The 115,343-nt window shown below is 60.3% G+C and carries 100 protein-coding genes, 1 pseudogene and 1 riboswitch (1 of these 102 running past the window's edge); of the genes and pseudogenes, 53 read left to right on the forward strand and 48 right to left on the reverse strand.

The genetic code is table 11. The features are described 5' to 3' along the window. The 11 genes from lpxD to rpsB all read right to left on the reverse strand — a co-directional run. Positions 1 to 83, reverse strand: partial view of a UDP-3-O-(3-hydroxymyristoyl)glucosamine N-acyltransferase gene (lpxD, locus tag BLW36_RS04930; protein WP_091385724.1) — the 5' end (the start) only. It extends 979 nt beyond the left edge of the window; the window shows 83 of its 1,062 coding nt (coding positions 1–83); the start codon lies at positions 81 to 83; the stop codon falls past the left edge of the window. 19 nt (positions 84 to 102) lie between these two features. After that, entirely contained in the window at positions 103 to 618 is a 516-nt protein-coding gene (locus BLW36_RS04935) for an OmpH/Skp family outer membrane protein (protein WP_091385725.1), read from the reverse strand. A gap of 74 nt (positions 619 to 692) precedes the next feature. Beyond that, positions 693 to 3,248 (reverse strand): outer membrane protein assembly factor BamA, encoded by a 2,556-nt coding sequence (gene bamA, locus BLW36_RS04940; RefSeq protein ID WP_091385727.1) that lies wholly within the window; start codon positions 3,246 to 3,248, stop codon positions 693 to 695. Between the two features lie 153 nt (positions 3,249 to 3,401). After that, entirely contained in the window at positions 3,402 to 4,757 is a 1,356-nt protein-coding gene (rseP, locus tag BLW36_RS04945) for an RIP metalloprotease RseP (RefSeq protein WP_091385729.1), read from the reverse strand. 59 nt (positions 4,758 to 4,816) lie between these two features. Then, the gene (gene ispC, locus BLW36_RS04950) at positions 4,817 to 6,004 is read right to left on the reverse strand and encodes a 1-deoxy-D-xylulose-5-phosphate reductoisomerase (RefSeq protein ID WP_091385731.1); all 1,188 of its coding nucleotides are present in this window, start codon (positions 6,002 to 6,004) and stop codon (positions 4,817 to 4,819) included. Positions 6,005 to 6,077: 73 nt separating this feature from the next. Further along, complete coding sequence (locus tag BLW36_RS04955) at positions 6,078 to 6,923, reverse strand: phosphatidate cytidylyltransferase (protein ID WP_091385733.1); 846 nt, start codon at positions 6,921 to 6,923, stop codon at positions 6,078 to 6,080. Positions 6,924 to 7,061: 138 nt separating this feature from the next. Next, positions 7,062 to 7,814 (reverse strand): polyprenyl diphosphate synthase, encoded by a 753-nt coding sequence (gene uppS, locus BLW36_RS04960; RefSeq protein ID WP_091385734.1) that lies wholly within the window; start codon positions 7,812 to 7,814, stop codon positions 7,062 to 7,064. Then, positions 7,814 to 8,371, reverse strand: coding sequence for a ribosome recycling factor (gene frr, locus BLW36_RS04965; protein ID WP_091385736.1), 558 nt, complete (start codon positions 8,369 to 8,371; stop codon positions 7,814 to 7,816). The genes uppS and frr overlap by 1 nt, the downstream gene beginning before the upstream one ends. Beyond that, positions 8,368 to 9,105 (reverse strand): UMP kinase, encoded by a 738-nt coding sequence (gene pyrH / locus BLW36_RS04970; RefSeq protein WP_091385738.1) that lies wholly within the window; start codon positions 9,103 to 9,105, stop codon positions 8,368 to 8,370. Before pyrH ends, frr begins: the two co-directional genes overlap by 4 nt. Before the next feature lie 167 nt (positions 9,106 to 9,272). Further along, positions 9,273 to 10,136 (reverse strand): translation elongation factor Ts, encoded by an 864-nt coding sequence (gene tsf, locus BLW36_RS04975; RefSeq protein WP_091385741.1) that lies wholly within the window; start codon positions 10,134 to 10,136, stop codon positions 9,273 to 9,275. A 114-nt stretch (positions 10,137 to 10,250) separates the two neighbouring features. After that, positions 10,251 to 10,997 carry a 30S ribosomal protein S2 gene (gene rpsB, locus BLW36_RS04980; RefSeq protein ID WP_091385743.1) on the reverse strand — a complete coding sequence of 249 codons (747 nt, stop codon included), beginning with the start codon at positions 10,995 to 10,997 and terminating at the stop codon, positions 10,251 to 10,253. A gap of 363 nt (positions 10,998 to 11,360) precedes the next feature. Between rpsB and map the strand changes: the two genes are divergently transcribed. The 7 genes from map to dapE all read left to right on the forward strand — a co-directional run bounded on the left by map (position 11,361) and on the right by dapE (position 20,006). Then, on the forward strand, positions 11,361 to 12,131 hold the full coding sequence (map, locus tag BLW36_RS04985) for a type I methionyl aminopeptidase (protein ID WP_091385744.1): 771 nt from the start codon (positions 11,361 to 11,363) through the stop codon (positions 12,129 to 12,131). A 189-nt stretch (positions 12,132 to 12,320) separates the two neighbouring features. Next, positions 12,321 to 15,041 (forward strand): [protein-PII] uridylyltransferase, encoded by a 2,721-nt coding sequence (locus BLW36_RS04990; protein WP_091385747.1) that lies wholly within the window; start codon positions 12,321 to 12,323, stop codon positions 15,039 to 15,041. A 29-nt stretch (positions 15,042 to 15,070) separates the two neighbouring features. After that, positions 15,071 to 16,243 carry a succinyldiaminopimelate transaminase gene (gene dapC / locus BLW36_RS04995; protein ID WP_091385750.1) on the forward strand — a complete coding sequence of 391 codons (1,173 nt, stop codon included), beginning with the start codon at positions 15,071 to 15,073 and terminating at the stop codon, positions 16,241 to 16,243. Positions 16,244 to 16,328: 85 nt separating this feature from the next. Next, entirely contained in the window at positions 16,329 to 16,997 is a 669-nt protein-coding gene (nth, locus tag BLW36_RS05000) for an endonuclease III (RefSeq protein ID WP_091385752.1), read from the forward strand. A 2-nt stretch (positions 16,998 to 16,999) separates the two neighbouring features. Continuing rightward, positions 17,000 to 17,356, forward strand: coding sequence for an ArsC family reductase (locus tag BLW36_RS05005; protein WP_244506135.1), 357 nt, complete (start codon positions 17,000 to 17,002; stop codon positions 17,354 to 17,356). 75 nt (positions 17,357 to 17,431) lie between these two features. Next, positions 17,432 to 18,463 (forward strand): 2,3,4,5-tetrahydropyridine-2,6-dicarboxylate N-succinyltransferase, encoded by a 1,032-nt coding sequence (gene dapD / locus BLW36_RS05010; protein WP_091385754.1) that lies wholly within the window; start codon positions 17,432 to 17,434, stop codon positions 18,461 to 18,463. Between the two features lie 409 nt (positions 18,464 to 18,872). Then, positions 18,873 to 20,006 (forward strand): succinyl-diaminopimelate desuccinylase, encoded by a 1,134-nt coding sequence (gene dapE, locus BLW36_RS05015; protein ID WP_091385756.1) that lies wholly within the window; start codon positions 18,873 to 18,875, stop codon positions 20,004 to 20,006. Between the two features lie 77 nt (positions 20,007 to 20,083). Here dapE and BLW36_RS05020 read toward each other — a convergent pair whose 3' ends face one another. The 3 genes from BLW36_RS05020 to BLW36_RS05030 form a co-directional block, all read right to left on the reverse strand. Further along, entirely contained in the window at positions 20,084 to 20,452 is a 369-nt protein-coding gene (locus BLW36_RS05020) for a hypothetical protein (RefSeq protein ID WP_091386965.1), read from the reverse strand. A gap of 7 nt (positions 20,453 to 20,459) precedes the next feature. Further along, the gene (locus BLW36_RS05025; protein WP_091386967.1) at positions 20,460 to 21,011 is read right to left on the reverse strand and encodes a flavodoxin; all 552 of its coding nucleotides are present in this window, start codon (positions 21,009 to 21,011) and stop codon (positions 20,460 to 20,462) included. A 230-nt stretch (positions 21,012 to 21,241) separates the two neighbouring features. Continuing rightward, positions 21,242 to 21,718, reverse strand: coding sequence for a Spy/CpxP family protein refolding chaperone (locus tag BLW36_RS05030; RefSeq protein ID WP_091385758.1), 477 nt, complete (start codon positions 21,716 to 21,718; stop codon positions 21,242 to 21,244). Positions 21,719 to 21,886: 168 nt separating this feature from the next. On the opposite strand from BLW36_RS05030, the gene BLW36_RS05035 reads away from it, so the two are divergent. The 3 genes from BLW36_RS05035 (at position 21,887) to BLW36_RS05045 (ending at position 24,753) form a co-directional block, all read left to right on the forward strand. Continuing rightward, on the forward strand, positions 21,887 to 22,594 hold the full coding sequence (locus BLW36_RS05035) for a response regulator transcription factor (RefSeq protein ID WP_091385761.1): 708 nt from the start codon (positions 21,887 to 21,889) through the stop codon (positions 22,592 to 22,594). Between the two features lie 6 nt (positions 22,595 to 22,600). After that, positions 22,601 to 23,974, forward strand: a complete 1,374-nt coding sequence (locus BLW36_RS05040; RefSeq protein ID WP_091385763.1) for an ATP-binding protein — start codon at positions 22,601 to 22,603, stop codon at positions 23,972 to 23,974. A 95-nt stretch (positions 23,975 to 24,069) separates the two neighbouring features. Continuing rightward, positions 24,070 to 24,753 (forward strand): SRPBCC family protein, encoded by a 684-nt coding sequence (locus BLW36_RS05045; protein ID WP_091385766.1) that lies wholly within the window; start codon positions 24,070 to 24,072, stop codon positions 24,751 to 24,753. 66 nt (positions 24,754 to 24,819) lie between these two features. On the opposite strand, the gene rluB is transcribed toward BLW36_RS05045, so the two are convergent. The 5 genes from rluB to BLW36_RS05070 form a co-directional block, all read right to left on the reverse strand. After that, positions 24,820 to 25,677 carry a 23S rRNA pseudouridine(2605) synthase RluB gene (gene rluB / locus BLW36_RS05050; protein WP_091385768.1) on the reverse strand — a complete coding sequence of 286 codons (858 nt, stop codon included), beginning with the start codon at positions 25,675 to 25,677 and terminating at the stop codon, positions 24,820 to 24,822. Then, positions 25,674 to 26,837 (reverse strand): SMC-Scp complex subunit ScpB, encoded by a 1,164-nt coding sequence (gene scpB / locus BLW36_RS05055; protein ID WP_091385770.1) that lies wholly within the window; start codon positions 26,835 to 26,837, stop codon positions 25,674 to 25,676. The genes rluB and scpB overlap by 4 nt, the downstream gene beginning before the upstream one ends. Before the next feature lie 71 nt (positions 26,838 to 26,908). After that, complete coding sequence (locus BLW36_RS05060; RefSeq protein ID WP_425286751.1) at positions 26,909 to 27,838, reverse strand: segregation and condensation protein A; 930 nt, start codon at positions 27,836 to 27,838, stop codon at positions 26,909 to 26,911. A 112-nt stretch (positions 27,839 to 27,950) separates the two neighbouring features. Continuing rightward, a complete protein-coding gene (locus BLW36_RS05065) occupies positions 27,951 to 28,574 on the reverse strand; it encodes an L-threonylcarbamoyladenylate synthase (RefSeq protein ID WP_091385772.1) in 624 nt (207 codons plus the stop codon). 35 nt (positions 28,575 to 28,609) lie between these two features. Next, positions 28,610 to 29,509 (reverse strand): PHP domain-containing protein, encoded by a 900-nt coding sequence (locus BLW36_RS05070; RefSeq protein WP_091386969.1) that lies wholly within the window; start codon positions 29,507 to 29,509, stop codon positions 28,610 to 28,612. A 256-nt stretch (positions 29,510 to 29,765) separates the two neighbouring features. Between BLW36_RS05070 and BLW36_RS05075 the strand changes: the two genes are divergently transcribed. From BLW36_RS05075 to BLW36_RS05140, 14 genes are all read left to right on the forward strand, one after another. Then, positions 29,766 to 30,488 carry a VC0807 family protein gene (locus BLW36_RS05075; RefSeq protein ID WP_091385774.1) on the forward strand — a complete coding sequence of 241 codons (723 nt, stop codon included), beginning with the start codon at positions 29,766 to 29,768 and terminating at the stop codon, positions 30,486 to 30,488. Positions 30,489 to 30,528: 40 nt separating this feature from the next. After that, entirely contained in the window at positions 30,529 to 30,828 is a 300-nt protein-coding gene (locus BLW36_RS05080) for a YciI family protein (RefSeq protein ID WP_091385776.1), read from the forward strand. Between the two features lie 41 nt (positions 30,829 to 30,869). Next, positions 30,870 to 31,550 (forward strand): TIGR04211 family SH3 domain-containing protein, encoded by a 681-nt coding sequence (locus BLW36_RS05085; RefSeq protein WP_091385778.1) that lies wholly within the window; start codon positions 30,870 to 30,872, stop codon positions 31,548 to 31,550. A 183-nt stretch (positions 31,551 to 31,733) separates the two neighbouring features. Then, positions 31,734 to 32,318 carry a peptidylprolyl isomerase gene (locus tag BLW36_RS05090; RefSeq protein WP_091385781.1) on the forward strand — a complete coding sequence of 195 codons (585 nt, stop codon included), beginning with the start codon at positions 31,734 to 31,736 and terminating at the stop codon, positions 32,316 to 32,318. Between the two features lie 3 nt (positions 32,319 to 32,321). After that, positions 32,322 to 33,080, forward strand: a complete 759-nt coding sequence (locus BLW36_RS05095; protein ID WP_091385783.1) for a pyridoxine 5'-phosphate synthase — start codon at positions 32,322 to 32,324, stop codon at positions 33,078 to 33,080. Next, entirely contained in the window at positions 33,080 to 33,949 is an 870-nt protein-coding gene (locus tag BLW36_RS05100; RefSeq protein ID WP_091385785.1) for a Rossmann-like and DUF2520 domain-containing protein, read from the forward strand. Before BLW36_RS05095 ends, BLW36_RS05100 begins: the two co-directional genes overlap by 1 nt. Beyond that, positions 33,946 to 34,740, forward strand: coding sequence for a TrmH family RNA methyltransferase (locus BLW36_RS05105; protein ID WP_244506136.1), 795 nt, complete (start codon positions 33,946 to 33,948; stop codon positions 34,738 to 34,740). Before BLW36_RS05100 ends, BLW36_RS05105 begins: the two co-directional genes overlap by 4 nt. Before the next feature lie 127 nt (positions 34,741 to 34,867). Beyond that, positions 34,868 to 37,468 (forward strand): S8 family serine peptidase, encoded by a 2,601-nt coding sequence (locus BLW36_RS05110; RefSeq protein ID WP_091385789.1) that lies wholly within the window; start codon positions 34,868 to 34,870, stop codon positions 37,466 to 37,468. 224 nt (positions 37,469 to 37,692) lie between these two features. After that, the gene (locus tag BLW36_RS05115; RefSeq protein WP_091385791.1) at positions 37,693 to 38,757 is read left to right on the forward strand and encodes an OmpA family protein; all 1,065 of its coding nucleotides are present in this window, start codon (positions 37,693 to 37,695) and stop codon (positions 38,755 to 38,757) included. Positions 38,758 to 39,564: 807 nt separating this feature from the next. Beyond that, positions 39,565 to 40,236: a TetR/AcrR family transcriptional regulator gene (locus BLW36_RS05120; protein WP_091385794.1), complete on the forward strand. Its 672-nt coding sequence runs from the start codon at positions 39,565 to 39,567 to the stop codon at positions 40,234 to 40,236. Positions 40,237 to 40,296: 60 nt separating this feature from the next. Continuing rightward, positions 40,297 to 43,569: a carboxyl transferase domain-containing protein gene (locus BLW36_RS05125; protein WP_091385796.1), complete on the forward strand. Its 3,273-nt coding sequence runs from the start codon at positions 40,297 to 40,299 to the stop codon at positions 43,567 to 43,569. A 46-nt stretch (positions 43,570 to 43,615) separates the two neighbouring features. Next, positions 43,616 to 45,334 (forward strand): class I adenylate-forming enzyme family protein, encoded by a 1,719-nt coding sequence (locus BLW36_RS05130; protein ID WP_091385798.1) that lies wholly within the window; start codon positions 43,616 to 43,618, stop codon positions 45,332 to 45,334. A 633-nt stretch (positions 45,335 to 45,967) separates the two neighbouring features. Continuing rightward, entirely contained in the window at positions 45,968 to 47,491 is a 1,524-nt protein-coding gene (locus tag BLW36_RS05135; RefSeq protein WP_091385800.1) for an adenylate/guanylate cyclase domain-containing protein, read from the forward strand. Then, entirely contained in the window at positions 47,484 to 48,557 is a 1,074-nt protein-coding gene (locus tag BLW36_RS05140) for a tetratricopeptide repeat protein (RefSeq protein ID WP_139304819.1), read from the forward strand. The genes BLW36_RS05135 and BLW36_RS05140 overlap by 8 nt, the downstream gene beginning before the upstream one ends. A 108-nt stretch (positions 48,558 to 48,665) precedes the next feature. Here the strand turns inward: BLW36_RS05140 and guaA are convergent, their stop codons facing one another. Together guaA and guaB are read right to left on the reverse strand one after the other, a co-directional pair. Continuing rightward, the gene (guaA, locus tag BLW36_RS05145) at positions 48,666 to 50,243 is read right to left on the reverse strand and encodes a glutamine-hydrolyzing GMP synthase (RefSeq protein ID WP_091385803.1); all 1,578 of its coding nucleotides are present in this window, start codon (positions 50,241 to 50,243) and stop codon (positions 48,666 to 48,668) included. Between the two features lie 143 nt (positions 50,244 to 50,386). Then, on the reverse strand, positions 50,387 to 51,874 hold the full coding sequence (gene guaB, locus BLW36_RS05150) for an IMP dehydrogenase (RefSeq protein WP_091385804.1): 1,488 nt from the start codon (positions 51,872 to 51,874) through the stop codon (positions 50,387 to 50,389). 171 nt (positions 51,875 to 52,045) lie between these two features. Here guaB and xseA point away from each other — a divergent pair, with 171 nt between their 5' ends. The 3 genes and pseudogenes from xseA to BLW36_RS05165 form a co-directional block, all read left to right on the forward strand. Beyond that, entirely contained in the window at positions 52,046 to 53,398 is a 1,353-nt protein-coding gene (xseA, locus tag BLW36_RS05155; RefSeq protein WP_091385806.1) for an exodeoxyribonuclease VII large subunit, read from the forward strand. A 120-nt stretch (positions 53,399 to 53,518) separates the two neighbouring features. Beyond that, positions 53,519 to 55,795, forward strand: coding sequence for an MltF family protein (locus BLW36_RS05160; RefSeq protein ID WP_170833119.1), 2,277 nt, complete (start codon positions 53,519 to 53,521; stop codon positions 55,793 to 55,795). Between the two features lie 477 nt (positions 55,796 to 56,272). Then, positions 56,273 to 57,934: pseudogene (locus tag BLW36_RS05165) on the forward strand (transporter substrate-binding domain-containing protein); the annotation flags it as partial. A gap of 226 nt (positions 57,935 to 58,160) precedes the next feature. Here the strand turns inward: BLW36_RS05165 and BLW36_RS17480 are convergent. The 4 genes from BLW36_RS17480 to BLW36_RS05185 all read right to left on the reverse strand — a co-directional run bounded on the left by BLW36_RS17480 (position 58,161) and on the right by BLW36_RS05185 (position 64,355). Beyond that, positions 58,161 to 59,138 (reverse strand): NAD(P)H-quinone oxidoreductase, encoded by a 978-nt coding sequence (locus BLW36_RS17480; RefSeq protein ID WP_091385812.1) that lies wholly within the window; start codon positions 59,136 to 59,138, stop codon positions 58,161 to 58,163. Between the two features lie 133 nt (positions 59,139 to 59,271). Continuing rightward, entirely contained in the window at positions 59,272 to 60,735 is a 1,464-nt protein-coding gene (locus BLW36_RS05175) for an NAD-dependent succinate-semialdehyde dehydrogenase (protein ID WP_091385814.1), read from the reverse strand. Between the two features lie 267 nt (positions 60,736 to 61,002). After that, a complete protein-coding gene (locus BLW36_RS05180; protein WP_091385816.1) occupies positions 61,003 to 63,327 on the reverse strand; it encodes an aminotransferase class III-fold pyridoxal phosphate-dependent enzyme in 2,325 nt (774 codons plus the stop codon). 140 nt (positions 63,328 to 63,467) lie between these two features. Then, a complete protein-coding gene (locus tag BLW36_RS05185) occupies positions 63,468 to 64,355 on the reverse strand; it encodes a LysR substrate-binding domain-containing protein (RefSeq protein WP_139304820.1) in 888 nt (295 codons plus the stop codon). 118 nt (positions 64,356 to 64,473) lie between these two features. Here BLW36_RS05185 and BLW36_RS05190 point away from each other — a divergent pair, with 118 nt between their 5' ends. Further along, positions 64,474 to 65,409, forward strand: coding sequence for a dimethylarginine dimethylaminohydrolase family protein (locus BLW36_RS05190; RefSeq protein WP_091385820.1), 936 nt, complete (start codon positions 64,474 to 64,476; stop codon positions 65,407 to 65,409). Beyond that, positions 65,402 to 66,688 carry a Zn-dependent hydrolase gene (locus BLW36_RS05195; protein ID WP_091385822.1) on the forward strand — a complete coding sequence of 429 codons (1,287 nt, stop codon included), beginning with the start codon at positions 65,402 to 65,404 and terminating at the stop codon, positions 66,686 to 66,688. Before BLW36_RS05190 ends, BLW36_RS05195 begins: the two co-directional genes overlap by 8 nt. A gap of 42 nt (positions 66,689 to 66,730) precedes the next feature. Here BLW36_RS05195 and BLW36_RS05200 read toward each other — a convergent pair whose 3' ends face one another. From BLW36_RS05200 to pdxH, 5 genes are all read right to left on the reverse strand, one after another. Then, positions 66,731 to 68,968, reverse strand: coding sequence for a TonB-dependent receptor (locus tag BLW36_RS05200; RefSeq protein WP_091385824.1), 2,238 nt, complete (start codon positions 68,966 to 68,968; stop codon positions 66,731 to 66,733). A gap of 339 nt (positions 68,969 to 69,307) precedes the next feature. Beyond that, positions 69,308 to 70,669: an RDD family protein gene (locus BLW36_RS05205; protein WP_091385827.1), complete on the reverse strand. Its 1,362-nt coding sequence runs from the start codon at positions 70,667 to 70,669 to the stop codon at positions 69,308 to 69,310. Further along, the gene (locus BLW36_RS05210) at positions 70,669 to 72,360 is read right to left on the reverse strand and encodes an Hsp70 family protein (protein ID WP_091385829.1); all 1,692 of its coding nucleotides are present in this window, start codon (positions 72,358 to 72,360) and stop codon (positions 70,669 to 70,671) included. Before BLW36_RS05210 ends, BLW36_RS05205 begins: the two co-directional genes overlap by 1 nt. Before the next feature lie 50 nt (positions 72,361 to 72,410). After that, entirely contained in the window at positions 72,411 to 72,686 is a 276-nt protein-coding gene (locus tag BLW36_RS05215) for a cupin domain-containing protein (protein ID WP_091385832.1), read from the reverse strand. Between the two features lie 82 nt (positions 72,687 to 72,768). Further along, the gene (gene pdxH / locus BLW36_RS05220) at positions 72,769 to 73,407 is read right to left on the reverse strand and encodes a pyridoxamine 5'-phosphate oxidase (RefSeq protein ID WP_091385834.1); all 639 of its coding nucleotides are present in this window, start codon (positions 73,405 to 73,407) and stop codon (positions 72,769 to 72,771) included. A gap of 383 nt (positions 73,408 to 73,790) precedes the next feature. Between pdxH and BLW36_RS05225 the strand changes: the two genes are divergently transcribed. From BLW36_RS05225 to BLW36_RS05250, 6 genes are all read left to right on the forward strand, one after another. Continuing rightward, complete coding sequence (locus tag BLW36_RS05225; protein WP_091385836.1) at positions 73,791 to 75,395, forward strand: 5-guanidino-2-oxopentanoate decarboxylase; 1,605 nt, start codon at positions 73,791 to 73,793, stop codon at positions 75,393 to 75,395. A 25-nt stretch (positions 75,396 to 75,420) separates the two neighbouring features. Then, entirely contained in the window at positions 75,421 to 76,854 is a 1,434-nt protein-coding gene (locus BLW36_RS05230) for an aldehyde dehydrogenase family protein (RefSeq protein WP_091385838.1), read from the forward strand. 84 nt (positions 76,855 to 76,938) lie between these two features. Continuing rightward, positions 76,939 to 77,073, forward strand: a riboswitch (SAM-I-IV-variant riboswitch). 87 nt (positions 77,074 to 77,160) lie between these two features. Further along, a complete protein-coding gene (locus tag BLW36_RS05235; protein ID WP_091385840.1) occupies positions 77,161 to 77,376 on the forward strand; it encodes a hypothetical protein in 216 nt (71 codons plus the stop codon). 69 nt (positions 77,377 to 77,445) lie between these two features. Continuing rightward, positions 77,446 to 78,645 (forward strand): glycine C-acetyltransferase, encoded by a 1,200-nt coding sequence (locus tag BLW36_RS05240; protein ID WP_091385842.1) that lies wholly within the window; start codon positions 77,446 to 77,448, stop codon positions 78,643 to 78,645. A gap of 92 nt (positions 78,646 to 78,737) precedes the next feature. Further along, positions 78,738 to 79,763, forward strand: a complete 1,026-nt coding sequence (tdh, locus tag BLW36_RS05245) for an L-threonine 3-dehydrogenase (protein WP_091385844.1) — start codon at positions 78,738 to 78,740, stop codon at positions 79,761 to 79,763. A 227-nt stretch (positions 79,764 to 79,990) separates the two neighbouring features. After that, a complete protein-coding gene (locus tag BLW36_RS05250; protein WP_170833120.1) occupies positions 79,991 to 80,545 on the forward strand; it encodes a DUF1439 domain-containing protein in 555 nt (184 codons plus the stop codon). Positions 80,546 to 80,567: 22 nt separating this feature from the next. Here the strand turns inward: BLW36_RS05250 and BLW36_RS05255 are convergent, their stop codons facing one another. After that, on the reverse strand, positions 80,568 to 81,809 hold the full coding sequence (locus BLW36_RS05255; protein WP_091385848.1) for a cation:proton antiporter: 1,242 nt from the start codon (positions 81,807 to 81,809) through the stop codon (positions 80,568 to 80,570). After that, positions 81,809 to 83,353 (reverse strand): FMN-binding glutamate synthase family protein, encoded by a 1,545-nt coding sequence (locus BLW36_RS05260; protein WP_091385849.1) that lies wholly within the window; start codon positions 83,351 to 83,353, stop codon positions 81,809 to 81,811. The genes BLW36_RS05255 and BLW36_RS05260 overlap by 1 nt, the downstream gene beginning before the upstream one ends. 286 nt (positions 83,354 to 83,639) lie before the next feature. Here BLW36_RS05260 and BLW36_RS05265 point away from each other — a divergent pair, with 286 nt between their 5' ends. The 3 genes from BLW36_RS05265 (at position 83,640) to BLW36_RS05275 (ending at position 85,621) form a co-directional block, all read left to right on the forward strand. Then, positions 83,640 to 84,080: a hemerythrin domain-containing protein gene (locus BLW36_RS05265; protein WP_091385851.1), complete on the forward strand. Its 441-nt coding sequence runs from the start codon at positions 83,640 to 83,642 to the stop codon at positions 84,078 to 84,080. 76 nt (positions 84,081 to 84,156) lie between these two features. Then, entirely contained in the window at positions 84,157 to 85,245 is a 1,089-nt protein-coding gene (locus BLW36_RS05270; RefSeq protein ID WP_091385853.1) for a PA0069 family radical SAM protein, read from the forward strand. 76 nt (positions 85,246 to 85,321) lie between these two features. After that, positions 85,322 to 85,621: a GIY-YIG nuclease family protein gene (locus BLW36_RS05275; RefSeq protein ID WP_139304821.1), complete on the forward strand. Its 300-nt coding sequence runs from the start codon at positions 85,322 to 85,324 to the stop codon at positions 85,619 to 85,621. Between the two features lie 228 nt (positions 85,622 to 85,849). Here BLW36_RS05275 and BLW36_RS05280 read toward each other — a convergent pair whose 3' ends face one another. Together BLW36_RS05280 and BLW36_RS05285 are read right to left on the reverse strand one after the other, a co-directional pair. After that, positions 85,850 to 86,047: a hypothetical protein gene (locus BLW36_RS05280; RefSeq protein ID WP_091385858.1), complete on the reverse strand. Its 198-nt coding sequence runs from the start codon at positions 86,045 to 86,047 to the stop codon at positions 85,850 to 85,852. Further along, entirely contained in the window at positions 86,044 to 86,556 is a 513-nt protein-coding gene (locus BLW36_RS05285) for a DUF1097 domain-containing protein (RefSeq protein WP_091385861.1), read from the reverse strand. The genes BLW36_RS05280 and BLW36_RS05285 overlap by 4 nt, the downstream gene beginning before the upstream one ends. A gap of 354 nt (positions 86,557 to 86,910) precedes the next feature. On the opposite strand from BLW36_RS05285, the gene BLW36_RS17320 reads away from it, so the two are divergent. Then, positions 86,911 to 87,054: a hypothetical protein gene (locus BLW36_RS17320; RefSeq protein WP_170833121.1), complete on the forward strand. Its 144-nt coding sequence runs from the start codon at positions 86,911 to 86,913 to the stop codon at positions 87,052 to 87,054. Here BLW36_RS17320 and BLW36_RS05290 read toward each other — a convergent pair. Further along, the gene (locus tag BLW36_RS05290; RefSeq protein WP_091385863.1) at positions 87,051 to 87,983 is read right to left on the reverse strand and encodes a LysR family transcriptional regulator; all 933 of its coding nucleotides are present in this window, start codon (positions 87,981 to 87,983) and stop codon (positions 87,051 to 87,053) included. The two genes, BLW36_RS17320 and BLW36_RS05290, sit on opposite strands and share 4 nt — an antisense overlap. Before the next feature lie 336 nt (positions 87,984 to 88,319). On the opposite strand from BLW36_RS05290, the gene ycaC reads away from it, so the two are divergent. Further along, positions 88,320 to 88,946, forward strand: a complete 627-nt coding sequence (ycaC, locus tag BLW36_RS05295; RefSeq protein ID WP_091385865.1) for an isochorismate family cysteine hydrolase YcaC — start codon at positions 88,320 to 88,322, stop codon at positions 88,944 to 88,946. Between the two features lie 62 nt (positions 88,947 to 89,008). Here ycaC and BLW36_RS05300 read toward each other — a convergent pair whose 3' ends face one another. Beyond that, a complete protein-coding gene (locus BLW36_RS05300; protein ID WP_170833122.1) occupies positions 89,009 to 89,704 on the reverse strand; it encodes an SDR family oxidoreductase in 696 nt (231 codons plus the stop codon). A gap of 54 nt (positions 89,705 to 89,758) precedes the next feature. Between BLW36_RS05300 and BLW36_RS05305 the strand changes: the two genes are divergently transcribed. The 5 genes from BLW36_RS05305 to BLW36_RS05325 all read left to right on the forward strand — a co-directional run bounded on the left by BLW36_RS05305 (position 89,759) and on the right by BLW36_RS05325 (position 93,357). Next, positions 89,759 to 90,079 carry a DUF3301 domain-containing protein gene (locus BLW36_RS05305; RefSeq protein ID WP_091385869.1) on the forward strand — a complete coding sequence of 107 codons (321 nt, stop codon included), beginning with the start codon at positions 89,759 to 89,761 and terminating at the stop codon, positions 90,077 to 90,079. A gap of 11 nt (positions 90,080 to 90,090) precedes the next feature. Next, positions 90,091 to 90,303 carry a DUF1653 domain-containing protein gene (locus tag BLW36_RS05310; protein ID WP_091385870.1) on the forward strand — a complete coding sequence of 71 codons (213 nt, stop codon included), beginning with the start codon at positions 90,091 to 90,093 and terminating at the stop codon, positions 90,301 to 90,303. 68 nt (positions 90,304 to 90,371) lie between these two features. Beyond that, a complete protein-coding gene (locus BLW36_RS05315; RefSeq protein ID WP_139304822.1) occupies positions 90,372 to 91,439 on the forward strand; it encodes a saccharopine dehydrogenase family protein in 1,068 nt (355 codons plus the stop codon). A gap of 317 nt (positions 91,440 to 91,756) precedes the next feature. Beyond that, positions 91,757 to 92,287, forward strand: a complete 531-nt coding sequence (locus tag BLW36_RS05320; protein WP_091385873.1) for a phosphatase PAP2 family protein — start codon at positions 91,757 to 91,759, stop codon at positions 92,285 to 92,287. Beyond that, positions 92,284 to 93,357: an MJ1255/VC2487 family glycosyltransferase gene (locus BLW36_RS05325; protein WP_091385875.1), complete on the forward strand. Its 1,074-nt coding sequence runs from the start codon at positions 92,284 to 92,286 to the stop codon at positions 93,355 to 93,357. The genes BLW36_RS05320 and BLW36_RS05325 overlap by 4 nt, the downstream gene beginning before the upstream one ends. Before the next feature lie 207 nt (positions 93,358 to 93,564). On the opposite strand, the gene BLW36_RS05330 is transcribed toward BLW36_RS05325, so the two are convergent. The 8 genes from BLW36_RS05330 to BLW36_RS05370 form a co-directional block, all read right to left on the reverse strand. Next, a complete protein-coding gene (locus tag BLW36_RS05330; RefSeq protein ID WP_091386972.1) occupies positions 93,565 to 94,917 on the reverse strand; it encodes an ATP-binding protein in 1,353 nt (450 codons plus the stop codon). A gap of 12 nt (positions 94,918 to 94,929) precedes the next feature. Then, the gene (locus BLW36_RS05335) at positions 94,930 to 95,604 is read right to left on the reverse strand and encodes a response regulator transcription factor (protein WP_091385877.1); all 675 of its coding nucleotides are present in this window, start codon (positions 95,602 to 95,604) and stop codon (positions 94,930 to 94,932) included. A gap of 77 nt (positions 95,605 to 95,681) precedes the next feature. Beyond that, positions 95,682 to 95,999: a PepSY domain-containing protein gene (locus BLW36_RS05340; RefSeq protein ID WP_170833123.1), complete on the reverse strand. Its 318-nt coding sequence runs from the start codon at positions 95,997 to 95,999 to the stop codon at positions 95,682 to 95,684. Positions 96,000 to 96,061: 62 nt separating this feature from the next. Continuing rightward, complete coding sequence (locus tag BLW36_RS05345; RefSeq protein WP_091385881.1) at positions 96,062 to 96,619, reverse strand: glycine zipper 2TM domain-containing protein; 558 nt, start codon at positions 96,617 to 96,619, stop codon at positions 96,062 to 96,064. A 73-nt stretch (positions 96,620 to 96,692) separates the two neighbouring features. Continuing rightward, entirely contained in the window at positions 96,693 to 97,421 is a 729-nt protein-coding gene (locus BLW36_RS05350) for an alpha/beta fold hydrolase (protein ID WP_091385883.1), read from the reverse strand. Positions 97,422 to 97,770: 349 nt separating this feature from the next. Continuing rightward, a complete protein-coding gene (locus BLW36_RS05360) occupies positions 97,771 to 99,135 on the reverse strand; it encodes an L-cystine transporter (RefSeq protein WP_091385887.1) in 1,365 nt (454 codons plus the stop codon). A gap of 89 nt (positions 99,136 to 99,224) precedes the next feature. Beyond that, positions 99,225 to 99,674 carry a TlpA family protein disulfide reductase gene (locus BLW36_RS05365; protein WP_091385889.1) on the reverse strand — a complete coding sequence of 150 codons (450 nt, stop codon included), beginning with the start codon at positions 99,672 to 99,674 and terminating at the stop codon, positions 99,225 to 99,227. Next, on the reverse strand, positions 99,616 to 101,019 hold the full coding sequence (locus BLW36_RS05370) for a YihY family inner membrane protein (RefSeq protein ID WP_091385891.1): 1,404 nt from the start codon (positions 101,017 to 101,019) through the stop codon (positions 99,616 to 99,618). Before BLW36_RS05370 ends, BLW36_RS05365 begins: the two co-directional genes overlap by 59 nt. Positions 101,020 to 101,250: 231 nt before the next feature. On the opposite strand from BLW36_RS05370, the gene arsC reads away from it, so the two are divergent. The 5 genes from arsC to BLW36_RS05395 all read left to right on the forward strand — a co-directional run bounded on the left by arsC (position 101,251) and on the right by BLW36_RS05395 (position 105,446). After that, positions 101,251 to 101,595 (forward strand): arsenate reductase (glutaredoxin), encoded by a 345-nt coding sequence (arsC, locus tag BLW36_RS05375; protein ID WP_091385893.1) that lies wholly within the window; start codon positions 101,251 to 101,253, stop codon positions 101,593 to 101,595. Beyond that, entirely contained in the window at positions 101,595 to 102,230 is a 636-nt protein-coding gene (gene wrbA / locus BLW36_RS05380) for an NAD(P)H:quinone oxidoreductase (protein WP_244506137.1), read from the forward strand. Before arsC ends, wrbA begins: the two co-directional genes overlap by 1 nt. Beyond that, positions 102,227 to 102,574 carry a DUF2069 domain-containing protein gene (locus BLW36_RS05385; protein WP_091385895.1) on the forward strand — a complete coding sequence of 116 codons (348 nt, stop codon included), beginning with the start codon at positions 102,227 to 102,229 and terminating at the stop codon, positions 102,572 to 102,574. The genes wrbA and BLW36_RS05385 overlap by 4 nt, the downstream gene beginning before the upstream one ends. 89 nt (positions 102,575 to 102,663) lie before the next feature. After that, positions 102,664 to 104,523 (forward strand): signal peptide peptidase SppA, encoded by a 1,860-nt coding sequence (gene sppA / locus BLW36_RS05390; RefSeq protein WP_091385897.1) that lies wholly within the window; start codon positions 102,664 to 102,666, stop codon positions 104,521 to 104,523. Positions 104,524 to 104,732: 209 nt separating this feature from the next. Beyond that, positions 104,733 to 105,446, forward strand: a complete 714-nt coding sequence (locus BLW36_RS05395; RefSeq protein ID WP_091385899.1) for a glycine zipper 2TM domain-containing protein — start codon at positions 104,733 to 104,735, stop codon at positions 105,444 to 105,446. 24 nt (positions 105,447 to 105,470) lie between these two features. Here the strand turns inward: BLW36_RS05395 and BLW36_RS17485 are convergent, their stop codons facing one another. Further along, complete coding sequence (locus tag BLW36_RS17485) at positions 105,471 to 105,767, reverse strand: DUF3175 domain-containing protein (RefSeq protein ID WP_244506138.1); 297 nt, start codon at positions 105,765 to 105,767, stop codon at positions 105,471 to 105,473. Between the two features lie 258 nt (positions 105,768 to 106,025). Between BLW36_RS17485 and BLW36_RS05405 the strand changes: the two genes are divergently transcribed. Genes BLW36_RS05405 through BLW36_RS05415 form a run of 3 tightly spaced genes read left to right on the forward strand, consistent with a single transcriptional unit; the run spans position 106,026 to position 109,947 of the window. Further along, entirely contained in the window at positions 106,026 to 106,901 is an 876-nt protein-coding gene (locus BLW36_RS05405) for an HAD-IIB family hydrolase (RefSeq protein ID WP_170833124.1), read from the forward strand. Between the two features lie 57 nt (positions 106,902 to 106,958). Then, positions 106,959 to 108,182 carry a glycosyltransferase family protein gene (locus BLW36_RS05410; protein WP_091385905.1) on the forward strand — a complete coding sequence of 408 codons (1,224 nt, stop codon included), beginning with the start codon at positions 106,959 to 106,961 and terminating at the stop codon, positions 108,180 to 108,182. A gap of 10 nt (positions 108,183 to 108,192) precedes the next feature. Continuing rightward, the gene (locus BLW36_RS05415; protein WP_091385907.1) at positions 108,193 to 109,947 is read left to right on the forward strand and encodes an alpha-amylase family glycosyl hydrolase; all 1,755 of its coding nucleotides are present in this window, start codon (positions 108,193 to 108,195) and stop codon (positions 109,945 to 109,947) included. A 25-nt stretch (positions 109,948 to 109,972) separates the two neighbouring features. On the opposite strand, the gene BLW36_RS05420 is transcribed toward BLW36_RS05415, so the two are convergent. The 3 genes from BLW36_RS05420 to BLW36_RS05430 all read right to left on the reverse strand — a co-directional run bounded on the left by BLW36_RS05420 (position 109,973) and on the right by BLW36_RS05430 (position 114,999). Continuing rightward, the gene (locus BLW36_RS05420) at positions 109,973 to 111,712 is read right to left on the reverse strand and encodes a sensor domain-containing diguanylate cyclase (RefSeq protein ID WP_170833125.1); all 1,740 of its coding nucleotides are present in this window, start codon (positions 111,710 to 111,712) and stop codon (positions 109,973 to 109,975) included. A gap of 14 nt (positions 111,713 to 111,726) precedes the next feature. Beyond that, on the reverse strand, positions 111,727 to 113,448 hold the full coding sequence (locus tag BLW36_RS05425; protein WP_139304823.1) for a diguanylate cyclase: 1,722 nt from the start codon (positions 113,446 to 113,448) through the stop codon (positions 111,727 to 111,729). Between the two features lie 339 nt (positions 113,449 to 113,787). Next, positions 113,788 to 114,999 carry an MFS transporter gene (locus BLW36_RS05430; protein ID WP_091385913.1) on the reverse strand — a complete coding sequence of 404 codons (1,212 nt, stop codon included), beginning with the start codon at positions 114,997 to 114,999 and terminating at the stop codon, positions 113,788 to 113,790. Between the last annotated feature and the right edge of the window lie 344 nt (positions 115,000 to 115,343).

Genomic DNA, 115,343 nt, shown 5'->3' on the forward strand with positions numbered 1-115,343 from the left:
TGCTCAGCATCCGCTCCGGGCGCCAGGCGCAGCTCTGCACCCAGCTGCTCGGCGAGCTGGGCGAGGGTTGGCTGATCTGTCATCTAAGAAGCTGCCGCCTGTTTACTTGTCAGCGTTCATACGCTTGATCAACGCGGCAGTCAGGTCGCTTTCCGGGCTGACGTAGTATGCGGCGCTTGAATCCAGTACCAAGTCGAGCTTTTGCTCTTTGATCATTGCCTCCAGCGCAGCCTTGGCTTTGGGGGCCATGGTTTTCTGGATTTCCTGGCCCACCTGCGCCTCCATTGAACGCAGTTTCTTCACCGCAGTTTCAAAGTCAGAGCGCTTGAAATTCATTTTGCGCTGATGCTCGGCTTTCTGCTCATCAGACCAGGTAACGCCATTCTTCTGCGCATCTTCAGCCATTTTTTGCACTTCGGCACGGATAGACTCGGCGCTGCTTTGCAGCTTGGAGTACTCGGAGCTGGTCTTCAGCGCATTGACTTTGGACTTGGCAGCCTCGGTGCTCATGATGGCAGCCTGCAGGTTCAGCACCGCAACCTTGGTCTGCGCCACAGCGGCGCCCGACAGCATGATTCCAGCGAGCAGAACTGCGATGATTTTTACATTTTTAAGCACGTCGGATTCTCCATTTTGCTTTATTTTTACTTCGCGGCCTTCACACCACCCTAAGCGTGTCTTCCCGGCCGCTCTTAGAAACTGTTACCCAGTGAAAACTGGAACACTTCCACTTCATCGTCATCATTTTTCTCCAGCGCCTTGGCCAGACTGAAAGTCAACGGGCCGAAGCCAGTGATCCAGGTAAGGCCGATGCCTGCAGAAACATTGATGTGATCCAAGTCGACATCGTAGCAGTTGAGCTGCGAAATACCACAACTGCTATCGAACACGTTACCCGCATCGATAAAGAAGGCAGACTGCATCGAACGCTGATCCTTCACGAAAGGAATCGGGAACAGGATTTCCGCACTGCCCTCTACCAGGATATTGCCACCGAACGGATCCGGGTCATTGTCAAAAGCATTAGTGGTCAGCTGTCCGGTATTCGGATCAATCTGATAGCAGGTCTGGGTCAGGGATTCGCCATTGGTAGCACAGCCCAGGGTCTGATAGAACTCCGCCGGCGTCGAGCGCGGACCGAGCGTATTTCGTTCAAAGCCGCGCACCGAACCGAAACCACCACCGTAGAAATTTTCGAAGAACGGCAGCACACTGGTATCGCCATAGCTGTCCCCGTAACCGAGACGGGTGCGCAGGCGCAGCGTGAGATCCTTGGTCAGCGGGCGGAAATACTGGCCGGTATATATAAGCTTGTAGTATTCCAGATCGCCGCCGGGCAGCGCGAATTCCAGCGACAGTCGCTGGGAGGTACCGCGAGTCGCGAGAATACCGCGGTTCAAAGTCGAGCGCGCATAGGAGCCGGTCAGACTGAAGATATTGAAGTTATCGCCATTCTGATCGATAAAGCCGTCGAAATTGGTGTTGAGCAGGCCGACGTCCAGCGGCATGCTCAGATCCAGCGCCTCACCCGCCTCGAGCGCTTCGCTCACCAGGGCGGAATCCGCTGAGGTCACGACAGCATCAATTCCCTCAATGGGTACGGGGCTGGCCTTGATTTCCTGTACGGCAAAGGAGCCGGTTTCAATGGACAGGTTGCTGTAGCCAACATTCAGGCCCACGCGGGAAATTTCCGAGATCGGATAACCGAAGCTCAGGCTAGCGCCATAGGTATCGGTGGTGTAGCTGGCGACGTTGATTTCGGAGTAATCCCGGGCCTGGTAGAAAACACTGAAACCACGGCTCACACCGTCCGGCGTGAAATAGGGATCGGTATAGGAGAAATTGGCTACAGTCTGGTACTTGGAAGTATTGACCGCAAAGCCGACAGACTTACCGGTGCCCAGCCAGTTGTTCTCTTGCACGTTGGCACCGAGCACCAAGCCACTGCCCTGAGCATAACCGACGGTACCGCCGATGGTACCTGAAGGCTGTTCCTCGACGGTGTACTCGACATCGATCTGGTCAGATGTACCCGGCACTTCAGTGGTTTCAACCTCAACCCCCTTGAAGTAGCCGAGGCGCTCCAGGCGCACCTTCGACTGCTCGATACGGGCAGAAGACGCGGAAGCGGACTCCATCTGGCGCATTTCGCGGCGCAGCACCTCGTCTGCAGTACGGGTATTGCCGCGGAAATTGATGCGGCGCACATAGGCGCGCTTGCCCGGATCGATAAAGAAGGTGACCTTCACGGTCTTGTCTTCCTCGTTCGGCTCCGGCATGCCGCTGACTTCGGCAAACGTATAGCCCTCGTTGCCTAGGCGCTTGGTGATGTAATCGGAGGTGGTGGTCATCAGCACCTGGGAAAAGGTCTGCCCCTCGCGTACAAGCAGCAGGCGCTTGATCTCTTCTTCCGGTACCACCGGGTCACCGGCCAGATCCACTTCGCTCACCGTATAGACGTCGCCTTCGGTCACGTTCACGGTAATAAATACGCTTTGCTTGTCCGGGCTCAGTGATACCTGGGTGGAGTCGATCTTGAACTCCAGGTAGCCGCGGTCCAGGTAGTAGGACTCCAGGCGTTCGAGGTCACCAGTCAGTTTTTCACGGGAGTACTTGTCGTCGCTTCGGAGCCAGGACAGCCAGCCGGTAGTCTGCAATTCGAAGATGTCTGCCAGCTCCTCATCGGAGAAGGCCTTGTTGCCGACAATATTGATATGTTTAATCGCGGCGACGGAGCCCTCGTCCACCACCACCTTTAACTCCACCTGGTTGCGCGGCAGCTCTTTGACTTCAGTCTTTACGCTGGCGCCATAGCGGCCCTGGGCAACGTATTGGCGCTGCAGCTCCTGGGCCAGTCCCTCGAGAGTAGCGCGCTTGAAGATCTGCCCTTCGGCCAGGCCGTTTTCCTCCATGCCTTTCAGCAGGTCTTCGGTCTTGATGGCCTTGTTGCCGGTGATCTCGATCTTGGAAATCGCCGGGCGCTCGCGCACAGTAATTACCAGTACGCCATTCTCGCGTCCAATCTGAATATCCTGAAAGTAACCGGTACGGAACAGTGCGCGGGTAGCGCTCTGAATTTCCAGGCTTTCAATCTGGTCGCCCACGCGTACCGGTAGTGCCGCGAATACGGTACCGGCGGAGACCCGCTGCAGCCCTTCCACGCGGATATCGTTGACCACAAACGACTGCGCCACGGCACTAATCGGCAGTGCCAGGCCGAGAGAGGCCGCTTTCAGGAAATCTTTCATCTACTAGTTCCGAGTTTTTATTCGCAATTCCAATGGTGGAAGCTACCCATGTGCTTCCAATAACCCAACGTGCCGTTGAGCCTTCCTATTCGCCATTCATGCTGGGCCGCCGGGCCGCGCACAATGCGGTGCTTTACAAAACCGCGGCCCGGCCTATAAACGCAAAATGTCGTTGTAGAGCGCCAGGCCCATGATACCCAGCACCAGCGCCATACCCACCTGCAGCCCAATCACCTGCACCCTCTCCGAAACGGGCGACCCCTTGATTGCCTCAATACCGTAGTAGAGAAGGTGGCCACCATCGAGCACCGGAATGGGCAACAGGTTGAGTACGCCGAGGCTGATACTGAGCAGCGCCAGCAGCGACAGGAATGACTGCCAGCCCGCTTCCGCCGAGGTGCCGGCCACTTTAGCAATGGTGATTGGGCCGCTCAAGTTCTTGGTCGAAAGCTGGCCAAACACCAGTTTTTTCAGGCTGTTGAGGGTAAATACCGTCTTGTCCCAGGTCTCCTGCAACCCTTTACTCAGGCCGCCGGCTACACCGTAGTGGTAAGTGCGCACTCGCTCTTCGGGCCAGGACTCAACCACCGGCAATACCCCGATGCGGCCGATGCGCTCCCCGCTGTCTAGCGTGACCTCCTCCGGCGTCACCGGCAACAGCAGCCGCTCGCCGTCGCGCACCACCTCCACCTGAAGTCCCTCACCGGCGCGGGCGCGCACATACTGGGTCCAGCTATCCCAGCCATCGAACTCCTTGCCGTCGGTGGCGATAATCTCATCGCCCGCGCGCAATCCCGCCCTATCCGCCGCACTGTCCGGTGTCACCTGGGACAGGGTCATGGTGATCGACGGCGTCCACAACTCGAGGCCGACTTCGGTCAGCGGATCAGGCACCTCCTGCCCCGCCAGCCAACGATCGATATCCGCCACCATGTGGTATTCGAGATCGGAATCCGGATAGCGCACGGAGAACTCAATCGCGCCGGTGTCGCCGAGACGGTTTGCCAGGCGCCAGTTGAGCGCCTGCCAGGTCGGCGTCTCCTCGCCATCGATGGCGATAATCTCCTGTCCCGGCTCTAGCCCCGCGCGCGCGGCGATACTGCCCGGCTCCACCGACTGCACGATCGGCACCGGCCCCGCAGTGCCGCCCATAAACACGATCCAAAAGAACAGGATTGCCAGCAGGAAATTCGCTATCGGCCCGGCAGCGGCGATGGCGATACGCGCCCAGACACTCTTGCGGTTGAAGGCCTGATGCAACTGGTCCTGCGGCACCGTGCCCTCCCGCTCATCCAGCATCTTGACGTAGCCGCCGAGGGGGATCGCGGAGATGGTGAATTCAGTACCGTGGCGGTCGTAGCGGGACAGAAGGCGGCGACCGAATCCCACGGAGAAGCGCAGTACCTTGACCCCACACAGGCGCGCGACCAGAAAGTGGCCGAACTCGTGGAAGGACACCAGGATGCCAAGGGCAACTAGGGCCCAAATTACCGTCTGAACAAAATCCATACTCAATTACAAATTATTGCCGTTGCGCGATTCCCGGCCATTGTACGATCTCTGTGGCGCTAAAGTGCGCCCAGCACCCGCTGTGTAAGCTCTCGCGCATGGCGATCCGCTGTTTCGACTGCATCCAGCCCGGTCAGTTCAACGGCTTGCGCGCGATTCATGACCTGCTCGATGACTGCCGCAATACTAGTAAACGCCAGCCGCCCCTGTAAGAAGGCTTCGACCGCCACTTCGTTGGCGGCGTTCAGCGCCGTCGGCGCGCTGCCGCCGGCGTCCATCGCCTCCCGGGCCAGGCGCAGGCAGGGGAAACGCTGTGTGTCCGGCGCCTCGAAGTCCAGCCGTCCCTGGGTGATCAGGTCCAGCGCCGGCACGCCGCTATCAATGCGCTCGGGAAATGCCAGCGCATGGGCAATCGGCGTACGCATATCCGGGTTGCCCATCTGCGCCAGTAGTGAACCATCCCGGTACTGCACCATCGAGTGCACGATGCTCTGCGGGTGCACCACTACATCGATCTGTTCGGGCCGCGCATTGAACAGCAGACAGGCCTCGATAAACTCCAGGCCCTTGTTCATCATCGTGGCCGAGTCCACAGAGATCTTACGCCCCATCGACCAGTTCGGATGAGCGCAGGCTTCATCGGGAGTGACGCGGTGCAGGTCATTCACTGCACGGGTGCGGAAAGGCCCGCCGGAGCCGGTCAGCAGGATTTTTTCCACTCCTGCATCGCCCAGATTGGAGCAGGGCTGCGGCAGACACTGGAAGATCGCATTGTGCTCACTGTCGATCGGCAGCAGCTGCGCGCCGCTATTGAACAGCGCGCGCAGGAACACCGGGCCGGCCATGACCAGCGCCTCCTTGTTGGCGAGCAGCACTTTCTTGCCCGCTTCCACGGCGGCCAGCGTCGGGCGCAGCCCGGCGGCCCCGACAATCGCGGCCATTACCGTATCTACTTGCGAATCCGAAGACACCTGGCATAGCCCGTCCACGCCGCAGAGGATCTCGGTGGGCAAATCTTCACCGGCGAGCAATTCGCGCAGCTCTGCCGCCCCCTGCTCACTCGCCACTACCGCAAACCGTGGTGAGAAACGACGGCACTGCTGCGCCAGCTCGGCAATGCGCTCGCGCGCAGTCAGAGCATAAATGGAATAGCGCTGCGGGTGCCGCGCCAGCACATCTAGAGTGCTGACACCAATGGATCCAGTGGAGCCGAGGACAGTGACGGATTGCGGTTGCGTAGGTTGCATAGGCTCGTGTTATACCTCTCGGGCCTCTGTCTCGGTCGACCCTCTGTTGCGGGTATCGCTCTGTAACAGGTTCTTATAAATACTTGGGCAGCTCGCTGGCCAGCGCGGCCATGGTAAACACCGGCAGCGCCGCGGACAGGCTGTCCAGGCGGTCCAGTATGCCGCCGTGACCCGGCAGTATATGGCTACTGTCCTTGATGCCGCGATGGCGCTTGAACATGCTCTCCACCAGATCGCCGATAACCGAGGCGAGCGCGGTGACCAGGATGCCGAAAGAGAAGAGGATGGTGTTCTTCAGCGGCAGGCCGAGCAGCAGGGAGATCCCCAGCGCCAGGATCAGGCAGGCGGCTAGGCCACCAAAAAAGCCCTCCCAGGACTTGCCCGGGCTAACTTCACGCGCCAGCTTGTGTTTGCCGAACCTGCGCCCGACGAAATAGGCACCGACATCAGCGGCCACCACTACGGCAACCACAAACAGTACCAGCCAGGCACCGTGCTCCTGGCCGCGCAATATCACCATCGACAGCCAGGCGGGGACGAGCACCACCAGGCCGATCAACCCCCGCGCCCAGCGGTTGCCCCAAAGCATGGCGCTGGCCGGATAGCTCTGCACCCACAGGAATGCCAGCGCCCACCAGCCACAGGCTACCGCCAGTAACTGGCGCGCACGGTCGGTATCCGGGGACGCGAAATCCATTGCAAATACGTATTTCGCCGTACCTATCAGTGCGGCGCCGAGCGCTGCCAGGAATACAAAGCGCAGGGCGCGATTGAGATTGGACAGATTCGCCCACTCCCAGCCGCCGAGCAGGATGACAGCTACGGTGACCAGGGAGAACCATTGAATCGGAAGCAGAAACAGTGCTCCGAGAAACAGAGCCACCAACACCAGCGCAGTAATTATTCTTTGTTTTAGCACCGTAAAACCCTTTTACTTGACCCTCGTGCCCCGCCCAACCTCTTCCGGGGCGGGTCTAGAGTACAAGATATTGTTGTCCCGGAGAATTTTTCCGTCCCTGCGCCGGCTACCCACCGCGCAGCCTGGCAGGCGCAGGCGTCAGGCCTGTGCCGCAATTCCATCGCCATTGCGCCCGCCAAAACGGCGATCCCGCTGACGGTATGCCGCAATAGCGGCATCCAGCGTCCCCTCATCGAAGTCGGGCCACAGCGTATCCGTGAAGTAGAACTCGCTGTACGCGGCCTGCCACAGAATAAAATTGCTGATACGCTGCTCGCCGCTGGAGCGAATGAGCAGGTCCACGGGCGGAAGATCCGCCAACTGGACATATTCGCCGAGCGCCTGCTCGTCGATCGACTCCGACGAACGCTTGCCGGCAGCCACCTCTTCAGCCAGGGCGCGCGCGGCCTGGGCGATATCCCATTGGCCACCGTAATCCGCCGCAATCACCAGATCGCCGTGCTCACCATCCTTTGTAATCTCCTCTGCCTCTGCGATGGCGCGCTGCAAGCGCGGGGAAAAGCGATCGCGTCGCCCGATGACCCGCAGGCGCACGCCCTCCTCTCGCATCCGGCGGGCTTCTTTGCGCAGATAAGAGTGGAACAGGCTCATCAGCAGCTCCACCTCCTTCGGCGGACGCTGCCAATTTTCACTGGAAAAGGCGAACAGGGTGAGCGCTTCGACACCGCGGTTCCTGCAGGCAGACAGCAGGTCGCGAATACGCTCGACGCCGGCCTTATGGCCGGCGGAGGGGGGCAAGCCGCGACGGGCTGCCCAGCGCCCATTGCCGTCCATAATGATGGCAATATGGCGCGGGCCGGAAGCGCTCGACTGGGTACCACCGGCACTCATTAGATTTCCATCAAATCTTTTTCTTTCGCCGCCAGCGCCTTGTCGACGTCCGCAACAAACTGGTCGGTAATCTTCTGGATCTCGTCGCTCGCGCGGCGTTCATCGTCCTCGGAGATTTCCTTATCCTTCACCAGCGCTTTTACTTCTGTGAGCGCGTCGCGGCGGATATTGCGGATAGACACGCGCGCGGTTTCCGCCTCGCTCTTGGCCTGGCGAATAAAATTCTTGCGGGTTTCCTCGGTCAGCATCGGCATCGGGATGCGAATGACTGCACCGGCAGTGCTCGGATTCAGGCCCAGATCGGATTTCATGATGGCCTTTTCAATGTCCGGCACCAGGTTCTTTTCCCACGGGGTTACGGACAGGGTCCGCGCGTCCTCTACGGTAATATTGGCCACCTGCGACAGCGGCGTATCGGAGCCGTAGTAGGACACCTGGATGCCATCGAGAATGCTCGGGTGCGCGCGGCCAGTGCGGATCTTATTGAAGTTGCTGCCCAGTGCGTCGAGCGCCTTGCTCATGCGCGTTTTAGCGTCTTTTTTAATATCTTCAATCACTGTTTCACTTCCTCTTCAATTAATGTGCCCTCTTCGCCGCCAACCACGATATTGAGCAGCGCGCCGGCCTTGTCCATGCGGAATACCCGCACGGGCATATTGTGTTCGCGGCACAGGCAGATTGCGGTCAAATCCATTACGCCGAGCTTCTTGTCCAGCACTTCGTCATAGGTCAGCTGGTCGTAGCGGGTTGCGGTCGGATCCAGCACCGGATCCGCAGAGTAGACACCGTCCACCTTGGTGGCTTTCAGCACCATTTCGGCGTCAATTTCGATCCCGCGCAGACAGGCAGCGGAATCGGTGGTAAAGAAGGGGTTGCCCGTGCCCGCAGCGAAAATCAGTACTTCGCCCCGCTCGAGATGGCGAATCGCCGCGCGGCGGTCGTAGTGGTCGACGATACCGCTCATTTGAATCGAGGACATCACCCGCGAAGAAATATTCGAGCGCTCCAGCGCGTCGCGCAGGGCCAGCGCATTCATTACCGTGGCCAGCATCCCCATATGGTCGCCGGTGACGCGATCCAGGCCCGCGGCATTCAGCGCGGCGCCCCGAAACAGGTTGCCACCACCGACAACGAGGCCTACCTGTACGCCGATGCCCACCAACTGACCTATCTCCAGCGCCATTTTGTCCAGCACTTTGGGACTGATCCCAAAGCCCTGATCACCCATCAGCTCTTCGCCACTGAGCTTCAACAGGATTCGCTTGTATTTACGGTCTTTGACACCGGGCATCTATCGGTCCTCTCAAGTGTGCGTCTCTAGCGCAGGCAGACATTGCCGCCGAACATTACAACAATTTCGGTCATTTACACAGAGGGGTGCCCCAGTGCAGCCCTTTCAGAGCCCACCGGAAGCACCCCACTGCGAACGGGTGCCCACGGGCACCCAGCTAAAGGCGATTAAGAAGAGGACTTAACCTGCGCGGCAACTTCCGCGGCGAAATCCACCTCTTCCTTCTCGATACCTTCACCCACTTCGAAGCGAACAAAGGAAACCACGTCTGCGCCGCCATCTTTGACCAACTTGCCAACGGTCACGTCCGGGTTCTTGACGAACGGCTGCTCGACAAGGCTGTTTTCCTTCAGGAACTTCTTGATGCGGCCACCCATCATCTTCTCGACGATCTCAGCGGGCTTGCCTTCCATATCCGGCTGGGCCTTGATGATCTCCTTTTCCTTCTCCAGCACGTCTGCCGGCATATCTTCCGGCTTGTTCACCTGCGGGTTAACCGCCGTGACGTGCATAGCGACATCCTTGGCCATCTCAACGTCACCACCGCTCAGGGCAACCAGGGCAGCGATACGATTGTTGGAGTGTACGTAGGCACCAACAACCGGTGCTTCCACCAGTTGTATGCGACGCACGCCGATGTTCTCACCGATCTTCTGCACCAGCGCTTCGCGAGCATTCTCCAGCTCACCTTCCATCAGCGCGGCAACGTCCTGCTGGCGCTCGGCAAAAGCCTTGTCCACAACCTTGGCTACGAAAGCCTGGAAGTTGTCATCGCGGGCCACAAAGTCGGTCTCGGAGTTCACTTCAACCAGTACGCCATAGCTGCCATCTTCGGCAACCTTCGCGGCTACAACGCCATCTGCGGCGGTGCGGCCGGCTTTCTTGGCCGCTTTCAGGCCAGAGGCTTTGCGCAGATCTTCGATCGCTTTCTCGATATCGCCATCCGCCTCGGTCAGTGCTTTTTTGCACTCCATCATCGGCAGGCCGGTGCGCTCGCGCAGTTCTTTTACCATAGACGCGGTAATCGCCATGATTCAATCCTCGGGGTTCTGTCACTAGAAAATTAGAAAAAAGGGGCCGGTTGTGAGGCCCCTTTTCGAGTTCGCAGCGTAACGGTTCTGTGTTACACCACTGCGCCCTGCAACTTACTCTGCAGCGGCTTCGTCGTCGCTCGCTTCAACGTACTCGTTCTTGGCCGCGCTACCGCCGGCTTCAGAAGTACCGGCAGCAACAGCATCCGCAACAGCGGTGGTGTACAGCTTGATCGCGCGGATGGCGTCATCGTTACCAGGGATGACGTAGTCAACGCCGGCCGGATCGCTGTTGGTATCAACCACGCCGATCACCGGGATACCCAGCTTGTTGGCTTCCTGGATAGCGATGCGCTCGTGCTCTACGTCGATCACGAACAGCGCGTCCGGCAGGCCGCCCATGTCCTTGATACCACCGATGGAACGCTCCAGCTTCTCCATGGTGCGAGTGCGCATCAGCGCCTCTTTCTTGGTCAGCTTGTCGAAGGTGCCGTCCTGAGACTGGGCTTCCAGATCGCGGTAGCGCTTGATGGAAGCGCGAATGGTCTTGTAGTTGGTGAGCATACCACCCAGCCAGCGGTTGCTGACGTAAGGCTGGCCACAGCGCTCGGCCTGCTCTTTGATAGATTTCTGTGCGGCGCGCTTGGTGCCGACGAACAGAATCTTCTTCTTCTGAGCGGCCATCCCCTTGATCACCTGCAGGGCTTCATTGAAAGCCGGTACAGTGTGCTCCAGGTTGATGATGTGAATCTTGTTGCGGGCGCCAAAGATGAATTGACCCATCTTCGGGTTCCAGTAGCGGGTCTGGTGACCAAAGTGGACACCAGCCTGCAGCATATCGCGCATGCTGACTTGCGGCATAAGTAAAACCTCAATTTTACGGGTTAGTCCTCCACGCATCCCATGCATCAACCCCATACCGCCAAGTATAACGAGGCGAAATGAGGCACCCAGACACATGTGCCGATACGTGTGCGGCATTAGTTACGCTCCGGGAGCACCCCGAAGCGGCGCGCTTTATACCATAATCGCCCTCTCTCGGGAAGAGCGGCTCTCGATTATGCGGGGAGATTGTGACGCCGCTGTTGCCCCCGCACGGAATCCCGCAATGGGGACTCCCCGCCCACGGCGCCGCGGATTATGTCCCCCGACGCCCAATCCGCTACAATAACGCGCCTTCGCGGCGGGTGCCGCCCGCCACCAAACAACTTTCTAGGGACACGCATGACCTCAGCCATAAAGACACCGGAACAGATCGCCAAGATGCGTATCGCGGGCCGCCTGGCCGCGGAAGTACTGGAAATGATAGGCGAATATGTGGTTCCCGGCGTCACTACCGAGGAATTGGACCGGCGCTGCCATGACCATATAGTCAACAAACAGAAAGCCATCCCCGCCTGTCTCGGTTACCGCGGCTTTCCAAAATCCATCTGCACCTCGGTCAACGAGGTGGTCTGCCACGGTATCCCGTCCGACGGCAAGGTGCTGAAGAAAGGTGACATCATCAATATCGATGTCACTGTGATCAAGGATGGCTGGTACGGCGACACCAGCAAGATGTACTTCGTCGGCGAACCCGCACCCCACGCCGAGCGCCTGGTGCGGGTAACCCAGGAGTGCCTGTACAAGGCCATCGAAATAGTCCGCCCCGGCACCTCCCTGGGCGATATCGGCCACGTGATCCAGCAGCACGCGGAGAAGAACTACTACTCGGTGGTGCGTGATTTCTGCGGCCACGGTATCGGCGACGTCTTCCACGAAGACCCGCAGGTGCTCCACTACGGCAAACCCGGCAGCGGCGAGGTGCTCAAGGAAGGCATGACTTTTACCATTGAACCGATGATCAATGCCGGCAAGGCCGCCACCCGCGTACTCGGTGACGGCTGGACCGCGATCACCAAGGACCGCCGCCTGTCCGCGCAGTGGGAGCACACCATGGCCGTAACCAGCGATGGCGTGGAAGTGCTGACAGCGCGCAGTGAAGAAAATTTCTGATACCCGGGGCGCGAAAGGAAACACTGGCCCGAGAAGATAAGGTCCCGCTGCCGGGGCGCCGTTCGTGAAACGATTACCGATCAGGTTGTTGAGCGAACGGCCTCCGGCAGCGGGATCGCCACAGGCCCAAACCAAGTAGCGATCCCGGAGCCTAAATCGGGTACAACCACCTCCTCGAGCGGACACAAGATGCAGCCGGCCCAAATCCCCTATTTCGAACGCCCCCTGTTCTTCTTCGACCAGGCCCGCTTCCGCAGAGCGCTGGCGGAGGGCGCCAAGCCGGCACTGGAGATTTTCAAGGATGCCGCCGGCGGCGCCGAGCAGAAGATGACCGAGCGCTTCCGCGAGGGCGAGGATGTGCGCACGCTGGTGCACGAGCGCGCCCTGTTCGTCGACTGCCTGCTGCACTACGCCTGGCATCAGTACGACTGGCCTGCGGGAATCAGCCTGCTGGCCGTGGGCGGCTACGGCCGCGGTGAATTGCACCCCCACTCAGACATCGACCTGCTGATTCTCACCGATGCCACCTCGGCCGCGGACACCATCGACAACATCGAGCGCCTGGTGGCCTTCCTGTGGGACCTGGGCCTGGATATCGGTCACTCGGTGCGCTCCATCGAACACTGCCTGGAACTGGCTGCCGAAGACATCACCGTGGCCACCAACCTGATGGAGTGCCGTACCGTCGTCGGGAATGACAATCTGCGCGCGCGCTTGATGGAACAGATGACGCCGGACAAGCTGTGGCCGGCGGAAGAGTTTTTTACTGCCAAGTACGCCGAGCAGCGCGAGCGCCACAACAAGCAACAGGCCGCCGAGTATATTCTCGAACCCAATATCAAGAATGCACCCGGCGGGCTGCGCGATATCCAGACCATCGGCTGGGTGGCGAAGCGCTACTTCAAGGTACGCACCCTGAAGCAGCTGCAGGGCAAGGGTTTCTTCACCGAAGAGGAATTCGCCATCCTGCAGTCCGGTGAGGATTTTCTCTGGCGCGTGCGCTACGGTCTGCACCTGCTGGCCGGCCGCGCCGAAGAGCGACTGCTGTTCGACTACCAGCGCGAGCTGGCGAAACAGTTCGGTTACGTGGACAGCGGCAGGCAACTCGCCGTCGAGCAGTTCATGCACAACTACTACCGTATCGTGATGGCGCTGCGCGAGCTGAACGACGTGCTGCTGCAGTTCCTCGACGAGGCCATCCTGCAGCGCGGTGAACGCCAGACGGTGACGCCGATCAACGAGCGCTTCCAGCTGCGTGACGACACCATCGAAGTCACCCAGACCCGCGTCTTTACCGAGCAACCCTCGGCGCTGCTGGAGATTTTCGTACTGATGGCGGAAAACCCGGAAATCGAGGGGGTGCGCGCGTCCACCATCCGCCTGATCCGGGAGCATCGCCACCTGATCGACGACCGCTTCCGCGAGGACCCGGTCAATGCCGAGCTGTTTATGCAGCTGCTGCGCTCGCGCCGCGGCCTGTCCACGCAGCTGTCGCGCATGACCCGTTACGGCATTCTGGGCCGCTATCTGCCGGAGTTCGGCCGCGTCACCGGCCAGATGCAGCACGATCTATTCCATATCTACACCGTGGACGCACACACGCTGCAGGTAGTGCGCAATATGCGCAGCTTCCGCGGCCCGGAAGCCTGGCAGAAATTCCCGATTGCCGCGGAGATACTGGCCCGCATGCGCAAGCCGGAACTGCTGTATATCTCCGGCCTCTATCACGATATCGCCAAGGGCCGCGGCGGCGACCACTCGAAGCTGGGCGTCGCCGACGCCGATGCCTTCTGCCGCCGCCACCAATTGTCGGGTCGCGACCGGCGACTGGTGTGCTGGCTGGTGGAGAAGCATCTACTGATGAGCCAGGTCTCACAGAAGCAGGACATCACCGACCCGGAAGTGGTGCACGATTTCGCCCGCGAAGTGGGCGATCGCGAACACCTCGACTATCTGTACACGCTGACGGTGGCGGACATCAACGCCACCAACCCCGAGCTGTGGAACAGCTGGCGCGCCAGCCTGATGCGCCAGCTCTACCAGGCGACCCAGCGCGCCCTGCGACGCGGACTGGAAAACCCGATCGACCGCGAAGAGATCATCGACGAAACCCGCAGCCAGGCGCGCAATATGCTGCACGCCATGGGCCTGCCGATGACCTCGGTGGAAAACATCTGGGCGCAGATGGGCGAAGACTATTTTGTCCGTGAGAGCGCCGACAATATCACCTGGCATACCGCCGCGATTCACCAGCTGCACTGCGCCAACGACAAGGGCGAACAGAACGATACCCTGGTGCTGACCCGCAACTCCGGGCCCGGCGAACACGACGGCGCCACCGAGGTATTCGTCTACACACCAGACCGGGCCAACGTGTTCGCCGCGGTGGTCACCGGGCTGGATATGCTCAACCTGAATATCCACGACGCGCGCCTGTACAGCTCCGCCTCCGGCTACACGCTGGACACCTTTTACGTGCTGGATGAATCCGGTCAGCCGCTGCTGGACGAACCCCACCGGCTGGAGCAGATCCGCGACACGCTGCAGCGGGAACTGGCCCTGGTCGAGGATTACTCGAAGATCATCCAGCGGCGCACGCCGCGGCGACTGAAAATGTTCGAGCTGGAAACCCGCGCCCACCTGTCCACGGAGCCCGGCGATCAGTACAGCACGCTGGAAATCACCAGCGCGGACCGGCCCGGCCTGCTGGCCCGCATCGCGCGCATCTTTATCGCCCACGACCTGCGCCTGCACAACGCCAAGATCTCTACGCTAGGCGAACGGGTCGAGGATATCTTCCACATCACCGATGCCGCGGGGCAACCACTGCTGGATGACGCCGCCAATCGCGAACTGGAAGAGGCGATCTGCCGCGAGCTGGACGCCCATCAGGTCAAACATCAACGCTAGTCCGCCGCAAGAGCTAACAAGAAAAGCCTATGAACCCATATCTGGATCAGCTGCAGCCCTACCCCTTCACCAAACTGGCGGCATTAAAAAAGGACCTGATTCCGGCGGAAAAGTCCCATATCGCCCTGTCCATCGGCGAGCCCAAGCACACCCCGCCGGAGTTCGTGCGCGACGAACTGATCGAGAACCTGGACAAGCTCGCCGCCTATCCGGTTACCAAAGGCATAGATCCGCTGCGCGAAGCCATAGCCGACTGGCTGTGCCAGCGTTTCCGGCTCGGCAGCGTCTGTGCCGAGACTCAGGTGCTGCCGGTCAATGGCACCCGCGAGGCCCTGTTCGCCTTCGCCCAGGCAGTGGTGTCACCGGGCAGCAGAGTGCTGATGCCGAACCCCTTCTACCAGATCTACGAGGGCGCCGCGCTGCTCGCCGGAGCCAGCCCGCACTTTATCAACTGCTGCGCCACGACCGGCTTCAAGCCGGACTTCGCCTCGGTGCCGGAACAGGCCTGGCGCGACTGCGAACTGCTCTATATCTGCACCCCCGGCAATCCCACCGGTGCACTGCTCGACGCCGAAGACCTGAAAGAATTGCTCGAACTGGCGGACCGTTACGATTTCACGATCGCCTCGGACGAGTGCTATTCGGAACTCTATTTCGACGAGGACAGCCCACCCGTCGGTTTACTGCAGGTGTGCGAACAGCTGGGCCGCACAGACTTCCGCCGCTGCGTGGTATTCCACAGTCTGTCCAAGCGCTCCAATCTGCCCGGACTGCGCTCCGGCTTCGTCGCCGGCGACGCACAGATACTGGAAAAATTCCTCCTCTACCGCACTTATCACGGCTGCGCCATGCCGCTGCCTACCCAGTACGCCTCTATCGCCGCCTGGCAGGACGAGCAGCACGTGCGGCATAATCGCGCGCTTTACCGCGAAAAGTTTGCCTCGGTACTGGAAATTCTTGACGGCTGCCTGGACGTGCAGCAGCCGCAGGCCAGTTTTTATTTGTGGCCGCGTGTCGGGGATGGAGAGCAGTTTGCGCGCGAATTGTTCCGGCAACAGAACATCACCGTGTTGCCCGGTGCCTTCCTCGCCCGCGAGGCGGACGGCACCAATCCCGGACGCGAATATGTGCGCATGGCTTTGGTAGCAACGCTCGAGGAATGTGTCGAGGCCGCGAGGCGTATCAAGGAATTTTGCCAATAGGCAACCACTGTTCGACACCGCCCGCACGCAAAAACCGCGGGCACTAGGAATTCAATGCAGGCGCCGGCAAACCGGCAAAGCGCAGATGGCAGTAAAAAACTTACTTAAAAAAGAAAGGGTCGAATTCATCCTGCAGCGCCTGGAGGAGCTCTACCCCGAGACCCCGGTGCCCCTGGACCACAAGGACCCCTATACGCTGCTGGTCGCGGTACTGCTGTCCGCCCAGTGCACCGACGAGCGCGTCAACCAGGTTACCCCGGCACTGTGGCAACTGGCGGACAATCCGCGGGACATGGCCAAGGTGCCGGTGGAAAAGATAAAGGAAGTGATCCGCCCCTGCGGCCTATCGCCGCAGAAGTCCAAGGCCATCAGCAAGCTGTCGCAGATACTGGTCAATGAGTACCACGGCAAAGTGCCGGAAAATATGGCGGCGCTGGAGACACTGCCAGGGGTCGGTCACAAGACCGCCAGCGTGGTCATGTCCCAGGCCTTCGGCCATCCGGCCTTTCCGGTGGATACCCATATTCACCGGCTGGCGCAGCGCTGGGGACTCACCAGCGGAAAAAACGTGGCGCAGACGGAGAAGGACCTGAAGCGACTCTTCCCACGCGACAAGTGGAACAAGCTGCACCTGCAGATTATTTTCTACGGCCGCGAATACTGCAGTGCGCGCGGCTGCGACGGCACCGTGTGCGAGATCTGCACCACCTGTTATCCGAACCGCAAGAACCCGAAGAAAACCAAGAAGGCCTGACTGTGACCAACTCCTCAATTGTCCTCTACGGCATCAAGAACTGCGACACCGTCAAGAAAGCCCGCAAGTGGCTGGAAAAGAACGGCATCGACTACCGCTTCCACGATTTCCGCGAGGACGGCATGGCATCCGTGCCGCTCGAGGAGTGGCTGAAAAACTTCGGCTGGCAGGAAGTACTGAACCGCCGCTCCACCAGCTGGCGCGCACTCAACGACGAACAGAAAAACGCGATGGACGACGAGGCGGCGCTGGCAATCGCCAGTGACACTCCCACGCTGATCAAGCGTCCGGTCACTGTCGCCGGCGGCGAGACCCGCTTCGGCTTCAAAGAAGCGGAGTTCGCGGAATTCGTGAAATAACCGGGCGTTCCCCGAGCGACTAAATACAGCCCTGAGCAGAAAGGAAAAGCCCCGAGCGGCTAGGAGAGAAATCAAATGAGCGATATTTACAGCATTGGCTTCGGCGTCGGCACCTGCAACAGCAAGGGTGAGTGGCTGGAAGTCTACTATCCGCAGCCGCTGCTGAAACCGAACGCAGACGTGGCCGCGGCGGTGACTGGAATCCTGAAGATCGACGGCGGCAATCACAGCCTCGCCCTGGATCCGGCGCAGCTGCAACCGCTGGCGGACAAGCTAGCCGGCGCCGGCGCACACAAGCAGGCGGAAATCCTGCGCCAGTTCGCGATCAGCCAGCGGCCGCTGGTGGCCGTGGTGCTGAGCAATGACGAGGCACCGCAGTCAGTGCCGGAAGCCTACCTCAAGCTGCACCTGCTGTCCCACCGCCTGGTGAAGCCGCACCAAACCAATCTCGACGGTATCTTCGGCAAGCTGGTCAACGTGGCCTGGACCAACCAGGGCGCCATCGATCTGGAAGAACTGCCGCGGCGCCAGCTGGAGGCGCGCCTGAAGGGCGAACATCTGGAAGTGGCCTGCGTGGACAAGTTCCCCAAAATGACCAACTACGTGGTACCCACCGGCGTGCGCATCGCCCACACCGCGCGCGTACGTCTCGGCGCCTACCTGGGCGAAGGCACCACCATCATGCACGAAGGCTTCGTCAACTTTAACGCCGGCACCGAGGGCCCCGGCATGATCGAGGGCCGCATTTCCGCGGGCGTCGTTGTCGGCGCCGGTTCGGATCTGGGCGGCGGCTGTTCCACCATGGGCACCCTGTCCGGTGGTGGCAATATCGTTATCTCCGTCGGCGACAACTGCCTGCTCGGCGCCAACGCCGGCATCGGTATCCCGCTGGGCGACCGCTGCACCGTGGAAGCTGGCCTGTACATCACTTCGGGTACCAAGGTTGCGCTGCTCGACGACAGTGGCAAGCTGGTGGAGCACATCAAGGCGCGCGACCTGGCCGGCAAGCCCGACCTGCTGTTCCGCCGCAACTCCACCAACGGCGCGGTGGAGTGCCTGACCAACAAGAGCGCCATCGAGTTGAACGAAGCGCTGCACAGCAACTGACCTTTTGGCGCCGCTCCACGTAGCTCCGTGGTGGACTGTGGGGCGGCACTGCTACCGGGATTCCTTTGCGGGACACGCTGTAAATACTTCCCTGTACGCTCGGCGGCGGCCATCCATGGCCGCCGACGGTCCCGCAAAGGAATCCCGGGATCAGCGCCTTCGCCTCTAATTTTTGCGCTCTATCGAACCGCCACAAAGAGCGGGTGGAAGAATTCCAGAGTTAAAAGTGAAGGTCCTGATACCGATGGTTTCTTGCGGGACTGTCGGCGAGAGGGACCTCGCCGACAAGCCTACAGGGACGTATTCACGGCGTGTCCCGCGAGAAACCATCGGTAGCAGGGCCGCCCCGTAACCCACAAGGGTACCCCAATCAAACAGACACGCTACTGGCGCATAAGGAATTACCCAAATGACCCCCACAGTACAACTCGCCAGTGACCTGATCCGCCTAAGGTCGGTCACCCCCGAAGACGCCGGCTGTATGCCGCTGATGATCGAACGCCTGGAAAAAATCGGCTTCGAGACCACCTGGTTGCGCCGCGGCGATACCGACAACTTCTGGGCGGTGCGCAACGGCAAAGACGAAGGCCCGCTGTTCGCCTTCGCCGGCCACACCGACGTGGTCCCGACCGGCCCGGAGGAGAACTGGCAACACCCGCCCTTCGAACCAGTGATCGAAGACGGCTACCTCTACGGTCGCGGCGCGGCCGATATGAAGGGCTCACTGGCGGCGATGGTGGTGGCCTGCGAGGAATTCGTCGCCGCGCACCCCGACCATAAAGGCCGTATCGCCTTCCTGATCACCAGTGATGAAGAGGGCCCCGCGCACAACGGTACGGTCAAGGTCGTGGAATGGCTGGAGGAACAGGGCGAGAGAATCGACTGCTGCCTGGTCGGCGAGCCGTCGAGCACCGAGCGCGTCGGCGACGTGATCAAGAACGGTCGCCGCGGCTCCCTCGGCCTCGAGCTGACCGTATTCGGCGTACAGGGCCATGTGGCCTACCCGCATCTGGCGGAAAACCCGATCCACACGCTAGCGCCGGCGCTGGCCGAACTCGCCGCGGAGGAGTGGGACAACGGCAACGACTTTTTCCCGGCGACCAGTTTCCAGGTCTCCAATATCAACGGCGGCACCGGTGCGACCAACGTGATTCCCGGCGAAGTAAAGGTGGTCTGCAACTGGCGCTTCTCCACTGAAACGACGGCGGAACAGCTGGAAGCCCGCGCGCGCAAGATTCTCGACAAGCACGGCCTCAAATATGAAGCCGACTTCAAACTGTCCGGCCAGCCGTTCCTGACCGCAGAAGGCCCACTGGTGGAAGCCGCCCAGAAGGCGATTCATGCGGTTACCGGTGAAGCCACACAACTCTCCACCGCCGGCGGCACCTCGGACGGACGCTTTATCGCCCCCACCGGCGCACAGGTGGTGGAACTGGGACCGGTAAATGCAACCATCCACAAGGTGGACGAGTGCGTGAAGGCGGAAGATCTGGATACCCTGAAATCTATGTATCGGGAAATTCTTGAGCGGCTGCTCGCATAGGCTTAAAACAAGCCTGAACATAGGCGCACAAAAAAGGCGACTTTTTAAGTCGCCTTTTTTATTGAGCAATGACGCGGTCAGTGCAAACGACCCTGGCCACCACTGTCCTTTGACTCCGACTCTTCGTAGCCGTGGGTCAGCACGAAGTAATACACAACCTGGGGCTGGCCCTGTACTTCCGCCAGCAGGTCGAAATTGTACTCGCCCTTTTCACCGGGGATGATCCGCACCGAGACCACATGCTCCGGCTCGATAAACAGTTCCGCGACCGGGCGCTTGCCGCGCATTACCTGCACCAGCAGCGTGCGGACATCCTCTTCGCCAAAGCGCCAGTGGTAATCGTCATCATCGTAGATAACGGAATCGGTGGTACCCGCGCGTACAATGCAGTTCGGATGGTCGGTCAGCCAGGGCCAGAATTCCTGGAACGAGAGAGAGTCTTTCATCGGCCGCTCAGTCATCCAGCTCTGCGACACTGTCCGCACCGCCCTCCAGGCCAAACTCATCGGCAATCTGCCGGCACCAGCGGTTCAGGCGTTCCGCAGTCAGCTCTTCCTGCTGGTCCTCGTCGATCGCGAGACCGACGAACATGCCCTCGCCTTCTATCTCCGCCTTGGACGCTTCGAATTCATAACCCTCGGTGGACCACTGGCCGATGATGGTCGCTCCGTTGCCGGCGATCACATCGTGCAGCATGCCCATCGCGTCGAGAAAGTAGTCGCCGTAACCGAACTGATCGCCGAGCCCGAACAGGGCCACCTTCTTGCCGCTGAAATCGATCTCCTGCACGTCCTCCCAGAATTCCTCCCAGTCGGACTGGATCTGGCCGAAGTCCCAGGTGGGGATGCCGAAGATCAGCTGCTCGTAGTCGGCAATTTCAAGCTGGGTGACATCGGCGATATCGTATAGGTCCACCCGATCCTCACCCAGGCGGGCGCGGATACGCAGGGCCACGGCCTCGGTATTGCCCTCGTCACTGCCGTAAAACAAGCCGATTTTGCTCACAATCACTCCTCTTCGCCCACAAACAGGCTGCTGTATTCACTATCGAGCGGCGGCGTATTCTCCCAGCAATGGCGGGGCGCGGCAAGCTGGGGCGGGAGTGAGCGACGAGGCGCGGAGGGCTGGCTGTCCGCCAAAAAAAGGCCCCCGCACAGCGGGGGCGAAAGGTTACGAATCTACCGGGCCGTAGGGGTAGAAGGCTGCCCGATCGATCGCACAGGAGACGGGGGTTACTACTGCTGTTGCTGCCGGCGCTCGGCGCGCTTCTGGCGGTGTTCCTTCCAGCGCTCTTTGCGCTCACTCTTCAGCTGCTCCAGCTTGGCCTTCTGTTCATCGGTCAGAATCGACTCGAGCTGCTGGTGTTGCCGGTGCATTTCCTGCATTTTGGCCACCTGCAGCTTGCCGAGCTCCGCACCGAGGCGGTCCAGCGTCGCCTGGTCGGCGCCGGAATCAATGGCCTCCCGCAGCTGCTCATGCAGTGCGCGCATCTCCTCGCGACGGGCCTTGTGGGCTTCACGGTTGGCCTCTCGGTTCGCCTTGAGCTGCGCCTTCTGCCCCTCGGTCAGGTCCAGCTCCTCGGCCATACGCTCGATCATCGGCCCCCTGAAGTGGTGTGGGTCGTGTTCGCCACCCGCGGCCATCGTCATGCCCGGCACTGCCAGCGCGCCTGCCAGTACGAGACCGCCCGCCATTGCTTTCCAGTTTTTCATCGACGCTTCCTCTTGTTTGGTGTCGGTAGCTGCATAGTAGGATCACGCCGTGTTAACAGGGGCTAATCGCGGTAAACATTTGTTAAGAACGGTTAAAAGCCGGCAGGCCGGTCGCAAATGGCGCCGGCGCATTGCATATAATGGCTTCACCCAATTCGAGAGCACGCTATGAGCCGTATCTTACTGGTCGACGACGACACCGAACTGACCGATCTGCTGCAGGAGTTCCTCACCGGCGAGGGCTTCGAGGTGACCGTCGCCAACGACGGCGGCCGCGGCCTGGAGTTGGCCCAGAGCCAGGGTTTCGACGCCCTGGTGCTGGATGTGATGCTGCCGATTTACAACGGCTTCGAGCTGTTGCGCAAGCTGCGCGAGGAGGCCTCCCCTGCGAGTCGCTCACTGCCGGTGTTGATGCTCACCGCCAAGGGCGACACCGTCGACCGCATCGTCGGCCTCGAAATGGGCGCCGACGACTACCTGCCGAAACCCTGCAACCCGCGGGAACTCGCCGCCCGCCTGCGCGCCGTGTTGCGTCGCGGGCGCGTGGAAACCGAGGAGGCGGATGACAGCCTGACCAGTGGTCCGCTGCGCCTGCTGCCATCGGAACACCAGGGCTACTGGAACGACCAGTTGCTGTCGCTGACCGGCGCCGAGTTCGCCGTACTCAAGGTGCTGGTGCAGCACGCCGGCGAGGTGGTGAGCAAGGAAGTCCTGACCGAGTCGGCCCTCGGGCGCAAGCTGATGCCCTACGACCGCTCCATCGATGTACACGTCAGCAACATTCGCAAGAAGCTCGCCGAACAGGGCGCCAGCCGCGACCTGATCATCAATATCCGCGGCGCCGGCTATATGCTGACCCAGAGCAAGAGCGGCTGACCGCCAATGCGCAGCCTCTTCTGGAAGATGTTTTTTGGTGCCTGGATCACCGCCGTGGTGATGGTGATGGCGGCCATCTACATCACCCATTTCGGCGAATTCGGCGATCCGCGACACGAGGAGCGCTGGGAGGGACCGGCACTCTTTCGTGAGGTGGTACGCAATCTGCGTATCGCCCGCCGCCACGGCCCGGAACACTTCCAGCACTGGCTAGAACGCCAGCCAAAAAAGGTTCGCCGGCAGGTTTTCGTCATCGATCAACACGGCCGCGAGCTCCTCGGGCGCCGCCTGCCGCAGAGCATGGCGCCGCTGTTCGCCAGCCTCAACTACCGCAACCGTGAGGCCCATGTAATGGCCGACAACAAGCCGACCGTGGGCTTTTTCCTGCCGCTGCGCAGCGGCGACAGTCTGCGCGTGGCGCTGATCGCCGGCCAGAGCAAGGAAAGGTTGCTGCTGCGCTTTCTGTGGCGCAATTTCTGGCCGATTCTGCTGCTGTCGATGCTCGCCTCCGGTGCCGCCTGCTATTGGCTGGCCCGCTACCTGAGCCGCCCGCTGGATCAGTTGCGTGCGGCGACCCGCCGGGTCGCCGCCGGCGAACTGGACTACCGGGTGGCGCCGGGGTTGCACAGCCGCAGCGACGAACTGACCGATCTCGCGCGGGACTTCGATTCGATGACCGCCCAGCTGCAGGAATCCATGGCGGAGCAGCGCCGGCTGATCAAGGACGTTTCCCACGAGTTGCGCTCGCCGCTGGCGCGGCTGCAGGTGGCACTCGGCATAGCGCGGCAAAAAGATGTTCGAGGGCTCGATACGGAGCTGGACAAGATCGGCAAGGCCGCCGACTACCTGGAGGACATCATCGCCGATGTTCTGTCCCTGCCGGTAGCCGGCAAGGACCAGCGCCCGCTGGACGATGTAGTGGAGATCAACAGCCTCATCGGCGCACTGGTGGAGGAACTGAGGAGCGAGACGCAGGAAAAAGACCTGCGGGTTGCCATTAGCCACAGTGACACCGAACTCTTGGTCGCAACCCGCGGCAGCTCACTCACGGCGGCGCTGGAAAATATTTTGCGCAACGCCATCAAGTACAGCCCGGTCGGCGGCAGTGTGAGCGTCGCGATCAGTGCTGCGGAGGCACAGTGCCATATTCGCGTGATCGATTCCGGCAGCGGTGTGGCCGACGAAGAACTCGAGGCAATTTTTCGCCCCTTTTACCGTACCGACAGCGCCCGTACGCGCGAGAGCGGTGGCTTCGGCCTGGGTCTCGCCATCGCGCAACGTACCATACTTCACCACGGCGGCGGCATCACTGCCAGCAATGCGCCCGCGGCGGGGCTCTGTGTCGAAATACGTCTACCGCTGCTGGAACTAGCCGACTAGCGCCCCGGCGCCGACATTGATAATTATTTGCCGATCACTGATCATTGTTAACGGCTGCGGTTCTAGCCTCCGATCAATAACAAAAGGGCCCCGCCATGCGCTGGATACTCTATATTCTGATCTTCCTGGCACTGCTCGTACTCGCCGGTTTTCTGTTTCCCCGGGAGGTGACGCTCGAGCGCAGCGTGTATATCGCCAAGCCGCCGCAGGCAGTGTTTCCCTACGTAAACAATTTCCGCAACTTCAACAGTTGGTCACCCTGGTATCAGCTGGACCCCAATACGCAATACGAATACAGCGGCCCGGAAGAAGGGCTCGGCGCGGTCATGAGCTGGAACAGCGACAACCCCAATGTCGGCAATGGCAGCCAGACGATCACTGCCAGCGAACCCTATTCCCTCGTACGCACCGACCTGGATTTTGGTGGCCAGGGCAATGCCACCGCGGAATTCCGCCTGCAGCCACAGGGTAGCGGCACCAATGTCACCTGGTGGTTCAGCACGGATATGGGCAGCGGCCCGATCGCCCGCTGGATGGGGCTGGCGGTGAAAAATATGGTGGGCGATTCCTACGAGCAGGGACTGGCCAAGCTGAAAAACCTGGTGGAGTCGGAAGCGGCCGCTCCGCAGCCGACACAGGAGATCGACAACGGCTCCGACGCCGATTTGCCCTCTGACAGCGACGATGAAATGGGCGCGGAACCGGAGGGTATTGAGTCGGAGATGGAGGATCAGTCCCTCGAAGAGGAAGGCGAAGAGCTTATCGAGGAAAACCAGTAAACCGACGAGCACTCCCAATAAAAAAGCCCGCTGCTGCGGGCTTTTTTTATTTGCATTGCCATTTCGCTAGGACTTGCCGCGGCGCGGCGCCGGTACCGGCGATTTGCGCAACTTGCGGCGCTGGCGCTGCAGCGTCTGCTTTTCCACCTGCGTCAATGGGCGCTGGCCGAGTTTCGGCAGACCGGCAGTCACACAGAGATCGTCGATCTCCCGCGGTTCCATTTCGATCCACTGGCCGACGCGCACGTGGGACGGAATAAATACACTGCCGTAACGCACCCGTTTCAGTCGGCTGACGCGCACGCCCTGTGACTCCCACAGGCGACGCACTTCGCGATTGCGGCCTTCCATCACCACGCAGTAAAACCAGCGATTCTTGCCCTCACCACCGCTTTCCACGATATCGGTGAAGCGCGCCACACCGTCATCCAGCAAAACACCGGACAACAGTCGTTTCTTCATTTCGTCGTCGACGTCACCCTGGATGCGCACCAGGTATTCACGATCGATCACCGATGACGGGTGCATCAGCTTGTTGGCCAGCTCACCATTGTTGGTAAACAGCAACAGGCCACTGGTATTGAAGTCCAGGCGGCCGACGGAAATCCAGCGCCCGGACCGCAGCCGCGGCAGCCTGTCATAGACGGTGGGGCGCCCCTCGGGATCGTGCCGGGAACAGATTTCGCCCACTGGCTTGTTGTACAGAATCACCCGGCAGCGGTTCTCTTCCGCTGCCGGCAGGCGGCGGCCGTCAAATTCGATCAGCTCGTCGCCGGCAACCCGCTCGCCCAGCTCTGCTACCTTGCCGTTTATCGTTACGCGGCCCGCTTCGATCGCGCGCTCCATTTCACGTCGCGAACCCAGTCCGGCGCGCGCCAGTACTTTCTGCAGTTTTTCGCCTGCGGGCGAAATGCCATCACTCATAGGGTGGTTTTTTCCACTTGCGCTTCTTCCCGGGTTTCGCCATCCACGTCGGCGTCCTCGGAAATGTCTTCATCACTTGTCGCCATCTCGGCGGCGGAAGTCTCTTCGACGCTATCGGGCGCGTCGTCGCTGGCGAACAGACTGCTGGGGGGCAGTCCGGCGGCGAGAGAAGTCTCCTGTTCTGCGTCGCTTGCGCCGACTTCCAGTTGTTCGTCTTCTGCTTCTAGCTCGGCTTCGGCTTCGGTTTCTACTTCGACATGGGCTTCTGTCTCGCTTGCTGCTTCGGCCTCGGCCTCTATCTCAGTGGTCGCGGCATCCGCGGCCGCTTCACTATCAGAGTCGGCGAAATCGGCTTCGGCAACCTCGTCAGTCTCCGCGGCGATAGCGGCTTGCCCCTCGACATCCGCATCGATATCCGCATCCAACAACCGCGAGTCCTCCCCTGCAGGCAGTTCCTCGTAGGCGCTGTCCGCCGGCACACTCTCTGTATCTGCAGTGTCTGCACCCGCGCCCTCTTCGGGTTCGCCGGCTTCGGTATCGGCTACCGGGGCTTCGGCATCCGCTTCGCCCGCTTGCGGCGCGCTTGTGCCGCCCTGCTGTTCCAGGTCCAGCACCTGATTCAGGCTGTCGATATCGCGGATCTCCGCCAGGGTCGGCAGGTCATCGAGGGTGCGCAGATTAAAGTAGTCGAGGAATTCCTTGGTCGTCGCGTAGAGCGACGGCTTGCCCGGCACATCGCGCTGGCCGACCACCTTGATCCAGCCGCGTTCGGACAGCGTCTTGACGATATGAGAACTGACCGCCACACCGCGGATTTCCTCGATATCGCCGCGGGTAATCGGCTGACGATAGGCGATGATTGCCAGGGTCTCGAGGGTCGCGCGGGAATATTTCTGCGCTTTTTCCTCCCACAGGCGGTTCACCCACGGCGCCAGGTCCTCGGGCACCTGAAAGCGCCAGCCGCTGGCCACCTGCTTGAGTTCAAAACCGCGCTCGGCACAGTTCTCCGCGATCTGTTCCAGAACTGCTTTCAGTTCCGCCTTTTCCGGGCGCTCGCCTTCATCGATCAGCGACAGCAGCTTGTCTTCGGACAGCGGCTGGCCCGAGGCCAGCAGCGCGCCTTCGACGATACGGCGCAGTAATTCCGGAGCGATTGTCATGTCTTTACTCTAATCCACCTGTTCCCGGGCTGCCGTGCAGACCAGGGGCTCAAATTACTCTAAGTCTTCGATCAGGACAGGGCCGGCTCGGCCTCGTTCTGCTCGTAATATTCGTCATCCTCGGCCTGCGCCGATTCAGGATCCTGGCCAGCAGCGCGCACGTGGATAGGAGCGAAAGCCTCGTTCTGAATCAATTCCACCAGAGATTCCTTCACCAGTTCCATCACTGCCAGGAAGGTGACCACCACGCCGAGGCGCCCCTCCTCTACCGTGAACAGGCTGACGAAGGGCACAAACTGGCGGTGGCGGATCTTGTCCAGCACCTGGGTCATGCGCTCGCGGGTGGACAGTTTCTCCCGCTCCACCTGGTGACTCTCGAACATGTCTGCGCGCCGCAGCACATCGGCCAGGGCCACCAGCACCTCTTTCAGGTCCACTTCTGGATCCGGGCGGGTAATACTGCGGTCCGGGGCCTGGGCACTGGCCTGGTGGATATCGCGATCCATGCGAGGTATCTCGTCGATATCCTCGGCGGCGGTCTTGAAGCGTTCGTATTCCTGCAGCCGGCGGATCAGTGCGGCACGCGGATCCTCGCCCTCCTCCTCTTCCGCTTCCGGTGGGCGGGGCAGCAGCATGCGCGACTTGATCTCGGCCAGCATCGCGGCCATGACCAGGTACTCCGCCGCCAGCTCGAAGCGCATCGACGACATCAACTCCACATACGCCATGTACTGGCGCGTGATGTCCGCGACGTTGATTTCGAGAATATCCAGGTTCTGGCGCCGGATCAGATACAGCAGCAGATCCAGCGGGCCCTCAAAGGCCTCCAGGATCACTTCCAGCGCATCCGGCGGGATATAAAGATCGGCGGGCAGTTCGGTGAAGACCTCGCCCTGCACCATCGCAAAGGGCATTTCCCCCTGGCGCGGAGACGGGCTGCCCTGTGCTTTAGCCGCTTGCTCGGCGGGAGCTTCGGCTTCGCCGGCGGCTACTTCAGCCAGCACCTGCTCTTCCACCTCGGCTAGTAACTCTTCACTGGACACTCTGCCCTACCCTCGCTCTTCACCAGCCCCCGAAGGGCAAACGCGCGATTATACATCAGTGCCGGACTCATCAGCCCATAATTTCGTCAATGGGCCCGCAGCCCTGGCGGATCAGTTCCGGCTCATCGCCGGTCAGGTCGACCACGGTTGTCGCTTCCAGGCCGCAGAAACCACCGTCAATCACCAGCTCGACCTGATGCTCCAGGGTGTCGCGTATATCGTACGGGTCGGTCAGCGGCTGGTCTTCGCCGGGCATGATCAGGCTGCAGCTCATCAGCGGCTCGCCCACTGCTTCGATCAGCGCCAGTGCGATCGGATTGTCGGGAACACGCAGCCCGATGGTCTTGCGTTTGGGGTGCATCAGGCGTCGCGGCACCTCCGCCGTCGCCGGCATGATAAAGGTGTACGGGCCCGGGGTATGGTTCTTCAGTAGGCGGAACATCTGGTTGTCCACCTTGGCGTAACTGGCCAGTTCCGACAGGTCGCGGCACAGCAGCGTAAAGTTGTGCTGCTTGTCCAGCTGGCGCAGCGCGCGAATCCGCTCCACCGCCAGCTTCTCCCCCAGGCGACAGCCAATCGCATAGGCGGAATCCGTGGGAAAGACGATAACGCCACCGGCGGCGACGATCTCCGCCGCCTGACTGATCAGACGCCCTTGCGGGTTGTCCGGATGAATCTGGAAAAACTGCGCCACAAATGCTCCCCCTTGCATCATTTTCCTACAGGCCTCTAGCCCGAATTGTCCGCGCTAGTTTGCCACAGATTCCACACCGGCTCGACGCCCGCGGGCAGGCGCACGCAGCCCAGCTCGCGCCAGGGCTGTTCCGGCTGGTGGAAGTCACTGCCGACCGAGCAATAGGGCGCCGGCAGGCCGGTCTCGGCCGCTACGGCCTCGATCAGCTGGCGCAACTCGCGGGTCTGCACCGGGTTCTGGCGACCGCACAGCAGCTCGACCGCCTGTCCACCGGCCTCGAGAAATTCGCGCAGCAGGCGGGACAGCTGGGTCCGCGTCAGGCCGTACTTCAGCGGGTGCGCGAGCACCGCGCTGCCGCCGGCCGCGCGGATAGTGGCCACGGTTTCCGCAATCTGTGGCCAGTCGACTTTGACGTCGCCCACCTTGCCCGCGCCGAGATAGCGCTTGAAGGCGCGCGCAGCGTCCTCGACATGACCCTCTTCGACCAGCCAGCGGGCAAAATGCGGGCGCCCGATGACGCCGCCGCCAGCCCACTTGCGGGCGCCCTGCAGCGCGCCGGCAAAGCCGCGCCTCTGCAGCCGTTCGGCGATCTGTTCCGCGCGCTCCCGCCGCAGTCGATCGCGCAGCGCAATGGCCGCACGCAACTCCGTGGACGACGGGTCAACATTGAGGCCGACGATATGCACCGGTCGCTTGCCCCAGCGACTGGACAACTCGATCCCCGGCAATACGGAAATGCCCAGCTGGTCACCGGTTTGCCGTGCCTCGGCGACTCCAGACAGGGTATCGTGGTCGGTCAACGCCAACAGGGTCACGCCGTGGGATTTCGCCCTCGACACCAGCTGTGCAGGGCTTAAAATACCGTCTGACGCGGTGCTGTGGCAGTGCAGATCCACCAAATCGGTATCCGCGTCTACTGACAGGGCTGTTAACATCAGGCTCTCGCTCAGATTCACACTCGATCGGGTAGTGACACCCGGTTTTGAACATTTGCCGGTAGCCGCTGTCACAGGGGCGCCCGGCGGATTCAGGGATAAGGCCCCAACCAAAGGCTTGCCTGCGCAGGCCCAGGGGAACCAGAGTTACCGCTGACAGCGGCACCGTCAGCCAGGAAGCTATTTTGAATAGTAGGGCCATTACAGACCCGGCCCTCGAAAACGCTTCCAGCGGGCATTATCACCGGAACCAGGCATGACCGAAACCAACCCGACCACCTCAGTGACCGAACAGCAGCCTAAGAAAGAGGGGCTTCTCGCCAATCTGCTGCTCAATATCGTCATTCCCACACTGATCCTGACCAAGCTGTCCGGCGACGACTGGCTGGGCACCAAGTGGGCGATTGTCGTGGCGCTGGCGTTCCCGCTGCTCTACGGCCTGCGCGACCTGTTACAGTCGGGCAAGGTCAATTTCTTTTCCGCCCTCGGCATCACCAGTATTCTGCTGACCGGCGGTATCAGCCTGCTGGAACTGGACGCAAAATATATCGCCATCAAGGAGGCCGCCATTCCCGGCCTGCTCGGCATCGCGACCGTGCTCTCCCTCTACACGCGCTGGCCGCTGGTGAAGACACTGATCTACAACGACCGAATTCTCGATACCAGCAAGATTGCCGGCGTCCTCGCCGGCAACGGCAATGAGAGCGCGTTCGAGCGCACCCTGCAGCAGGCGTCCTGGATGATTGCCGGTTCCTTCTTCCTGTCGTCGGCACTGAATTACATCCTGGCCAAGGTGCTGCTGCAAAGCCCGCCAGGCACCGAGGCATTCAACGAGGAGCTCGGCAAAATGACCGCCCTGAGCTTCCCGGTTATTGCCCTGCCGGCAACCATTATTCTGATGCTGGTGCTCTTCTTCCTGTTCCGCCGGATCGGCAAGCTGACCGGCCTGAAACTCGAAGAGATCATGGTCCAGCAGTAGCGAAAGTTTCCGATACATACCGATAAGAGCATAACTAGACATGTGGTACGCAATCATCAGTGAGGATGTAAAAGACAGCCTGCCCCTGCGCAAGGGCGCGCGCGCCGATCATCTGGCCCGACTGAATCGACTCAAAGACGAGGGGCGGCTATTAATAGCGGGCCCGCATCCGGCCATCGACAGCGAGGATCCCGGTGAGGCCGGATTTACCGGCAGCCTGGTGGTTGCGGAATTTTCTTCGCTGGACGAGGCCAAAGCCTGGGCGGACGCGGATCCCTACGTGGATGCCGGTGTCTACGCCTCCGTAGCCGTGAAGCCGTTCAAGCTCGTGCTTCCCTGATTTTGACGACACTTTCAACAGATAAAAAAAGCTGTATCACAATGATGAAACAACTGACCGGTCTTAGTGCCGCAGCGCTGCTCGCCATCAGCGCCCCCGTCAGCGCCCTGGGTGCCGACACTCGCTACATCACCGACGAACTGCACGTACCCATGCGCTCCGGCAAGGGCAACGAATTCCGCATCCTGCACCGCGGGCTACCCAGCGGCACAAAACTCGCGCTGCTCGAAGATGCCCCGGCAGACGGCTGGGCACGCGTGCGCACGCCCGCCGGCGAAGAGGGCTGGGTGCGCCGCCAGTACCTGGTTGCCGAGCCGGTGGCGGAAATTAAGTTAAAGAAGGCCGAGGCCGACCTCGCGCGCTTTGAAGAGATGGATCTCGGCGGCGAAGTGCGCCGCCTGGAAGCGGAAAACCTGAAACTGAACACCGCGCTGACCGCAGAGCAGGAAAAGGCCCAGCAGCTGGCGCGGGAACTCAAGGAGCTGAAATCCCTCTCCGCGGACGCCGTGGCCCTCAATCAGCGTCACCAGAAACTGCTGCATCAACACGAGCTGCTGAAGCAGGAGCAGATGATGGCGGAGGCGGAAATTCAGCGCCTGTCCGGCAGCGACACACAGAAGTGGTACATGTACGGCGCGCTGTCTGTTGGCCTCGGTGCTATCCTCGCCATGATCGCCCCGCATCTGCGCCCCCGCCGGCGCCGTTCTGAGTGGGCGAATTAACCACAGCAGGCAAACTTCTGCCGCCGGAAACGGGCGGCGGATTCACAGGCGGCCCGGGACGGCCGCCGCAGCCCTACAGGGATGTGGCCACAGCGCCGCCACGGCACCCGGGCGGCGGGAATCTCGCAGCCGTTTCCGCAGATTCCAAACCTCTCGGCTAACCGAGTAAATGAGACAAGGACGATGCGTAAGTTATTTGCGGTACTTCTGAGCGGTCTGCTCGCCCTGCCCGCCCTGGCGGACAACCCACGGGTAGAATTGAAGACTGACCTGGGCACTATCCAGGTAGAGCTGTTCGACGACAAAGCACCGGCCACGGTGGAGAACTTTCTCGCCTACCTGGACAGCGGTTTTTATAACGGGGTCATCTTTCACCGGGTTATTCCCGATTTCATGGTGCAGACCGGTGGACACACCTTCGATTTCCAACTGAAGGAAACCCGTGAGCCGGTGGTCAACGAATCCTCCAATGGCCTCAAGAATCTGCGTGGCACGCTGGCCATGGCGCGCAAGGAAGACCCTGACAGTGCCACCTCGCAGTTCTTCATCAACCTAAAGCACAACGATCATCTGGATGCCGCGGAAGACAAACCGGGCTATACGGTTTTCGGCCAGGTGATCGAAGGTATGGACGTAGTGGAGAAGATCGTTGAGGAGCCCCGCGGCCTTTACCGCACCTTCCCGCAGGCGCCGAACGTGCCGGTGCGCATCCTCAATGCAAAGCGTATCGACGGCAGTGCCGTCGCCAGCAAGAGCCAGGGAGATTAAGCGGTGATAGCGCTCAGTGTTAACCTCAATAAAATTGCCCTGATTCGCAACTCGCGCGAGGGTAACTTTCCGGATGTTGTCGCCCACGGCCGTATCTGCCTCGATGCCGGCGCCCAGGGGCTGACGGTGCATCCGCGTCCCGACCAGCGCCATATCCGCCCCGGCGACGTGCGCGCTCTCGCCGAGTTGTGCAGTGGCCATGCCGGCATCGAGTTCAATGTGGAGGGCAACCCCTTCGCCGAAGCGCTGAACGACTATCCTGGCCTGATGTCACTGGTGCTGGAGACGCAGCCAGAGCAGTGCACCCTGGTGCCGGACAGCAACGACCAGCTGACCTCGGACCACGGCTTCGATCTCAAGCGCGATGGCGCCCGCCTGGAGCCGTTAATCGCCAAGCTCAAGGATGCCGGCATCCGTGTCAGCCTGTTTATGGACCCGGACCTAGAGCAGATCGGCCTCGCCAGCGAGGTAGGTGCAGACCGCATCGAACTCTATACCGGTCCCTATGCCGAAGCTGTAGCCCGGCAGAGCGCCGAATTGGAGTCCATCTTTGCTGCGCACTGCGCGGCGGCAGAGCACGCGCGCCAGCTCGGCCTGGGCGTCAACGCGGGCCACGATCTGAATCTGATCAACCTGCCCCGCTACCGCACCCTGCCGGGCCTGCAGGAAGTGTCCATCGGTCACGCGCTGACCGTCGACGCGCTCAACATGGGCCTGGATAACGCGGTCAACGCCTACCTCAACTGCCTGTCCGGCAACTGATGCCGACCCTCAATATCATCGGCGCCGGCAAGCTCGGAAAAACCCTCGGCCACCTGTGGCAACAGCAGGGTATTTTTCAGGTGCAGTCGCTGTGCAACCGGACTGCGCAGAGCGCCCGCGCCGCCGCGCAGTTTATCGGTGCCGGCGCGGCCTGCGACTCCATCGAGGCCATGGCCGACGCAGACTGCTGGTTGATTGCCAGCGGCGACGGTCAAATTGCAGATATCGCCGCGAAGCTTGCCTCGCGATTCGCAGGTCAGGCGGACACCATTGTTTTCCACTGCAGCGGTGCCCTCGCCTCGGAAACCCTGGCAGCCTGCAAGCCGGCCGCGATCGCCAGCGCCCACCCGGTGCACAGCTTTGCCGATCCGCGAGCATCCCTGCAGACACTGGCCGGCAGTAGTGTCGCGCTGGAGGGGGACCAACCCGCGGTGGAGTTGCTGCGTGGCGCTTTCTCGGCGCTCGGCTGCGAAACCCTGACCATTGCCCCCGAGCACAAATCTCTCTATCACGCCGGCTCGGTATTCGCGTGCAATTACCTCACCGCGCTGATGGACCTGAGCCTGCGTACCTTTGCCGCGGCCGGAATCGACCAGCAGCAGGCACTGCAGCTGCTGAAGCCGATAGTGCTGCAGACGGCGGAAAACAATATGCGGCTGGGCCCGGAAAAGTCCCTCACCGGCCCCATCGCGCGCGGCGATGTCGAGACGGTAAGTGCACAACTGGATGCGCTGCAGAAAACCGATCCGCAACTAGCCCAATGCTATCGCCAACTGGGTCTCGCCTGTGTAGAGTTGGCCCGGCGCGGCGCCCTGCCCGAGGAGGCCGCCGTCCGATTGACCGAACTGTTGAGCGAGCCAACCCGGTGAAAGATTCCCCCCAAGATTCAAAAGAATATCTGCAGAAACGCGCCTTCTTCGATAGTTTGCTGACCATCTATGGGCGCAAGCCGGTGCTGGAGGCGTTGGAGGACCTGTCGCTACCGGTACACAAGCTGCACCTCGCCGACAGCAATCGCCGTGATCAGCTGATCGCGCGCATCGAGCAACTGGCCACCGAGCGCCAGATAGAAATCGCCCACTGGGATCGCAAGGGTCTTTCGCGGATTTCCAAGAACGCGCGCCAGGATCAGGGCGTGGCGCTGGATCTGGCCCTGCCCCATTACGGCACCACGGAATCATTTCTGCAGCGGGAAAGTGCGCGCGACAAGAAAAAGAATTACGAGCTGCTCGCGCTCGACGGCATTACCAATCCACAGAACCTCGGCATGATCATCCGCTCGGCCTGCGCCGGCGGCATGGATGGCATTATCCTGCCACGCAAGGGCTGCGCCCAGATAGATCCCCTGGTCATCAAGGCCAGCACCGGCACCCTGTTCAAGATGCGCTTACTGCGCTGTGAAACACTCGCCCCGGCGTTGGCCGAGTTCAAGAAACAGGGAGTACGCATCTGCGGCCTTTCGTCCCACGCACAGCAGACGCTGTCGAGCCTGGACGGCGACGCACCGAGCATTTTCGTGTTGGGCAACGAAACCCGGGGTGTCAGCGAGGAAGTCGCCCGGCAGTGCACACACAAACTGCGCATTCCGATGCACAATAATGTCGAAAGCCTGAATGTCGCCGTCACCGCTGCACTGATCAGTTTCCGACATCAAAGCTAATTCCGCACCCTCCGCTACCGACGCCAAAATCCTTTGCTCGCGCCGCGGGCTGTCGCTCGTCTAGACTGAATTTGATACCCAGCACGGTAGATTTTCAGCAGTAAACGGATTTATCGCGGGCGCAGTCATGAAGTTTTGGACCCGCATACTGGTATCTGCGGCGCTATGCGCCGTCATCAGTTGCAGTCAGGGGAAAGGCAGCTCGGGCGACAGCCGATCCAGCGAAAGCGAAGCCACACCCACCGGATTCAGTATTACCGGCACGGTGACGGCGGCCGAATTTACGGCTGTCGATGCCGACACCAACGACGGCGGGGCTCCGTCATCCGGCAATAATGACGCCGAATCCGCCCAGCCGCTGGGCAACCCGAGCATTGCGGGGGGCTTTGTCAGCGCCGAGGGCTCGGGCAAAGCGGGCCAGCGCTTCGCCAACGGCGCCGATAGGGAGGACTGGTACCGAGTTTCCGCCTCTGCGGGCCAGAGCATCAATCTGCACGTGCATCAGTTCAAGCAGCAGAGTCCTGCAGCGGTCGACCTCGATCTCTATCTCTACAGCGCGGACGACGCCAGTAATCCCGTCGCCTCCAGTACCGGCGCCAGCGCCTCCGAATCGATCTCCATTCCGTCCACAGGCGATTACCTGCTGCGCGTAGTCGCCCAGGCCGGAATCAGCAATTACACGCTGAAACTGGACGCCGGCAACAATACTGCCGCGAGCCCTTCGGTAAGCCAGGAATTTGTCCCGGGGGAATTGCTGATCAAATGGAAATCGGCACCACCGGCGCATTGGCTGCAGGCGGCAGGGCTGGAGCCAGTCCGCGCAGCAGTTGCCAACAGGGTCTCCGCCTACCGGCTCACGCGCGCAGACCTTGCGCCGATTGTCGCCGATATGGAGTTCCTGCACCTCAGGGCCAGCGGGGCGCTGCGCCATAAACTGCACACCCTGGCAGCGGTAAAGAAGCTGCAATCGGCTGGCCTGGTAGAGTGGGTGGAGCCGAATTACCTATATCGCAGCACATTAATCCCGAACGACCAGCACAATCATTTGCAGTGGCATTACCGCCAGGTTCGGCTACCGCAGGCCTGGGACATCACTACCGGCAGCGCCGATGTCATCGTCGCCGTGCTGGACACGGGTGTTTTCAGCGATCACCCCGACATCCGAGACAAACTCGTTGATGGATACGACTTCATCAGCGACGCGACATACGCCGTCGATGGCGACGGCATCGACAGCAACCCGGAAGATCCCGGCGACAAGACACTGCAGAATCGCAGCTCCTGGCACGGCACCCACGTGAGCGGTACCGTGGGCGCCGCCACCGACAACGGCACCGGTGTCAGTGGCGCCGGCTGGAAGACGCGAATAATGCCTTTGCGCGTCATCGGCACCTCCGGCGGCAACAGCGCGGATGTTGCCCAGGCGGTTCGCTACGCAGCCGGTCTCGCCAACGACTCCGGCACCGTGCCGGCCCGGCGCGCGGATATTATCAACATGAGCTTCGGTGGCGCCGGACGCTCACAAACCCTGCAAACGGCTATCGATGATGCGCGCGCCGCCGGCGTGATAGTGGTTGCAGCGGCTGGCAACGACAACAGCGAAACCCAATTCTACCCCGCGGCAATGAACGGCGTGATCGCCGTGAGCGCGACCGACTACAACCGCAACAAGGCCCCCTATTCCAATTTCGGCAGCTGGGTGGACCTCGCGGCACCGGGCGGCAATATGGGCGTAGACGCCAATGGCGACGGCTACGGCGATGGTGTTATCAGCACCCACGTCAACGAGGGTTCCGGCCTGGCACCCGCCTACAGCGTCCTGCAGGGCACTTCAATGGCGAGCCCCCATGTGGCGGCTGTGTTGGCACTGATGAAAGCCGTCAATAGACAGCTATCCCCGGACGACGTTGATGCACTGCTGAGCCAGGGAAAGCTGACCCGGGATATCGGCGATGCTGGCAGAGACAAGTTTTTCGGCATGGGTCTGATCGATGCCTTCAAGGCCGTCGAGGCGGCTTCGGGCCCGGTAACGGTGCCGGTACTGGCCGCGGAGCCCCACAGCCTGAATTTTGGCAGCACACACGCCACACTCGAGGTGGATATAAAAAATATTGGCGCCGACGGTGCGCGCATTACGGGCGATGCCGCCTCTGCGGCAAAATGGATCAAGGCTGTGGAGGCCGTACAGACCGACACCAACGGCTTTGGCCGCTACCGTATCAGCGTCAGCCGCGCGGAACTGGCCGACGGCGCCTATTCAACCGATATCCGCTTTCCCGTAGAGGGCTCCAGCGACTTTGCGCTGCGCGCAAACATGAAAGTGGGCGGGTCAGATAACGCGGGCGACGCAGGCTACCTCTATATCCTGCTGCTGAAAGAAGGTGCAGACGGGGACGGCGATGGCTCAGCGGAGCTGCAAATCGTCGCCCAACAGGCTAAAGCCGCCAGTGAGGGTAGCTACAGTTTTCATTTTACCAATGTGCCCGCCGGCGAATACCTGATCGCCGCCGGCTCTGATATCGACGGCGACGGTTTTATCTGCGGTCGGGGTGAGGCGTGCGCGATGTTCCCCGGTAGGGATTTCGCCAACCCGATTGCGCTCCGCACGAGCCTCAGCGGCCAGGATTTTGTCGTCGATTACGACGATGATATCGACAGTGGCGGCCAACAGCTCGGCCCCGTGCAGGTGCTGGCGCCGGACCCGATTCGTTTGAGAGCACTCCCCTAGCTACCGGCAACCAGGCAATAACAACCCGCTGGCCGAGCGTAAAGTCAGCGTCTGTCTCTTACTTCCTCCAAATAGACCATTTTCGCGACAGATTTGTTGAAACATCTGCGCCATGAGCTACATATCTCTTTGCGGAACAAAATACCCGCCCAAAAACGGATTTTGAGAATAACTACCCGCTAAGACCAGCTGAGCTAATAACACAGAACAAGGATCTATCTCTCATGCGCCTAATTCCTTTTCTCCTGATGCCGGTGGGGCTCATCACCATGTTGCCGGCCAGTGCGGCCGGGCCGGAAGATGGATATTTAGACTTAACGCCCTATATCAGCCGCGTCGACAAGGACCGCAACACCGAACGCCAGGCCGGCGGCATGCGCGCCGCCTACGGCTGGGGCTGGCAGGGCCCCTGGTATTCCGAAGTGCAGGTGTTCGGCGCCATATTGGAAACGGAAGATTTCTTTGATACGAACGAGTTTACCGATCAGTCCGACTACTACATGTACGGTGTCGGTTTTGATGTCGCGTACAACTTCGGCGATCGAGACGGCTACACGCCCTACGTGCTGGCCGGACTCGGCGCCGTATACGACGACGTACTGCCGGATAAGGACGACTCCACCAATGCCTTTTTCAATGTCGCCGCCGGTATCACCACGCAGGAAATCTCGCGCCGCGGCATCCGCCTGCGCAGTGAAATACGCTACATGCACGACCGTTTTGAAAACGGCATGAACGACTGGCAACTGGCCTTCGGCATCAGTATTCCGCTGCGCTGCCCGCCCGCCCCAGCGCCAACCATCGCCGCCGCACCACCGCCGGTCGAGGAGCGCGCCCCGGTTGAAGTCCAGCCGCTGGACTCCGATGGCGACGGCGTATTCGACCGCGACGACCGCTGTCCCGATACGCTGCCGGGGGCCCAAGTCGACAGCGATGGCTGCGTAATCGCCAATCAGGTCATCAAGCTGGAAAATATCCAATTCGAAACCAACTCGGCGACGCTGACACCCGCAGCACAGGACGCACTGCTCCAGGTCGTCCGCTCGCTGCGCAGCCAGCCGGGCAACGAAATCGAAATTGCCGGCCACACCGACAGCCAGGGCAATGCCAACTACAACCTGAAACTGTCGCAGGACAGGGCCAACTCAGTGCGCGCCTTTATGATCAACAACGGCATCGATGCTGCGCGACTGTCAGCTAACGGCTACGGTGAGCAGCAACCGGTCGCGCCCAATGACACTCCGAGCGGGCGCGCACAGAACCGGCGTGTGGAGATGCGCTTCCGTTAATTAGAGAGACGCTCTCGCTGAAGAAAAGACCCGGCATCCGCCGGGTCTTTTCTTTGATGCCCGCCCCGCACTGCCCCAAGGCAAAAAATCGGGGGCCGATTGGACAAGGTGCAATTCTTGGTCTACCCCCGTCCACAGAATCTGTGGATATCTCTGTGAACAAAGCACAGGCAATCGCCGCCAGCGCCCATGGTACCGCTGTCACCTTTTTGTGAAGAAAATTTAACCAAGGACAGAACCGTTTAAAAATCAATAAGTTACGGCACCTAATAAATTGACATTGACAACAAATACCGCTAACTGCCGCGTGTCTTCGGATGATATTTGGCTGTGGAAAGAGGAGCACGGAAAGGCGGTAAAGTGTGCATGACGGGTGAAGGCGAGATCCCCTCACCCGGTGCCGGTTAGCGGTTACTCCCACTTGATTATCAGCGAGCCGCGAAAGCCAGCGATAACGCGAGTTTTGCAATTAGCTCTCCGGGTCCAGCACTTCGTATAGCCGAAAGGCAACATCCCGCTCCTCCGGTGGTTGTCCGATCACCGGAAATCCTGACTCAATTACCGAAAACAGTCCTGTATAAACCGGCAAGAGCGATAGTTACGTCAACGCGCAGGTGGATTCCGGGTTGGTATTGGAGCCGGGCGGGTTGAGATTGCGGGATTTGAGCATATTGCGCCTGTGAAATTATACCCGTGAGTATATACTCATACGTATAATCTTCTGAGACCATAGGTGGCCAGGAAGCCGGATGTGAGGAATGACCACTTTCAGGTCTCCGGTTTCCCGAGAACAGAAAGGACTTTGACGTGAGCAAACAGTCACAACGCACCGGAAAAACTGACAGCGAAGCCGTAGAGATTGGCCTGCGTGGCGCAGTGGTGCGCGATCCGAGCCAGCGAGAAGCGCAGCGCCAAAGGGCCCTGATCGCCGCCGCCAGGGTGTTCGCGCGCCAGGGTTACGAAGCCGCGACGATGAATGAGATTGCCAAGGAATTCGGGGTCAGCAAGGGAGTCCTCTACTACCAGTTCCGGAGCAAGCAAGAGCTGATCATGGAAACTCGGAGGGCGGCATCCGGCAGGGCTGCTGATCGCTTGGAGGAGATTGTGAACAAGCCTCTGCCCGCCCTGGAGCGAATGAGGCAGGCCCTGAATGACCTGATCGCCATGAACTTTGATGAGCTTGCGCGGCACGTCATTCTGACCTCCCTGCGGTTTGGATTGGATCAGGAGTATGCGGACCAGGTACGCGCGGTTGAACGCCGCTATGAGCAACTTTTGATTTCGCTACTCGAGGAAGGAATGGCTGAAGGTGCCTTCGTGAAAGCCGATCCCAAACTGACTGCATTTACTCTGATAGGCGCAGCCATGGCACCGGCCACGTGGTTTCGCCCCGATGGACAACTTAGCGAAGCTGAGATCGTTGACGGCCTAACAACACAGTTACTCCGCAGTATCACGCCATCGGTGGTTGTTGACTGAGCGGGTAATAGCCGGGAAGTGCCCGGAAGCAAAGACGCGTGACAAGACAGGGGTAAACAGATGGAAAGGATCTTAATTGCCAATCGGGGCGAAATCGCGATTCGCATTATCCGGGCGGCTCGACAGCTAGGTATAGAGACGGTTGCGGTATGCGCGAAGGATGATGTGAATTCACTGCACTTCAGTTATGCCGATCAATCGTGCGAATTGCCACGGCAGGGTGCCGCTGCCTACCTCGATCAGCAGGCACTGATCGATGTTGCCCAAAAGACCGGGTGTACGGCTGTCCACCCGGGTTATGGTTTTTTGAGTGAGAATGCTGACTTTGCCCGGCGTTGCGCCACTGCAGGTATCCGCTTTATCGGACCGGCGCCGGAAATCCTTGACCTGTTTGGCAGCAAGGTAAAGGCATTGCAGCTGGCCGGCGAAATCGGTGTCCCGGTTATGCCCGGCACATCAGAGCCCACCAGTCTTGAAGCTGCACGCGCTTTTGCAGAGGAACATGGTGCCGTCATGCTCAAGGCCCTGGCTGGTGGCGGTGGCCGGGGCATGCGCGTTGTTCTCGACCCGCGCGAACTGGAAGAGGCCTATGAACGTTGCCGTTCCGAGGCACTGCAAGCATTTGGCAATGGCGACCTGTACGTTGAAAAACTGTTGGTGAAAGCTCGCCATATTGAAGTACAGGTTGTCGGGGATGGTTCAGGCAAGGTTTGCCACCTTTGGGAGCGCGATTGTACGGTCCAGCGTCGCCATCAGAAGTTGCTTGAGATCGCTCCCAGCCCGACCTTAGATAGCAACCTGCGAGATCGCATTCTCGACGCCGCTCTCAGCCTGGCGTCGCACGTCAAATACGACAATATCGGCACCTTTGAATTTCTCGTTTCGGACGACAGTTTCTGGTTCATGGAGGCGAATCCGCGCCTGCAGGTCGAGCATACCGTGACCGAAGAAGTTACCGGGGTAGATCTGGTTCAGACACAGATCCGCATTGCATCGGGATTTTCCCTCGAGGACCTTGGATTACAGCAGTCTCCTGCGCTCAACGGCTTTGCCATACAGGCAAGAGTCAACCTTGAGGAGATAGCTGCCGATGGAACCACTATACCGAAGGCCGGTTTACTCCGGGCGTTTGCACCACCCTCTGGCCCGGGAATCCGGGTGGACACCTATGGCTACAGCGGCTATCAAACCAGCCTTCGCTATGACTCCCTGATTGCCAAAGTAATTGCCCGAGGCACTGATTTTTTACAGGCCATCGGTAAGGTGGCAGGTGCCCTCGGCGAGTTCCATATTGAGAATATTCCCACCAACATGCCCCTGCTTCGCGCGGTACTTGGGCATCCCGTGTTTATGAACGGTGACTATAGTACGTCGTTCATCTCTGACTACAGCAATGAGTTGCAGGAGTGCATCGGCAGCCAGACGAGTATCACCCCTCCGGTGACCTTACACAACGACCGGGATTCCAGTGCACCTTCTGAGGTGGCGACTGACCTGCCCGAAGATTACGACCCGGCCAATGCCATCTTCACGCCGATGGAAGGCTTCGTGCTCTCCGTGGAAGTGGAAGTTGGCGATGAGGTATGCCAGGGCGATGCGCTGATGGTGATCGAGGCCATGAAAATGGAGCATCTGGTGCGGGCGGAGCACGATGGTGTTGTCACGGCAATCTGCGCCAATACCGGCGAGGCCATCAAGGATAAAAGCCTGCTGTTGGTGGTTGAACCCAGCGATTCCATCGAACGCTCTGCCAGTCGCAGGCAAACTGCCGCCGACGAGGAACAGGACTGGAGCGCGGAAGTCGAGGAGATCAATCACCGTCTGCAACTGGCCTATGAGATGGGTGGCCCGGACAAGGTTGCCAAGCAAAAGGCGAAAGGCAAGCTGACCGCCCGCGAGCGTATTGTTGCCCTGGCGGATGAGGGCAGCTTCACCGAGATCGGTGCCCTGACCGGTTTCAGTGAGTATGACGAAAACGGCAATCTGATTTCCCTGCAGCCAGCCAACTTCATCGCAGGGCTGGCCAGTATCGCCGGGCAACGGGTCACCCTCGGTGTAGACGATTTCACCCTGAGAGCCGGTTCCGGTGATTCGGCTATCCATGAAAAGCAAATTTTCCTTGAGAACTATGCGCGTGAAATGCGCCTGCCGGTAGTGCGCCTGTTGGACGGTGCGTCTGGCGGCGGCAGCGTAAAGCTGGCGATGGAAAAAGGCTTTCACTATTTGCCCGTTAACCCGGGCTGGGATGCAGTGGTCGAAAACCTGTCCCTGGTCCCGGTGATATCTGCCTGCCTCGGCCCGACGGTTGGTCTCGGGGCGGCAAGATTGGTCATGTCCCACTTCGCCATCATGGTGCGCGGGACCAGCCAGGTATTCAGCGCGGGCCCCCCTATCGTCAAGGGCAGTACCGGAGAAGCTGTCAGCGCCGCCGAACTGGGTGGTGCCGATGTCCATGCGGACAACGGCATCGTGGAACGCATCGTTGATTCCGAGGCAGAAGCCTTCGAGGCCATTCGCACCTTGCTGTCCTATCTGCCGAGAAATGTCGATGAACTGCCAGCTCGCATTGAGTGTACCGACCCGGTTAATCGTCGCGATGACAGGCTGTTGAAAGCTATCCCGCACAATGAGAGAAAACCGTACGATGTGCAGGTGATCCTGCAGTCCATTTTCGATCAGGGTTCCCTGTTTACCTATGCCGAATATGGTGGTTCCACCATTACCGCGCTGGCACGTCTCGATGGCTACCCCGTGGGTGTACTGGCGAGCAACCCTTTCAAAGGCGCGACCATGTCCGTTGAAGGTGCCCAGGCTCTCACGCGCTTTATCGACCTGTGCGAAACCTTCCACTTGCCTATCGTCAGCCTGACTGACCAGGGCGGGGTTTCTATCGGTTCTGCGGCAGAAAAGCTCGGCACCATTCGCCACGGTGTGCGCGCCATCTCGGCCGTCTACCAGGCCAGGGTTCCCCAGGCCGAGGTAATTTTGCGCAGGGTATTTGGCGTTGGTGGAGCGGGCATGGTGAACCGTCATCGTGCCGCACCCTGCTGGTCGTGGCCATCCGGCACCTGGGGCTCACTGCCCTCCAAGGGCGGTATCGAGGCAGCATTCAACGCCCACCTGAACACCGTAGAAGATCGTGAAGCCGAACTGGAGCGTCTCAATAAAGAGATGGAGAACATTGCGTCTCCCTTTAGAACGGCTGAACACTTCGGCGTTCAGAATATGATCGATCCCCGTGATAGCCGGCCGCTCCTCTGCGAGTGGGTAAAGGATGCCTATTACCGGTTGCCGCAGATGCTGGGCAAGCCTGCATTCGGTACCCGCCCGTGATTGGGCAGGTCATGAAAATTCTGACAAAAAGCCAGGAGCACTAAAAATGAATGAACATCAATTGACTCAGCTGCTTCGCGCTGATGAGGAAATAGTCACCAAAAAACTGGATTTCTGGGCCAAGGAAGCGGGTGACAGAACCTTCTTTTATTACGGTGAAGACGATGTCACTTTGACCTACGCGGAGTTTGCCAGGCGCACTGATGACATTGCCGGCAACCTGGCGGCGATGGGCATTGAGAAGGGTGACCACGTGAGCGTGTTTTCGACAAACTCACTGTTATGCACCCTGATGATGTTTGGTATCTGGAAGGCCGGTGCAGTGTACTGCCCGATCAATTTCTCGTTTTCCGGGCGCCTGCTGGCATATCAGGTGAATGACACCGCGCCAAAGCTGCTTGTGACCGCGCCGGACCTGCTTCCAAGAGTGAATGAGATCGCTGAGGAACTCGAAAGCTCACCAGCGGTGGCGGTTTATCAAGCACCCGAGGGCAGCCATGATTACGTTGCCGAGTTACCGGCTGTTCTCCCGTCTCTCAAGGCCGTTCCCTGGTCAGAACTTACCAAGGCAGCGAGCCGGCCAGACATTACCGTAAGCTTCGACGATCCGGCTAATCTGGTCTACACCTCCGGCACGACCGGCCCCTCCAAAGGGGTGGTTCAGCCCTACCGCTGGATGGCGGGGTACACCTATGGAATGCGGGTACTCATGACACCGGATGATGTCATCTACAATGACCTCCCGCTCTACCATGTTGGTGGCGCCATCGCGAATGTCTGTCGCGCAGCCTGGGCCGGCTGTGAGGTAGCCGTATGGAACCGCTTCAGTCCTAATGATTTCTGGAATCGCATTCATGCGAGAAAGGTGACATCGGCGATTCTTCTCGATGTCATGCTTCCCTGGTTGACGAAAGCCGAGCCGCGCGATGATGACCGCCAGAACACCCTGAACAAGGTCCACATGCAGCCGCTGCCGCTGAACCATGCGGAATTTGCCCAGCGTTTCGGTATCGACTTCGTACACGCAGGTTTTGGCCAGACCGAGACCGGCATGGGTGCGTTTGTCATACTGAAAGAGCTGGAAGAAGGTCAGGGTACACCTCCTGATCAATACCAGGGTTTGAGCCACAGCGAGCTGGAAAAAGTCGCTGAAGAATCCGGCCTGCTCCTCATGGCCGGTGGCAAGGCAATTAAAAAAGGCTTGATGGGATACCCTTCCCCATTCCTTGAGGTCTCTGTTCGCAATCAGGACGATGAAGAATGTCGGGCTGGTGAGCCGGGACAGTTGGCCTATCGCCCCAGACTACCCGGACTGCTTCTCCATTCATATTTGGGTAAGCCGGAAAAAACGATAGAGGCTTTCAAAAACCTGTGGTTCCACACCGGAGATGCCGCTGTCCTGGATAAGGATGGACTGCTCTATTTCGTTGATCGTCTGGGTGACCGGATTCGTGTTCGCGGTGAAAATCTCTCCTCCTTCCAGGTAGAGGATATGCTGCTGCAACTCTCAGGCGTGAAGATTTGCGCTGTAGTCGGCATCCCCAGTGACGAAGGTGATGAGGACGACATCGCGGCCTTTATCGTGCCGTCAGAGAATGAAAACTTGACGGAAGATGCTATTCATTCGTACTCGAACGACAACCTGCCCAAGTTTATGCGGCCACGATATATCCGGATCGTCGATGAGGTGCCTCAAACACCAACCAACAAGATCGAGAAGTACAAACTACGTAACATGATCATGCACGAGCTCGGCCGAGCGTAGTTAATAGTACTGTTGGAATGACAAAACTGGCCGCGGGAATACCTGAGAGAAATCCAGGGATTCCCGGGGTTTTTCTTTCCAATTTACCGCGTCTACTGCACTCGACACTTCTCTGAGTCGCAGCCAGCACGACAGGATTGCTTTCGCTGAGCCAGGGCGTCTCGGACGATAAAAAAGTCCGCAATTTGCAGGAGTACACTGAGCGTCCCCTTTTCACTGGATGCAGGGCGAGTCGGAGCCCGCCAGGTACTCGGCCGCAGTGCCCAGCAGCTGGGCTGCTATCCCGGCGCCGGCCAGCCTTTTCCGGTCAGCGCCCTGCCCGACGGCCTTAGCATCCAGGTAGAGCCTGCCGCGCCACTGCATGAGCCCTTTGTCGGCTCCGTGCCGGAACTACTGCTGGTTCGGCCGCCCAGGCGGGCCTCGCCTATACCGGCAAGCAATGGCGCGAGGCGCCCGGCGCTGCCTCTTGAACAGTCCCTGCCGTCCGATACACTGGCGGGAGGTACTGACCGTGGGGGCCGGCCAGCACCGCCGGCAGGGCCAGTATCGCAGTCCTAACCCGGCCCAAGAGCTGCTATAGTCCATTTTCGCGCACCGGGCTACGCATATAACTAATAATGGAGAGCACGCCAGTTGAAAACTAAGGTCAAAGCCACCTTGCGGACCGTTGTCAGCGTGCTACAAGTGCACCTGAAGCGGTTGTGGCCCGGCCATATCCCCATTGCGTTCAAACTGGCGCTGGTCATGACCCTGTTACTGGTGCTGGGGATGGCGAGCCTGGGACTGTTTATCAGTAGCAACCAGAATCAACTGATGCGGGCGCAACTGCATGATTTCGGCCACACCATGGCCCTGCAGCTGGCGAAACTGGCCAGTGAGCCGATTTTGTCGGAGGACAGCCTGCATCTGCGCATGCTGACCGCCAACCTGGGCGAGGATGAGAAAGTCCTCGGCGCCGCTATCTACGCCCATAACGGCGAATTGCTGTCGGCGGCCGGCATCCAGCCGGATCCAGCCGATACCGATTTCGATTCAGCGGGAGTCATAGCCCGGCCGTGGTTCCGGCGCACGGCGGACAGGCCGCAGGAACGGTTGATCAGTTTTATCGCGCCGGCCACCTATCAGGACATCCGGGTCGGCTCGGTGGTGGTCACTCTGTCCGCGTCGCTGATGGACCAGGCCGCGGCCAGGGCCCGCGATGCGATTGTCTACGCCACGCTGGCCATGACCCTATTGGCGTCCTTGCTGGCCTTGTGGCTGAGCCGGCGCCTGTCACTGCCGATCCACCACCTGATGGAGGCGACCCGGGCCATCGACCGCGGCGACCTGGCGATCCGGATCAACGACCGCCGCAACGACGAGATCGGCTTTTTGTTCGAAGGTTTCAACAATATGGCCGCCGGGCTGTTGAAGAAATCACAGGTCGAGCAGGTCTTTTCCCGCTATGTGTCGAAAAACGTCGCCGACAAGGTGCTGGCCAACCTGGACGAGGTCCGCCTCAGCAGCCGGCCAGTCGAGGCGACCGTACTGTTCGCCGATATCGTCGGATTTACCGCGATGTCGGAAAAGCTGCAGCCGAGCCAGGTCTCCGAACTGTTGAACGAGTATTTCTCCTACATCTCGGGCGCCTGCTCCTTGTATGGCGGGGTAGTCGACAAGTTTATCGGCGACTGCGCGATGCTGGTCTTCGGCGTGCTGGAGGACGATACCGACCACGCATTCAACGCGGTCAGCTGTGCGGTGCTGATCCAGCGGCTGGCGGCGCAATTGAACGAGCAGCGCCGCGCTGCCGGCCTGCCCCAGGTGCACTTCCGCATCGGCATCAACTGCGGCGCGATGCTGGCGGGCAACCTGGGCTCCGACGACCGGATGGAGTTCACCGTGGTCGGGGATGCCGTCAACCTCGCCTCCAGGTTATGCAGCCTGGCCCAGCCAGATCAGATCATCATGCGAGAAGAACTGTTTAACCTCCTGCAGCCCCGCGTCATCGCGCAGGCCGAGCAGACCCTGTCGATCCGCGGCAAATCGGCGCCGGTGAAGATCTATTCGGTGCAGAACATCCATCGCAAATTTCAGCCGCTGCTGCAGACCAACCTGCAGGAAGTGCTTAGCTGTCGGGCCAATCAACAGTGCCGGCGGGCTGTCGGCCATGTCTAGTGCTGTGTCTCACGCCAGTCGCTCTGTCCTGCTATGGCTGTTGCTACTGCCACTGTTGCCGGCCTGCAGCCTTATACCGGCGCAACAGCAGGCGCTGGAAGGTTTTCCGCCCGGGGCGCTAGAGCAGGCGCGCCGGCAGTCGGCCGAACTCGACCGGCTGCGGGAACTGGATATTGCGACGCCGATGGAGCAACAACAAATCAAAAAACTGCACAGCAGCCTGCAGCAGTTCGAGCGTGACGTAATCCGCGCCGCAAGCCAGCTGGAGCAACAGGACGACTGGCACGGCGCCGAGCAGATACTCCTTCGTGCCACCGGCGCGCTGCCGGACAGCCGGATACTGGGTTCGGCGCAGCAGCAATTGGAAGAGCGGCGCCAGTTGCGCGAAGAGCTGGTGCGTATGGAACTGGCGATTCACCGCGGCGAGCAGTTGCTGAAAGACGCCAAAGCTTACCAGCGCCTACAGCAGCTCAAAGGCCCCGGCCTGCTGACCAGCCTGGAACTGAACCTGTATCAGCACAAATGCCGTAAATCGGCAGAAGAGCTGCAGTATTATGCGCAGCGGGCATTGGAACGGCAGGACTATTCGCTGGCCCGCCGCGGTTTGCAGATTGCACAGCGTTTGTACGGCGACGACTATCAGGCTGACGACATCGAACGCGACCTGGCCCAGGCCAACCGCCAGCTTCGCCAGGCGAAACGACAACCGGCCAAGGCCTCCTTTGACAATAGGGCTGTGGTGGAATTGCAACAGGCGCTGGACACCGGTGATCTGCTCAGCGCCCGACAACGGCTGAACCGGCTACTGCAGCGGTCGCCGCGGCACCCACAACTGTTGTCCCTGCAAGCGCAGTTCCGGACGCAATTAAACGCACGGGTCGAAACCGCGATCAGGCGGGGCAATGAGTTATACAGCCGGAGCGATATCGACGGGGCCCTGGATGTCTGGCGCGAAGCCAGAACCCTGGACCCGGATAACGCCGAATTGCAGGCCAGCATCGCGCGGGCGGAAAAATTGCTGCAAAACCTGCGGGCCCTGTCGACATCGTCGAATAGCGAAATCTAAACGCCGATCACGTCCTACCGCTCACAGGCTGTAGCCGCGTCAGAATCCGGGCGAAGCCTTGCGCCCTCGCCTGCCCCCCGCTTCGCTCCGCTCACCGCCCGACGGGTGTTACTCCCACTCGATGGTGGCCGGCGGCTTGCTGGACACGTCGTAGGTCACGCGGGAGATATGCTCAATCTCGTTGATGATACGGTTGGAGACCTTCTCGATCAGCTCATACGGCAGGTGCGCCCAGCGGGCCGTCATGAAGTCCACGGTTTCCACTGCGCGCAGTGCCACTACATACTCGTAGCGGCGGCCGTCGCCGACCACGCCGACGGATTTGACCGGCAGGAACACCGCGAAGGCCTGGCTGGTCTTGTGGTACCAGTCGGCTTTGTGCAGTTCCTCGATAAAGATCGCATCCGCCTCGCGCAGGATATCTGCGTATTCCTTTTTCACCTCGCCGAGAATGCGCACGCCCAGGCCCGGGCCGGGGAAGGGGTGGCGATAGACCATATCGTAGGGCAGGCCCAGCTCCAGGCCGATCTTGCGCACTTCGTCCTTGAACAGCTCGCGCAGCGGCTCCACCAGTTCGAACTGCATGTCTTCCGGCAGCCCGCCCACGTTGTGGTGGGACTTGATCACGTGCGCCTTGCCGGTCTTGGCCGCGGCGGACTCGATCACATCCGGATAGATGGTGCCCTGGGCCAGGAACTTGACGTCCTTGAGCTTGGCGGCTTCCTGATCAAAGATCTCGATAAAGGTGTTGCCGATGATCTTGCGCTTGGCTTCCGGCTCGTCTTCGGCCGCCAGGCGGGACAGGAACAGCTCCTCGGCATCGGCACGGATTACCTTGACGCCCATGTTTTCGGCGAACATCTGCATGACCTGATCGCCTTCGTTCTTGCGCAACAGGCCGTTATCCACGAACACGCAGGTCAGCTGATCGCCGATCGCCTTGTGCAACAGCGCCGCCACGACCGAGCTGTCGACACCGCCGGACAGGCCCAGCAGCACTTTGCCGTCACCCACCTGATCGCGCACCTTGGCAATGGAATCCTCGATGATATTCGCCGGCGTCCACAGCTTCTCGCAGCCGCACAGTTCGATCACGAAGTGCTCGTAGATGCGCATGCCCTGCAGCGTGTGGGTTACCTCGGGGTGAAACTGCACGCCGTAGAAGTTTTTCTCCGCACTGTACATACCGGCGATCGGACAGGAATCGGTGGAAGCCATCAGCTCGAAGCCTTCCGGCATCTTCACGACCTTGTCGCCGTGGCTCATCCACACGTCCAGCAACGCGTTGCCGTCATCGTCCAGGTGATCCCTGATGTCGTGCAGCAGCTTGGACTCGCCCTCAACTTTTACCTGTGCGTAGCCGAATTCACGGATATTGCTGCCCTGTACAGCGCCGCCCAGCTGGTGCGCCATGGTCTGCATGCCGTAGCAGATACCCAACACCGGCACCCCCAGTTCGAACACCACTTGAGGCGCACGCGGAGAGCCCTCTTCCGGAACAGACTCGGGGCCACCGGCGAGAATAATGCCCTGCGGGTTGTACTCGCGGATCTCTTCGTCGCTCATGTCGAAGGCGCGGATCTCGGAGAAAACGCCCAGCTCGCGCACGCGGCGGGCAATCAACTGGGTGTACTGGGAGCCGAAGTCGAGAATCAGGATACGGCTGGCGTGGATATCTTGGGACATGGTGCACTCGATAACAGGATGAAAAACAGCAAACGGACCCCGAAGGTCCGTTTGCGGCTTACTACTTAATTATCGTCATTCCGGCACTGGCCAGAGGGACATAAAACTGGATCCCGGCGTCCGCCGGGATGACACGCTAAATTTTAACGGCCGCCGACCGGGTAGTTCGGCGCCTCTTTGGTGATCTGCACGTCGTGTACATGGGACTCGCCCATACCCGCAGAGGTCACACGCACGAACTCGGGCCGGGTGCGCATGGTTTCCATGTCCACACTGCCGGTATAGCCCATGGCGGAGCGCAGGCCGCCCATCATCTGGTGCACGATGACCGACAGCGGCCCTTTGTAAGGTACGCGGCCCTCGATTCCTTCCGGCACCAGTTTTTCGGCGCCCTTGCTGGCGTCCTGGAAATAGCGGTCGGAAGAGCCCTGCGTGCGCGACATGGCGCCGAGGGAACCCATGCCGCGATAGGACTTGTAGGTACGCCCCTGATAGAGCTCGACTTCACCCGGCGCCTCTTCGGTACCGGCAAACATGGAGCCCATCATTACCGAGTGGGCACCGGCCACTATCGCCTTGGCAATGTCGCCGGAATAGCGAATGCCGCCGTCGGCAATCAGGGGCACATCGCTACCTTCCAGTGCCTTGGCCACCTCGGCAATCGCGGTGACCTGCGGCACGCCGACACCAGACACGATACGGGTCGTACAGATGGAACCGGGACCGATACCGACCTTGACCGCATCCGCGCCCGCCTCAAGCAGGGCCCGGGCCGCTTCGCCGGTGGCGATGTTGCCGCCGATGACGTCGACCTGCGGGTGCATTTCCTTGATCCGACGCACGCGGTCGATCACGTTGCGCGAGTGGCCGTGGGCGGTATCTACCACCAGCACGTCCACACCCGCTTCCACCAGCGCCGCCACGCGGTCATCGGTGTCCGGGCTGGTGCCAACGGAGGCGCCGACACGCAGGCGGCCGTCACTGTCTTTACAGGAGTTGGGATACTGCTCGGCCTTATTGAAGTCCTTCACGGTGATCAGGCCGCGCAGCTCGAAGTCGTTGTTGACCACCAGCACCTTCTCGATGCGGTGCTTGTGCAGCAGTTCGCGTACGTGTTCCGGCGCGGCGCCTTCCGTTGCCGTCACCAGGCGCTCCTGCGGGGTCATGATGCTGGCAACAGTCGCATCCAGATTGGTCTGGAAACGCACGTCACGGCTGGTCACGATACCGACCAGGTTGCCCTTGTCCATCACCGGCACGCCGGAGATGTTGTGATGGGTAGTCAGAGCAATCAGCTCGCGCACGGTGGCATCGGACTCGATGGTGATCGGGTCCTTGACCACACCGGCCTCGAACTTCTTCACCGCGCGCACCGCCAGCGCCTGGTCCTCAATGCTCATGCTTTTATGAATGATGCCGACACCACCTTCCTGCGCCAGGGCAATAGCCAGACGCGACTCGGTAACCGTGTCCATGGCGGCGGACACAATTGGGATGTTCAGCGTGATGTTACGGGATAGTTTGGTCTTCAGACTCACGTCTTTGGCGGTCACCTCGGAATAGCCGGGCACCAGCAGGACGTCGTCAAAAGTGAGAGCTTCGCGCGCAATGCGCAGACCGGAATCAGACATGGACACTCAAACCTCGAAAGAGCGGGATTGGGTATCGGCGCGATTATAGCCGCAACTGGGCCGACAGCAAAAGGGTATTTGCAAGAAATGCGTCTTTCTTCGGCAAATCGCTTTACGTCCCACGGCGATGCTGCAATATTGGCCCGCCAAATCCACTTTTGCGAGATTGAAATGCTAGCCAGCCCGCCAAAGCCCGGCTCCAACCGCAGTGTCCTGTCGGTCAGCGACCTGAATCGGGAGGTCAAGCACCTGCTGGAGAGCAGCGTGCCGCTACTCTGGGTAGGCGGGGAGATCTCCAACTTCGCCGCGCCCAGCTCGGGGCACTGGTATTTCACCCTGAAGGACACCCGCGCCCAGGTGCGCTGCGCCATGTTCCGCGGGCGCAACCGGGCAGTCAGCTTTCGCCCGGAGAATGGCCGCGAGATATTGATCCGGGCCAGAGTCAGCCTCTACGAGGGTCGCGGTGAATTCCAGCTGATCGTCGAGCATATGGAAGAAGCCGGCTTCGGCGCGCTGATGCGCCAGCTGGAGCAACTTAAGGCCAGGCTGCAGGCCGAGGGACTGTTTGACCCGGCGCGCAAGAAACCGCTGCCGTTCCTGCCCGCCAACATCGGTATCATCACCTCCCCTACCGGCGCCGCCGTCCGGGACATGATCCAGGTGCTGGGGCGGCGCTACCCCGCCGCCAAGATCGAGCTGTGGCCGGTGCAGGTGCAGGGTCAGGGAGCGGCGCAACAAATCGCCGCAGCCATCGCCAGTGCCGGCCGCTGCGGGCGCCACGATTTATTGATCGTCGGCCGCGGGGGCGGCTCACTGGAAGACCTGTGGCCGTTTAACGAAGAGGTGGTGGCCCGGGCGCTGGCCGCCTGCCCTGTGCCGACCATCTCTGCAGTCGGGCATGAAACGGACACCACCATTGCCGATCTGGTGGCCGACCTGCGCGCGCCCACCCCCTCGGCCGCGGCGGAGATCGCCAGCGCCAATGCCGCCGAGTTGCTGCAGTCCCTGGACGGCTACCGGCAGCGACTGCTCCGCGCGGCACAGCTACTATTGCGGCACCTGCGCCAGCAGGTACAGCTCACCGGCAATCGCCTGCGCCACCCCCGGGAGCAATTGCTGAACCGCGCCCAGCGACTGGACCACCTTGAAATGCGGCTGCTCGGCGCCGGTCGCCAGCAAACCCAGTCGCGGCGCCATCAGTTGCAAACCGCCCTGCGCGCCTTTGCCCACTGCCACCCGGAACGCCGCTTACAGGAAAGCCAAAAGAGGTTGCAGCTACAGCAACAAAATCTGTCGCGCGCCGTGCAATTGTTGCTACAGCAGCGCAGCAATCAGCTGGGACACCAGGTCCAGCTGCTGCACAACGTCAGTCCCCTCGCCGTCCTGCAGCGGGGCTTTGCCATCGTAAGAGACGAACAGGGCAAGGTGCTGAAAGACACCCGTGAACTAACAGTCAATCAATCGGTAAACGTCCGTCTGGCCACCGGCGAATTCTCCGCGACCGTGGAAAAACTCTCAGACTGAGCGGCGCCTGGCAGGTCACCGGGCATTGGGGTTGCCACACTATAATTCCGGCGTAGATGGCTATTGGAGCGGTCTATGCCGAGCTGTCATAGAGGTACTTGCCCACTCAGGTGGGCTCTATTGTTGGTATCAGTGCTGATACTTGCAGTCGCCGCCTGCGGCAAACAGGAACGCCCTGTCGACGGCACGCAACAGCCGGAGCGCCGCGCCGAAGTGCGGTCGCGGGAAAAGCAGCAGGAAAAGGGGCAGGACAAAAAGCCCCGCGCAGCCCGCGATTCCATCGACCGCTATTACCAGTTCACCAACTACACAGAAACCGGCGACCTGAGAGCTATCAGGGAGCACGGCACAATCCGCTTCGTGAACCTGACCGGTGCATCGGAGGATGAGCTGCCCCGGGAGGGCGTTGTTACTCTGCGCCACTTCGAGCTCGCCAATAAACTTGCCAAACAGCTAAAACTTGAACCCAAATGGATTCGCGCGAACACGCCGGACGAAGCCATTGAATTGTTGCTCGCCGGCAAGGCCGACATCCTGGCCTACAACCTGACCGACACCGAGGCCCGACGCGAGCGAATCAACTACTCGGTGCCGCTACGGCAAAGTCGCCAGAAACTGGTGACCGGCAGCAACGGCCCTGATATCAGCGACCCGGACACCCTACAGGGCGTCGAATTCATAGTGCCCGCAGGCTCAAGCAACATCCCCACCGCCCAGCGCCTGATCGAGGAACATCCGGACGCGAACCTGAGCATGATGCAAGTCACCGTTTACGGTGACAGGGACATCCTGGTGGATCTCCTCAACAAAAAAGACAACCGGGTCGCCATATTGGATGACTATATTGCCGAAGACCTGGCCTCTTACCGCGACGACCTGCGCATCGGCGCCGCTGTGAGCGAAACGGAAAATATTGCCTGGGGTCTGCGCAAGGATTCGAAACTGTTGCTAACGACGGTCAACAACTTCCTCACCCGCAACCTGGTCAAGAAACAGGAAGAGCGGTTCGCCGACTGGGACGCCATCAAAAAAGCCGGCGTGATCCGCCTGCTGACTTATAACGGCCCGACCACATACTTCCTGTGGAAGGGACTGCTGATGGGCTTCGATTACGATTTGGCCAAGGCCTTTGCCGACAAACACAGACTGCAGCTCCAGGTTATCGTCGTGCCCTATGAGGAAGACCTGACCGACTGGTTGAAGGCGGGGCGCGGCGACTTTGCCGGTGCGTCCCTAGCCATCACCGAAGAACGGCAGAAGCAGGGCGTCGCCTTTACTACTTCCTATATGGAAACCCCCGAACGCATCGTCAGCAACGAAGACCGGCCGCCAATTGAAAAAGTGCAGGATCTCGCCGGACGCACCCTGACACTGCGGGCCTACTCGTCGTTTATCCCGACAGCGATGACGATCAAGAACAGTGGTATCGACGTAGAGGTCAAAATCGCTCCGCCGGGTATGTCGATATCACGAATCTTCAATCTGATTTCAGACGGTTTGCTGGATGCCACCATTGCCGACGATGGTGAAGCGAAAATCGAGGCTTCCCTGCGCCCCAACCTGATTACCGGCACCCTCCTTGGGGACCCCAAGCCCCAGGGCTGGATGGTGGTAACCAAGAACTGGCACCTGCTGCAAAACCTGAACAAGTTCATTAAGGACTACCGCAAAACAGAGAAATACCAGCAGGACTACAACGCCTACTTCAAGCCCAACAAGCGCTTTACGCAGAGAGTGCGCGCGCAGATTATTCCCGGTAAGGACCTCTCCCCTTACGATGACCTGGTCAAGGCCTCTGCGCTCAATTATGACTTTGACTGGCGTATGGTCGTCGCGCAGATGTGGCAGGAGAGCAACTTCAACCCGAAGGCCGTGTCACCGGTCGGGGCACAGGGGTTGATGCAGGTGATGCCGGCCACCGCCAAAGAGATGGGGTTCCCCCCGCCGCTGTTTGAGCCGGAGCGAGGTATCAAAGCCGGCGTCAAGTATCTCGACTGGGTACGCGACCGATTCGCCCCAACGTTACCCACCGCCAACAAGCTCTGGTTTACACTCGCCTCCTACAATGCCGGCTATGGACACCTGCTAGATGCCCAGCGGCTGGCGGAAGAGCTTGGGCTGGACCCGAACGTCTGGTTTGGCAATGTCGAAGAAGCCATGCTGAAACTGGCGGAACCGCGCTACTTCAAAAAGGCTCGCTACGGCTATGTCAGGGGCTCGGAGCCGGTACAGTACGTCCGCAACATCAGCAATCTGTACAAAGCGTACGTCGAGGTGGCAACCGGCGAAATCAGCGTGCGCCCGCCATTGCAAAAAAAACCAAAGGAAGAACCCTCCCAGAAAGAGTTCGCAATACCCTTGAGAAAATCGGGTAGTGAAGAACAGATATCGGAGTAAAGCTCGGTAAACGCGGGCATGAAACCACCTGCAACTGGAATCAGGCTCGCCCCTAGTGATTGCGTGCATTAAACGCATCCCACATTACCATTCAGCCAGCCCAAGCTACCGGAGTTCGGTATGCGTGATCACAATGCCATTTTCGCCTGGATGTTAATTCTCATCATTGCCCTCCTGTCCGGCTGCGACAAATCACAGAGATCCACTGCTGGCGCAGCGGACATCAACGTCGCGCAGGAAAATGCCTCCGCAACTGATACAGACTCAGAGAGCCGGGAAGAGCCGGGTAAGCAGCAATCCGAAGCAGCTCAGAAGCCACCCGCGAGCAGGCAAGAAGAATTTGAAAACTATATAGAAACCGGCGACCTCGACGCACTGAAAAAGCGTGGAACCATTCGCTTTGTCAGCCTTGCCGGCGGCCGCGAAGAGTTGCTGTTTCGCAAGGCGATCATCAATGAAAGGCACTACGACATGGCTATGGCGTTCGCCAAGCAGCTAGAGTTGGAACCAGTATGGATTCAGGCAAAAACACCGGTAGAAGCGATTCAGATGCTGCGCGATGGCGAAGCGGATATATTCGCCGACAATGTCACCGATACTGAAGAGCGGCGAAAGCTGATCGACGTCTCCATTCCGATACTGAAAACCTACTTTTACCTCGTCGCCGGAGAAAAAGGGCCCGAGGTCAGCGACGTCGACAAACTGCAGAATATTGAATTCACCGTGCTGGCAGACACTGTCTTCGAGGACGCGGCGAAGGAAATGATCACCAAGCGTCCGGACGCGCAGTTACGCATTCAAGAGGTCTACCTGGAAGATCGCCTCGACACCTTGATCGACGATCTAAACGAGAACCCGAATACGGTGACGATACTGGCGGGCAACTATATCGACAACTTCGAGCAGTACCGGAATGACTTCAGGCAGGGCGCCAAGGTAAGCGATGAAAAGAGTGTCGTCTGGGCATTCCGCAAAGAGTCGCCAAAATTAAAGACACGTCTCGACAACTATTTCACGCAACGACTGGTGACGTGGAACACGGATCGTCCCGCAAACTGGAAGGCGATCAAACAATCCAAGGTTGTCCGTTTCCTAACTTACAATGGCCCCAGTTATTTCCTGTGGAAAGGTGTGCTGGTGGGATTTGACTACGACCTGGCGAAAGCCTTCGCCGATAAACACAACCTGAACCTGCAGATAGTGGTCGTTCCCCACGAGGAGAGTCTCATCGAGTGGCTCAAGCAGGGACGCGGTGACTTTGCCGGTTCATTTACCACGATCACCGAAGAGCGCAAGAAGCAGGGGGTGGACTTTACCGTCCCCTATACCGAAATGGCTGAGCAGATTATCAGTCACAAAGGTAAGCCTGCCATCGCAAGTCTGGAGGATCTCAACGGCAGAACCCTGACCCTGCGCGCCCACACCACCTTTATCGATACCGCCGAGGCCCTGCAGCAAAGCGGTATCGACGTGAAGGTAGAAGTGGCCCCAGCGGATATCTCCTACCACCGACTGATTAACATGGTCGCGGATGGAGAGATAGAGGCGACTATTGTCGACTCCGACTTCGGCGAAGTTGAAGCGGCACTGCGGCCAGAGCTGCTGCTGGGCGCCGTACTCGGCGACCCACGTCCACAGGGCTGGATGGTAGACAGGGGCAATGATGAGCTGCGTCAAGAATTAGATAGTTTCCTGACTGAAATCCGCAAGAGCAAGAAATACGGAAAAATAGTCAGCACCTATCTGAAGCCAAACAATTACATAGTCCAGAAAATGAAAGCGCCGGTAGTGCCGGGAGGCAAACTGTCTCCCTATGACGAACTGGTCAGAAAAAGTGCACTCAAATATGGCTTCGACTGGCGCCTGGTAGTCGCACAGATGTGGCAGGAAAGCAATTTCAACCCGAAAGCCGAGTCACCTGTCGGCGCCCAGGGGCTGCTGCAGGTAATGCCGCGTACCGCGGAGGAAATGGGGTTCAAACCGCCGCTGTTTGACCCTGACCGCGGCATCCGGGCGGGCGTCAAGTACCTCGACTGGGTGCGCGACCGTTTCGACCCGGCCACGCCAATCGACACCAAACTATGGTTTACCCTCGCCTCCTACAATGCGGGCTACGGCCACCTGCTCGACGCCCAGCGCCTGGCCAAACAGCTGGGCCTCGATCCCAATGAGTGGTTCGACAATGTCGAAGTGGCGATGCTGAAGCTATCAGAACCGCGCTACTTCAAGAAGGCGCGTTACGGCTACGTCCGCGGCGCCGAGCCGGTACAATACGTGCGCAATATCAGTGCACTCTACAAGGCCTATACCGACATGGCCACGGGGGATGTCAGCCTGATACCAATGCCTGGTCCCAGGCCGCCACTCAAAGTGTCAGCACAATCTTGCCAATATGGCCGCTGGATTCCATCAGCCGATGCGCATCGGCTACATTCTCCAGCGGGAAAGTGGCGGCAATCTGCGGGCGGATCTTGCCTTCGTCAATCAAGGGCCACACCTTCGATTCCAGCGCACCGGCAATCGCGGCCTTCACCTGTGCCGACTGCGGTCTCAGGGTGGAGCCGGTAAGGGTCAGGCGCTTTAGCATCACCGGCAACATATTCACCTGCACACTGGCACCCTGCAGGTAGGCGATATTGACGATGCGTCCATCCTTCGCGGCAAGTTGGATATTACGATCGATATAGTCGCCCCCAACCATATCCAGGATTACGTCAGCGCCGTGGCCGCCGGTAGCCTCGCGCACGACCTCGACATAATCGTCGTTCTTGTAGTTGATTGCCTTTTCCGCGCCCAACGCTTCGCAGGCCGCACACTTTTCAGCGGAGCCGGCGGTGGCAAACACCCGCGCGCCGAAATTGTGCGCCAACTGAATCGCGGTAGTACCGATACCGGAGGATCCACCGTGCACCAACAATATTTCGCCGGCTTTCAATCCCGCGCGGTCAAAGACATTACTCCACACGGTAAAAAACGTCTCCGGTAGCGCCGCGGCCTCAACGAGCGACAGGCCCTTCGGCACCGGCAGACACTGACTCGCCGGCACCGCAACGTATTCCGCATAGCCACCGCCATTCGCCAGTGCGCAGACCGTGTCACCCTCTTTCCAGCGTTCGACACCGTCGCCAACCGCGACGATCTCGCCGGCCACCTCGAGCCCCATAATTGGCGACGCACCGGGGGGCGGCGGGTAAAACCCCATCCGCTGCACTATGTCCGGGCGGTTGATGCCGGCAGCAACGACTTTAATCAGCACCTCGCCAGAAGCGGGTTGCGGCTTTTCCCGCTCCGCCAATTGCATGACTTCCGGGCCGCCGTGTTCGGGCAAATCGATATAGCGCATTGTCTGGATCCCTGCCGTTTGCTATTTGCGATGCGAAATTCTCGCGCACCCGGCCGTGTACCGCCAGCCCTGAGGGGCATACGCTAAATTCAGTGTCCGACTTTGCCGCACAATCCGCCAGAGCGCATTAACCCTAGCGATCGATGCCCCCCATGCACAGGTACTTGATTTCCAGATAGTCATCCAGACCGTACTTGGAGCCCTCGCGGCCGTTGCCGGATTCCTTGATGCCGCCGAAGGGCGCCATCTCATTTGAAATAATACCCTCGTTGATCCCCACTATGCCGTATTCCAGCGCCTCGGATACGCGCCAGACACGGCCGATATCGCGCGTATAAATATAGGAGGCGAGCCCGAACTCCGTATCATTGGCCAGCGCCACCGCTTCTTCCTCAGTGTCGAAGCGCACCAGCGGCGCTACCGGACCGAAGATCTCCTCGCGGAACACGCGCATCACATCATTTACACCGGTGAGTACTGTGGGCTGGACGAAGCTGCCGCGCCGATCCGCCCGCGCACCGCCGATGCGGCACTCGGCTCCATGGTTCAGTGCATCCTGCACCAGTGTCAGAACGTCCACTACCGCCTTGTCGTTGATGAGCGGGCCGATATTCACGCCCTCTTCGGTACCGTCGCCCAGTTGCAGCTCCGCCACTGCGCGGGTCAGCCTATCGGCGAAGGCGTCATAGATTCCAGACTGCACCAGCAGGCGGTTGGTACACACGCAGGTCTGCCCGGCATTGCGGAACTTGGACACCATGGCGCCGGCCACAGCGGCATCGAGATCCGCATCGTCAAACACGATGAAAGGCGCATTGCCACCCAGTTCCATGGAGGTACGTTTGACCGTGTCGGCGCAGGCGCGCATCAGTTGTTTGCCCACAGGGGTGGAACCGGTAAAGGTGAGCTTGCGCACTTCCGGGCTGGAAGTCAGGGCATCGCCGATTTCCGCGGTGCGCCCCGCCACGATATTGATCACGCCCGCGGGAACACCTGCGCGTTCGGCCAGTACGCCCAGGGCGAAAGCGGACAGCGGTGTGGCGTTGGCAGGCTTGCACACCACGGTACATCCGGCAGCCAGGGCCGGTGCGATCTTGCGGGTGAGCATGGCATTGGGGAAGTTCCACGGTGTAATCGCGGCGACCACGCCAATCGGCTGCTTGGTGACAAGAACGCGTTTATCTGCGCCGGGCGCGGGAATGACATCGCCGTAAATTCGCTTGCTCTCTTCGGCAAACCATTCCACATAGCTGGCCCCATAGGCGATTTCGGCGCGGGCCTCCGCCAGCGGTTTGCCCTGCTCCGCGGTGAGGATTCGGGCCAGATCCTCTTGATTCTGCACAATCAGATCGAACCAGCGGCGCAGGATTTGCGCGCGCGCCTTGGCCGACTGCTTTGCCCAAAGTGGCTGCGCCACAGATGCCGCCGCAATGGCGCGCCGCGTCTCGACGCTGCCGCAGCTGGCCACTTCGGCCACCAGGGCACCGCTGGCCGGATTTGTAACGGCCAGTGACGCGCCGCTGTCCGCCTCGTACCATTCGCCATTGATCAGTGCCCGCGGGCACAGCAGGGTTTGATCTTCGAGTTGCAGTGTCATTTTATTTTTTCTCCAAGCACAGTGCCGACCACCGACACGCCGGCCAAAAAAGCACTAGGACGAGCATTTCGAAACGCTGCGAATACATCCGTGTACGCTCCGGCGGCGACGGTCCGGCGGCTGCAGGCATTCGCGGCGCCTTCGGCCCTGTCGCCAACGGTTCGAAATACTCGACCTAGCACTTTGCCTTAAATCTGGACTTCAGATTTTTGTCAGCAAACTGTGTAGGGACCTGCTTGCAGGCCCCTGCTTTTTTGTTAAAGCCCCTCAGGTCAGAGCTGCCAATACGCGATCCAAAGTGCCCACAATCCGCTGCACGTTCTGTGCAGAGATAATCAGCGGCGGTTTGATTTTGATAATGTTGTTGTCATAGCCGTTGGTGTTCAGCAGTATGCCCTGCCCTTTCATCATTTCCACCACGGCCTCGGCCAACGCGGCTGCCGGTGCCATTGTGTCGCGGTCCTGCACCAGCTCCACGCCGATATATAGCCCCTGACCGCGCACATCGGCAATGCATTCGTATCTCTGCGCGAGCTGCAGCAATCCCTCCATCAGCTCAGCGCCACGCGTGCGGCAATTGGCCATTATTTCCTCGTCCTTCAGTACATCCAGCACCGCTAGGCCCGCAGCGCAGGACACCGGATTGCCGCCAAACGTATTGAAATAGGGCACGCCGTTATTGAACGCCGCCGCTATCTCGGGCGTAGTGATCACAGCGCCCAGCGGGTGACCGTTGCCGATGGGCTTGCCCAGGGTGACGATATCCGGTACCACTCCTTGGGTTTCAAAACACCACAAGTGATCGCCCACGCGGCCGAAACCGAGCTGCACTTCGTCTGCGACGCAAACACCGCCGGCGGCACGCACATGCTCGTAAACAGTATTCAGGTATCCCTCGGGCAGAACTATCTGGCCGCCGGTGCCAATCTGCGATTCCGCGTAAAAAGCGGCCACACCGCGGCCGTCCGCTGCCAGCTCTTCGATAATCCGCTGCACGTCGGCCGCGTACTTGTATCCGGCTTCCGGGTCGTCCCGTTTGTAGGGGCCGCGCAGGGTGTCCGGGGTGAGCGTCTTGTGCACATATTCGGGTAGTCCGGGCCGGCCCGGGCGGTCGATGCGGTGCGGGCTGATATCGGTACAGACGCTGGAGTTGCCGTGGTAGGCCTTGTCGATCACCAACATCTCCGTATGCCCGGTGTAGGCCTTGGCCATGCGCATGGCCAGGTCGTTGGCCTCGCTGCCGGAGTTGACCAGAAAACACACCGATAACGGCTCGGGGAAGCAGTCGGCCAGTTGTTGCGCGTATTGCGGTAACTGCTCGTACAGATAGCGGGAGTTGGTATTCAGTGTCGCCACCTGGCTGCGGATGGCGCCGGCGATACGCGGGTGACAATGTCCCCACTGGCAGACATTGTTGACACAATCCAGGTAGGCGTCTCCCTCGGCGCTGTACAGGTACTGCAGCGCGCCTTGGGTCAGGTGGAGGGGTTCGCGGTAGTGCAAGCCGAGGGATTTACCCATATGCCGGTCGCGCAGCTTCTGCTGTACCTCCCGGTCGGGTGCGGCGACGGTAAATCCGCACGCCTCCAGTAGCGCGTTCGTCAGTGCCAGAGGATTCGTGGCCAGCAGCCGGTCCAGCAGGTTCCAGACTTCCTCCGCTTTCAGCTGCGCGTGCTTATTGTCCGGCTGGGCAATCAGCGCCTCCGCGGCCTTGCAACCGTAGATCGTCAGGCGGGTGCAGACCAGGTGATAAATAAGCCCTATCTCGCGTTCCGTCAGCGGAAATTCCCGATGGTAGGCCGCCACCAGCACCCGCGCCACGGCGATCGGATCTTCCCCGGTCAGCATCAGGTCGGATAGACAAATCGCGATATTGGTCACCGTGTAGGTGTAAACGGTATCGCCAAAATCAAAAATGCCGGCCAGCTCGTCGGCGGTTTCATCGACCAGGATGCTGTAGCGGTGCGCGTCGTTGTGCACGACACTCTTGCGCAGCTGCACCAGCTCAGGCAGGACTTCACTTTCGAATTGCAGCAGGAAATACTCGGCCAGGCGGCGCCGATAGGGATCGGCAATCGCCGCGCACAGCGGCTTGCTGGCCAGCGCGTTTTTCAGGTCCCAGTGAATATCCGGGCGGTTAGCGGCCGGGTCGTAATATCCCTCCAGTGCCCGGTCCATGCACCCCAGGGTCTGGCCCACCTGCTCGAGCAGCCGGTCGGGAACGGGATTCACCTCCTTCAGCAGGCGGCCAGGCACATAGGTGAGCAGGCGCACCAGGTAGGGCTCGCCGTCGGCGGATTGCAGGGTGCCGATCCAGTCCCCTGCCCTGTCCCGCACCGGCCGGGGGAACAGGCAGGTATCGACGGCCTCACCCAGCCGCTGCATGACCGAGTTCTGCATCCCGAGCACCGCCGGGTGTTCGCTCCGGTCGTGAACCTTACAGGTGTAGCGGTTGCCGTCGCTGTCGATCAGCAGCAGATTCTGATCCACATAACCGCCCAGCTCACTGATGTGCTGCAACTCCAGTCCATACTGGCTGCGCACAAATGCCGTTATTTCCCGGTGTGAAACGCTTGGTGCCTTTTGGGTCATGATTGCCTCCAACTACCTCGCCGGCCGGTGGCCAGGCTGAATGCTGGGCAGCATATCCAGATATTTTATTCACCAAAATCGACCAAATATCACATTTGTAGTGAGTTATATTCACCCATCTGTGAGCACTGCGGGAGCAATCAGGCAGTTTCTCTGGAAAGCACACTGCTGATCCACTGGCGGAATTCCGCCACCCGGTTCCCGGGCGCCGGCGCTTGTACCTCGGCCAGATAGTAGGCCTGGGGCGCAGTCACTTGGTCTTTTAGCAGGCGCACCAGGGAGCCGTTGCGCAGGTCGTGCGCCACTTCAATCGCACTCGCCAGCGCGACACCCAGACCCGCGCGGGCGGCCTGCAGCGCGTGGGAGCTGTCGAAAAAGTGCAGCGCTTTGACCGCGTTCTTGGTGCCGTATTTCCTGTTCCAGGTATCCCAGCTACCGCTGTCATCGTGCAGGGGGCGAAACTGCTGAAGATCATTCGGATTGCGCAGTGGTCCTGCGCCGTGCACCAGCGACGGGTGCGCCACGGGAAAGAAGTGATCCTCCACCAGCTGGTCGCAATGGTGAAATCCAGAGGTGGGCTTGCCATAGCACAGCGCGACATCGATATCCGTGGGCAGGCGCAGTACTCCCGGCGCCAGTGGGCGGAAATGTACCGTGAGCTCCGGGAAGTCTTTGCAGAAGTCGCCGATGGCCCGGGACAGCCAGTTGGCGGCCAGTGCCGGCGTACAGCCCACCAGCAGCGGGGCGACATCGGTATCCGGCTCCAGGTTTTCCGCGCCGGCGATCATCACATCCAGCGCCTCGGTTACCGCGCGCAACAGCTTGCGTCCGCTGGTGGTGAGACTCAGGGTTTTGCCGGTGCGATCGAAAAGTGACACGTCCAGCTGCTGTTCCAGCGCGCGCACCTGGTGGCTGATGGCACCGTGCGTCACGCCTAATTCTTCGGCCGCCCGCCCCATATGCAGATGCCGGCCAGCAGCCTCAAAAGCCTTGAGCGCATTCAGTGGCAAAGTACGTCGCGAGAGCACAGCCTTCCCCTCTTGTGAGTTTTACTCACGATGTTAGCAAGGAATTATCGATTTCGGTGATATTTTTGATCCGGTAATGTCAGCCGCAATTAACATCCATCACCGTTAGGAGCGGATCATGGCTAACGACGTTTTTTCCATGCGCAGCCGCCGCGAGGGCGGCACCCCCAAACTGAACTACTGGGGCGCCGACTCGGAGACGGGCACTCTGCGCGACGTGCTGGTCGGCCCGGTGGACAACCTGACCCGCATACTGCCCACCAACTCGATGAACAGAAAACTGATCAACGCGGGCATACAACTGGATATCTCCCGGGCTCGCGCCCAGTACCAGGGCGTGCTGGACTGCTTCGAAGACGCCGGTGTCAAGGTACACATCACCCCCGCCGATCCGGATCTGCCGCTGCAGCTGTGGGCCCGCGACGGCAGCTTTATGACCCCCTGGGGCATGCTGATCGGCCGCATGGCCCAGTGGTGGCGCACCGGCGAATACGGACCGGTGATGGATTTCTGTTATCAGAACGACCTGCCGATCTTCGAAAAGGTCACCGCCGGCTATTACGAGGGCGGTGACTTTATGATGATCAAACCCGGCTACCTGCTGCTCGGTTACAGTAACGAGCGCAGTCAGGCCCAGGGCGCCGAGCAGATCAAGCGCTGGTTCGAGGCCGAGGGCTGGCAGGTTTGCCTGTACGAGTTCGACCCCTACTTCGTGCACGCCGACTGCACCATCGCCATGCTCAACGACAACACCGTGGCTCTGTGCCGCGACGTGGTGAACCGGGAAGTACAGGACTGGTTCTGCGAACTGAATATCGAGGTAGTCGATGTACCCTTCGGCTATATCGGCCAGCTGGGTATCAATGTGGTCTCCCTGGGACAAGACCGGGTGCTGCTGCCGAAACAGAGCAGTTTCCTGGCCGATCGCTGCCGGGGGCTCGGTTTCAAGGTCTACGATCCCGATGTATCGGCCATCACTATGGTCGGCGGCGGTATTCACTGCCTGTGCCAGCCCCTGCGCCGCGATTCACTGGAGGCAAACTCCAATGGATAAACCACTTTCGATCAACGGCGAGCGCCTGTGGCAACGGCTGATGGATATGGGCGCAATCGGGGCTACCAGCAAAGGCGGCTGCAACCGTCAGGCGCTGACTGACGAGGACGCTGCCGGGCGAAAACTGTTTACGGACTGGTGCACGGCGGCCGGGTGCGAGATCCGCCGCGACGCGATCGGCAACCTGTTTGCGGTTCGCCCCGGCACGCGAGCGGATGCACCGGCAATACTGACCGGCAGCCACCTGGATACCCAGCCCACCGGCGGCAAGTTCGATGGTGTCTTCGGCGTGCTGGCCGGCCTCGAAGTCATCGAGTCACTCAACGACGCGCGCATTCAGACCGAGCACCCGATCGCGGTGGTGGCCTGGACCAACGAAGAGGGCTGTCGCTTCGACACGGCGATGATGGGTTCCGCCGTCTGGTCCGGAAACATGACTCTGCAAGATGCCTACAACCTCACCGACAGTGACGGCGTGAGCGTCAGGCAGGAACTGGAGCGTCTGCGGCAGCTGGGAGACGACGGTCTGAGTCCGCTGCAGGTACTGGCCTCGATCGAGGCCCATATCGAACAGGGCCCGGTGCTGGAGACAGAGGGGTTGGAAATCGGCGTAGTGACCGGGGTCCAGCATATGAGTCGCCACCGGGTACTGATTCACGGCGTCGAGGCGCACGCCGGCCCCACGCCCATGAACCTGCGGCGCGACCCCAGCCGCGCTCTCGGAGAAATCCTGCCGCGGCTGTACCGCATGAGCAATCAGTTCGGCGTAGATGCCCGTCTGACGGTCGGTATCATCAGCACCGAACCAGGCAGCAGCAACACGGTTCCCGGGCTGCTGACGTTCACCGTGGATATCCGCCACCCGGATGGTTGTCAGTACCAGGCGATGGTGAAGGAATTTGAACGGATCACCGGCGAGGTTTGCGCAGAACAGGGCCTGCCGATGGAAAGCCACTGCTTCTGGCGTGCGCCCGGGGTTGAATTCAACAGCCGATGCATAGACGCCGTGCGCGACGCTACGCGCAATTGCGGCTACAGCTTCCGGGAAATGGTTTCCGGCGCGGGCCACGACGCCTGCAATGTAGCGAGTCGTGTTGCCACCTCAATGATCTTTATTCCCTGCCGGGACGGTTTGAGTCACAACGAAGCGGAGTACTCGACACCGGAGCAGGTCGCAGCCGGCGCACAAGTATTGTTGAATGCCATGGTGAAGCTGGCCGAAGGCCAGTGCAACGAAGCCCGCGATTCGACGACCAGGCCACTCAATACTTTTGCGTAAATAAAAAAGCCCGGCATTGCCGGGCTTTCGTTTCAGGGCCGATTAGAGGTCGTAGGTCAACTCGACTCCCATGATCCGACCCTTGTTGAGGGGCGTAAAGCTGGCCCCCGGGCCACCAAGGGTGATTGGCAACTGGGTGTTGTTGCCCTCGGTGACTTCGTCCAGCATGTTTTTGCCGAACAACGCCAGGCGGTAATTGCCCGAATCCGGCGTAAAGCCGAAGCTGATATCGAGCATATCCGCCGCCGACAGCATACCGAGATTGTTATCGGTATACGGCGCCTCGTCGCGGTGGTTGAAGTTAAAGCGCGACGTGAGCGTGCCGAGGGAGCCCAGCTGCAGGTCGTGGACCATGCCCACACCGTAGGTCCAGGGCGCCAGGCGCGGAATATCCAGCCCCAGGTCGGCGCCGTTCACCATCCCATCGCCGCTGATATCTCCGCGGACTTTGTCGTAGTCGCCATCGACATAGCCGACATTGAAGGTAAACAGCAGGTTGTCAGTCGCTGCCGCCATTGCCTCGAACTCGGCACCATTGATTGTCGCGTCGGCGGTATTGCGGATCACCTGAACGACGGTGAAGATCGGGTCTGACTCGTTGACCTCCCGCTGCATGTCATCGATGGTGTTGTGGAACAGCGCCAGGTTGGTGCGCAGACGACCGTCAAACCACTCCGCCTTGCCGCCGATCTCGAAGCTGGTCTGTTCTTCCTGATCGGTCGGGCCGGGCAGCGCAGTTGGCGAGGTATTGCGCATGTTATAACCACCGCTGCGGAACCCCTTGGTCCAGAAGCTGTAGATCTGCGCATTGTCGGCCAGGTTCCACTGCAAGCCGACCTTCGGCGTAAAGGCACTCCAGGACTCGCTGTCTTCGAAGTCATAGGCGACACAACCATCCAGACTGCACAAATCCACCGGAATCGTAGCGATCTTGGCATCCTTGTCTTCGGTGGAGTAGCGGCCACCGAGTGTCAGCACCCAGGATTCGTTAAGGTCGACGTCTGCCTGGGCAAATACACCCATCGCCTCGTGGTCCTGCTGTCCACCACCTGTCACATCAAGTCCGTTAAGTGGCAGCAGTCGGTTTTCGTAGTACTCCAGGTCCTGACTGAACCAGTAGACGCCGGTGGTTAGCGAGGTAGCGCCGAAACGACCCGCATAGCGCAGTTCGTTACTCAGCTGACTCTGGTCGACGCGGGTAGCGGCGTGGAAAGCGGTAATCGGCAGCGAGTCGATATCGCCGATGCCATTGGCATCGTAGGCACGCCAGGCGAGGATATTGGTGATGGTGCCGTTACCGAAGGCCACATCCTGGTTGTACTCGGCGATCGCCTGAGTCCACTCGTCCTCCTGGAAGCCCTCTTCGTTCTGGGCCACCTCGAAAGAATCGTCGCTGTTATCCCAGCCGGATACGTCAATGCCGAACAGTGGATACAGCGGGTAGTTGGCAGCCAGAGCACCGCGGTTCTGCGCTACCACCCCGGCGGAGTCCATGCGGCCGTGCTCCATACGCACCAGCAGCTCGGCGGTTTCGCTCAGGTCGACGCTGAAGCTCGGGCGGATAAACCAGGTATCCGATGCACCCGCCTCGTCATTGCCGGTATAGACGTTCTCGAACCAGCCCTGATCATCGTTGTAATAGGCGGTCAGGCGGCCGTTGACGCGATCGGAGATGGCGCCGTTCACACTGGCGGCAACCACGGTATCGAGGCTATCGGTCGTGGACACCTTAAACTTGCTGGAGAATTCGTCGGTCGGGCGCGCGGTCTTGATCACCACCGCACCGCCGGTCACATTGCGGCCGAACAGCAGACCCTGGGGGCCGCGCAGCACCTCGATACCCTCGAGGTCGAACATGTCGGTAACGACACCCGCGTTGATGCCCATGTACATACCATCGACAAACACCCCCACGGTGGGATCGATGGAAGGAATAGAGCTGTTCACACCCAGGCCGCGCACGGTGAAGTTGGCGGTATTTTTTACGGTACCGACATCATCGAGCTGCACATTGGGCATCTTGAAGGAAAGGCTTTGCAGATCCCGGGTCTGCAGCGCCTCCAGCTGGTCGCCGGAGTAGGCGGTAGCCGCCACCGGTACTTCTTGCAGTTTCTCTGCATCGGCGCGCTTGCGCGCGGTGACTTCCACCTCTTCCATGATCGTACCCACAGCACCTTCGGCGGCGTGAGCGGCAGGCATGCCGCTGGCGAGCCATAGGGCGGTGACGGAACAGGCAGACACCAGTGCAGAATGGTTTTTGATATTGAACGGACGTCCCATCTTTCTCTCTCCATTGCCTTATTTTTTTTATCTCCAGCAACGGACCTACAGCAATCGGTACCGCATGGCTCCATTCGTATTGTTGTAATTAGGAGCCCCGACTCTAAGACCGCGCTGATACAGCATCACGTATATCGGGTGACACAGGTGACGCTAGAAGATTACAGGGTCACCCGTGGCGGCGAAAGTCATTTAATCGTGAATATCCGTATAAATAGCGCGGTTAGTCCGGTTAGGGAGCATCCTGTAGCCGCGCGCGAATTAGCGTCCGCCCGGTCACTTTTTGTGCACCTTTTAGGGGCACGGCTAAGGGCACGGCAAAGGGATTTTGTGGTGATATCAGCTATTCAGATTGCGCAGGTATTCCTCGCGGCTCTTGCGAAAATTGATCACATAGCTGCGACTCAGGCGGTCGTGCAGCAGGTTGCCACCGAGGAAGCAGTTGATGAGCCAACCCACCTTGAACAGCGGCAGGGTCAGCACGAAGCTGATGATCCTGCCGAAGCCGTGCAAATAGCCGATTCGCCGGAACTGGCGGTTGGTCACCCGGTAGCCCAACAGGTATTTACCCGGCGTGGCCTGCAGCGGCGAACTCTCCACGATCCAGGCCATCAGCAGATAACCCAATATGGATATCGATAGCGCGACGACATTGGCATCCGCCTCGGCTTTGTCCATCACCTTGATCATGATCACCGAGGTGGCGAGACCGACGCTCACGTAGATCAGAAACAAATCCAGCAACACCGCGAAGGCGCGGGCGAGCAGATGGCCGAAGTAGTACTCGTCCAGGTTCTCTTCAGGCACGCGTGCCTTTTGCTTGACCAGCTCACGGCCGCCGCGCACTCCCTGCAGGGGATCTGCGTCCGGCGTATCCAGCTGCAGCGCATCGAAAATGGTATCGGCGAGGGAATCATCCAGTGCCCGATAGATATGCGCGCGATTGCCCGACCAGTCAAACAGCTGATCGCAGTACGTCAGGATATTGGCGGTGATCTGGGGACGGTATTTGTGCTTGCGGCCCTTCTCCGCTGCCTGCTGGTTGAAGCGCGCAAAGTGCTCGAACACCCCCAGCCCCAGGTTCCAGTTGTATTCGTCCTCGAGGATATAGGGGGTCTCGGCGAGGAAGTGCCAGGTCTCCTCCACGCTGATCTGGCGGTCGTTCTGCAGTGCCCGCTCGACTTGCTGCAGCGCGCGGTGATATTCATCGATCCGCTTCTGGCGTTCCGCTTCAGCCGCGGCGCGCTCCTGTGCCTCTACCGCGCCGTGGACCTCCCCGGCCGCCGCATCCCCTGGAGATACTTCAATTGGCATCACCGCGGTCGCGGTTCCATGTTGGGAACCGCGGTCGAGTGCGTTCGTATCGATCTCGAGCGCAGTTTGCGCTTGTTCGCCGTGCACTGGCTCAGGACTTTCTACACGCTGAGGGTCCTCTACGGGCTGAGGGCTTTCTATACGCTGAGGGCTCTTTGTGGGCTGAGGGCTCTCTGTAGGCTGAGGGCTCTCATTTGCTTGAGCGCTCTTCCCGGTTGTTTGGCGGTGTTCCACCAGCTTTAGCGCCTGCTTGTAGGCGGCGTGCAGTTGCTGGAATTCCTGCGGCTTCTCATCGGGCCGGGTCAGTTTCAGCTTTTTCGCGTAGGCGCGCTTGACGGCCCGCGCGTCATCGCAGGGTTCGATACCCAGAGTGTTCCAGGGACTCATCAGATCCAGTCCTCGCCATCGAAGCGGTCGAGAATCTCCTGCAGTTGGGCCCTGGCTTTCTTGATCGCGGCCGGGTTTTGACCGTTGAGAACCCGGTCGAAATTACCCAGCAGCTGGGCGATATAATCGCGCTGCTCACCAAGACTGGACTCGTACAGGCGCTCGCCGCGGGCGATCAGGGCCCGGTTTTCCTCGTCTTCGCGGGGGTGGAATTTCAGCTTGGCCAGTTTTTGCAGCGAGCTGGCTTTCTCCTCGTCACTCAACGCGCCGGGGGTAAACTCGATCAGTTTGTTGAACGCCTTGCCGGTGGACACCACAGTGACATCCACCTCCAGCAGACCGTTCATGTCGTAGCTGTAGCGGATGTCCACCGCCTCCTCGCCCTTCGGGCCCTTGGGCACCGGAACACTCATCTCGCCGAGGTAGACGTTCTTCTTCACCAGGCGATTTTCTCCCTGGTAGACATCGATGCGCACTTCGGCCTGGTTTTCATGCGCGGTCCAGACCCGGCGCACCACGCTGATCGGCACCACGGTATTGCGTTCGATAATCGGCATGAAGTACTCGCCCTGATCCGGGCTGTCTTCGTTAATGATCCCGGTGCCGAGCGTGTAAGGGCAGACATCGGTCAGCACGATATCGTCGAGCGCGGCATTTCTGGATTTAAGCCCGGCCTGAATCGCCGCACCCATGGCCACGACGGTATCCGGATCCAGGTGGCAGGACGGCAGACGGCCGAACATGCGCCCGACCATGGAGCGGAACAATGCCATGCGGGTGGATCCGCCCACCAGCACCACTTCGTCGATTTTCTGCGGCGGCAGCTCGGCATCGCGCATGGCGCGCTCGATCGGCCGCTTGGCGCGCAACAGCAGCGGCGTACTGAGCTTTTCGAACCACTCCGCCGTCACGACCCACTCGATTTTCTGCCCGCCGGCCTCCAGCTCAAGGCGCTGCTCCGGCTGCTGGCTGATACGGCGCTTGGCGCTCTCCATCTGCATATACAGGTTCTGCAGCTGGCGTGGCGACAGCGCGCTCTTTTTGATATCGAGCTCATTGAGCGCGCTGTCGACCATCGCCTCGACAAAATCCTCGCCGCCGAGGAAGTTGTCACCGGCACTGGCGTGCACTTCCATCACGCCATCAAAAAATTCCAGGATGGAAACATCGAAGGTGCCGCCGCCCATATCCAGAATCAGGAAGCTGCCCTCGCGTTTGTCGTGCAGGCCGTAGGCAATGGCCGCCGCGGTGGGTTCGTTGATGAGCCGCTCGACCTTCAGGCCGGCCAGCTCACCGGCAAGTTTGGTGGCATGGCGCTGATTGTCATTGAAATAGGCCGGCACACTGATCACCGCCTCGGTGACCTCTTCGCCGAGAAAGGCTTCCGCGTCCTCTTTCAGCGCGCGCAGCACCAGCGCGGAAAGTTCGGTGGCACTGAACAGCTGTTTCCCCAGCTTGACCTTGTGATCGCTACCCATCAAGCGCTTGAAGGCGGCCACGGTGCGATCACTGTGATTGATCAGCCGCTCCTTGGCGGTCTTGCCGACGACCAGCTTGCCGGCCTCGTCGAGGCCGACCACCGACGGTGTCAGCACCTCCCCCAGGCGGTTGGGGATCAGCTTAACCCCCTCCTCGGACAGCACCCCACAGGCACTGTTGGTGGTGCCCAGATCGATACCGATAACGGCCATGGTCTCCCCTATTCAACAAATTCTTATTTAATTTCCTGTGGCCGCTTATTTTATGCGCGCCTGTAGCCGTATAACCAGCGGGCGGTCACATTGCCGATATTGCGCACGGAGTGTTGCGCACCGGCCGGAATCAATAGTTCCTCGCCGATCTGTGGCCGGTGCAGGCGCCCGTCGATCTCCACTTCCAGCTCGCCCTCCACCGGCATCAGCAGTTCATCCTGTTGGTGTACAAAATCCTCCCAGCGCTGCCCGGGCGGATCCACCCACAGGTCGCAACCGAAGCCCCGTGCGGACCAGTCCGCAGCCACCTGCTGTTGATCGATCATTCGCTGTACCCCGTTACTCCCATTTACGCCGCGCATATACGAAGCAGCCCGCGGTTGCGGGCTGTTGTCAGTCAGTATGGGCTCAGGGCGACAATCGCTCCACGGTCCACTGACCGGCCTCTTCGGCGCGGTAGATAAAGCGATCGTGCAGGCGGCTCGCTCCGCCCTGCCAGAACTCCACCGCATCCGGCAGCACCCGGTAGCCGCCCCAGAAATCCGGCAGCGGAATCTCGTCCTCGCCATATTGGGATTTCACCGCGTCAAACTGTTTTTGTAACTGCTCGCGGGAGGGTATCGGATCGCTCTGCTGCGATGCCCAGGCCGCCAGCTGACTGTCGCGCGGACGGGTGCGGAAATAGGCCAGCGTCTCCTCCCGGTCAACCTGCACCGCCCGGCCGTACACAATCACCTGCCGTTCCAGCGACTGCCACGGGAACAACAGGGAAACCTTGGGGTTGGACGCTATGTCCCGCGCCTTGTGGCTCTCCAGGTTGGTGTAAAAAGTGAAGCCGCGTTCGTCGAAGCCCTTCAGCAACACGATGCGCTGCGACGGTTGGCCGCTGGCGTCGGCCGTGGCGAGGCACATTGAACTGGGGTCGGACAGCTCTGCCTCCACCGCCTCACTCAGCCACTGGCGAAATTGCTCTATCGGCGTTGACTTCAGGTCGGCGCGGCGCAGGCCGCCGCGCAGGTACTCCCGGCGCCATTGATCGATTTCCATTACTTTATTTCCTTGGTTTCTCAGCAGTTATCGGCCCGGCAGTTGCAATGCCGGACCAATGCGAAACTGGGGGGCGCCGCTGGCCGCGGGTGTTCACGGCGTGCGAATAGCGGCGCGGGCCATGCCAGCCCTCCTGACACGATACCCGGTAGCAACAGACATAGCCCCACGGATTATCGGGTCTTAAGTTTACTTAGTCTGCGTCCATTTCCCAATCGGCCTCTATCGGCGCCTGTCGCACAAATTTCCTTTCGCGACCGGTGTCGATTCTCAATTATCCTGCGATTTTCACCCGCCAAATGCAGAGTCTGCGGGCGCTTGCACGCCCTCCGGCGGGCCGCTAGTCTCGTTGCACTTTTACAAGAACAAGGAACACAGCGGATATGTCCTCTGCACCCTCATGCGCCCAGGTACTCATGCGACTGCTGCGCGGATACCAGGTGGAAAAAGTTTTCGGTATTCCCGGCGTTCACACCATCGAACTGTATCGGGGCCTGCCCGGCAGCGATCTGCAACACATCACCCCGCGCCATGAACAGGGCGCCGCGTTTATGGCGGACGGCTATGCACGCGCCAGCGGCAAACCCGGTGTCTGTTTCCTGATCACCGGACCGGGCCTGACCAATGCCGCCACTGCCATGGCCCAGGCCTACTCGGACTCGGTGCCGATGCTGGTGATCTCGGCAGTCAATCGCCGCGAGGACTTGGGTATGGGCCGCGGCCGCCTGCACGAGCTGCCGCGCCAGAGCGATGTCAGTCGCGGTTTCTGCATCTGGCAACACTCGCTGACCGAGGCCGAACAACTGCCGGAAGTTCTCGCGCGCGCCTTTCAATTGCTGTCCTCCAGCCGCCCGGGACCGGTGCATATCGAGATCCCCATCGATCTGTTCCCGGCGCCGATGCCCGGCCGCCTGGAGGACTACCGGGCCAGCCCCGCGGCCCAGTTGCCCGCCGCCAGCAGCGCCGCGGTGGCCACTGCGGCCGAATGGCTGCAGAACGCGGAGCGCCCGGTGATTTTACTCGGCGGCGGCGCCCAGGCGTGTGGCCGCGACGCCACCCAGATCGCGGAGAAGCTGGCGGCGCCGGTATTTCTGTCCCTGGCCGCCAAGGGCATCGTCGATGAGCGCCATCCGCTGTGTGGCGGCGCCAACCTGAGCTTCGACTGCGTCCGCGAGCGAGTGGAGAACGCCGACGTGGTGCTGGCGGTGGCAACCGAGCTCGCGGAGACCGACCGCAACCTGGTGCGCGACAATTACGCGTTCAAGGGCAAGGTGATCCGCGTGGATATCGACCCGGCGCAACTGGTCTGTAACGCCAATCCGGACCTGGCGATCTGCGCCGATGCCGGCGAAACCCTGCAGCAGCTGAACGCGGCACTGGCGCCCGGCAACGACAGCGCGCGAGAGGCAGCGGAACAGCAGCTGGCACAGACGGTACAGGACTGCCGCAAGGAGTGGTGGGGCGGCTCCGAGGAGCGTTTCCCCTGGGTCGAGGCACTGCGCAAGGCTCTGCCGGACGACGGCATACTGGTAACCGACTCCACCCAGCTGGCCTACAACACCAACCACGCCCTGCCCCTGTACAGCGCGCGCAGCCATATCACCTGCACCACCGGCTACGGCACCCTGGGCTTCGCCCTGCCCGCCGCCGTGGGCGCCAAACTGTCCAGTGAGCGCGATGTACTGGCGCTGATCGGCGATGGCGGCCTGATGTTCACCCTCGGGGAACTGGCGGTGGCCGTAGAACAGCAGCTGGCACTGCCGATTCTGGTGTGGAACAACTCCGGCTATGGAGAAATCCGCGACTTTATGGACGGTGCCGAAGTGCCGCAAGAGGGCGTCAACCTGCGTACGCCGGACTTTGTCGCCCTGGCCAAATCCTTCGGTGCCGAGGGCTGCCGGATCGAGCGCCCGGAACAGCTGGGCGCGGCTGTGGCCGAGGCCCTGAACAGAAAGACACCGACCCTGATCGAAATAACCGCGCCGTGAAGCGCGCGACCAACGGAATTGCGTTATGACAGATTTCAGCAAACTGAACACCGATAAACTGTTTATCAACGGCGAGTGGCAGGATTCCGACGGCGGCGACATGCACGCCGTACTCAATCCGGCCACCGAGGAAGTTATCTGCGAAGTCGTGCAGGGCTCAGTGGCAGACGTGGATAGAGCGGTCGCCGCGGCCAGAACTGCCTTCAACAGCTGGCGCAACACTACGGCCGCCGAGCGCGCCGCCTTCCTGAATGCCATCGCCGACGGCATGGAAAAACGCAAGGAAGACCTGATTCAGGCGGTCTCCCAGGCGCTGGGCTGCCCGGAGCATATCACCAAGTGGCTGCATATCGACGGCCCCATCTATGCGGTGCGCTACTACGCCGAGCGCGCGGCGCTGATGGAAAAAACCGAGAAGGTCGGCCACTCGCTGCTGATCCGCGAGCCGATTGGCGTCTGCGGCTTTATCACGCCGTGGAACTACCCGCTGCACCAGTTCGTCGGCAAGGTGGCGCCGGCGCTGGCCGCCGGCTGCACAATGATCGCCAAGCCGTCGGAAATCACCCCGCTGCAGGACTACGTGATGGCGGAGATCATCGCCTCCGTCGGCCTGCCGCCGGGCGTCTTCAACCTGGTGCCCGGCGCCGGCCCCATTGTCGGCGCGGCGCTGTCCGCACACCCGGATATCGATATGGTGTCCTTCACCGGCTCCACCCGCGCGGGTGTCGAAGTGGCCAAGGCCGCCGCGCCCACGGTCAAACGCGTAACCCAGGAGCTGGGCGGCAAGTCGCCGCTGATCATCACCCCGGATGCCGACTTGGAAGCCGCAGTGCGCTGGGGCTGTGAGGACGTATTCATCAACAGCGGCCAGACCTGCACCGCCCTGACCCGCATGCTGGTACCGGCAGAGCGCTACGACGAGGCGGTGGAGATCGCCAAGAAGGTGGCGGAGGAAGTGGCGATCGGAACCGGTGCGGACGCCTTTATGGGGCCGCTGTGTTCCCAGCGCCAGCGCGAAATAGTCCGCGGCTATATCGAGAAGGGTGTGGCCGAGGGTGCGCGCCTGGTGACCGGCGGTGCCGAGGCGCCGGAGGGCTTTGACAAGGGCTTCTATGTCAAGCCAACCGTGTTTGCCGACGTGTCCAATGACATGGCTATCGCCCGCGAGGAGATCTTCGGTCCGGTCACCTGCCTGATCCCCTACCAGGATATGGACGAGGCCATCGCCATCGCCAACGACACCGAGTACGGCCTGTCCAGCGGCGTCTGGGCCAAGGATGCCGACAGCGCCATGCCAGTCGTGCGCCGTATCGAGGCGGGTCTGTGCTTCGTCAACGGCGGCGAGTTCAATTACGACGCACCCTTCGGCGGCTACAAGCGTTCCGGCAACGGGCGCGAGTTCGGCGAGGCCGGCCTGGACGAGTTTATCGAACTGAAATCCGTGCAACTGCCGGCATAAACTGCTGCGCCGTCGCCATTCGGCGGCGGCGCACTCTACCGAGCCGCAAGCGCTTGACTGCCTATCCGCGCCCCGCTATCTTTGCCCCCACATCAAGAGAGTGGCTGACGCCAACGCCAACCTGCCAACCGGGGCAAGGTGGTTTCCCTTTCGCAGTATGCAGAGGGGATGGGACTCGACAGTGCCAATTGCAGGCACCGGGTAATCCAACCGGATTGAGCGAATGAACCTTCGCCGCTTCCACGTCAGCCCTCCAAGCCTTTTATTCAAGGTATGAGTACTCAAGATATGAGTATTGGAGGGACCATGTCCGAATCACTGCTTTCCAGCAAAGACGTTATCGAAATCCAGATTGCCAACCAGCGAAGCCGCACCGCCGTACGCGCGGTGAGACGAGGCGACCACCAGCTGCTGTGGCAACTACTGTTCGATACTGCGGAAGAGGCGTTAAAATTCGCCACCAATTGCCGCGCCAGCGACCAACCGGTAACGGCCCACAAGGCCTGCGAACTGGCGGGATGACAACTAGACTTGTGCCACAAGCGCGCCCCAGCGTCACAAGCGCCAAACCGAGGAGCTAACAACAATATCATGTCCAAGCCAGAACAATTCTTCCAGCACCTGCGCGACGAACTGAAACAGATCGATGCCGACGGCCTCTACAAGCGCGAGCGCATCATCACCTCGCAGCAGGCGGCGGAAATCCAGGTCAACAACGATACCCAGGTGCTGAACTTCTGCGCCAACAATTACCTGGGACTGGCCAATCACCCGGACCTGATCCAGGCCGCCAAAGACGGCCTCGACCAGTACGGCTTCGGCATGGCATCCGTGCGCTTTATCTGCGGCACCCAGGACATTCACAAGGCGCTGGAATCGCGCCTGTCCGAATTCCTGCACACCGAAGACACCATTCTTTACACTTCCTGTTTCGACGCCAACGGCGGCCTGTTCGAAACCCTGCTGGATCCGGATGACGCGATCATTTCCGACGCGCTGAACCACGCTTCCATTATCGACGGCGTGCGCCTGTGCAAAGCGAAACGCTATCGCTACGCCAACAACGATATGGCGGATCTGGAAAAGCAGCTGCAGGCGGCGGATGCCGAGGGCGCGAAAACCAAACTGATCGCCACCGATGGCGTCTTCTCCATGGACGGCGTGATCGCCGACCTGAAAACCGTCTGCGATTTGGCCGACCGGTACAACGCACTGGTCATGGTGGACGATTCCCACGCGGTGGGTTTCCTCGGCGAACACGGTCGTGGCACCCACGAGTACTGTGATGTGATCGATCGCGTCGATATCATCACTGGCACTCTGGGCAAGGCCCTCGGCGGTGCCTCCGGCGGTTTTACCTCGGGACGCAAGGAAATCATCGATTTGCTGCGCCAACGCTCGCGCCCTTACCTCTTCTCCAACTCGGTGGCGCCGGCGATCGTTACCGCGTCGCTGAAAGTCCTCGACATGCTGATGGAGGGCGGCGCGCTGCGGGAACAGCTGCGGGAAAACTCCGCCTACTTCCGCAAGCGCATGTCTGACGCGGGCTTTAACTTGGCCGGCGCCGACCACCCGATCATTCCGGTGATGATCGGCGATGCTGCACTGGCCCAGAAGATGGCCGACAAGATGCTCGAGCGCGGCATCTATGTGGTCGGCTTCTTCTACCCGGTAGTGCCGAAGGGCCAGGCCCGCATCCGCACCCAGATGTCGGCCGCGCACACGAAGGAGCAGCTCGATCAGTGCATCGACGCCTTCGTGGAAGTCGGCAAGGAACTCAATATCATTTAACCCATTGATTTACTGCGGCCCGGGTTCTGCCACAAGCGGAAGCCGGGCCTTGTGCTGGCCGGCCGATCGCCGCCCCAGAGTCAGGAAGAACTATGAAAGCACTGTCCAAACTGAAATCCGAACCCGGTATCTGGCTGACCGACGTCGACGTGCCGGAACCCGGGCACAACGACCTGCTGATCAAGATCCGCAAGACCGCCATCTGCGGCACCGACATGCACATCTACCACTGGGACGAGTGGTCGCAGAAGACCATTCCGGTACCCATGGTGGTCGGCCATGAATACGTCGGTGAGGTCGTGGGCATGGGCCAGGAAGTGGCCGGCTTTGAAGTGGGCGATCGCGTTTCCGGCGAGGGCCATATCACCTGTGGCCACTGCCGCAACTGCCGCGCCGGCCGCCGCCACCTGTGCCGCAACACCTATGGTGTCGGTGTGGACCGCCAGGGCGCTTTTGCCGAATACCTGGTGATCCCGGCCCTGAATGCGTTCAAGATCCCCGACAATATTTCCGACGACCTGGCCTCTATTTTCGACCCCTTCGGCAACGCCGTGCACACGGCGCTGTCTTTCGACCTCGTGGGCGAAGATGTACTGATCACCGGCGCCGGCCCGATCGGCATCATGGCCGCGGCGGTCGCCCGCCATGTGGGTGCGCGCCATGTGGTGATTACCGATATCAACGATTACCGGCTGGATCTGGCACAGAAAATGGGCGCGACCCGCACCGTCAACGTCAGCAGGGAAAAGCTGCCGGACGTAATGCAGGAAATCGGCATGACCGAGGGCTTCGACGTGGGCCTGGAAATGTCCGGCGTCCCGGTGGCGTTTCGCGATATGCTGTCCGCGATGAACCACGGCGGCAAGATCGCAATGCTGGGTATTCCCGCCGGCGAAATGGCAATTGACTGGAGCCAGGTCATCTTCAAGGGACTGATCATCAAGGGGATCTACGGTCGCGAGATGTTCGAGACCTGGTACAAGATGGCGAGCCTGATTCAGTCTGGTCTCGACCTGACACCGATGATCACCCACCAGTTCAGTGTTGACGACTTCCAGCAGGGTTTCGATACGATGGGTTCAGGCGAATCCGGCAAGGTAATCCTGAACTGGCAGTAATGCCACACGCCGATCGCGGCCACCGACCGCGATCGGGCACTCCTCTCCTCCTTACAGCTCCACTGCCCCTCTACTGCAGCCCGTTTCTGCCTTCGTTTGTCTACGCCCAATCAGAAAATAAAGCCGATACAGGCATTATCCGCTGTCGGTCCCGCTACCGCCGGAACCTATACTGCAGAAATAGAGGAAAATGCCTGAGACACAGACAACCGTGCGGGAGCGGGCCCATGGCAAGAGTCATCGCAGTGATTGCGGCAGCGCTGCTGGCACTGGCTGTCGCCGCCTATCTGTTCTATTCCGGCAAAGAGTACACAGTAAAAATTCCCGAAGCGGAAATACAGCAGAATCTGGCCAAGGGCCTGCCGGTCAGCAAGTCTTACCTCACCATTTTTGAACTTACGCTGGATAATCCGCGCGTTGACCTGGTTGAGGACAGCGGCCGCATTGTCGCAGGGATGGACGTTGCGTTGCGTATCGACGCCACGGATGACAAGCGTGTATTCCGCGGCTCGGTGGACATTTCCGGGCTACCGCACTACGTACCGGCGACGGGCGAATTCCACTTGCAGGACCTGAAAATCGATCGCCTGTCACTGGAGGGCCTGCCCGACAAACAGACGGAAAGAACACGGATGGTGATCGAGGCGGCACTCAAGGAGTATTACCGCCGTCACCCGATTTATACGCTGAAAGCCACCGACATTCGCCAACTGGCCGCCCGGCTGACATTGCGCCGGGTGTCTGTGGAGGGTGACGATCTCATTATCGTGCTCGGCATCTGAAGCCGACAACGAATCGTGAATCCTACAGGTCCAGCTTCCTGATCAGCCAGCCGCTGCTGGTGCCCTGTAGCAACAGCGAGAAAAGCACCACGCCGAACACCATGGATTGGACCGTCCACCAATAGGGCAGCTCCACCGGCAGGGACAGCACCAGGGCCACCGCGATGACACCGCGCAACCCGCCCCAACCCAGCACCAGGCGCCAGGCCTTCGGAATCGGCGGACCGATAAAGCGCGCCAGCGGCGCCATCATGAATATCGACAGTGCGCGGGCACCGGTGGCGGCGGCTATCGCAATCAGCATGGCCAGGTATTGCTGGGTAAACATCTCGAAGGTGATCGTCAGCCCCATGATCACGAAGATCAGCGCGCTGAACAGCAACCCGAGCCACTCCCAGGTGGGCTCGGCATGCACCAGGTAGGTTTCGCTCTGCTCGCGCAGACAGGCGCGGGCGACGATGGCGCAGACCATCACCGATATGATGCCCGACACATGCACCACATGCTCGGCCAGATAGAAACTGCCAAAGGCCGCCAGCACCAGCGTCGTCAGTGCCGCACCGGCGGAGCGCAGAAACAGCGCCACAATCGCGGTGAGCAGACCACACAACAGCCCCACCGCAATGCCGCCAAACAAAGTCACGGCAAAATACAGCACGATGGTACCCGCGCCCTGCAGTGGCTCGCCGGTACTGGCGCCGCCCTCCATCACCGTGTGGCTGGCGACGCCCAGTACCAGGGTAAAAAACACAATCGCCGCCGCGTCGTTGAACAGGCTTTCCCCCTCCACCAGCGTCAGCAGGTCTTCATTGCTGTTGCTCTGACGCATCTTGGTAACCACCGCCACCGGATCGGTGGCAGCCAGGATCGCGCCGGTCAAAAACGCCGCAACCCACGGGAAACCGGTGGGATGGTTGATACCGTAATAGGTAAGCAACGCGATCAGCAGTGCGCAGATAACGACGCCGACAGTGGCGAACAGCAGCACCGGCCCCAGCCAGCGCTTTAGTATCCTGGGTTCAATCTGCCAGGCAGACTCGAAGATCAGCACGGGCAGAATGACAAAAAACACCAACTGGTGGATATTTTCCGCGCGCAACCCGGTGTCGTAATTGAGCACGGGCAGTAGCATACCGGCGAGCACGCCGGCGATCAGGCAGCCGATGGTATTGTCGGTGCGCAGTATGCGGGCCAGGCCGAGGCCGACGACCGCCGCCGTGGCCATGTAGAGACCCTGACCTACCAGGGTGGTGACACCCTCCACTATTTCGTTCCCCTGTCCGTCGCGATCACCGATTTGGGTTTCACCTCGGGCACCATTTCGCTGAGCGGTACTGCCAGCCCGCGTTCGTTAATCACTTCAACATGGTGGCGCCGCAGCTGGCGCGGTTCTGGCACGCCGCAGGAATGGGCGATGGTACCCACCTCATAGGACATGTTCCGCGCGTAATTGTAGACCCGCTCTGCCTTGTCCATCGGATCCAGGCCTTGCTGCAGGTCCGGGTTGTGCGTGGTGACACCGGTGGGACAGGTATTTTTGTTGCACTGCATCGCCTGGATGCAGCCGAGGGCGAACATAAAGCCGCGCCCGCAATTGACGAAGTCGGCGCCCATGGCCAGCGCCCAGGCCACCATCGACGGGGTCAGCAGTTTGCCGGCACAGATCACCTTGATCCTTTCGCGCAGACCGTAATCTGCCAGCAGATCCACCACCATCGGCAGGCTGCGATTGATCGGTAGCCCCATGTAGTCCATCAGGCTCTGCGGCGCCGCGCCGCTGCCGCCGTCGGCGCTGTCGATGGTGATAAAGTCCGGGGCGTATTCCTGTCCACGCAGCTGGATTTTTTCGCACATCTCGTGCAGCCAGTCACTGACGCCGATCACGCACTTGAAGCCGGTGGGCTTGCCGGACACCTGGCGGATGTGGTGCAGCATATCCAGCAGACCGTCCACGGTGTGGAACTCCGGGTGGCCATTGGGGCTGATGGAATCCATACCCACCGGAATACCGCGTACTTGGGCGATTTCCTCGGTGACCTTGATACCCGGCAGAATGCCGCCCTTGCCCGGCTTCGCGCCCTGGGACAGTTTCAGTTCGATCATCTTTACCTGCGGGCGCTCCGCCACTTCGCGCAGCTTGGCGTCCGACAGCCTCCCCTCCGCATCGCGCACACCGTATTTAGCGGTACCGATCTGGAAGACGATATCGCAGCCGCCCGCCAGGTGGTGGGAGGACAAACCGCCTTCACCGGTGTTCATCCAGATACCCGCCTTGGCCGCCCCCTTGGACAACGCCGTCACGGCCGGCACAGACAGGGCGCCGAAACTCATACCGGAAATATTGAAGATCGAACGGGTGGTGTAGGGCTCTTTTGCAAAGCCCTCGCCGACGGTGATCTCCCGCGGCGGCACTGCATCCTTTTCCAGGGTCGGGAAAGGGTGATTCAGGAACAGCACATCGCCGGGCTGGTTGAGCGGCCGGGTGGAACCGAAAGCCAGAGTGGAATCCACATTCTTCGCCGCGCGGTAGACCCAGCTGCGCTGGGCGCGGTTGAATGGCAGCTCCTCACGGTCAAGCGCGAAAAAGTACTGGCGGAAGAACTCGCCCAGGTGTTCGAACGTGTAGCGAAAGCGACCGAGTACGGGAAAATTGCGGCGAATGGCCTGTTTGGTCTGGCTGATATCGGACAGGTACAGGTAGACCACATAGAGCACCAACAACACCAGCGCGAACGCAAACAACAGTGCGAACATCTGCAATACCTGCACCGCAAAGCTGCGGATTGCATCTACCGCTTCTAAATCCATAGACCGTTGCTCCGGACACCATGTCCTCTGTTTATGTCCCCGCTAGAATACTACGCTGAGCAGCCACATTTCAGCCTCAGCTCCCGTGCTCGCGGCTGTTCCCCGCCCGCCAATGACAAAATGCCACTGCTACCGCCGCTCAGCTAGCCGTGGCTCGCAGCCTGACTTCACGGACTGAACTGCCGACACATCCGAGCTGTAGCTGATTATTCGCACCCGCCAGGGCTAACCTAAACTTCTACCATATCCCGTCCACCCTCAAACCAACATCGCCTGTGGAGTACCGATGAACATCTATGAACGCCTGAAGCGAGACCACGAAAAACAACGCAGTCTGGCTGCCGACATCATGAAAACGTCGGGCGACAGTGCGGACAGGCGCGCACTGTGGCGGGAGTTCAGGTCTGAGGCCGAGGCTCATGCTGCGGCGGAGGAGCAGGTATTTTACGCCGCCCTGATCGAAAAGCCGGCCGGCCAGGACAAGGCCCGCCACAGCATCGCCGAGCACAAGGAGGCTGCGGATATCATCGAGGAGCTCGCCGACCTGGACATGGGGAGTGGCGGCTGGATACAGAAATTCGAAAAACTGAAGGAACTGCTGGAACACCACATGGACGAGGAGGAGAAGGAAATCTTCCAGTGCGCCAGACAGGTCATCGATGACGGCCGCGCCAGCAGCATGACCGGGGAATTCGACCAGCGCAAAGACGCGGAGCTGGATTCCTGAGCACATCACCGCCCCTTGCGCCGGAAGGCCAGAAGGCCCTAAACTGTATATCCATACAGTTTACAGCTTTACCTCGATGGCCAACGACCACCGCGCAAACCCGCCGCGCCCCCGGACCGGACGCGGCGCCACCAGCAACCTCGCCGGCCGTTTCGCGCCCCATGTGAGTACCCGTGAAAGCGATGGCTGGGAAACGGAGCTGGAGCCACTCGAAAGGCTAGCGACAGAGGCCATCGCAGAGCAGGCCAAGACCATTATCGCCACCAATCGCTCGCCGGACCTGCCATTCAGCCAGTCGATCAACCCCTACCGCGGTTGCGAACACGGCTGCATCTACTGCTACGCCCGCCCCGCCCACGCCTATATGGACCTGTCCCCGGGGGTGGATTTTGAAAGCCGCATTTTCTTCAAGCCCAACGCGGGGGAGCTACTGGAACAGGCGCTGCGCAAAAATGGCTATCAGTGCAGCCCGATTGCGCTGGGTTCCAATACGGATCCGTACCAGCCGCTGGAAAAAGACAAGCGGATCACCCGCGAATTGCTGCAATTGATGCAGCGTTTCCGGCAGCCGGTGACCATCGTCACCAAGAGTCAGCTGATTCTGCGCGACCTACCACTGCTGGCGGAGATGGCGCGGGACAACCTGTGCCACGTAGCCATCAGTGTGACCACCTTGAGCAACGACCTGAAGCGCAGGCTGGAACCCCGTACCGCCGGCCCCGCAGCGCGACTGCGCACACTGGAAGCCCTGTCACGCGCGGGTATTCCGACTGCCGTCATGGCCGCACCGATGATTCCCGCCCTCAACGACAGCGAGCTGGAAGCAATACTTACAGAGTCGGCAGGCGTCGGTGCCACCCAGGCCGCCTACATACTGCTGCGCCTGCCTCACGAAGTGGCGCCGCTATTTCGCCAGTGGCTGGATGTGCACTATCCGGAGCGGGCCGCCCATGTGATGAGTATCGTGCAGCAGAGCCGCGGCGGTCGCGATTACCAGAGCGACTTTGCCCAGCGCCAGACCGGCACCGGCGTCTTCGCGAAATTGCTGCAACAAAGATTCCGTGTGGCCTGCCGCAAGCTCGATCTGAACAGTCGTCGGCTGGCACTGGACTGCAGCCGCTTTGCCCCACCGCCACAAGCCGGCGACCAGCAATCGCTGTTTTAGCCAGCCGGGAAGCGCAGGTTCCCCTTCGCCACTCACTGACGGACAATAGGGGCAGAACAACAGTGGAAGCAGTTTGTTGAGTAATTGGTCTGTTTATCTGATTCGCACCGCCGCGGGCAGCCTGTATACGGGTATCACCTGCGATGTGGAGCGCCGTTTCGCCGAACACCAGAGTGGCGGCCCCAAGGCGGCCAAGGCGCTGCGCGGGCGCGGCCCCCTGTCGCTGGTCTTTCAGCAGCCGGTGGCGGACAAGTCCGAAGCGTTGAGACTGGAGATGCAGATCAAGAAGTGGCCCAAGCAAAAAAAAGAGGCCCTGATTGCCGGCAGTGTGGGGTTATCACTGCCGGAAAATTGCTCGGGGCCTCAAGGGGAATAGGTCGGCGGGAGAGGCCGACGCGTTACAGCTGACTGCTGTGTAATTCTGTTTGCAGATCCTGTTCAGATACCGCAGGCCCGGTAAAGGCCAGCGCGGTGACAAAAACCATCACAGTGGCAAATAACACGCGCTTACACATCTTCATACCCTCACGGAGACGACACCTTCGTGCGCTTAACGAATGCCGCCCTGTAACTTACCGGCCCGAATTATGGAGAACGCTACCTCTCAGCCCCGCTCAACGGTGGTGAGGGGAACCTCGTTTTCGAGCAGCCACTCTTGAGAAATCCCACTCCCACAAGCAGCAGCTCTGTCAGCCCGCATGCGCAGCGCGCGACTCAATCCCGCGTCGACTACCAGCGAGCGCAGTGCCTCTGCAGGAAAATCGATGACCGTTCCAATCTTCGCTTTCAACTTTTTCATCATTCAACCTCCGATTCGCGCTTCTGGCGAATAAGATCCGGCAGTGCCGCGACAAAGGCGCCAAGGGTCACTGCCGCCGTCAACATCAAGTAGCTGTCCAGTGATGTATCCATACCCGCGACAATTACCACCGCTATACCGATCAGGTAGCTGCGAAAATTGTTCACACCGGTAACAACATTCATCAGCCACACGCTAGCGGCGGCGAACACCAGTGCCGCCGGCATTGCCAGCATGCCGAGGTCGGGATGCCACTTCACCGCCGCGGCCTGGGAGACTATTCCGATTCCCAGCCCGGTAACCAAACAGGCCAGGTTATAGGCGCCGTCGCGCAGCGACGATCCGCGGCTGTAGTAGGACACCCAGCCCGCGAGTGCGATCCATACCGGCAGGCCAGCCAACAGACTGAACGTCACCGCGCCGGCAATCTCGAAGGCTGATCGCAGTTTCAGCAGCGACCTCGGGCTCACTGCCGGTGCCGTTGTGTGCTCACTAATCATTGCCTGACTCATCGCCACGCCCTCCCGAATTCACTCTCGCAGAAAACCAAAATTCCTTACTTGCCGAAAATGGATCTTTCCCGGTCGGCTACGCTGACGCTAAGCCCGCCCTACTCCTTTCCGGCCAGTGAATTCTGCACAGCGGGCAATGTCATCGGTAGCAGATAACTTCGACATCCTTGCCTATTTTTCCAGAGCGGCCGAATTGCCACGCTGGTAATGCATCCGTGTTCTAAAGGGATATCGGAGAGTTATTAAAAGTGGTGACCGGACAGTTTTGTCTCGCTACTGGACGCACTGCCGGCAGGTATTGTTTGTGCCCGCGTCGGGCAGAATAGCCGCTCTATTCCCGCCGGGCTCTCTCCCATGGAACTGACGCTTACGCTGCTGTTGATTTTCTTTGCGATCGCCATGCTCTCGAGCTGGGTGGATACGCTCGCCGGTGATCACCATGTGCGTGCTGATGTCGATCGCCCAGATAGCCCAATCCTTCGGCTGGATCAGTCTTAGTTGAGGGGCTCGCCTTCCCCATCGACCAGACGCGGTTTCATGATCTCCGCAATCCAGGCCATAAATACCTGTACTCGCTTCGGCTGATGACGGCGGCGGGCATAGACCAGTGACACCGGCATCGGCGCCGGGCGGTATTGCGGCAGTATTTCCTCCAGTTCTCCCGACTGCAGAAAGGGATGCACGCCCGTCTCCGGTACCTGGATGATACCGAGCCCGGCCATACAGGCATCCAGATAAGCTGCGGTATTGTTGACCGTCACAGCGCCCTGCATCGGCAGCGACTTTTCCACACCGGGCTCCCCCGGATCTTCGTATTCGAAACCGGCAGGACGGGAGCCCAGGGTCAGTACGCAGTGAACCAGCTGGTGCCGCTCCAGGTCGTCGAGGGTGCGCGGCGTGCCGTGTTCCGCCAGATATTCGGTACTGGCGCAGTTGACCATGCGGTAATAGCCGAGCGGCCGCGCAATCAGGCTGGGATCCTCTAGCGTCCCCACCCGCAGGACACAATCGAAACCCTCGCGCACCACGTCTACGAAGTGGTCAGCAGTGCTTAACTCCACCTCCAGGCGCGGATGCTGGCGCAGGAATTCCGGCAGCCGCTGAAGCACAACATCCCGCGCGATCGGCAGCGGCATATCCACCCGCAGGCGGCCGTGCAGTTCTTTGCTGTCCTCGCGAAACAGATTCTGCAGCTCGTCCATATCGGCCAGCAGGTCCTGGCAGCGCTCGTAGAACACCTGCCCGTCCTGCGTCATCTGCACGCTGCGGGTGGTGCGGTGTAGCAGGCGGGTGCCCAGCAGGCTCTCCAGCTGCTGTATTGCGTTGGAGACACTGGCGCGGGACAGGCCGAGGGCGTCCGCCGCCGCGGTAAAGCTGCCCTGTTCGGCCACCCGCAGGAAAACCTGCATCGATTCCAGCAATCTCATAGGCCCGCGAATTGTTCAGAATATGAAAACAGCCTAGCCAGATAGGGCGCATTTATCTAACCAATATCGACAAACAAGCTTGCCCCGGCGACCGAAGCCAATCCCCAACGACAGGAGCCGACTTTGAAACAGAAAGTGGCACTGATCACCGGCGACAGCCGCGGCGCACAGGCCACCGCGTTGCTGTCCGAGGAAGACCGCTGAATCAACGCGCAGCCTATCGAGGCATCCGGCGGCATGTTCCTGTAGTCTCAGCCAAAACAGCGCATTGGAGCACGTCGAACTCCATTCTCGCCTAGGCTTTCTTCAACAGATCCATTTATCAAGAAGGCAGCGATGAGCAAACCTTACACCCGCCTAGATAAAAATAATGCCGCAGTGCTACTGGTCGACCACCAGGCCGGCCTGTTGTCGCTAGTGCGGGATATCGAGCCAGACATGTTCAACAATAATGTACTGGCGCTGGCATCCCTGGCCGAATACTTCAAGTTGCCAACGGTCCTGACCACCAGTTTCGAGGACGGCCCCAACGGCCCGTTGATACCGGAACTGAAAGAAAGGTTTCCACAGGCGCCCTATATCGCCCGCCCCGGGCAAATCAATGCGTGGGACAATGAGGATTTCGTCAAGGCGATAAAAGACACCGGCAGAAAACAGCTGATTATCGCCGGCGTGGTCACCGAGGTCTGCGTAGCTTTTCCCGCGCTGTCCGCGATAGAAGAAGGCTTCGAGGTATTCGTGGTCACCGATGCTTCAGGCACTTTCAATGAGTTTACCCGCCACTCCGCCTGGAACCGCATGGCCGCAGCCGGCGCCCAGCTGATGACCTGGTTCGGCATCGCCTGTGAGCTGCACCGCGACTGGCGCAATGATGTCGAAGGGCTCGCCAGTTTATTCAGCAACCATATTCCCGACTATCGCAACCTGATCGACAGCTATAACGCGCAGACCGGGAACAAGTAGTGAAACAATAAGGCGGGTCACTGTTCGCCCCGCCTAGCTGAAGCAATCGAAATAAAATTCACTCACCAGGGAATCTCAGACCCGTCGTAGTTGATAAAGTGGCCGCTGTTTTCAGCGCGGGTGTCGAGCATAACCTTCTTCAGGCCAGCCACACTTTCCTCTGCTGAGATCAAAGCATTCGGCCCTCCCATTGCCGTCTTGACCCAACCCGGATGCAGTGCGATCACGCTGATTCCCCGATCGCACAGATCGATCGACAGACTTTTTACGATCTGGTTGACCGCGGTCTTGGAGGAGCGGTAGATATAGCCTCCGCCGGAACTGTTGTCGGCAATACTGCCCACCTTGCTGCTCATCACCGCAATGAGCCTGCGTTCGCTCGCCGCGACATTGTCACAGAAGGTCTCCGCCATCATGTAGGGCGCAATGGTGTTGGCCTCCAGCACCCGGCGCCATTCATCCCGGTCCACCTTGCCAAAACTGACGCCCTTTGGGCCGTAATAGCCGGCGTTATTCAGCAGGATATCGATCGGCTCGTGCTTCAGCGCCTTGTGCAGTGCCGCCATCTGCCCGTAATCGGTCACATCCAGCTGAAACAGGCGCACATTGGGGTGTTCCTCCCGCAATGCGCGCAGATCCGCCGCCTTGTGCAGGTCGCGGCAGCAGGCCAGTACGTGCCAGCCATCCGCCGCGAACTGGCGACACATCTCCAAGCCAATGCCGCGATTGCTGCCGGTGATCAGTATGGTGCCGGACATGATGCCTCCTTCGATGGTATTCTTGCGCGATTCGATCATAGTAACCGGTTGCCGATGTACTATTCACTAAGCGATCTTTTCTGGCTCTTCCTACTGGCCCTGGGCGGCTGGTACCTGTGGGCAGGCATGGCCGCCAAGGAGCAGGTGCGCCGCGCGGCTACCGAGCACTGCCGGCAAATGGGTGTACAGCTGCTGGACGATACGGTGGCGCTGACGCGCACCCGCCTGAAACGCGACGGCCGCGGCCAGGTTCGCCTGCAGCGCAGCTACGAATTCGAGTTTACCTCTACCGGCGAACATCGCTACTCGGGTATCGCCGTGCTACACGGGCAGCGCATCACCCAGATCCAGCTCTCTCCACACCACCTGGCCTGAAGCAAAACATCATGAAACGGGGCATCTATCGTCACTACAAAGGCAAGCTCTATGAAGTCATGGAAGTTGCCACCCACAGCGAGACCGGCGAGCGCCTGGTCATCTACCGCGCGCTCTACGGCGACTACGGCGTCTGGGCGCGGCCGCTGGCAATGTTTGCCGAACAGGTAGAGCAGGACGGGAATCTCATCCCCCGCTTCGAGCTGACACAAACGTTTGACTAGTCCGATGCGACGCCATTAAGGTTGCGTCACCCAGATTTCGCAACCGAATTAACTGATAGGGTCACTCGGTGAACAATAAGAAAATAATGATCTACGGCGCCTACGGCTACACCGGCGAACTGATCGCGCGTGAAGCCGTGGCCCGGGGCTACCGCCCGGTACTGGCCGGACGCAATGCAAAGAAACTGCAGCCCCTGGCCGAGGAACTGGGCTTGCCGGCCATGGCTGTCAGCCTCGACGCCACGGAAACCCTGGAGCGCACGCTGCGCGATATGGATGTGGTCATTCACTGTGCCGGCCCTTTCTCCGCCACGGCCGAACCGATGATGCGCGCCTGTATCGCTGCCGGTACCCACTACCAGGACATCACCGGTGAAATGGAAGTGTATCGGACCGCTCACGCCCTGGACGCGGAAGCGAAGGCCGCTGGCGTAGTACTGTGCCCGGGCACCGGCTTCGATGTGATTCCCACCGACTGCCTCGCCGCTGCGCTGCACAAGGCCATCCCGTCGGCCACTCATCTGACCCTGGGTTTCGATTCGGATTCCGGCCTCAGCCCCGGCACCGCCAAGACCTCAATCGAAAGCCTCGGTGTCGGCGGCGCCGTGCGCCGCAACGGCAAGGTCGAAGTGATCGGTCACGGCGAACTCACCCGACAAATCGATTTTGGCCGTGGCGAGAAATTCGCCGTTGCCATCCCCTGGGGCGATGTGGCCACCGCCTACTACTCCACGGGCATTCCGAATATCGAGGTGTATATCCCGATGAGCCCGCGCCGGGCCAAGAAGCTGCAACGCCTAAATAAATTCCGCTGGCTGCTGCGCATGAACTGGGTGCAGAACTGGCTCAAGGGCAAGGTGGAGAAGTCCGTACGCGGCCCCAGTGAAGAGAAACGCTCCGAACAGCAGACCTGGGTCTGGGGCGAAGTGCGCAACGACCGCCGCGGCGAACGCAAGATCGGTCGCGTGGTAACCGCCAATGGCTACGATGTAACCGTCAGCGGTTCCCTGGCGGTGATGGAATTCCTACTGGACTACCAGGACGACGGAGGTTATTTCACCCCGTCAAAACTGTGTGGATACGAACTGGTGGAAAAGCTGCCGGGTTCCGGCACGATCAAGATCGGAATCGACTGATCGAAGTGCCCTCCCCTCTTAAAAAGGTCTTTGGCCGCGGTAAGCCCCTCGAAGTCGCAAGACCCGTCGATTAGCACAATACGAGGCCGCGCTGCCGGGGACCGTCCGGGAAATAGTTACCGATCAGGTTTTTTCCCGGGCGGTCACCGGAAGCGGGGCCGGCCGAAAAGCCCGTAACGGCGAAACCCGAAAATCACTGGCGTCCCGCTCGCAGCAAAAATCACCAATCTTTCCTGACGGGCCAAATGCGGCCAGGTTTCACGCCGCTGACATAAATCGGTCAAGTCCACGCAACAATCGCTTCGTAACTTGGCTGCATGCGAAGCTTACCTCTGACCCTGAAAAGTTTTGACGTATCCCTGGTGCTGCACATGGCGGAGCGGGCGGCTCAGCCTGCGTCGCGCAGACGCTACCTGTGGCTGTCAAAAAGCGGTGACGGCTGGCTGTACCTGCTGTCACCGCTAATGGTTGCGCTGTCCACTACCACGGCCGCGGCCGTCCAGTTCCTCTACCTGTGCGGCACCGCCTTCGCCGTGGAGCGTTCGCTCTACTGGACCATCAAGAACACCACCAAGCGGCTGCGGCCACCGCAGGCCATTCCCGGTATGCGTTCGGTGATTATCGCCCACGACCGCTTCAGCCTGCCATCCGGGCATACCTCCGGCGCCTTCCTGTTCGTCACCCTGCTCTGCCAGGCACTGAGCCCGTTGTGGCTGCTCGGCTACTTCTGGGCCGCCGGCGTCGGCACATCGAGGGTCGGGCTGGGCGTGCATTTCCCCACCGATGTCTGCGCCGGTGCCGCCCTCGGCACCAGTGTCGGCCTGTTAATCAGTGGAGCCATCCTGTGAAAATACTCTACGGTGTCCAGGGAACCGGTAACGGCCATATTTCCCGCGCCCGTGCCATGGCGAAAGCCTTGCAGAAGCACCCGCAACTGGAGGTCCAGTGGCTGTTTTCCGGCCGCCCGCCGGAGAAGCTATTCAGCATGGAGCCATTCGGCGATTACTGGTGGCGCGAAGGGCTGACGTTCGTGCACCGTGAGGGCAGGATCAATGGCGCCGCAACTGCCAGGCAGCTCAATCTGCGTCGCCTGCTGCGCGATATCCGCGAACTGCCAGTGAATGACTTCGACCTGGTGATCAGCGATTTCGAACCGGTCACCGCCTGGGCCGCCAGGCGCCGCGGCAAACAGAGCCTGGGTCTCGGCCACCAGTATGCCTTTAACTTCCCGATCCCGGCGCCGCGCTTCAACTGGATGGCGCGCGGCCTCATGCGCGCCTTCGCCCCGGTGCAGAGCAGCCTGGGCATGCACTGGCATCACTTCGGGCACCCGATACTGCCGCCGATCGCCCAACCACATAGACAGTCCGGAACCGGGGATGGCGATCACATCCTCGTTTACCTGCCATTTGAACACCATCGGCCGCTACTGCAGGAGCTGGCGAAGATACCGCAGCAGTTTGTTGTCTACGGTGCACCGGTGGAGCTGCAAGCGGCGGACAATACCAGGCTGAAGGCACCGTCTATCGACGGCTTCCAGCAAGATCTCGCCGATTCCAGGGCCGTTATCTGCAACAGCGGTTTCGAACTGATTGCCGAGACGCTGACCATGGGCAAGCCGATCCTGACCCGGCCGCTGCGCGGTCAGTTCGAACAGCAAGCCAACGCCCAGGCACTGCGCGAACTGCAGCTGGCGCGGGTGGTAGAGAAGGTGGATGCCGACAGTATCAACGCCTGGCTGCACGAACAGCCTACCGGCGTGCAGATATTGTGGCCCGACGTCGCCGGCGAGATAGTGCGCTGGCTGGCCAGCGGTCGCCGCCACACTCCGGCGCAGCTGGCCGACAGTCTGTGGGAACAGGTAGTGGCGGGCCGCGGCGAGTCCCGCGCGGGGGCAGCGCAGAGCGCCCCCGAATAACTTCCCTGTTCAGCTGCTCGAACCCCGCACTGGGCGGGACTATTCCGGCCCAGTGCAATTAGGTCTTACCTCACTGATCCCATCTCCCAGCAAGCGGTTACCTTCCGGCTGCGTGAAAACAGGTTCTGATGTGGGGTAGCCGCAGGAATCCGCTATCGGGCTCCCACAGTTGCCTATCCGGTGCAGAAGGCGCGCAGATACTGCCCGCTACAGCGTGACTCTGATTTCGGTACCGCCGTCGGGCAGCGGCGTCGCGCTGATCTCGCCCTCGTAACTCTCGACAATATCCACGACCACGGCCAGGCCGATGCCCTGCCCCGGCTGCTGTTCATCGGCGCGCACGCCGCGCTGGGTGACTTTCTGCCACTTCTCCTCGTCGAGACCGGGGCCGTTATCCGCGACGCTGATGTGCAATTTACGGCCGTCGTCGCCATTTTCGATGTTGACCTTCAGTTCGCCGGCGCCGTATTTGTATCCGTTGTCCAGCAGGTTGCCGAGCAGTTCCATCAAGTCCCCTTCGTCACCGTAAAACAGCGTGTCGTCTGCGCAGACCAGCTGCACATCACAGGGCTTGTCCCGATAGACCTTTTCCAGCGCATCGAGAATCTTATGCACAAGCGGTGCTACCGTCACGCCGCGCAGAATCGACTTGGGTGAGCTGGTAACGGCGCGCTGCAACTGATAACTGATGATGCTGTCCATGCGCTGGACCTGCTCCATCAGCGTCGTATAGGCCTGGCGCGGATCGCCGGAGAAATTGAGTCCCTTCAGCACCGCGAGTGGCGTCTTCAGGCTGTGCGCCAGGTCCGCCAGCGTATGCCGGGTTTTCTCCCGCTGGCGGCGCTCGTTTTCGATCAGCAGGTTGAGATTGTCGGTCAGCGGGCGCAATTCCCGGGGAAACTTGCCCTCGAGCCTGTCGCTGCCGCCTCGCTGCATGTCCTGCAGTGACCGCGCCACCTTGCGCAGCGGTGACAGCCCCCAACGCAGCACCAGCCACTGTGCCAGAACCAGCAGCAGCGCGCCCAGGCCCAGCCAGCGCCAGAGCGTGGAGCGGAATTGCTCCAGCTGTGCGCGGAGCGGCGCAGCGTCCTCCAGCACCAAGAATGTAAACTGGTTTTCGTTGTCCAGTCCCCAGGCGATACCCTGGCGGAAACTCATATAGCGACCGGCGTCGCCGGGCAGTGACACCTGTCCGAAGGCCTGTCGCCCCTGCGGCAGCGGGTGGGACGGCAGCTGCGGCATTGCCAGAGCCGAATCGGAGCGCCAGATAATGCGACCGCGCTGGTCCGTGACCGCGCCTATCAGGCCGGAGTCCGGCTGGTTGAAGCGCTGTTCCGGCAGCACTGGGGGGAAACTCAGGCTGTCGCCTTCCGGTTCTGCCACTGCCAGTAGCGTGTATACGTACAGCTGTAATTCCCGCTGCTTGGCCTCGTTCAGGGAGGTGCGGTAGGCGTGCTGGAGCACGCCGGAAATCATCAACAGAAAACCCACCAGCACCAGGCCGGTGACCAGGGACAGGCGTCCCTTTAGGGAATTGAATTGGGACGAAAGCACGGACATGGCGATCCGCACTTATTCTGGTGCGACGAAGCGATAGCCGCGGCCGCGCAGTGTCTCGATTGGTTTCAGCTGGGCCGCCGCGTCAATTTTTTTGCGCAGGCGGCCGATGAACACCTCGATCACATTACTGTCGCGGTCGCAGTCCTGCTCATAGATATGCTCGGTCAGCGTGGTCTTCGATACCACCTCGTCCGGGTGCAGCATCAGGTATTCCAGCACCTTGTACTCGAAGGAGGTCAGGTCCAGCTCGGCCTCGCCGACGCTGACCCGCTGCGCGCTGGTGTCCAGCACGATGGGCCCGGCCTTGATCGTGGGAGAGGAAAAACCGGCGGAGCGGCGCACCAGCGCGTTCAGCCGCGCCAGCAGCTCCTCGGTGTGGAAGGGCTTAACCAGGTAATCGTCGCCACCGGCCTCAAGGCCGGCGACGCGCTCCTGCCAGTGGCCGCGGGCCGTAAGAATCAGTATCGGGAAATGCTTGTCTTCGCCGCGCAGTGTCTGGATCACCTGGATCCCGTCCATCTTCGGCAGCCCGAGATCCATCACCGCCACGTCGTAGGGGTACTCGCGGCCGAGGTAGAGGGCCTCCTCACCGTCCGGTGCCTCGTCGACGGTATAGCCGGCGTCGCGCAGGGATTCTGCCAGTTGCTGTCGCAGCAGCACCTCATCTTCAACCAACAGTGCGCGCATGCTTCCCCCTCGGGTATCCAGTATTTTGTTAAGTCGTATTCGAACGGTGTCGGTACAGCGTCTTTCAGGCGCAATCGTTAACGCGAAATGCGCCCGCTCTGCTTGTCCACATAGACCACATAGACCTGGCTTTTATCCGAAAGTCCCTTGACCCGATACATACTGCGGCCGTTTTTCTGCACTTCGGAGATCGCCAGGATCTTGCCGCCATAGCGCCGCTTCACGATGGCTGCAGCCTGATCGCGGGAGATTTCCTTCCGCTGAACCCGCAGATACTCCGGCTGGAATCCTTCCCGGTCATATGCGACTCCGGCCTGCAGAGGCAGGGAGAAGATGCCGAGCAGCAATACGACTACAACTTGGGTCGGCCGAAATGCGGCGCAGATTAATTTCACGGTGCGGCTCCTGTGGGTTACCGTAATTCGATCCTTCGGGTTTAACTCTGTCTGTTACCGGATTAAAACGCCGGTGAGACATCGACGCGAACCCTGATTCTATCGCCGGGATGCTGGTCGGTGCGAGTCAGATACTCGCGGCCATTATAGCGATAGCGCACGTCGTAGCCGACCAGCTCGCGACGGGTGGTGAAATCGTCCACCACCTGGCAGCGCTGCTCGGTCACATACTGAACCGGCGCATTCGCACGGCTGATCTGACTGCCCACCAGCGCGCCGACCGCGGCACCCGCTACGGTGGATGCACCGCGGTGATGACGGCGGTAGTGCCGGCCGTGGCCGCCGGCTTTGTTGCCGATAGCCGCGCCGATCAGGCCGCCGATCACCGCACCGGCCGGTGAGCCGGGCTGTTGGTAGGCCACCTGCTGGTCCCAGCACTCGGTGCGCGGCGTGCGCACCTGCACATCGGTGTAGATTGGCGTGACCGCGGTGACCCGGGCGAAATCGTAACCGTCGCCGTAATCCGGGTAATAGCCTCTGTCCCCGGCGCTAGCCCAGGCGCTGAACCCGACCAGGCCGGCCACCAGGACGCCGGCAATCAGTTGTTTGTAGAGTTGCATGATCCGTCTCCCATTGATCATCGATGGGCGTACTTTAGTGGGGGATGACTGAATCGAACCTGAACCCGAGGGCTCAAGGCGTGGCGCCAGTAAGAGGTGTGTCCAGCCACAGTTGGATCTCTTCCGCGAGAGCCTGAGGCCGTTCCAAAGGCAGCATATGCCCGGCGCCCGGGACCTGCGTGACCCGCAGTCCGGGGCAGCGCCGCTGCAGATTCTCGAGCCACTGCCGGTTGACCAGTGTATCTTCCTCGCCGAAACAGAAAGTGGTCGGCGCCGCCAACGCGACCAGCTCGCCGGCCAGGTCGGCGCGCTCGCTGGTGGCGCGCAATTGCGCCACCAGCGCCCCCTCCCCGAGAGTGGCATCCATTTCGCGCATGATGTCAGTGATCTCCCTCCTGTTCCGGTTTCCCGGCGCCAGCATGGCTGCTATCTTGCGGTCGCTGATTCCGCTGTAGCCGTGGCGCTCCACCCAGTCCAGCAGCTGCCGACGCTGCCGCAACTCAACCTCTGGCAGCGCGCGCGGTGTGTTTGCACAGATAAACAACCGCGTTATACGCTCCGGGTGAGCCGCCGCCAGGGCAGCGGCAAGGTAACCGCCGAGAGAAAAACCAAGCAGGTTAATCGGGGCGGCGGGTAACTGCGCAACCAGCCCTGCCACCAGCTCTGTGATACTTTCCCCTGGAGGGATCGGTAGGTGCCGCGGCTGCTGCTCCTCCAGCAAGGGCCACAGATAGCGCCACAGGCGCTCGTCACACATGGTGCCGGGTATCATGTAGAGCGGTGTTTCAGAGCAATCAGACATAACTTTCCTCCCGCCGCCGCTTCAGGGGTTTACGAAGCATCTGCCAGCGCTCGTCAGACAACGCGTGCCAGTCGGCCTCGAAATGCCGCAGCACTCGCTGCTCGTCACTAGCAAGCTCCTTCCACGCGGCCACCTTCGCGATCCTGTCCGTTTTCGATTCGGTCGCCACTGTCCGCAGAAGGGGCGCGGACGACAGAAAAGTGATGGAGAAAATTTGAGGTCGCAAGCAAACCTTTCACTTTTTGTTCCCTTTTCGCATTCAGACTAACCAGAGCTGGTTAAGACGCTTCACTGACCTATAGCGTCGCCCTGCAATTTCGATTTACGAGGGGAACAAAAGCTTTCTCGGCTAGCCTTCAATGATTTCCGCACCCGGCACCTCGTCGCCAAGCCAGCGCTGGGTCAGGGTACCCGCGGTCATGGCCCCGTTGACGTTGAGCGCGGTGCGCGCCATGTCGATCAGCGGCTCCACCGAAATCAGCAGCGCGGCAATGGTCACCGGCAGGCCCATGGCCGGCAGCACCACCAGTGCGGCAAAAGTGGCCCCGCCACCGACACCGGCGATACCGAAGGAACTGATCACCACCACGGCCACCAGCGTGGCCAGCCACACCGGATCCAGCACATTGATGCCCATGGGTACCGCCACCATCACCGCCAGCATCGCCGGGTAGATGCCGGCACAGCCATTCTGACCGATGGTCGCACCGAAGGAAGCGGAAAAATTGGCGATGGCCGGCGAATTGCGCAGCTCGTCCACCTGGGTTTCCACGTTCAGTGGAATGGTGGCGGCGCTGGAACGGGAACTGAATGCGAACACCAATACCGGCCATACCTTGGCGAAATAATGCAGCGGGCCGATTCCGTTGACCAGCAGCAGCAGTCCGTGCACCAGGAACATGATCGCGATCGCGGCGAAGGATGCCAGTACGAAGTTAAACAGGTTAACGATATCCGCCCAGCTGGAATTGGCAATCAGGCTCGCGACCAGGGCCATCACACCGTAGGGAGTGAATGCCATAATCAGCCGCACCAGCTTCATGACCCAAACCTGAGCCACATGCACGAAGCGCTCTATCTGCGCGCCCTCTTCCGGAAACTCCCGGCGCACCGCCAGTGCCGCCAGTCCCAGCAAAACCGCAAACACCACCACGGCGATCACCGAGGTGTCTCGCGCACCGGCCAGGTCCGCAAAAATATTCTTCGGGATGAAAGACGTCAGCATTTCCGGAATGCTTAAATCGGTCACCCGGCCGATGCGCTCGTTCAGCTCCGTCACCCGCGCCGCTTCCCGCGCGCCCTCGACCAGTCCGGCCGCGGAGAGGCCGAACAGCTTCGCCATCGCGACACCGACCAGCGCCGCAATCGCGGTGGTTCCCAGTAGCACCGCCAGCACCGAAACGCTGATTTTCCCCAGCGCTTGAGTATGGCTCACCTTGACCACCGCGGCGAGAATGGAGATTAGCACCAGCGGCATCACCAGCAGGTGCAAAAGATTGACATAGCTGTCACCGACCATCTCTATCCACGGCAGCACTTCCGCCGGCACCGCGCCCCAGCCACGGGCCAGCTGCAGCAGTCCACCGAACAGCAACCCCAGCAACAGACCGGCGAATACCGCCGGTGCCAGCGACTCACGGCTGCGGTGCCAGCGGTGCAATGGCCAGAGCAGCAGGGCGAAGAAAAGCAGCAGAAATAGCGAACTGATATGCATGATTTGCGGATCCCACTCCGGGCAATCTGGAAAACGGCGGCATGCTAGCAGCGGCGCGCCGGTCTCCTATAGTTGTATTCGTTATAAATTTATAAGCGGCTCTGCTTCAGCGCCGCCCGGAGGCTTTCTTCCGTCTGCGGCCCGACCAGCGTCTGCCGCCACTCGCCGTCGGCGCCGATGATAAATGTGGTGGGAAGGACTTCGGGCCGTGGCTGTCCCCAGCGCCCCGCAGGCTCCGCAGCCAGCACCGGAAATTCGATACCCAGCTTTGCAGCCTGTGCGGCGATGGTTGCCGCCGGCAACTGATCATAATTGACACCGACCACCTGCACCCCCGCATCGCCGCCGGCCAGGTGATTTAGCTCGGGAATCTCCTCGCGACAGGGTTTGCACCATTCGGCCCAATAGTTGACCAGCAGAACCTTGCCCGAGGGCTCAATACTTTCGCCATCGATGGTAGCCAGCTCACCGGCACCATCGCTACACGCGCTTATTGCGGCGGCTAACCACAGACAGGCTACCGACCGAATTATCGTCATCTTTCGCGTTACCACTGCTGGACCCACTCCTGGCACCTCCGCGCTTGTTATTTTTTTTTACACTCTTCTTTTTTGCCGCATCACCGCCAGTCTCAGCACCGTCTGCTGCATTATTTGCGGAGCTGTCCTGCTCCGCAGCCTGGCGAAAAAGTTCACCGAGATCCAGCGCCAGCTGTTCACTGGAAAAACCCTGCGCCTCGGCGAAGCGTTGTTCCACTTCCCCGTACCAGGGATGGCCCTGCAGCTCGCGATGGCTGTGGCGGGGAATCGGGGCCGGGTTCATCCAGGTAACCAGATCCATTAGCGAAATGGTATCCAGGTCCCGCTGCAAGACAAAATCATTGCGTTCAGTCTGTGTAATGACTTTGTGATCCTGCAGCACCTGGCGGATACGTCGCCACTGAGCCGGTTTGATACCGGCGCGGGAAATATCCTGATCACGCACTGGCTGACCATGCTGGTACTTCTTGAAAAACTCCCACAGCAGCACCAGGGTCGCCACCACATCCGAATACTTCCTGCCCTGTGTCGCCGCATGATAAACCGACAGCGTGCGCACCAGCACGCAACCGGCCAGTACGATCATCCACATCAGGTAGATCCAGATCAGGAACAGCGGCACGAAGGCGAAGGCGCCGTAAATGGCCTGCACCGAACTACGTGCGACCATCACCCCAAACAGGTACTTGGCGGCCTCAAAGGCAAACGCGGTAACCACCCCACCCACGAGACCATGGCGAAGCGGCACGCGGCCATTCGGCACCGCGATAAACAGCAGGGTGAAGGCGATGGCGGTAAATACCAGCGGCAACACCCGCAACGCGATCGGCAGCAGGCCGAGTGTATCGCCCTCGGGCAGGAACATTTTCTGCGAGATCAAATAGGTGGTCGCAGCCAGGCCGGCGCCGAGCAGGATCGGCCCCAGACTGAGAATGGCCCAGTAGAGCAGAAAGCTGGAGACACCGCTGCGGCCGCGGGGAATATCCCAGATCGCGTTGAAGGTCTCTTCGATATTGCGCAGCATCAACCCCGAGGTGACCAGCAGTATGGCGATACCGGCACCGGTCAGGCGCTGAGCCTGGGCGGAGAAGCTATTAATGTAGTCCTGTACCTCGCGCCCGCTCTCCGGCACGAAGTGGGAAAAAATCTGCTCCTGCAGTTTACTTTCGAGCCCGGCAAAATCCGGAAACAGCGACAGCATCGCGTAGCTGACGGTGACCAGTGGCACTATCGCAAATAGCGTCATGTAGGTCAGCGCTGCGGCACTCTGGCGGCAGTTCTTTTCGTTAAATAATGTCCACAGGGACGTGGCAAAACGTCGCCAGCGATGCACCAGTTCCGTCATGGTGATTTCCGTGTTGTTGTCAGTCAGTGTGGGCCATCCGCGGCGGCCCGCGCCGGCTGTGTGAAAACTCTGACCAGGGCGAACCACTAATACTAATCGAGATACAATGCGCCTGCCGCCCGCTGGCCGCGCCGCATACCGCTCCGGCGCCTCGCCCGGCAGCAGGACGTCTTAGAACTCGCAAACTCAATTCGGTTAGAATACGCGAAACATTAACAGGATACCGCCGCAATGTGGACGATTTACCACAACCCCCGCTGTTCAAAATCTCGCCAGACACTGCAACTACTGCAGGAAAACGGCATTGAGCCGGAAGTGGTTCTTTACCTGGAAAACCCGCCGTCCAGGGACACCCTGGCCGAGTTACTGCAGAAACTCGGCATTAGTGCCCGCGAACTGCTGCGCACCGGTGAGGACGCCTATAAACAGCTGCAACTGAAAGACAAGAGCCTCGACGAAGCGCAGCTGCTCGACGCGATGGTACAGCACCCGATTCTGATCCAGCGCCCCATCGTGGTTAAAGGCAACAAGGCTGTGCTGGGGCGGCCGCCGGAAAATGTGCTGGAGCTGCTTTGATGGCACAGCCAGACATGCAACGGGATAGTGAAGCCTATGTGCTGATCCTTTATTACAGCCGCACCGGCTCCACTGCCCGGATGGCTGCCGAACTGGCCCGGGGCGTCGAATCCGCCGGAATCGCGGCGCGCTTGCGCACGGTACCCACCGTCTCCCCGGACACCACTGCCAGCCTGCCGCCGGTGCCCGATGAGGGGGCGCCCTATTGCACGATGGACGAACTGCGCGACTGCGCAGGGCTGCTGCTCGGCAGCCCGACCCGCTTCGGCAATATGGCTTCCCCGCTGCGCTATTTTCTCGACCAGACCAGCGATATGTGGTTGGACGGCAGCCTCGCGGGCAAACCCGCTGCGGTGTTCACCTCCACCGGCAGCCTGCACGGCGGCCAGGAGACCACGCTGATCTCGATGATACTGCCGCTGTTGCACCACGGCATGCTGATCACCGGCATCCCCTATTCCGAATCCGCACTGATGCATACCAGGAGCGGCGGCACCCCCTACGGTGCATCCCACTGGGCCGGCGGCAACGACGGCGAACTGAGCAAAGACGAGGTAACCCTGTGCCGAGCGTTGGGCACCCGCCTCGGCAAGCTAGCGCTCAACCTCAATTGCAACCCGGAGAAGACTGCGTGAATCAACCCATCCCACGCAAACTGCAGATAGCACGGCGCCTGAACTGGATCTGTTATATCGGGCTGTTGCTGCTGTTCGCGGTCTGGAACCTGTTTCTGCCGGGCGGCTCCATCAAGTGGTGGCTGCTGCAGACAGTGCCGCTGCTATTGGTGCTGCCGGGACTGGCAAAAGGCCACTACCGCAGCTACCTGTGGCTCTGTTTTATCCTGCTTCTCTATATAACCGCCAGCATTGTCGACGTAATGATGCCCGGCCGCGGCTGGCAGCATGGCGTATTATTGGTGTTAAGCCTTACCCTATTCTTCTCTGCGATGATGACCAGCCGCTGGCAGCGTATGCAGTAAGACCCGGCATCACTGGCGTCCGCCATTGGTTCCGAACGCAAATTGTGCAAAATGTGGCCGTTCGCCCCTGCGCTAAGGAGTATTGAGGTTTGACCGACACCACGCATCAAAAAGGATTTATCCGCCGCTTCTTTGGCGCCATCGGTGGCGCCGTCACCTGGTTGCGCCGCGTATTTACCAACCTGCTGTTCCTGTTGCTGCTGTTGTTTATCGGCATCGCCATTTTCGGCAAGGAAGAGCGGCTGACCATCCCCCAGGGCGCCGCATTGAAAGTCGCGCCCAGCGGATTCCTGGTCGACGAGGTTTCACAGCCAAGCGTCTTGCCGGCCTTTCTCGGCGGCCCTCCGGGCCCGGTAGAAGTGCGCGTCAAGGACCTGGTGGATGCCATCGACAGTGCCGCCAAGGACAACCGCATTTCGTCTCTGGTGCTGGAACTCGATTACCTGATGGGCGGCAACCTGAGCAAGCTGGAGGAAGTGGGCGCCGCACTGCAGCGTTTCAAGGCCGCCGACAAGCCGATCTACGCGGTTGGCGACAATTACACCCAGGCCCAGTATTTCCTTGCCAGCCACGCCGACACAATCTATCTGAATCCGATGGGTTCAGTGCTGCTCACTGGTTTCGGCGCCTACCGCAACTACTACAAGAGCGCGCTGGACAAGCTCAAGGTCAACTTTCACGTGTTTCGCGTGGGTGATTACAAAGATTTTATCGAGCCCTTTACCCGCGACGACATGTCCCCGGCCTCACGGGAAAACAACCAGCGCTGGCTGCACGAACTCTGGGGCGAATACACAGAGCAGGTTACCGGCCTGCGCAACCTGCCGCCGGAAAGCATCGATGCCTTTATCGAAGAGTTGCCGCAAAACCTGCAGCAGCATGGCGGCAGTTGGGCCGAGGCCGCACTCGCGAACAAGCTGGTGGACCAGCTGGCCAGTCGCCGCGTCGTCATCAATGAGCTGCGGGAAACCATCGGCGTGGAAGATAAGAAGGCGGGCTATAAGTCCATCGACGCCCTCGCCTACCTGCGCAACCAGAAACTTACCCAGATTCCGACTCCCGGCGCGGGCAAGGTCGGGCTGATCTCCGCCAGTGGCGCCATCGTCGACGGTGAGGCACCGGCGGGACAGATCGGCAGTGAAACCCTCGGCAAACTGATCGCCAAAGCACGTGAGAAAAAAGTCGCCGCGCTGGTACTGCGTATCGACAGCGGCGGCGGCTCCGCCTTCGCCTCCGAGGCCATACGCCAGGAATTGCTCGCCACCCGCGAGGCGAATATTCCGGTGGTTATCTCCATGGGCAGCGTGGCCGCTTCCGGCGGCTACTGGATTGCCACTGGCGGCGATCGCATCTGGGCGTCCCCGTCCACCATTACCGGCTCCATCGGCGTATTTGGCGCCTTCCCTACTTTCGAGGACTCCCTGGAGAGTATCGGCATCTATAACGACGGTATCGGCACCTCCGAGCTGGCCGGCACCATGCGCCTCGACCGCGCACTGCCGGAGGCGGCCGCGAGCATCTTGCAGCAGGGCGTCGAAAACACCTACGCCCGCTTCCTGCGAATCGTCGCCGAAGCGCGAGGCAGCACCCCCAAGGAAGTGCACAAGATCGCCCAGGGCCAGGTGTGGACCGGCCGCACCGCTCGCCAGCTGGGATTGGTTGATGAACTGGGCAACCTCAACGAGGCGATCACCGATGCCGCACAGCTGGCCGAGCTGGAGCGCTACGAGGTGATGGAAATCCAGCGTGAGCTGACACCCGCCGAACGCTTTCTGCGCGCACTGTCGGACAATGTCGATGCCCGCATCGCCGCCAGCGTGGAGGCCAACCTGCCGCTCGGCGCCTGGCTGTCCAGCCTGCATCCGGCGCTGGCCCCGCTAGCCGAATTGCACAGCTACCGCGATCCGCGCGCCCTCTACGTGCGCTGCCTGGCCTGCCTGGCGCCCTGAGAAAGCACTTTTCCCCCGGGAGCGGCCCACGAGGCTGCTCCCGCCATGCATTCCTCCCCATTGCCATTCAGCACCGATTCAGTGGCGAAAGGCAAAACTACTCCCAAGTTGTGATTCATCCCCCCTCGTGCATTGCGGACAGGTGGTAGCATCGCTGTCACTCAATCCTCCGGCGGGATCCAGATCCACAACACATTCAGGAGAGAAATATGCATAAGTTAAAAATCTTCGCCGCTTTCGCCATCGCCAGCAGTCTGGCGGCCGCCACCTATGCCGACCCGCCCGAGGGTCGCGGCTGGAAGAAACACCGCAAACACGATCGCTATGTCGCCAAAGAGGAATACTGGGACGGCAATTGCAAGGTGGAGCGCAAGTGGGAAGCCGACGGCGATTACAAGGAAGAACGCAAGTGCAAAGCAGTCCATCACCATAGCCGGCCAGTCGCCCAGGTAGTGGTGCTGCCGCCCTGGTTTGACCGGCGTGAAGAGGAACCCGTCTACCAGCCGGAGTGGCGCCCTGCCCCCCAGCCGCGGGCCGCACGCTGTAACAGCGACAAGGTTGGCGCAGTACTCGGCGGCATAGTCGGCGGCGTGCTCGGCAACCAGATTGGCGGTGGCGACGGCAAGAAGCTGGCCACTCTGGGCGGTGCAATCGCCGGCGTGTTGATCGGTGGCAAGGTCGGTGAACGTATGGACAGCCGCAACCAGGCCTGTGTGGGCCAGGCGCTCGAGTTCGCTCCTGAGGGTCAGCGCATCACCTGGCAGGACGGCGGACAGAACTACGCGGTGACTCCGGGTGCGGTGGAAAAACGCGGAGACCGTTACTGCCGCAGTTTCACCGCAGAGGTCCAGAGCGGCGAATATCCCCAGGCCACCCAAGGCGCCGCCTGTCGCCGGCCGGACGGAACCTGGGTGCAGTTATAAGGCAGCGTTTGGTACCGGGCGCAGTCAGCGCTTGGCTGGCGCCCGGTCAAACAGTTTACGCAATTCCTGCTTGGCGGCTTCCAGCCGCCTGCGCTGATCTTCCGGCAGCTTGCGCCCGGCGCGATTGATATAGAAAGTAAGCATCGACATCGCCGAGCGATATGGATCCGCCTTGCGTCGCTCACTGCGCTCCGCCGAGCGTTTCAGCGACCTGGCGATCGCACGGGGATCCCGCAAGGTAAAAACACCGGGCTCCAGATCCAGCGCATCGCTGGTCTCGGTCACCCGCTGCGACCAGCGCTTCGATTTCGCCTGTGTCACGTCACAACCTCCTGTCGCATGCCCTGCCACTCCGAACCGGTCACTCTGAAAATGTACTGTGTCGTACAGACAATCGCCAAGATGCGCACCATTCTGGTGCACAGCAAAGCCCGTCGAGCTCCACGAGTCCCACACTGAGGCAGTTTGTCCCCGGCGAACTGGCCATTCCGCTCTATCGATGCCGAAGTTGTAATTTCTGGCGCCAACTGACAGCGCCAGCGCGTGTCCCTGACTCATAATTCCCAACTGGCACTATTTTTGGATCTAAAGATTCAGGAAGCGCAAATAGCCCCGGCGATGACACAAAACAACTCTATCAGTGGCCACTGGCTGATTGTCAGTGACCTGGACGGCACGCTGCTGGACCACTACGACTATTCTCACGGTCCCGTGGACGACCTGCTGCGCAGGCTGGAACTGCGGCAGACGCCGGTGATCCTGAACAGCAGCAAGACGCTCCCGGAAATGCTCGAACTGCGGCGCCAGCTGCACAACCGCCACCCGTTCATCGTTGAAAATGGCTCGGCTGTTTTTATTCCCGCGGACTATTTCCCCGAAATGCCCGACTGTGCGCGCGAGCGGGACGAATTCTGGGTCATCGAAACCGGCGTGCCGAGAGGGCAACTTCTCGAATTCCTGCAGGCGGATGCCGCGGAACACGACGCACCCTATCTGAGCTTTGCGAGGGCCTCCTGCGAAGAAATCGTGGACGCCACCGGGCTGACGCCGGAGCAGGCCTTGGCGGCGCAGCGTCGCGATTATTCAGAGCCACTCCTGTGGCGTGGCAGTGAAGAGGAAAAACAGGCATTTGTCTCCCGTGTCAGCGCGGCCGGCTTATCCACCCTTCAGGGTGGCCGTTTTCTGCACCTGCTCGGCACCACCGACAAAGGTGGCGCGACACTCAAGCTGATGGAGTGCTATCGCAACTATCGCGACACGGATTACCGCCTGATCGCCGCCGGCGACAGCCCCAACGATCTCGATATGCTGCGAGTGGCGGACATTGCGGTCATTATCCGCGCGCCGCATCGCCAGCCACCCCAATTGCAGGCGCGGGCCGGGCAGCGAGTGATAGTCAGTGACGCCGTCGGCCCCGAGGGCTGGCGGGAAACAATAGGACAACTATTTCCATAACAGGCAGTTACAGCGCGAGAAAACGTGAAATCCCGATAATCCGATCAGGAGCACCCAGTGACCGACTTTTTCCAAAATGGATCCATCACCACGCTGCACAACCTCTCCAAGCGTCCGCTGGAGGAAATGGAGCGCGAGCTGATGGAATTCTCACGCCAGCGTCCCATGTCGCTGTTGTTACCATCGCTCTACTCGGAACTGGAGGGCGAGGCGCTGCCTCGAATTCTCGATCAGCTGGCGCAAGTACCCTATTTGTCGGAGATAGTGATCGGCCTCGATCGCGCCGACGAAACCCAGTACCGGGACGCGCTGGTCCAGTTCACGCGCCTGCCACAGCATGTGCGCGTGCTGTGGAACGACGGACCGCGCCTGCGGGAACTGGACGCGAAGCTGCAGGAGCGCGGTCTCGCACCGGTCGAGCCCGGCAAGGGGCGCAACGTCTGGTACTGTCTCGGCTATATCCTCGCGTCCGGCAAGGGGGAAGCCGTCGCCCTGCACGACTGCGATATCCTGACCTATGACAGGATGCTGTTGGCGCGGCTGTTCTATCCGGTTGCCAACCCCAATTTCAGCTATGAATTCTGCAAGGGATATTACTCCCGTGTCGCCGCCAGCAAGATCAACGGCCGCGTCTGCCGGCTGCTGGTGACGCCGCTGATCCGCACACTGATGAAGATCTACGGCCACACCGATTATCTTACCTATATGGACAGCTTCCGCTACGCACTTGCCGGGGAATTTTCCTTCCGCCGGGATGTAATCAACGATCTGCATATCCCCAGTGACTGGGGGCTGGAAATCGGCGTGCTGTCTGAGATGTACCGCAATTACTCCACCAACCATCTCTGCCAGGTAGATATTGCCCACGCCTACGACCACAAGCACCAGACAGTCTCCTTCAATGATGACCATGCCGGCCTATCGAAAATGTCGATCGATATCGCCAAGTCGCTATTCCGCAAGCTCGCCACTCAGGGCACCGTCTTTTCCAGCGAAATCTTCCGCTCGATCAAGGCAACCTACTTCCGCATCGCACTGGACTTCGTGGAGACCTACCGCAACGACGCTATTATCAATGGTCTGAATTTTGATATTCACCGCGAGGAACAGACGGTGGAACTGTTTGCCAAAAACCTGATGAAGGCCGGTCAAGCCTTCCTGGACAACCCCATGGAGACCCCCTTCATCCCCAGCTGGAGCCGCATCACCAGCGCCGCGCCGGGCTTCCTGCAGGAATTGCAGGCGGCAGTGGAGGCGGACTTCGAGGAATACAGCAACTAGCGACCGGCATATGACTCAGACCCCACTGCAAGAGTGCTCGCGCGAGATCATCGAGAAGAAACTGCATGATCACCTGGCGGTTATCTATCCGGACAAGGACGGCGACAAGCTGGCACAGAAGCTGATGCACGTAATGCGCCTGGACGAGGACTGCCAGAGCCCATTGCCACACAAAAACCTGTGGGATGAAACCGACGTAGTGGTGATCACCTACGGCAATACAATCCTGAGCGAAAAACAGCATCCGCTGAAAGCGCTGCACCACTTCCTTAAGACCCACTTCACCATGCTGATAAACAGCGTGCATATACTGCCGTTCTTCCCCTACTCCAGTGACGACGGTTTTGCGGTGGTTGATTACAAGCAGGTAAACCCAAAACTGGGCGACTGGAGCGACGTGCTGCGGATCAGCACCGACTTTCACCTGATGGCGGATCTGGTCATCAACCACTGCTCTGCCCAGCACGAGTGGTTTATCAACTTCCAGCAGGGCAAGTCGCCGGGTAATGATTACTTTTTCACCGTGGATCCCAATGAAAACCTGTCCGGCGTGGTACGACCCAGAACGACCCCGCTACTGCGTGCCGTATCCAATGGCAGTTCCAGTAAATGTGTCTGGTGTACCTTCGGCCACGACCAGATAGATCTGGATTTTCGCAATCCACAGGTATTGCTGGAAATGGTGGATATTATCCGCCTCTACCTGGATATGGGCGTACGTATTTTTCGTCTGGATGCGGTGGCCTTTCTGTGGAAGAAAATCGGCACCAGCTGCATCAATCTGGAGGAGACCCATGAAATCGTGCGCCTCCTGCGCAGCCTGATCGAATACGCAGATCCAAACGCGGTGATTATCACCGAAACCAATATTCCAAATCGGGAAAACCTGTCCTATTTCGGTAACGCCAATGAAGCACACTGGATTTATAATTTCTCCCTGCCGCCGCTACTGGTCAACAGTTTGGTCAGCGGCAACTGCCGCTATCTGAAGAACTGGCTGATGAGTATGCCGCCGGCACAGAACGGTACCACCTACTTCAACTTCATCGCCTCTCACGACGGCATCGGATTGCGGCCTGTGGAAGGGCTCCTGACTGACGACGAGCAGGAGACACTGATCCAGACCATGGAAAATTTCGGTGGGCAGATTTCCTGGCGCGCTCTGGACGATGGCAACAAGAAACCCTACGAAATCAATATATCGCTATTCGATGCCCTGAAAGGCACCACCGCCGGTGAGGACGAGTGGCAGATTGACCGCTTTATCTGTGCGCACGCGATCATGCTGGCACTGGAGGGCGTCCCTGCTTTTTACCTGCACAGCCTCGTCGGGACTACCAACGACTATCAGCGCATGCTGGAACACGGTCACAATCGTGCTATCAACCGGCGGCAGTGGCAGGAATCAGAGCTCAACCAGAAACTGAAAGATCCGACGACTCACCACCATAAGGTTTTCTACCAGTTGCGCCACCTGATCAAATTGCGGCGCGAGCAACCGGCCTTTCACCCCAACGCCACCCAATTCACGCTGCATCTGGGCGAGCAGATATTTGCCTTCTGGCGACAGAGCATCAACCGCCGCCAGAGCATCTTCTGCCTGAATAATATTTCCGACGCGCCACAGACGGTGCCGTTTTCCAGTATCAATCTGATAGGCACAGACCGCTGGAAGGATCTGGTCAGCGACCAGATTTTTGAGGACATGCTGGGATCGGTGACTCTGCAGCCCTACCAAACGCTGTGGATTACCAATCGCTGGTAATGCCGCAGCACAGTTGAAGATCGGCTCAGGCAGTCTCCAGTGACCGAGCGGATACGACACAATTGCGGCCCTGCTGCTTGGCTTCATATAGCTTCCGGTCGGCCTCGCGGAGCAGCTCGTTCAACGAAGCCTGATATCCGCGCTGAACCACACCGAAACTGGCAGACAGGCGAATACGATTGTTGCCCTTCACTAATTGACAGTTGCCAATCGCGCGACGCAGGCGCTCGGCGAACCTGCAGGCCTGTGCCAGTGTGGTCTCCGGTAGCAGCAGCACAAATTCCTCACCGCCCCAGCGCGCCACCCGGTCCCCCGCCCGGCAGCTGCCGGCAAGCAGATCACCGATCGCCACCAAAGCCTGATCGCCGAACTGATGGCCATGATGGTCGTTTACGTCCTTGAAGTGGTCAATATCCAGCATAATCACGCTGAGCGGACGATCGTGACGTACAGCAGTGCTCCAGATACCGAGCGTATCCTCATAAAAGGCGCAGCGGTTGGGCAGCCCGGTGAGCGAGTCGATGCGGTATAGTCGCCGTGCATTTCTGAGCGCTTCCTCTTGCGAGCGCATCTGACGTGCCAACGCAAGGGACAGTAGCGTTGCCTCGAGCATGATGCCGAATTCAACTCCGTGGAAAGTTACCGCCGTCATCGGAATCACGCCCCTGACCGAGAGCGCAGTCGCCGCTACCCCGAGCATGCTGCACAGCGCGGCACCGAGGAAGTAACGACCCTCCCGCTGCCCGTGTCTGATCGACAGAACACCGAGTAGAACCATCGTGACAGAAAAGAGAGTGACAAAATTGAATGCCAACACGGCGGCATCCACATGACTCCCGATCCAGACAAAATGCACCATCAGTATCAACGCGGCCACGCAAAAGGCGATCACCCACCGTCGGACTGTTGGTGCATGTTCTTGCAGTTTCAGAAAGCAACTTGCAAACAGGAAACCGCAACACCCATACAGCACCATCGAACCGAGAATGACAAAGCGCTGGAAGCCCGGCGCTTCTGGCCACCACCAACTGAAACCGTGGCCGCTATAGCTCAGGCACATGCCGATAAAGCTGGCCAGGTATAGCGCGTAGTAAAGATAACTGCGGGAACGAAAACCGAGATACAGCATCAGGTTGTAGCAGATCAGCGCCAGCAGGAAGCCGAACAAAACGCCGTACCCATATTGCACCCGGTGTTCCGCAGCGGACGTTTCCGCCTGCGAACGCAGGAATACGGACAGCACAAAAGGATCAGGCGTCTGCGCGCGGATAAAGACCTGGCTGTCTCCGGGCGGCAACTGCATAGGCAGCCGGTACCCCACCCCCGGTACCAGGGCTGCGGTGGCTGCCTGGCCATCGCCGGCTTTCCATGCGCGCAGTACGCGACCATCCTGCAGCAAATAGACGTGAAGATGATCCATCCAGGTCTTGCCGAGCGTCAGTGTCTGCGGCAACCAATCCGCGCTGGGATTGCGCAAGTCGAACTGCATCCATACTGGCGATGAACCGATGCCGTAGCTGGCTATCGGGGAATCGCCGCGGTCGAACCGACCGTCCTGCCAGGCCCGGTAAGCCTGCCTGAGTTGCAGCGGGCGACCATGCTCCACCAGAAAGCTGGCGTGTGCTCCCAGCGGCGTGCTGTGCGGCTCGGTGACAAGGATCGGGTGCGCCCGGACACTATTCGTGAATAGGGTGCAGAGGCACAGGACGAGCAACAGCAGGCAACGTTGCCGACCGAAGAAAAACATCGGGAGATTACTCGTCATCAACATGGAAATACCTATGCCGACACCGGTTCGAATACCGGGGGCACTATCTGATTTCTGCCACAGCGCTTGGCCTCGTACAGCCTTTCATCGGCGACGCCAACCAAGTCATTCAAGGTATTCCCAGGCTGCCGCTGCGCGGCGCCGAGACTGATCGTCAGCGGAACGCCCTGCGATTTCGCCAGAATCTGTTGCCGCTCGATACCGCGACGAATCCGCTCTCCGAGCACCGTCGCCTGTACGAGGCCAGTTTCCGGCAGCAGCAATACAAATTCTTCACCGCCCCAACGCGCCAGGATATCGCCCTCGCGGCAGCTCTGTAATAACAGTTTTGCCACCTCCTGCAGGATTTGGTCCCCGCAATCGTGGCCAAAGCGATCGTTTACTCGCTTGAAGTGGTCTATATCCAGCAATATCACACTGATCGGGCGGCCGTGACGTTCCGCGGTACTCCAGACGGGCGTGGTGTCTGTGAGAAAGGCGCGGCGATTCAGCAGGCCAGTCAGGCTGTCGATTCGTGCCAATTGTTCGGCCCTGTGTCTGGCCTGAGTCTGTTGGCGCATGCGGCTGCCGAGTGCAAGCGAAAGCAGCGTTGCCTCGAGCATCAAACCCACCTCAACCGCGCTGATGGTCCACGGGTTTGCAGGCAGCAGGCCGAAGGCAGTCAACAAACCGATACCCAGACCAGCCATGCTGCACAACACTGCGGGCAGGAAGTAAAAGCCCTTGGCTCTATCATGCAGGTAGGCAAAAATACCGAGCAGGACCATGCCCAGTGTAAACACCGAAAACACGCCGTAGCTCAGGTAGACTGCTGCATCGAGCTGCTCGGTGGCAACGAACAGTGCCATGGCGACCACCACCAAAAACGACAGCCGCCTGATCCAAAAGCTGTACCGCGGTGCCACCCCGTCGAGCTGCAGGAATCGCACCGCAAACAGCAGACCGGCAGCGGCGTATAACACCATGGTGGTGAACAGTGCATAGCGCTGGAATTCGACCTGCTCCGGCCACCACCAACTGAAGCCGTGGCCGGTATAAATCACACTGAGTGCCACAAAACTCAGTACATACAACGCGTAGTACAGGTGACTGCGATCCCGCAATCCGAAGTACAGCATCAGGTTGTAGAAAACAAACGCGAGCAGAAAACCGTAAAAGGCACCATAGCGGTAGCGGAAATCCCGACTGGCCGCGCTAAGGTCTTCCTGCACCAGCAGCGACACAGGCAACAGAAAAGCCTCGGCAGTTTCCGCCCGTACAAAGACCTCGGTGCGCCCCGGCAACAGCTCGACGGGAAATGCATACCCCATCGCCGGAACCAGAAACGGCGCTCCGCGCTCGAGATCGCCGCCCTGCCAGCGATGCTCCAGGCGCTCTTGGCGGACCAGGTGTACGTCCAGATTGTCGAGCCACGGCAGTCCCAGGAGCAGTTGATAGGTGAGCGGGCGGTCAGTGGAGTTTATCAGCGCCAGGTGCAGCCACACGGGCGGAGACGCGATCCCGAAGCCGACTGCCGGGCGGTCCTGCCGCCGGAAGGCACCCTGCCGCAGGGCCTGTTGGGCAGCGGTCAGATCGAGCGGCATATCGTGTTCCACCAAATAGCTGGCGCGATCGCCGAGCGGTCCACTGCTGGCGCCGCTCAGAACCACGTCGCCGCGTCGCTTTGCAATATCATCAATACCCGAATTTGCGGCAACAACACCGCCGGATAGCGGCAGTACCAACAGCAACAAATACAGTAGCGCCCGCCGCAACCAGATGGGTGATGGGATTGGGAGAAGGCTGCGATTTCCGTTCGCCGTTGGCGTTGCCAAGTCCGTTAGCCTCTCGATCAGAGTTCGATTGCGGGGTTATTGTGGGCCCTTCAACCAACCGTCATGAAGCCCCGGAGACTCGAAATTATTTTTAGTATCGATGCGACAGCGGACCTATCCCTGCCCTTTCGCCGTTGTTCTGCACCGTGATTGATAAGAGTCTAATTCTCCACAACGGAGTGGGACAGCAATCTGACACCTAATTCTTCTTATTGGTCGCAGATGGCGAAGACCTGACCATATTTTGATCAGGAAATTTCACGATGTTGAGCCGGCGAGCCGCTGCCCCGCCGCAAAGCGGCGCCCCAGCCGCACTTCATTGCCCTGCGCGGGCAGAGCGGGAATATTCTGGGCAAGAAACAGGGAGATGGCGGCCATGGCCGCGCCACACCAGAACACCGCCGCCGGCGACGCCAGCCACAGCAGCCCAAACAGCACGGGAATCACCACCGCCGCGACATGGTTGATGGTAAAGCTCACCGCGGCCGATGCGGCGATATCCCGCTCGTCGACGATCTTCTGGAAATAGGACTTGATCGCGATCGCCATTGAGAAGAAGAGGTGGTCGACGATATAGAGCAGTGCCGCAGCCGTCGCGCTCTCCACCAGCGCGTAGCCACCGAATACCAGTGCCAGGCCGATATACTCAACGGTCAGCGCCTTGCGCTCGCCAAAGCGCACGATAAATCTCCCCATACGCGGCGCGACATACAGGTTCAGCAGGTGGTTGAGAATAAATAACAGAGCGATGTCACCGACGCTGTAACCGAACTTCTCCACCATCAGAAAGCCGGCAAAGACCACAAAGATCTGCCGGCGCGCGCCACTCATAAATGTCAACGCATAGTAGAGCCAGTAGCGCCTGCGCAGTATCAGTTTCTTGTGCTGGCTGTGAGGCTGGGAAAAGTTCGGAAACAGCAGCCAGATCAGCGTCACTATCGCTATCGTAATGCCGCCGCCCAGCATATAGATCCAGCGGTATTCCAGATCGAGCCAGTCGGAGGTCAGCCACACCAGCCCGTAGGCAGCCAGCGACGCCAGCGAACCGGCCGCCAGCATACGCCCGAACCAGATGGCCGACGTCTCTTTCGGCAGCCACTGCAGGGCCAGTGATGACTGCAGGGATTCATAGTAGTGGAAACCGGTGGACATGATCAGCGTGGTCAGCAGCAGGCCGGCCGTCGTCGGAAACCAGCCGGTGAGTGCGACGCCGAGGCCGGTGGCGATCAGGGCGAGGAATGCCAGCCGCTGCTCGCGTATCAGCAGCAGCACGAAAATAACGCTAAACGCGAGAAAGCCGGGTATCTCGCGCACGCTCTGTAACAGACCGATGTCCGCCCCGCTAAAGCTCGCCCGCTCTATCACAAAATTGTTCAGCAGCGCTTGCCAGACGCCGAAAGACAGCGGCATGGCGGTGGCCAGCAGCAACAGCATAATTTCAGGGCGGCGCCAGTTGTACAGACTATTCATCAATAACTTCTACCGTAGAGCTGGCGCTCGACGGCGCCGGGTAGTTGCTCGCTGTGTTCGCAACGGGAACGGCAGTCGGTTCCCGTTGCGGCGGGGCATTCTAACCCAGAACCACCTACGTCTGCCGGATCTGCCGACCGTGAAGGCCGGCACAATAGGTCAAACACCCATAATCTGTGATTATTTCAGCTGTGACCTACCCTCTAGATCCAGCGCACGCGCCGTATCCCCCAGCAGCCTCGCCAGACGATTGCGCAGCCACTCCCTACGCCGCGCTTTCTTCGCTGTTTCGGCCGCTGGCAGCTCTGTGGCTCTGCACTTTTCACTGCTAGTATTGAAATTGA

This window comes from Microbulbifer marinus (assembly GCF_900107725.1).
GTDB lineage: Bacteria > Pseudomonadota > Gammaproteobacteria > Pseudomonadales > Cellvibrionaceae > Microbulbifer > Microbulbifer marinus.

Excerpts from the sequence above, each read along its gene's own strand:
- bamA (WP_091385727.1), bottom strand. The coding sequence starts at position 3,248 with ATGAAAGATTTCCTGAAAGCGGCCTCTCTCGGCCTGGCACTGCCGATT.
- rseP (WP_091385729.1), bottom strand. The coding sequence starts at position 4,757 with ATGGATTTTGTTCAGACGGTAATTTGGGCCCTAGTTGCCCTTGGCATC.
- ispC (WP_091385731.1), bottom strand. The coding sequence starts at position 6,004 with ATGCAACCTACGCAACCGCAATCCGTCACTGTCCTCGGCTCCACTGGA.
- uppS (WP_091385734.1), bottom strand. The coding sequence starts at position 7,814 with ATGAGTGCCGGTGGTACCCAGTCGAGCGCTTCCGGCCCGCGCCATATT.
- pyrH (WP_091385738.1), bottom strand. The coding sequence starts at position 9,105 with ATGCCCGGTGTCAAAGACCGTAAATACAAGCGAATCCTGTTGAAGCTC.
- tsf (WP_091385741.1), bottom strand. The coding sequence starts at position 10,136 with ATGGCGATTACCGCGTCTATGGTAAAAGAACTGCGCGAGCGCACCGGC.
- rpsB (WP_091385743.1), bottom strand. The coding sequence starts at position 10,997 with ATGCCGCAAGTCAGCATGCGCGATATGCTGCAGGCTGGTGTCCACTTT.
- map (WP_091385744.1), top strand. The coding sequence starts at position 11,361 with ATGACCTCAGCCATAAAGACACCGGAACAGATCGCCAAGATGCGTATC.
- BLW36_RS04990 (WP_091385747.1), top strand. The coding sequence starts at position 12,321 with ATGCAGCCGGCCCAAATCCCCTATTTCGAACGCCCCCTGTTCTTCTTC.
- dapC (WP_091385750.1), top strand. The coding sequence starts at position 15,071 with ATGAACCCATATCTGGATCAGCTGCAGCCCTACCCCTTCACCAAACTG.
- nth (WP_091385752.1), top strand. The coding sequence starts at position 16,329 with ATGGCAGTAAAAAACTTACTTAAAAAAGAAAGGGTCGAATTCATCCTG.
- dapD (WP_091385754.1), top strand. The coding sequence starts at position 17,432 with ATGAGCGATATTTACAGCATTGGCTTCGGCGTCGGCACCTGCAACAGC.
- dapE (WP_091385756.1), top strand. The coding sequence starts at position 18,873 with ATGACCCCCACAGTACAACTCGCCAGTGACCTGATCCGCCTAAGGTCG.
- BLW36_RS05020 (WP_091386965.1), bottom strand. The coding sequence starts at position 20,452 with ATGAAAGACTCTCTCTCGTTCCAGGAATTCTGGCCCTGGCTGACCGAC.
- BLW36_RS05030 (WP_091385758.1), bottom strand. The coding sequence starts at position 21,718 with ATGAAAAACTGGAAAGCAATGGCGGGCGGTCTCGTACTGGCAGGCGCG.
- BLW36_RS05035 (WP_091385761.1), top strand. The coding sequence starts at position 21,887 with ATGAGCCGTATCTTACTGGTCGACGACGACACCGAACTGACCGATCTG.
- BLW36_RS05040 (WP_091385763.1), top strand. The coding sequence starts at position 22,601 with ATGCGCAGCCTCTTCTGGAAGATGTTTTTTGGTGCCTGGATCACCGCC.
- BLW36_RS05045 (WP_091385766.1), top strand. The coding sequence starts at position 24,070 with ATGCGCTGGATACTCTATATTCTGATCTTCCTGGCACTGCTCGTACTC.
- rluB (WP_091385768.1), bottom strand. The coding sequence starts at position 25,677 with ATGAGTGATGGCATTTCGCCCGCAGGCGAAAAACTGCAGAAAGTACTG.
- scpB (WP_091385770.1), bottom strand. The coding sequence starts at position 26,837 with ATGACAATCGCTCCGGAATTACTGCGCCGTATCGTCGAAGGCGCGCTG.
- BLW36_RS05070 (WP_091386969.1), bottom strand. The coding sequence starts at position 29,509 with ATGTTAACAGCCCTGTCAGTAGACGCGGATACCGATTTGGTGGATCTG.
- BLW36_RS05075 (WP_091385774.1), top strand. The coding sequence starts at position 29,766 with ATGACCGAAACCAACCCGACCACCTCAGTGACCGAACAGCAGCCTAAG.
- BLW36_RS05080 (WP_091385776.1), top strand. The coding sequence starts at position 30,529 with ATGTGGTACGCAATCATCAGTGAGGATGTAAAAGACAGCCTGCCCCTG.
- BLW36_RS05085 (WP_091385778.1), top strand. The coding sequence starts at position 30,870 with ATGATGAAACAACTGACCGGTCTTAGTGCCGCAGCGCTGCTCGCCATC.
- BLW36_RS05090 (WP_091385781.1), top strand. The coding sequence starts at position 31,734 with ATGCGTAAGTTATTTGCGGTACTTCTGAGCGGTCTGCTCGCCCTGCCC.
- BLW36_RS05100 (WP_091385785.1), top strand. The coding sequence starts at position 33,080 with ATGCCGACCCTCAATATCATCGGCGCCGGCAAGCTCGGAAAAACCCTC.
- BLW36_RS05110 (WP_091385789.1), top strand. The coding sequence starts at position 34,868 with ATGAAGTTTTGGACCCGCATACTGGTATCTGCGGCGCTATGCGCCGTC.
- BLW36_RS05115 (WP_091385791.1), top strand. The coding sequence starts at position 37,693 with ATGCGCCTAATTCCTTTTCTCCTGATGCCGGTGGGGCTCATCACCATG.
- BLW36_RS05125 (WP_091385796.1), top strand. The coding sequence starts at position 40,297 with ATGGAAAGGATCTTAATTGCCAATCGGGGCGAAATCGCGATTCGCATT.
- BLW36_RS05130 (WP_091385798.1), top strand. The coding sequence starts at position 43,616 with ATGAATGAACATCAATTGACTCAGCTGCTTCGCGCTGATGAGGAAATA.
- BLW36_RS05140 (WP_139304819.1), top strand. The coding sequence starts at position 47,484 with ATGTCTAGTGCTGTGTCTCACGCCAGTCGCTCTGTCCTGCTATGGCTG.
- guaA (WP_091385803.1), bottom strand. The coding sequence starts at position 50,243 with ATGTCCCAAGATATCCACGCCAGCCGTATCCTGATTCTCGACTTCGGC.
- guaB (WP_091385804.1), bottom strand. The coding sequence starts at position 51,874 with ATGTCTGATTCCGGTCTGCGCATTGCGCGCGAAGCTCTCACTTTTGAC.
- xseA (WP_091385806.1), top strand. The coding sequence starts at position 52,046 with ATGCTAGCCAGCCCGCCAAAGCCCGGCTCCAACCGCAGTGTCCTGTCG.
- BLW36_RS17480 (WP_091385812.1), bottom strand. The coding sequence starts at position 59,138 with ATGCGCTATATCGATTTGCCCGAACACGGCGGCCCGGAAGTCATGCAA.
- BLW36_RS05175 (WP_091385814.1), bottom strand. The coding sequence starts at position 60,735 with ATGACACTGCAACTCGAAGATCAAACCCTGCTGTGCCCGCGGGCACTG.
- BLW36_RS05180 (WP_091385816.1), bottom strand. The coding sequence starts at position 63,327 with ATGACCCAAAAGGCACCAAGCGTTTCACACCGGGAAATAACGGCATTT.
- BLW36_RS05190 (WP_091385820.1), top strand. The coding sequence starts at position 64,474 with ATGGCTAACGACGTTTTTTCCATGCGCAGCCGCCGCGAGGGCGGCACC.
- BLW36_RS05195 (WP_091385822.1), top strand. The coding sequence starts at position 65,402 with ATGGATAAACCACTTTCGATCAACGGCGAGCGCCTGTGGCAACGGCTG.
- BLW36_RS05200 (WP_091385824.1), bottom strand. The coding sequence starts at position 68,968 with ATGGGACGTCCGTTCAATATCAAAAACCATTCTGCACTGGTGTCTGCC.
- BLW36_RS05205 (WP_091385827.1), bottom strand. The coding sequence starts at position 70,669 with ATGAGTCCCTGGAACACTCTGGGTATCGAACCCTGCGATGACGCGCGG.
- BLW36_RS05210 (WP_091385829.1), bottom strand. The coding sequence starts at position 72,360 with ATGGCCGTTATCGGTATCGATCTGGGCACCACCAACAGTGCCTGTGGG.
- BLW36_RS05215 (WP_091385832.1), bottom strand. The coding sequence starts at position 72,686 with ATGATCGATCAACAGCAGGTGGCTGCGGACTGGTCCGCACGGGGCTTC.
- pdxH (WP_091385834.1), bottom strand. The coding sequence starts at position 73,407 with ATGGAAATCGATCAATGGCGCCGGGAGTACCTGCGCGGCGGCCTGCGC.
- BLW36_RS05225 (WP_091385836.1), top strand. The coding sequence starts at position 73,791 with ATGTCCTCTGCACCCTCATGCGCCCAGGTACTCATGCGACTGCTGCGC.
- BLW36_RS05230 (WP_091385838.1), top strand. The coding sequence starts at position 75,421 with ATGACAGATTTCAGCAAACTGAACACCGATAAACTGTTTATCAACGGC.
- BLW36_RS05235 (WP_091385840.1), top strand. The coding sequence starts at position 77,161 with ATGTCCGAATCACTGCTTTCCAGCAAAGACGTTATCGAAATCCAGATT.
- BLW36_RS05240 (WP_091385842.1), top strand. The coding sequence starts at position 77,446 with ATGTCCAAGCCAGAACAATTCTTCCAGCACCTGCGCGACGAACTGAAA.
- tdh (WP_091385844.1), top strand. The coding sequence starts at position 78,738 with ATGAAAGCACTGTCCAAACTGAAATCCGAACCCGGTATCTGGCTGACC.
- BLW36_RS05250 (WP_170833120.1), top strand. The coding sequence starts at position 79,991 with ATGGCAAGAGTCATCGCAGTGATTGCGGCAGCGCTGCTGGCACTGGCT.
- BLW36_RS05260 (WP_091385849.1), bottom strand. The coding sequence starts at position 83,353 with ATGGATTTAGAAGCGGTAGATGCAATCCGCAGCTTTGCGGTGCAGGTA.
- BLW36_RS05265 (WP_091385851.1), top strand. The coding sequence starts at position 83,640 with ATGAACATCTATGAACGCCTGAAGCGAGACCACGAAAAACAACGCAGT.
- BLW36_RS05270 (WP_091385853.1), top strand. The coding sequence starts at position 84,157 with ATGGCCAACGACCACCGCGCAAACCCGCCGCGCCCCCGGACCGGACGC.
- BLW36_RS05280 (WP_091385858.1), bottom strand. The coding sequence starts at position 86,047 with ATGATGAAAAAGTTGAAAGCGAAGATTGGAACGGTCATCGATTTTCCT.
- BLW36_RS05285 (WP_091385861.1), bottom strand. The coding sequence starts at position 86,556 with ATGAGTCAGGCAATGATTAGTGAGCACACAACGGCACCGGCAGTGAGC.
- BLW36_RS17320 (WP_170833121.1), top strand. The coding sequence starts at position 86,911 with ATGGAACTGACGCTTACGCTGCTGTTGATTTTCTTTGCGATCGCCATG.
- BLW36_RS05290 (WP_091385863.1), bottom strand. The coding sequence starts at position 87,983 with ATGAGATTGCTGGAATCGATGCAGGTTTTCCTGCGGGTGGCCGAACAG.
- ycaC (WP_091385865.1), top strand. The coding sequence starts at position 88,320 with ATGAGCAAACCTTACACCCGCCTAGATAAAAATAATGCCGCAGTGCTA.
- BLW36_RS05300 (WP_170833122.1), bottom strand. The coding sequence starts at position 89,704 with ATGTCCGGCACCATACTGATCACCGGCAGCAATCGCGGCATTGGCTTG.
- BLW36_RS05305 (WP_091385869.1), top strand. The coding sequence starts at position 89,759 with ATGTACTATTCACTAAGCGATCTTTTCTGGCTCTTCCTACTGGCCCTG.
- BLW36_RS05310 (WP_091385870.1), top strand. The coding sequence starts at position 90,091 with ATGAAACGGGGCATCTATCGTCACTACAAAGGCAAGCTCTATGAAGTC.
- BLW36_RS05320 (WP_091385873.1), top strand. The coding sequence starts at position 91,757 with ATGCGAAGCTTACCTCTGACCCTGAAAAGTTTTGACGTATCCCTGGTG.
- BLW36_RS05330 (WP_091386972.1), bottom strand. The coding sequence starts at position 94,917 with ATGTCCGTGCTTTCGTCCCAATTCAATTCCCTAAAGGGACGCCTGTCC.
- BLW36_RS05335 (WP_091385877.1), bottom strand. The coding sequence starts at position 95,604 with ATGCGCGCACTGTTGGTTGAAGATGAGGTGCTGCTGCGACAGCAACTG.
- BLW36_RS05345 (WP_091385881.1), bottom strand. The coding sequence starts at position 96,619 with ATGCAACTCTACAAACAACTGATTGCCGGCGTCCTGGTGGCCGGCCTG.
- BLW36_RS05350 (WP_091385883.1), bottom strand. The coding sequence starts at position 97,421 with ATGTCTGATTGCTCTGAAACACCGCTCTACATGATACCCGGCACCATG.
- BLW36_RS05360 (WP_091385887.1), bottom strand. The coding sequence starts at position 99,135 with ATGCATATCAGTTCGCTATTTCTGCTGCTTTTCTTCGCCCTGCTGCTC.
- BLW36_RS05365 (WP_091385889.1), bottom strand. The coding sequence starts at position 99,674 with ATGACGATAATTCGGTCGGTAGCCTGTCTGTGGTTAGCCGCCGCAATA.
- BLW36_RS05370 (WP_091385891.1), bottom strand. The coding sequence starts at position 101,019 with ATGACGGAACTGGTGCATCGCTGGCGACGTTTTGCCACGTCCCTGTGG.
- arsC (WP_091385893.1), top strand. The coding sequence starts at position 101,251 with ATGTGGACGATTTACCACAACCCCCGCTGTTCAAAATCTCGCCAGACA.
- wrbA (WP_244506137.1), top strand. The coding sequence starts at position 101,595 with ATGGCACAGCCAGACATGCAACGGGATAGTGAAGCCTATGTGCTGATC.
- BLW36_RS05395 (WP_091385899.1), top strand. The coding sequence starts at position 104,733 with ATGCATAAGTTAAAAATCTTCGCCGCTTTCGCCATCGCCAGCAGTCTG.
- BLW36_RS05415 (WP_091385907.1), top strand. The coding sequence starts at position 108,193 with ATGACTCAGACCCCACTGCAAGAGTGCTCGCGCGAGATCATCGAGAAG.
- BLW36_RS05420 (WP_170833125.1), bottom strand. The coding sequence starts at position 111,712 with ATGACGAGTAATCTCCCGATGTTTTTCTTCGGTCGGCAACGTTGCCTG.
- BLW36_RS05430 (WP_091385913.1), bottom strand. The coding sequence starts at position 114,999 with ATGAATAGTCTGTACAACTGGCGCCGCCCTGAAATTATGCTGTTGCTG.